The sequence below is a fragment of the Inquilinus sp. CA228 genome, from assembly GCF_052078665.1.
Taxonomy (GTDB): Bacteria; Pseudomonadota; Alphaproteobacteria; order DSM-16000; family Inquilinaceae; genus Inquilinus.
On the sequence record NZ_JBQJIK010000009.1, the window covers coordinates 1 to 109,222 of the forward strand.

A 109,222-nucleotide genomic window follows, 5' to 3' on the forward strand; every position below is an offset into this window, starting at 1 on the left:
GCGTAGGGCGGCGCGCCTCGCCGCCCTACGCCGCGAACGGCAGAGGTAAGCGTCAGCCCGCCATCCGGCCGCTGTGCTCGCCCTCGGCGAATTCCTCGATCATCCTGGCGTTGAAGGCCGGGAGGTCGTCCGGCGACCGGCTGGTGACCACGCCCTGGTCGACCACCACCTCGCGGTCATAGACCGTGGCGCCGGCGTTGCGCAGGTCGATCTGGATCGCCTTGTACCCGGTCATCTCGCAGCCCTCGACCACCCCGGCGCTGATCAGCAGCTGCGGCCCATGGCAGATCGCCGCCACCGGCTTGCCGGCCTCGAAGAAGCCGCGGACGAAGCTGAGCGCCTTCTTGTCGGTGCGCAGCCGGTCCGGGCTGTGCACGCCGCCCGGGATCAGGAGGCCGTCATAGCCGTCGGACGCGGCCTGATCGAGCGGCACGTCGACCGGGAAGCTGTCGCCCTTGTCGAGATGCTTGTGGCCGGTCACCTGCGCGGCTTCCGGGCTGACGATGTCGACCCTGGCGCCGGCCTGCTTCAGGGCCTTGACCGGCTCGGTCATCTCCACCTGCTCGAAGCCGTTGGCGACGAGCACGGCGATCCTGCGTCCGTCGAGACGTTCGGTCATGCCACTCTCCATCCTGAGAGGACGGCCGCGGGACGCGCACCATCCACTCAGGCAATGGCCGGCGGCGAAGGGTGGTTCCTAGGCCGCCGCGACCTCGATCAGGGTCGGCTTGCTGTCGTCGAAGGCGGCGGCCAGGCGCTGCGGCAGGTGGCGCGGGTCGTCGACCGCGGCGTAGCCGCAGCCATAGGTGGCGGCCATGGCGTCGAAGGCCGGCGGGTCGATGTCGACGCCCAGCCGGTCGATCCCCGCCTTGTCCATGCCATAGGCGATCTGGCCGAGGCCGCGGTTGTTCCAGACCACGACCGGCAGGCCGAGGCCGAGATCGGCGGCGGTGCCGAGCTCCTGGCAGGTGAAGCCGATGCCGTAATCGCCGGCCAGCGCCACCACCTGCGCCCCCGGCCGCGCCAGCTTGGCCCCGATCGCCGCCGGCAGGGCGTAGCCCAGCGTGCCGAAGCCGACCGGGTGCAGCCAGCCGCGCGGCTGCCGCGCCGGGAACACGACATTGGCGGTGTAGGCGATCTGGGTCATGTCGGTGGCCACCACCGCATCGTCCGGCAGCGCATCGCGCAGCGTCGCCAGGAACGCGAGGTGGCCGGGCTTGTCGCCGAACTCGGCCGCGTCGGCGGCATCGCGCACCGCGGCCAGGTCGCCGGCCCAGACGGCACGGCCGCGCAGGTCGGACAGGGCCGCCGCCAGCCCCTCCAGCGCCAGCCCGGCGTCGCAGAGCAGCGGCACCGCGGGCCGGTGATCGCGCACCAGCACGTCGGGGTCGAGGTCGACCCGGATCAGCGAGCCCTGGAAGCGCAGCGGCGACCAGCGGTCGGTCATCGACAGCTCGGTACCGACCGCCAGCACGACATCGGCTTCGGCGACCAGCCGTTGCCCTTCCGCCGTGCCGATGCGGGCGCCGATCGAATGCGGTCCGTCATCCGGCACGATGCCCTTGCCGGCGATCGAGCAGGCGACGACCGCGCCCAGGCTCCCGGCCAGACGCCGGGCGGCAGCAGAGGCCCCGACGGCGCCGCCGCCGAGCAGGATCAGCGGCCGCTTCGCCCCGCGCAGAAGCCCGGCCGCCTGCGCCAGCGCCGCCGGGTTCGGGGCCGGCGGCAGCAGCGGCGGCAGCGCGCCGGCATCCGCGGGCGCCTCGGCGGTGGCGATGTCGAGCGGCAGCTCGATATAGACCGGCCGCGGCCGGCCCAGCGTCATCCGGGCCAGGCTGAGATCGGCCACGGCGCGGGCCTGGGACGGGTCGACCACGGTGAGGGCGGAGGCGACCAGCCCCTCCATCGCCAGGCGCTGGTTGCGCATCTCGTGCAGCTCGCCGCGGCCGAGGCCGAGATCGGGGCGGGCGTTGACGGTGGACAGCACCACCATCGGCACGCTGTCGGAATAGGCCTGGCCGATGCCGGTGGCGGCGTTGAGCAGGCCGGGGCCGGTGATCAGCACGCAGATCGCCGGCCGGCCGCTGGCCCGGGCATGGCCGTCTGCCATGAAGGCGGCGCCCTGCTCGTGCCGCACGGCGACATGGCGCAGCCCGTTGCGGCCGAGCGCGCGGTACAGCTCGAGCGTGTGCACGCCGGGAATGCCGAAGGCGGTGTCCACGCCGCTGCGGGTGAAGGCGTCGATGATCGCCTGGGCGCAGTTGTCCGCCATGAAAGCCTCTCCGGGATCGCGATTCGGTGCCGGAGAGACTGCCGCGGGCTTGCGCCGATGACCACCCCCGTGACGGCCGCGGCAGGGTCTCGCGGCGCGCCGCGCGCTGGTCAGGGCAGGCCGCCCAGCGTCCGCGACAGCGCCGCCGCCTCGCGCACGGCCACGATCCGCAGGGCGTCGAGCCGGTCGAGATCGAAGCGGCTGCTGGGCCCGGAAATGGCGATGCCGCCGGGCACGGCCCCGCCATTCTCGAAGACCGGCACCGCGACGCAGCGCATGTCGGGCGCGAATTCGAGATCATCATAGGCGTAGCCCTGGGCCCGGACCAGCGCCAGCTCCCGCCGGAAGGCGTCCGGGTCGGTGATCGTCTTCGGCGCCACCTTCGGCAGGCCGGCGGCGATGATCGCCTCGGTCGCCCGGAGGTCCTGATAGGCCAGCAGCACCTTGCCGATCGAGGTGCAGGGCAAGGCGGAGCGGTCGCCGATCTGGAAGTCGACCGTCACCCGCTGGACGCCCTTGGCCCGGAACACCAGGACGGCGGCGTCGCGGTCCAGCATCGAGAAATGCACGGTCTCGCTGGTCTCTTCGGAGATCCGCCGCAGGCACGCCAGGATGTGCCCGGCGCGCTCGTCCTCGCCGACCAGATGCCGCGCCAGCGAGAGGATCTTGAAGCTGAGCCGGTAGTGCTTGGACACGCTGTCCCGCGCCACGTAGCCGGCCTGCACCAGCGTCATCAGCATCCGGTAGACCGTCGCCCGGTCCGCCCCGATGCCTTCCGCCGCCTCGTTCACCGTCACCGGGCGCCGCTGCTCGCCCATGAAGTCGAGCACGGCGAGCGCCTTCAACGCCGTGGCGCTGATGTTCGAATCCGCTTCACCCATTCCCGTCCAGGTCCGTCCGGATGTTCAATACTCGTATATAGCTGTATGAACTCGACCGCAATTTCATATATCGTTGACCGCATTCAAATTTTGATCTACCTCACGGACAACCAGGGACACCGCTGGAGAGCGGCGGCGCCGGCAGGGAGGTAGGCATGGACATGCTGATCGATGGCGGCTGGACGGGTGCGTCGGACGGGGCGGTCGATCCCATCCTGAACCCCGCCACCGACGAGGAAATCGCCACCGTTCCGCGCGCCACCGCCGCCGATGTGGCGCGGGCCGTCGCCGCCGCCCAGCAGGGCCGGGACGCCATGGCCCGCCTGCCGTCCCACCGGCGTTTCGAGATCTTGGAGTCGGTCGCGCGGCGGATCGAGGCCCATCAGGTCGAGCTCGGCCGGCTGCTGTGCCGGGAAAACGGCAAGCGGATCGGCGAGACGACCGGCGAGGTCGGGGTCGCCGCCCGCATCTTCCGCGGCTATGCCGAGGAGGCCAAGCGCATCTTCGGGAAGTCCGTCCCGCTCGACGCCATCCCGGGCCGGGAAAGGTCGCTCGCCATCACCCTGCGCCAGCCCCTCGGCGTCGTGGCCGCGATCGTCCCCTTCAACTATCCGGTCGAGCTGTGGAGCCACAAGGTCGCCGGCGGTCTCGCCGCCGGCAACGCGGTGATCACCAAGACGCCGGAGGACTGCCCGCTCGCCGTCCTCGAGATCAGCCGCTATCTCGAAGAGGCCGGCCTGCCGCGGGGCGCCCATCAGGTGCTGACCGGGGGGCGCGACGTCGGCGAGGCGCTGGTGCGGTCCGATGGCGTCCAGCTGGTGGCGATGACCGGCAGCACCGCCGCCGGCAGGCGCATCCTCGAAGTGGCGGCGCCGACGCTGAAGAAGGTCCATCTCGAGCTCGGCGGCAACGACGCCACCATCATCTGCGACGACGCCGACGTCGCCGACACCGCCGACGCGCTGATCCGGGGCCGCTTCACCTCCGGCAACGGGCAGATCTGCTGCGCGGTGAAGCGCGTGCTGGTCCACCGGTCGATCCACGCGCCGCTGCTCGAGGCGGTCGTGGCCGGGGCAAAGCGGCTGCGGCTCGGCGACCCGATGGACCCGTCGACCGATGTCGGGCCGCTGATCAACCGGCGGAGCGCCGAGCGCGTCGAGGCGCAGGTGAACCAGGCCGTCGCCGACGGCGCGACCGTGCTGGCCGGCGGGGCGCGGCGCGGCAGCTTCTTCGAGCCGACCGTCCTGATCGGCGTCTCGCCCGGCACGCCGGCCTTCGCCGAGGAGACCTTCGGCCCGGTGCTGCCGCTGATCCCCTATGATGATTTCGAGACGGCGCTGACGCTCGCCAATGACAGCCCGTTCGGCCTGCAGGCCGCCATCTTCACCCGCGATCTCCGCCGCGTGATGCGGGCCTATGAGGTGCTCGACGTCGGCACCGTCGTGGTCAACCACACCACCGCGGTGCGGGTGGAGACTCTGCCCTTCGGCGGCAACAAAGGGAGCGGCAACGGCCGCGAGGGCATCCACGACACGCTCGAGCAGATGACCAAGGTGAAGACCCTGCTGCTGCACGAGATCTTCGGGCCGGCGAACTGATGCCCCATCTCGCCGTCCATCACATCGCCAAGAGCTACGACGGCAACCCGGCGGTCCGCGACATCTCCCTGTCGCTCGGCCCCGGCCGGGTGCTGGCGCTGTGCGGCGAAAACGGCGCCGGCAAGTCGACGCTGATGAAGATGCTGTCCGGCGCCACCCTGCCCGACAGCGGCGAGATCCTCCTCGACGGCCGGCCGGTGCGGATCACCAGCCCGGCCGACGCGATGGCGCTGGGCATCCGCACCGTGCACCAGGAGCTGAGCCTGCTGCCGCATCTCAGCGTCGCCGAGAACATCCTGCTCGGCCGGATGCCGATTCGGGCCTTCTCCTTCGTCGTCGACTGGGCCGAGGCACGGCGCATCGCCGGCCGCGTGCTGGCCGATTTCGGCTTTCCCGGAATCGATCCGGGCGCCCTGGTGCGGGCCCTGTCGGTGGCGCAGCAGCAGATCGTGGAGATCGCCAAGGCGCTGGTCGCCGAGCCGCGCATCCTGATCCTCGACGAGCCGACGGCGGTCCTGTCGGCATCGGAGACCGCGCGGCTGTTCGACACGGTCCGCAGCCTGGCTGCCCGCGGCACCAGCGTGCTCTACATCTCGCACCGGCTGGAGGAGGTCTTCACCATCGCCGACGAGATCGTGGTGCTGAAGGACGGCCGGACCGTGCTGGCGGGCGCCGCGTCCGGGCTGGACCAGCCGCGCCTGGTCCAGGCGATGGTCGGCCGGCCGCTGTCGACGGTGTTCCCGGAGAAGGCCGGGCGCCCCGGCGACATCGTGATCGAGATCGAAGGCCTGGGCCGCAAGGGCGCCTTCGAGGACATCAGCTTCGCGATCCGCGCCGGAGAGGTCGTCGGCATGTTCGGGCTGGTGGGCAGCGGCCGCACCGAGATCGCCAAGGCGATCTTCGGGGCGGTGCCGGCCGACACCGGCGAGATCCGGTTCAAAGGGGCGAAGGCGGGCTTCGCCACGCCCGCGGCCGCAGTGCGCGGCGGCATCGCCATGCTGACCGAGGACCGCAAGGGCGATGGCCTGGCGCTCGATGCCAGCGTCCTCGACAATGCGGGGCTCGCGAGCTTCGCCCGCTATTCCCGCCATGGCGTGATCGACGGCGCCAAGCGCCGGGCGCTGGTGGAGGCCAAGATCGGCGAGCTGTCGATCCGGCCGAAGGACACCGGCCGTCCGGTCCGGCAGCTCTCCGGCGGGAACCAGCAGAAGGTGGTGCTCGCCAAATGGCTTCTGGCCGAGACCACCGAGCTCTTCATCTTCGACGAGCCGACCCGCGGCGTCGACATCGCCACCAAGGTCGAGATCTATCGGATGATCCGGGGCCTCGCGGCCGACGGGATGGCGGTGCTGCTGATCTCGTCGGAAATGCCCGAGGTCCTCGGCCTGTCCGACCGCCTGCTCGTCATCCGCGGCGGCCGGCTGGCCGCGGAGCTGACGGCCGACACGGTCCGGCCCGAGACGGTCTTCGCCCATGCCGCCGGCCTTTCGACCCGACCCGCAAGCCCGGAGCGTCCGTCGTGAGCGAAGCCCTGCCTGCCCCCCGGACGAGACCGGTCCGGCGCCTGCGCCGGGCCGACGTCCTGTTCACGCTCGCCGTGCTGGGGCTGGTCGTGTTCGCCGCCGTCGCGTCTGACGCCTTCCTGACCCAGCGCAACGCCGCCAACATCTCCCGCCAGATCGTCACCAACGGCTTCCTCAGCCTCGGCATGCTGATGGTGATCCGCACCGGCGGCATCGACTTGTCGGTCGGCTCGGTGCTCGCCTTCGCCGGGCTGCTCGCCACCGGGCTGCAGGCGCAGATGCACTTCTCGGCCGCGATCGCCGTCGCCATCGCCATGGGGGCCGCGGTCGGGTGGCTGAACGGGTGGCTGGTCGCGCGTTTCGACCTGCAGCCCTTCATCGCCACGCTGGCGACCATGGGCAGCCTGCGCGGGCTCACCTATGTCTATGCCGACACGCCGCGCTACCCGGCCGACGACCTGTTCCGGTCGCTGATCGGCGGGGCGTTCCTCGGCCCTGTCCCGGTCACCTTCCTGGTCTTCGCCCTCGCGGTGCCGGCCGTGTGGTTCTACCTCAACCACACGGTGTCGGGCCGGGCCGCCTTCGCCCTCGGCGTCAACAAGGAGGCCGTGCGGCTGGCCGGCGTCGATGTCGGCAAGCACCTGATCTTCGCCTATGTCGCCTGCGGCGTCTTCGCAGCCATCGCCGGCGTCCTGCTGGCCTCGCGGCTGGGCATCGCCCAGCCCAGCGTCGGCGTCGGCTACGAGCTCGACGCCATCGCCGCCGTGGTCATCGGCGGCGGCATCCTCGGCGGCGGCGGCGGCACGGCATTCGGGGTTCTCGGCGGAGTCCTCGCGCTCGCGGTGGTCGACAACGTGCTGAACCTCTTCAACGTCGATTCCTATTATCAGCAGCTTCTGAAGGGGCTGATCATCCTGGCCGCGGTCCTGGCCAGGCGAAAGAAGGCCTGACCGGCGCCGCCGGTCTCGCCGCAATCACATGACGGGGAGACGCGACAATGAGGATCATGACGGGAATGCGGATCGCGGGCACGGCGGCCTTCACCGCCGCAGCCCTGGCGGCGGGCCCGGCCGCTGCGGAGACCATCAAGATCGGGATGGTGAGCCTCTCGCTCTGTTGCTCCTATTTCGTCGGCATGGACGCCGCCGTGAAGGACGAGGCCAAGCATTTCTCCAATGTCGAGATCCTCTCGACCGATGCCGGGGGCGATGCGGCGAAGCTCACCGCCGATGTCGAGGACCTGCTGAACCGCGGCGTCAAGGCGGTCATCATCTCCGGCGCCTGGATCGAGGCGGCGCCGGCGGCGCTCGAGGAGATCCAGCAGGCGGGCGTGCCGGTGGTCATGGTCGACCGGCTGCTCAAGGGCGGCGCATACACCAGCTGGGTCGGCCCGGACAACCGCGCCATCGGCGAAGGCATCGGCAGCTACATCGTCAAGCGCCTGAACGGAACGGGCAATGTGGCGATCATCCGCGGCGGCCCGGCCGACAACAGCATCGGCTCGAGCCGGACGGAGGGGGTGACCTCCAAATTCGCGGGCACGGGCGTCCAGGCCGTCATCGCGCCCGGCTGGGGCGGCTGGAGCGCCGATGGCGGCTTCAAGCAGATGGAGGACCTGCTGGCCAAGGAATCGGCGATCAAGGCCGTCTTCTGCGAGAACGACTCGATGTGCCTCGGCGCCCAGAAAGCGATCGCCGACGCCGGCCGAAGCGGCGAGATCTTCATCACCTCGGTCGACGGCGAAAAGGGCGCCCTGGCCGAGATCGCCAAACCGGGCAGCAATTACGCGGCGACCGGCCTCAACTCCTCCGACCAGATCGGCCGCGCCGGCTTCCAGCGGGTGATGGCGATCCTGGCCGGCGGCCAATCGGAGAAGGACACCGTGCTGCCCTCGCCGATCATCACGGCGGAGAACGTGGCGAAGTTCTACGACGCGGACAGCAAGTTCTGATCGATGCCGCGGGACGGCCGGTGCCGTCCCGCGGGTTCCTTCCGGCAAGCCGGGCGGCCGGCGCCGCCGGTCAGGCGGTCGCTTCGACCAGCCGGCCGGTGGCGGGGCGCTGGCCGCGGCCGATCGCCAGCACCATGAAGGCGGTGGCGACGCAGATCACCCCGGCGACCAGGAAGGCCAGGAGGTAGCCGTCCATGGCGGTGCGGACCACGCCGGCGCCGAAGGCCGCGGTGGCGGCGCCGACCTGGTGCGACGCGGCGATCCAGCCGAACACCACCGGCGCGTCGTCCTTGCCGAAGGCGTCGTTGGTCAGCTTCAGCGTCGGCGGCACGGTGGCGATCCAGTCGAGCCCGTAGAACACGGCGAAGACCGACAGGCCGTAGAAGCTGAAGCCGGAGAAGGGCAGGTAGATCAGCGACAGGCCGCGCAGGCCGTAATACCAGAACAGCAGCTTGCGGCTGGAGTAGCGGTCGGACAGCCAGCCCGAGGCGGTGGTGCCGATCAGGTCGAAGATGCCCATCGCCGCCAGCAGCCAGGCGCCGGTGGTCACCGGGATGCCCTGGTCGAGACAGGCGGCGATCAGATGGGTGCCGATCAGCCCGTTGGTGGTCAGGCCGCAGACGAAGAAGCTGCCGGCCAGCAGCCAGAAGTCGCGCTTCTTCGAGGCCCGGCCGAGGATGCGGAAGGCAGTGAGGATCGGGTTGCCGGTCGCGGCGGCCGGGGCGGCGCCCGGCGCCTCGCCGAGCCGGCCCAGGCCGACATCCTGCGGCCGTTCCGGCAGCAGCAGGAACACCACCGGGATCATCGCGGCCACGGCGGCGGCGACCACCCAGGCCACCGGCTTCCAGCCGAAATTCTCCGCCACCTCGGCCAGGATCGGCAGGAACACGAGAGAGCCGGTGGCGGTGCTGGCGGTCAGGAGGCCCATGACCAGGCCGCGCCGCTCCTGGAACCAGCGATTGACGATGGTGGCGCCGAACACCATCGCGGCGATGCCGCTGCCGAAGCCGACGAAGATGCCCCAGGTCAGCACCAGCTGCCATTCCTGCGTGATCAGGGTCGAGCCGGAGACGGCGGCGGCCAGCAGCGCCAGGGCGAAGATGATCACCGGGCGGATGCCGAAGCGCTGCATCGCCGCCGCGGCGAAGGGCCCCATCAGGCCGTAGAGGAAGATGTTCACGCCGATGGCGAAGGAGATGGTGTCGCGGCTCCAGCCGAAGGCCTGCTCCAACGGCACGATCAGCACGCTGGGCGTGGCCCGGACGCCGGCGGCGGCGAGCAGGACGAAGAAGGCGACCGCCGCGGCGATCCAACCGTAATGCGCTCGGCCTGACAACAGGCGCGCGACAAGGGCGGTCATCGATGATCCCTTTCCGGATCCGGGGTGGACAAAGGCCGCGCTCAGGCCCAAATGTAACCGATCGGTTCGTCGGTTGGAAAGAGGTACGAACCGATCGGTTACATGTCAAGGGTTTCGCGATGACGGAGACGAGCACCACCCCGATCCCCGAGGCCGCGCCGAAGCGGGCGCGCGACCGGATCTTCGCGGCTGCCGACGACCTGTTCTACCGCCAGGGCATCCGCGCGGTCGGGGTCGACGCGATCGCCAAGGAGGCCGGGGTGGCGAAGATCAGCCTGTACCGCGCCTTCCCGTCGAAGGACGACCTGGTGGTGGCCTATCTCGAGGACCGCAACGCCGTTTACTGGCAGCGCTGGGACCGGGCGTTCGAGAAGCACGAGGGCGATCCACGGGCGCAGCTGCGGGCGATGATGGAATACCTAGCCGACCGCACCACCGCGCCGGGCTATCGCGGCTGCCCCTTCACCAACGACGCCACCGAGTTCCCGGAGCCGAGCCATCCCGGCCGCCGGGTGGCCGAGGCCAACAAGCACGAGCTGCGCCGCCGGATGCTGCAACTGGCCGAGTCGCTCGGCGCCCCCGACCCGAAGGCGCTGGCCGACGGGGTGGTGCTGCTGGTCGAGGGCGCCTATGCGATCAGCCAGACCCTGGGCGGCCGCGACGGCCCCGGCCGGGCCATCGTCTGGGCCGCCGAGGCGCTGGTCGAGGCGCAGCTGGGGCGGGGCGAGAGCGCCTGACCCGGCCTATCGCCGCTCCAGCCCCAGCCGCTTCAGCTCCGTGTCCCGCCGCGGCGCGTCGGAGGCGAGGAAGAACTCGTCGAGCTGCGGCGGCGCCACCCGCGTGCCGGACAGCATGGCGTGGGCCTGGCCGCGGTGATGGATCTGGTGCTGGAACAGATGCGCCAGGATGGCGCTGACCGTCTCGCGATAGGCGACGCCGTCGCGGCGGTCGATCGGCACCACCCGGTCGAGGCCGGCCTCGTCGAGGTCATCGCAGAATTCCACCAGATCGCGGTCGGTCCGGGCCTGGGCCGCGGCCAGGTCGACCGCGTCGGGATAGGGGATCGGATCGATCGGATAGCGCCGGCCGGGGCCCTTCAGGTCGGCCAGATAGGAGCGGTCGACGATCAGGATGTGGTTCAGGGTCCGCCGCAGCGACGGGTAGAAGCCGGTGCGCGGCGCCGCGAACTCCTCCGGCGTCAGCCTGAGGCAGGCGGCATGCAGCCGGGCATTGGCCCAGGCGTTGTTGCGGGCCATCTGGCGGAGATGATCGGCCAGCGAGCCTGGCATGCGCATCCTCCCTTAAGGCATTCTTGGGAAGATCAGCGGCCTTCCCGGTTCCAGACTCCACGGCAGAGGCGCTCGCCGTCCACCTCGGAGTGTGAGACAATAGTGGCATGTTTCGGCGTGTCTTCCAGTCCGCCCGGCTCCGCTCCGCCGCCCGGCGCTATGCCCGGGAGGTCTGGCCGCGGCTGCGGAAGGACTATGGGGCCGGCGAAACCTTTACGGTGGGGCAGATCCGGTCCGCGGCCCGACAGCTGGGACTGCCTGACCGATATCTGCCGATCGGCTATGCCGTCTTCCTGCCGGCGGATGCGTTCGCGGCGCTGGCAGGCCCTGATCCGATCGGAGATCGCGACTCGCTGCGGGCCCTGTTCTGGCAACACGCCGATGTCGGCATCGACTCCGAGGGCTCCGACGGCATCGTCTATCCCATTCCCCGCTATCTGGGCGGCGACCTGCTCCGTTGACGGTCCCCAAGAGGAGCCGGCCGCGAAAACGTCGCAGCCCGCCCCCATGGCGCGTCCTCGGCCGATGTCCTAGCCTTTCCACCCGGCAGCAACGCAGCGGGCCGGAGCGGCATGATCAAGCGCGACCCCTATAGCTGGCGGCAGGATCCGGCGGTGCCGGCCTTCGCCGACGACCGGCCGGTGATCGTCTTCGACGGCCATTGCGTGCTGTGCTCCGGCTGGGCCCGGTTCATCCTGAAGCACGACACCGCGAAGCGGTTCCGGCTGTTGCCGGCGCAGTCCCGGACCGGCCGCGCGCTCTATGTCCATTACGGGCTCGACCCGGAGGATTACGAGACCAACATCCTGCTGGCCGACGGCGTCGCCTGGCTGAAGTCGGAGAGCGTGATCCGGACCGCGCTGGCCCTCGGCTTCCCCTGGTCGCTGGTGGCGGCGCTGCTGGTCCTGCCCTTCGGCTGGCGCGAGCGGCTGTACGGCCTGCTGGCCCGCAACCGCCTGCGCCTGTTCGGCCGCAGCGACAGCTGCATGCTGCCGGTGCCGGGGCAGGAGGACCGCTTCCTGACATGAGCGATGGCCGACTGCGCGTCCTGATCCTGGGCGGCTACGGCACCTTCGGCGGCCGGCTGGCGAAGCTGCTGGCCCATGAGCCACGGCTGACGCTGGTGATCGCCGGCCGGTCGCAGGCGAAGGCGGAGGCGTTTTGCCGGGCGCTGGGCGGCGCGGCCGAGACGGTGCCGCTGGCCTTCGACCGCGACGGCGACGCAGCCGCCGGGATCGCCGCCGCCGGGGCGGACATCGCGGTCGATGCCACCGGCCCGTTCCAGGCCTATGGCGACGCGCCCTACCGCGTGGTCGAGGCCTGCATCGCCGCCGGCGCCGACTATTTCGACCTGGCCGATGGCGCCGATTTCGTCGCCGGGATCGGCCGCTTCGACGATGCCGCCAAGGCCCGCGGCGTCGCCGTGATGTCCGGTGTCAGCAGCTTCCCGGTGCTGACCGCGGCGGTGGTCCGGCACCTCGCCCGCGGCCTGGCCCATGTGGACAGCATCGAGGGTGGGATCGCGCCCTCGCCCTATGCCGGGGTCGGGCTGAACGTGATCCGGGCCATCGCCTCCTATGCCGGGCAGGAGGTGCGGCTGACCCGCGACGGCGCGCCCGCGACCGGTCGGGCGCTGGTCGAGACCCGGCGCTGGACCATCGCGCCGCCGGGCCGGCTGCCGCTGCGCAGCACCCGCTTCTCGCTGGTCGACGTGCCCGACCTGCGGCTGCTGCCGGCGCTGTGGCCGGGGCTGCGCGAGATCTGGATCGGCGCCGGCCCGGTGCCGGCGGTGCTGCATCGCGGCCTGAACGCCCTGGCCCGGCTGGCGCGGATCGGGCTGATCCCGAGCCTGCGGCCGCTGGCGCCGCTGTTCCACGCCGCCATCAACCGGCTGCGCTGGGGCGAGCATCGCGGCGGCATGATCGTGATCGTCCGGGGCCGCGACGCCGCCGGGCGGCCGGTGGAGCGGTCCTGGCACATGCTGGCCGAGGGCGATGACGGGCCGCTGATCCCGTCGATGGCCGCGGCCGCGGTGATCCTGCGCCGGCTGCAGGGCCTGCGCCCCGCGCCCGGGGCCTATGCCGCCACCGAGGCGCTGGAGCTGGCGGACTACCAGCCGCTGTTCGCCGGCCGGGCGATCGTCAGCGGCTGCCGCGAGGTCACGGCCGAAACGACAGGGCAGCCGCTGTACCGCCGCGCGCTGGGCGAGGCCTGGGCCGCGCTGCCGGAACCGGTGCGGGCGATGCATGACCTGACCGGCGACAAGCGGGTCGCCGGCCGGGCCGAGGTCGAGCGCGGCACCGGCCTGATGGCGCGTCTGGTCGCGGCGGTGATCGGCTTTCCCGCGGCCGGGTCCGACGTGCCGGTCGAGGTGACGTTCCGGGTCCGGGACGGCGTCGAGACCTGGCAGCGCCGCTTCGCCGGCCGCGCCTTCTCCAGCACCCAGCAGGCCGGACGTGGCCGCTCCGAGGGGCTGCTGGAGGAACGCTTCGGGCCGGTGCGGGTCGGGCTGGCGCTGGTCCTGGAGGGCGACCGGCTGCGCCTGGTGGTGCGGCGCTGGACCCTGCTGGGCCTGCCGCTGCCGCTGGCCCTGGCCCCCTGCGGCGAGGCCTGGGAAACCGCGGCAGATGGCCGGTTCCGCTTCCATGTCGAGATCCGCCACCCCTGGACCGGGCTGATCGTCCGCTACCGCGGCTGGCTGGCGCCCGAAGGCTGACGCGCCAGCCGCAGCACGGCGTCGAAGACCGGCGTGCCGTGATGGCCGATCTGCTCGACCACGTCGAAATGGTGCCTTCCCGGCACCGCGATCGGCGGGCGGGCCAGGCGCGGCCAGGCCGTCGCCATCAGCGCCGACTGGCGGTGGAACTCCGCCGGCTCGTCGCCGCCGACCAGCAGCTCCAGCGGCGCGCCCACCACCGGCTGCGGCGTCTCGTGCAGGCTCCAGCCCGAGGCCTGTTCCGGCGTCAGGCGGATCAGCTCGTTCATGCTGGTGCGCAACAGCGGCCGCAGGTCGAACACGCCGGAGATCGACAGGCCGCCGGCGAATGGCGCCACGGGCAGGCCGCGCACTGGCCAGTCGGTCGCCAGCATCGCTGCCGTGAGGTAGCCGCCGGCGGAATGGCCGCTGACGATCAGGCAGCGCCGCTCGGCCTCGCCCAGCAGGGTCGTCCAGGCGAAGGCGATGGCCCGGCGGCAGCTTTCGGCGATGCCGGTGACCGTGGTCTGCGGGCACAGCGGGTAGTTCAGCACCACAGTGGTGAAACCGGCCGGCACCAGCGCCGCCGCCGCCCAGGACACCTCGTCCTTGGACGAGGCGCGCCAATAGCCGCCATGGATGAATACCACGGCACCGCGCGGCCGGTCGGCCCGGAACAGGTCCAGCGTCTCGCGCGGATCCGCGCCATAGGCGATGCCGGCCCGGTGCGGCAGCCGCGCCCTCGTCGCCGCGGCGGTCTCCAGCCAGCGGCCGAAGGCGGCGGCCATGTCCGGCACGGTGACCCGCGGGTTGTACTCCCGCTCGCACCAGTCCGGGTCGTCGTAGCGAGGGGCGGTCATCGCCTCACTCCGGCAGCACGGCGGTGGCCTCGATCTCGACCAGCGCTTCCCGCTCCACCAGCTCGACCACCCGCATCACCGCCATGGCCGGGTAATGCGCGCCCATCACCTCGCGATAGGCGCGGCCGAGCGGCTTGAGGTTGGCACGGTAGGCCTCCATGTCGGTGACGTACCAGGTCAGCCGGGCGATGTGCTGCGGGCCGGCCCCGGCCGCGGCCAGCACCGCCAGGATGTTGCGCAGCGCCTGGGCGATCTGGCCGACCATGCCGTCGGCGAAGCGGCCCTCGGAATCCCAGCCGATCTGGCCGCCAACGAAGACCACCTGCCCGCGCCCCATCATGCCGTTGGCATAGCCTTTCGGCGCCGGCCAGCCTTCCGGCTGCAGCGTCACCAGGCCATCGGCGGCCGGCTGATCGATCATCGTCACGTCGCGCATCTCCGCTGATAGGAGTCCACCGCGTCCCGGATGTCCGCCGGGATCGGGATCGACGCCGCCTCGTTGATATTGGTGGTCACCAGCACCAGCCGCCCGACCAGCATCGGCTCGCCCTTGCGATGGCCGTGGAAGGCCAGGCCGATCGAGCTGCGGCCGACCCGCTCGACCAGCAGGGTCAGGCCGAGCACGTCGCCCAGCCGCGCCGGCTTCACATAGTCGCATTCGGCCCGGACATAGCCGAGCCCGACCCGGCGGCGCTGGATGATGTCGGCATAGTCGAGGCCGAGCTCGGCCGCGAACCATTCCTCCACCGCGCCCTGCATCATGGTGAAATAGCGGGCGAAGAAGACGATGCCGGCGGTGTCGCAATGCTCGAACCGGATCGGCTGCCGGACGGCGAAGGCCGCGGCGGGCAGGTCGGCGGCGGTCAGCGGGGCGCGGCGGGCCTCGCTCATGACGCCTTCGCCGTGGTTTTGGGCGCCGGGGCTTCGGTGCCCATGCGGCGCAGCTGGAAGCGCTGCAGCTTGCCGGTCTCGGTGCGCGGCAGCCGCTCCAGGAACTCGACCGCCCGGGGGTATTTGTAGGGCGCGATCTCGGCCTTCACATGGTCCTGCAGCGCCTTGCGGGTCGCGGCGTCGGCCGCATGGCCGGGCTTCAGCACGACATAGGCCTTCACGATCTGGCCGCGGTCCGGGTCGGGCACGCCGACCACGCCGCATTCCTGCACCGCCGGATGGGTCAGCAGCGCGTTCTCCACCTCCGGCCCGGCGATGTTGTAGCCGGCGGAGACGATCATGTCGTCCGACCGCGCCTGGTACCAGAAGTAGCCGTCGGCGTCGCGGCGATAGGTGTCGCCGGTCAGGTTCCAGCCGTCATGGACATAGGCGCGCTGGCGGTCGTCGGCGAGGTAGCGGCAGCCGGTCGGGCCGCGCACCGCCAGCCGCCCGGCCCCGCCTGCCGGCAGCTCGGCGAAGTCGTCGTCGACGATCTTGGCCTCGTAGCCCGGCACCACCGTGCCGGTCGATCCCGGCCGCACCGCGCCGGGGCGGGAGGCGATGAAGATGTGCAGCATCTCGGTCGCGCCGATGCCCTCGGTGATCTCGATGCCGGTGGCGTCGCGCCAGGCCTCGAAGGTGGCGGCCGGCAGCGCCTCGCCGGCCGAGACGCAGCGGCGCAGGCTGGTCAGGTCGCGCCCCGGCCGCTGGCCGAGCATGGCGCGGTAGGCGGTGGGGGCGGTGAAGCAGATGGTCGGGCGGAAGCGCTCGATGCCGTCCAGCAGCTCCGCCGGCGACGCGCGCTCCAGCAGCACGGTGGAGGCGCCGGCGCGCATCGGGAACAGCACCAGCCCGCCGAGCCCGAAGGTGAAGGCCAGGGGCGGGCTGCCGATGAAGCGGTCGGCCTCGTTCGGCTGCAGCACCTGGCGGGAATAGGCGTCGCAGATCGCCAGCAGGTCGCGGTGGTTGTGCATCGTGCCCTTCGGCACTCCGGTGGTGCCGGAGGTGAAGCCGATCAGGCAGATGTCCTCCGCCGCCGTGTCGACCGGCGCGAACCCGGCCGGCACCGTGTCCATCCGCGACTCGAGATCGGCCTCGGTGCCGCCGCCGAAGGCGACGATGTGCTCCAGCACCGGGGCCTGGGTCCGCGCCGTCTCCAGGTCCGGCAGCAGCCGGGCGTCGCAGATCGCCAGCCGCACGCGGGCCTTCTCGATCATGAAGGCCAGCTCCTTGGCGCGCAGCAGCGGCATGGTGGCGACCACCACCGCCCCGGCCTTCAGCGCCGCCAGGTAGCTGGCGACCATCATCGGGTTGTTGGCCGAGCGCAGCAGCACGCGGTCGCCCGGCACCAGCCCGAAATCGCGCACCAGCACCTGCGCGATCCGGTCCACCCGGTCGAGCAGCTCGGCATAGGACCATTCGACACCCGGCGCGACCAGGCAGGGCCGGCCGCCATGCCCCTCGGCGATGTGCCGGTCCAACAGTTCGGCGACGCAGTTCAGCCGCGCCGGATACTGCAGCGCCGGCAAAGTGAAGCGGAACTCCGGCCATTGCTCCCGCGGCGGAAGATTGTCGCGGGCGAAGCTGTCGACATGCGCGCTGTTCGTCTCCATCTCGCCTCTCCCGTTTCTTAGGCCGTCATTCCGTTTCCGCCAGCAGCTGGCGGGCGATGACGATCTTCTGGACCTCGGTGGCGCCCTCGTAGACGCGCAGGGCGCGGATCTCGCGATACAGCTCCTCGACCTTGACGCCGCGGGTGACGCCGAGGCCGCCGAACAGCTGCACCGCCCGGTCGATCACGCGCTGCGCCGCCTCGGTGGCGTACAGCTTGGCCATCGCCGCCTCGCGCGTGACCCGAGCGGCACCTCGGTCCTTGGTCCAGGCGGCGCGGTAGACCAGCAGCGCGCTCGCATCGATCTCGGTCGCCATCTCGGCCAAGGCCGCCTGGCTCAGCTGCAGGTCGCCCAGCACCCCGCCGAACATCCTGCGGCTGCGGGCCCGGCCCAGCGCCTCGTCCAGCGCCCGGCGGGCGAAGCCCAGCGCCGCGGCGCCCACGGTGGAGCGGAACACGTCCAGCGTCGCCATCGCCACCTTGAACCCCTCCCCCGCCCCGCCGATCCGGTCGGCCAGCGGCACCCGGCAGCCCGCGAAGCGCAGCGTGGCCAAGGGATGCGGCGCGATCACCTCGATCCGCTCCGCCACCGTCAGGCCGGGTGCTGTGGCCGGCACCAGGAAGGCGGACAGGCCGCGGGCGCCCGGCGCCTCGCCGGTGCGGGCGAAGACGACATAGTGGTCGGCGATGCCGCCATTGGAGATGAAGGTCTTCTCGCCGTCGATCCGCACCGCATCCGGCCCGTCCGGCATCGCCGTGGTGCCGGTGGCGGCGACGTCGGACCCGGCCTCGGGCTCGGACAAGGCGAAGGCGGCGATGGCGCGGCCGTCGCGGACCGGCGGCAGGATCCGGTCCTTCAGCGCGTCGCTGCCGAACAGGGTGACCGGGCCGGTGCCCAGCCCCTGCATGGCGAAGGCGAAATCGGCAAGGCCATCATGCCGGGCCAGGGTCTCGCGGATCAGGCACAGGCTGCGGACGTCCAGCCGGTCGGACGCGCCGCCATGGCTGGCCGGCACTGCATGGCGCAGCCAGCCGTCCCGGCCCAGCGCCGCCACCAGCCGGCGGCAGGAGCCGTCGACGTCGTGATGGTCGACCAGCCCGGGCAGCGTGGCGCCGGCCCAGGCGTCGAGCTCCACCGCCAGGGTGCGGTGGCGGTCCTCGAAGAACGGCCAGTCGAGGAAGCTGCGGTCGGGCATCGCTAGTTCCCCTCGAACACCGGCCGGGACTTGGCGGCGAAGGCCTCATAGGCGCGGCGGAAGTCGCGGGTCTGCATGCACACCGCCTGGGCCTGGGCCTCGGCCTCGATCGCCTGGTCGACGCCCATGTCCCATTCCTGATGCAGCATCCGCTTGGTCATGGCATGGGCAAAGCTCGGGCCGTCGGCCAGCGACCGGGCCAGCGCCGTGGTCTCCGGCAGCAGCGCCTCGGGCTCGACCAGCCGGTTCAGGAAGCCCCAGCGCTCGGCCTCCGCCCCGTCCATGCTGCGGCCGGTGTAGAGCAGCTCCGACGCCCTCCCCTGGCCGATGATGCGGGGCAGGATCGCGCAGGCGCCCATGTCGCAGCCGGCCAGGCCGACCCGGGTGAACAGGAAGGCGGTGCGGCTGCGCGCCGTGCCGAGGCGCAGATCCGACGCCATGGCCAGGATCGCCCCGGCCCCGGCGCAGACGCCGTCGACCGCCGCCACGATCGGCTGCGGGCAGTCGCGCATCGCCTTGACCAGGTCGCCGGTCATGCGGGTGAACTCCAGCAGCCCGGCCATGTCGCGGTCGAGCAGCGGCGCGATGATCTCGAACACGTCGCCGCCGGAGCAGAAATTGCCGCCGGCCCCGGTCACCACCACCGTCTTCACGGCGTCATCGGCGGTCAGCGCCCGGAAGATGGCCACCAGCTCGGCATAGCTGTCGAAGGTCAGCGGGTTCTTCCGCTCCGGCCGGTTCAGGGTGATCGTCGCCACCTTGCCCTCGACCGACCACAGGACGTGCCGGGCCTGGTAGGCGGAGAGCGGCGGGGCGATGGGGGGCTGGCTCATCGGGACCTCACATCACTTCGCCGCCGGCGACCGGCAGCGCGATGCCGTTGACGCTCGCCGCCTCCGGGCCGGCCAGCCAGGCGACAGCGGCCGCCACCTCCTCCGGCTGGATCAGGCGGCCCTGCGGGTTGCCGCGGATCAGCTCGGCGCGGATCTCGTCCGGGCTGCGGCCGGTCTTGCCCTCGATCCGGGCCACCGCGCCTTGCACCAGATCGGTGTCGGTGTAGCCGGGGCAGACGGCGTTGACGGTGACGCCCTTGGCGGCGACCTCGCGCGCCAGGGCCCGGGTCAGCCCGATCACGCCGTGCTTGGCGGCGCAATAGGCGGCGACATAGGGGAAGCCGGTCAGCCCGGCGATGCTGGCGATGTTGATCACCCGGCCCCAGCCGCGCTCGGCCATGCCCGGCAGCACCAGCCGCGTGGCCTCGTACACCGCGCCGAGGTTGAGGCCGATCATCCGGTCCCACAGCGCCCGGTCGGTGCGGGCGAAGGGCGCGCTTTCCGCCGCCCCGGCATTGTTGACCAGGATGTCGATCGGGGACGCCAACCGGGCGACGGCGGCCTCCAGCTGCTCCGGCTTGGTGACGTCGGCGACGGCATAGGCGTTGGCCTTGCCGGCCGCGACGGTTTCGGCCAGCCGGGATTCGGTCCGGCCCAGCACGGTCACCGCCGCGCCCCGCGCCGTCAGCGCCGCCGCGATCGCGGCACCGATGCCGCTGCCGCCGCCGGTGACCAGCGCATGCTTGCCCTGCAGTCCGCCCTGATCGGCCATCGCATCCTCCACAGAAGATAGTTTAAGCTTGAAACATCTCGACGGCAAGGTCGGGCTTGCCCGCCGGAGCGTCTGGCCGCGTTGTGAACAGACAGTCACAGCATTCACCTAAAATCAGAAGCAATATTTCCATCATCAAGAATCAATTGACTCTCTTTCTGTCAGATGTAGAATTAACATCGATTTCGGCAGAACTATCGAAATCGATTTTCCAATGAATACTATATTATGAACACCTGAGTTTCGTCTGACCTAACCAAGACCCCACTTTCTCCGGACATGATGCCGTCCAGCTGCGCCATCACGGCCGGCCGCCCGGACTCATCCCGGAAGACCTGGAGAACTCTAGAACTCCGATCGAGACCCACCAGTTTCGATCGATCGGATCACTATACCCTTCATCTTTTTTACCTTCGATTTCTGTAATCCCTCTGTAATAGGACACACATCATGACAAACACGCAGAATTTCGTCGACCTGCAGGCCGGCTTCTACAACGCCCTGGCGCAGGGTCTCGGCTATTCGCCCACCGATCCGTTTCAACTCATCCAGCCGTCGCCGCCGCTGGCCGGCGGGCAGGAGGGCGACGAGTTGCTGTGGAACTACCTCAACGCCATCCCGCCGGCGTCGCTGACGCAGAACACCACGGTTTCGGGCGGCAACCAGTTCCTGGCCGATTACCAGGCGGTGATGTCGGCGCTGCAGGCGGCCCCGAACAACTTCCAGTCCACCATCGGCGATGCCTGCTTCAACACCTATCAGCAGGCGCTGGCGGCCGGCGACGTGAAGCCCGGCCCGATGAACTTCCGCAACTGGGCCCTGTACAACGGCACCTGCTCGGGCGTCGCCGTCTCCGGCGCCTCGGCCCTGGCGGCGGCCATGCTGGACCCGATCTTCGCGGCCCAGATGAACGTCCTGCCCTACAAGCCGGCGGGCACCGAATCGGTCACCTTCGTGCCGGGCTACCAGAAGCTGGTGGCGCTGCTGAAGAAGGCGCCCAGCCGCGCCTTCAGCGTGTCGGCCGGCGACTGGAACACCGATGTCTCGAAGACCTGGACCGGCGGCTCAGACAGCGGCTTCTTCGGCCTCTGGGGCGGCAGTAGCTCGGAATCGACGCTGAGCCAGAAGTTCGCCTCCAGCTCGGTGTCGCTGTCGGCCAGCTTCGCGCATGTGCTGCCCTTCAACGCCACGCCGGGCGACTGGTACAGCTCCTCGGCGCTCGGCCTTGCCTACAACAGCCCGAACGCGGCGCCCTGGAACCCGGCCAACCCGATCAACTGGAACAAGACCTTCGGGCCGCAGGGCAACATGCAGCGCTTCGCCGTGAACCTGCTGATCGCGGACCAGATGGAGATCACGGTCTCCTCCTCGGCCTCCTACAGCACGCTCGAGCAGACCGAGATCCAGCAGAATACGAGCCGGGGCCTGTGGCCGTTCTACGCCAGCGGCGGCGGCAGCAGTTCGTCCACCAGCGTCTCCTTCGACTCGTCCGGCGAGATGCAGGTCAAGATCACGAGCCAGCCGAACGCCCCGGTCGTGATCGGCTGCAACGTGCTGTCTGCCGGCGTGTATCTCGGCCATGAGGCCGCGGCCGCGAAGGTGCTGGCCCGCACCTTCTATCCGGACCGCTGACGCGCGGCACTGAGCAAGACGGGCCGCCGCGGCGTCCGGCACGACGCCGCGGCGGTTCAAATCTTTCTCCGAGCCAGCAGCCCCGACGGGAAGGACTTCATGACCTCGTTCGACGAATTGCAGGCCCACTTCGCCGCGGCCGAGCTGGCGGCGCTGGCACATCCTGTCCCGCGGGGCCGCGTGCTGCAGCCGGCCCTGCCCCTGCCGACCGACGACGACCAGGCGCTGTGGTCGCTGTTCGACGCGATCCCGCTCGGCTCGCCGATCTACGCCGCCTCCGGCACCCGGTTCTTCACCGCCTATTCCGCACTGATCGGCGCCCTGGTCGCTGGGACGAACCCGCTCGACCCGATCGCCGCGGCCAAGCGGCGGCTCGCCGCCTGGGGATCGAACCCGCCCGACTGGAGCATCGGCTGCGCCGGGCTGCTGAAGCTGCTCAGATCCGCCCCGACCCTGGCCTTCCCCTTCACCAGCACGGCCGTGCCCGAGCCCGGCTTCTGGGGGTTGTGGACGGAGAGCCCGACGGCCGGCGGGCCGAGCGCGCAGTTCGCCTCCGGCGACGTCTCCGCCGACCTGTCCTTCGCTCATGCCCTGTCCTTCGCGCCGACGCCGGGGGACTGGTACGTGTCCTCCGCCCTCGCCCTGGCCCATGCGACCAGGAGCGGCCCGCCCTGGCCGAGCGGGTCCGACGTGACCTGGGACGCCACCTTCGGGCCGGACGGCACGATGCCGCGCTTCCTGGCCGGGCTGAGCGTGGTGGCGGAGATCGATGCCCGATCCGCCTCGACCGCCATCTTCAGCCCGGCCGACCAGGCGCTGATCCGGTCGAACGCGACGCTCGGGCTGTGGCCCTATTATCTCGGCGGTGCGGGCACGAGCGTCGGCTTCGACGGGGCGGGGCGGATCACGATCAGGACCACCAGCGAGCCGAAGCGACCGGTGGCCATCGCCGCCACCGTCCTGGCCGCAGGCGAGTACCTGGCCTGAGCTCCTACCCCTCCGCCGGCTCGGTCAGCCCCAGCTGCTGCAGCAGCCGGGCGAGATAGGCGCGCAGATCCTCGGCGGTCGGCGGCGCCGGATCGAGCAGGAGGCGGTGCAGCATGGCGCCGCCCATCATGTCCTGCAGCATCGCGGTGTCGGCCGAGGCCGGCAGCTCGCCGCGCGCCTGCGCCCGGTCGAGCAGCACCCCGAAGGCCTCGCGCCGCGGCTGCAGATAGGTCTCCCAATAGATCGCCATCAGCCGCGGATGGCTCTGCACCGAGCCGATCAGCCGGGCCAGCAGCTTGCGGTTGTCCGGGCTCGCCATCAGCTCGGCCCCGGCCTCCATCATCAGCCGCAGCATCCGGCCCAGCGGCATCTCGGCGAAGTCGCGGAAATCGGTGACGCCCATGTCGCGCTCGGCATTCTCGCGCACCCGGCCCATCGCCTGGGCCAGCAACTCCTCCTTGGACGACCAGCGGCGGTAGATCGTGGTCTTGCCGACCCCGGCCCGCTTGGCGATGCGCTCGATGCTGGCGCCCTCGACGCCATGATCCAGGAACAGCGCCAGCGCCGCCTTCAGGATCGCCTCCTCCGCCGCCTGGCTTCGCGGCCGCCCCGGCGCCCGCTTTCCCCCGGTTTCCGCCGTCGTCACATCGAGCCCTCCAAGCCTTCGCCCGAATCATATATCGAAACGATACTGTCTCGTATATATATTCTCGCCGACTCGCCGCTTCCGGAGCCGCAGTTGAAGACCGTCCGCATCCTGTCCGTCGTCCTGGTGCTCGCGCTGATCGCCGGCGCCGCGTTCTGGCTGTTCGGCCGCCCCGCCGCCGTCGCGACCGCCGCGCCCAGGCGCGGCGAGGCGGCGCAGATCGTCTACGCCACCGGCGTGATCGAGCCGCGCATCTGGGCCAAGGTGACACCGATGGTCCAGGAACGGATCACGGCGATGTGCGACTGCGAAAGCGAGCCGGTCGAGCCCGGCGCGGAGCTGGCCCGGCTGGACAGCCGCGAGGCCGAGGCGACGCTGGCCGAGCTGAAGGCGCGGCACAAGCTGGCCTCGGCCGAGCACGACCGGCAGCTGGTCCTGGCCGGCCGCAATGTCGCCAGCGTCCAGGCGCTGGACCAGGCGCGCAGCGAGCTGTCGCAGCTGGAGGCGCTGATCGCCGGCCAGACCGCCAAGCTGGAGAACTACGTCCTGCGGGCGCCGATGCGCGGCCTGGTGCTGCGCAAGGACGGCGAGGTCGGCGAGATCGTCGACCCCGGCACCATCCTGTTCTGGGTCGGCGAGCCGAAGCCGCTCTGGGTCATCGCCGACGTCAATGAGGAGGACATCCCCCTGGTCGCGGTCGGGCAGAAAGCGCTGCTGCGCGCCGACGCCTTCCCGGGCCAGGCGCTGCCGGCCACCGTCGACAGCATCACGCCGAAGGGCGACCCGGTGGCCAAGACCTACCGCGTCCGCCTGGCCCTGCCGGACGACACGCCGGTGCGGATCGGCATGACGGTCGACGTCAACATCGTCAACCGGACGGTGCCGAACGCCCTGCTGGTCCCCACCGAGGCGGTGGCCGGCGACGCCGTCTTCGTGGTCGATGGCGACAGCCGGGCCCGACGCCGGACGATCGCGGCCGGCATCCGCGGCATCCGGGACATCGAAGTGCTGTCCGGCCTGGCCGAGGGCGACCGCGTGATCAGCCCCTTCCCCGAGGCGCTGGCCGACGGCGCCCGGGTGGCGCCGGAGGGCTGAGCCATGCGGCTGCTGCTCGACCTCGCCGTCACCCACATCATCGGCCGCGGCCGGCAGACCCTGGTCGCGATCCTGGGCACGGCGCTGGGCGTCGGCTTCTCGATCGCCATGGCGGCGCTGATGCAGGGCGGCGAGGATGATTTCGTCGCCCAGCTGATCGACACCATGCCGCATGTCCAGATCACCGACGAGCGGCGGACCGCGGCGCGCCAGCCGGCGGAGGACGAATTCGACGCGGTCGCGATCGCCGGGCTGCGGCCGCGGGACGACCGGCGCGGCATCCTGAACCCGACCGCGGCGGCGGCGGCGCTGACTGCCTGGATCCCAGGGCGGATGTCGAAGAGCCTGAAGACCCAGGGCGTGGTCCGCTATGCCGGGCAGGACATCGGCATCAGCATCTTCGGCGTCGAGCCGCGGCAGGAAGCGCGCGTGTCCTCGATCGCCCAGGATTTCCGCCAGGGCAGCTTCGATTCGCTGATCGCCGGCGGCAACAACATCGTGGTCGGGGACGGCCTGGCGAAGCGGCTGGGGGCCGATCTCGGCACCACCGTCACCCTGGTCTCCGCCACCGGCCAGAGCCGCGCGGTCAAGATCGTCGGCCTGTTCCACACCGGGGTCACCGCCCGCGACGAGGGCGAGGGCTATGTCCTGCTGAAGATCGCGCAGATCCTGGGCGAGCGGCCGAACGCCATCAACGAGATCCGGCTGAAGCTCGATGATCCGAACGCCGCGCCGGCGGTGGCCAAGCGGGCCGAGGCGCTGATCGGCTACAAGGCGGTGGCCTGGCAGGAGGCGAACGAATCCCTGCTGGAGGCCTTCGTCATCCGCAACATCATCATGTACACGGTGGTCGGCGCCATCCTGCTGGTGGCCGGCTTCGGCATCTTCAACATCGTCTCGACCATCACCCATGAGAAGGCGCGCGACATCGCCATCCTGAAGTCGCTCGGCTTCGAGGCGCGGGACATGCGCCGGCTGTTCCTGCTGGAGGGGCTGACGCTCGGCCTCGCCGGGTCGCTGGCCGGCTGGCTGCTGGGCTTCGCTTTGTGCTTCGGCCTGTCGCAGGTGGAGCTGCACATCTCCGGCGGCACGGTGGGGCGCGAGATCACCAAGCTGCCGCTGACCTGGAGCCCCTGGCACTACCTGATCGCCGCCGGCTTCGCCCTGGCCGCCGCCGGCATCGCCGGCTACCTGCCCGCCCGCCAGGCGGCGAAGCTGAACCCGGTCGACATCATCCGGGGGGCGACATGAGCGCGCTCATCGAAGCCAAGGGGCTGACCCGGGTGCTGCCGGAGACGGTGCCGGTGACGCTGGTCAAGGACGTGTCGCTGGCGATCGGCGAGCGCGAGCTGGTCGCCGTCACCGGCCCTTCCGGCTCCGGCAAGTCCTCGCTGCTCTATCTGCTCGGCCTGCTCGACCGGCAGACGGGCGGGGAGCTGCGCATCGCCGGACAGGATTCGGCGGCGTTGAACGAGCGCGGCCGGGCCCGGCTGCGGCTGGAGTCGATCGGCTTCGTCTTCCAGTTCCACTTCCTGCTGCCGGAGTTCACGACGCGCGAGAATGTCGAGATCCCGATGCGCAAGCTCGGCCGCCTCGGCGCCCGGGAGATGCGCGAGCGGGCGGATGCGCTGCTCGACGCGCTCGGCCTCGCCGACCATCGCGGCAAGCGGCCCGACCAGCTGTCCGGCGGCCAGCGCCAGCGCGTGGCGGTGGCCCGGTCGCTGGCCAACGACCCGCCGCTGCTGCTGGCCGACGAGCCGACCGGCAGCCTCGACTCGCACAGCTCGGAGCAGGTCTTCGCCATCCTCTCGGCCCTGGTGCATGAGCGCGGCAAGACCGTGGTGGCGGTGACCCACGATATCGACCTGGCGGCGCGTATGGACCGGCGCATCCACCTGGTCGACGGGGTCGTCACCAGCGACGAGAAGAACGGCGGGTAAACTCGTTTGCCGTTGCCGGCAGATGCTGTGCAGCCACCGCGCCTCAGGGCGCCGCTTCGTCCCGAGGCGGCCGGACCAGCACCCGCGCCGCGTCCGCTCCTGCCGCCAGGATGCGATCCGACAACGCGCTCCCCTCGACGGCACGGGCGAGCTGGAGCGCGCCGATGAGCGTCGCGAAGACACCCAGCACGACGCCCTCCGGATCCCGGGTCTGCGTCGGCAGAGCCGCCGACACCTGGCGCACCAGGGCGAGGAAGCGTTCGGCATAGAGTCGGCGCGTCTCCGGCGGCTGACGCGCAAGCTCCGGCAGCAGCGCCGCCGACGCACAGCCGGTTGCCGGATTATCCCGATGCTCCGCCGACAAATAGGCCGCGACGGCCGCCTCCAGCCCGCCGGCGGCCAGGACATCCCGCAGTTGGTTCGACTGCGCCTCCAGGGCCGCGGCCAGGGTTTCGCGGACAAGCTCCTCCTTGGATTGAAAGTGCGGATAGAAGGCCCCGTTCGTCAGCCCGGCGTCGCTCATGATGCTTGCGACTCCGGACCCGGCGATGCCGCCGGACCGGAACCGTTCGGAGGCGACCTCCGTGATCCGCCGGCGCGTTGCGTCCTTCCGACCCTTCTCGTAGCGCATGGCTTTGCCTTGGGCTGCCTATTGAATTATGATCATAATGTGATTAACTGACCATAATGCAATCGGCCGCCACTGGCCAGGCTTTGTGGGTTTGGAGCATTGATGACCGCACATTCGGGAAAGACCGCGATCGTGACCGGAGCCTCCTCCGGCATCGGTCGCGCCAGCGCCGAGGCGTTGGCGCGAGCGGGGTTCGCCGTGTTCGGGACAAGTCGCCGGACGACCGGCAACGGCCCGGCCGGTGTGTCGATGCTGGCCTGCGACGTGACCGACGACGAATCCGTCGACACCCTGGTTTCGACCGTGATCTCGCAGACCGGACGGATCGATGTTCTGGTCAACAACGCCGGCATCGGCCTGATCGGCGGGGCCGAGGAATCCTCCATCGCCCAGGTCCGCGCCCTGTTCGACGTCAACCTGTTCGGCACCGTGCGCGTGACCAACGCGGTGCTGCCGTCGATGCGGCGGCGCGGCCATGGGCGGATCATCAATATCGGCTCGATCCTGGGGCTGATCCCCGCGCCGTACTCCACCCATTATTCGGCGACCAAGCACGCGCTCGAAGGCTATTCGGAATCGCTCGACCACGAAGTCCGCGCCTTCAACATCCGCGTCTCGCTGATCGAGCCGGCCAACACGCGCAGCGGCTTCGAGCAGAACGCCCTCGAGCCGGACGCCATGCTGGCGGACTATGACCGGGCTCGGGCCGACGCCGGCGCGCTGACCAGGGAAATGGTGAGCACGGGCGACGACCCGAAGGTGGTGGCCGATGCGGTGCTCAAGGCTGCGACCGACGCCCGCCCGCGGCGGCGCTACACCGCCGGCAAGGTCGCGCGGCAGGTCAGTCTGCTGCGTCGGTTCGTGCCCGCGGAGATGTTCGACAAGAGCCTCCGCAAGCAGCTGCGCCTGCCGGCCTGAACCCTTTGGCGGCCGCAGCATTCGAGAACGGCAGGAAGACAATGTCATGAAGGCCTTCATCGTCGATCGCTATGGCCGCGCGGACAGCGTGCGGGCCGGTGAGATGCCGGAACCGGAGCTGCGCGAGGACGACGTGCTGGTTCAGGTTCACGCCGCCGGCGTGAACGCCCTGGACAACAAGATCAGAAGCGGCGAGTTCAAGCTGATCCTGCCCTTCCGCCTGCCGCTGATCCTGGGCAACGACGTGGCCGGCGTCGTGGTGCGGGTGGGATCCCGGGTGCGGCGCTTCAAGGCCGGCGACGAGGTCTATGCCCGGCCGCATCACAATCGGATCGGCGCCTTCGCGGAATTCATCGCGATGAACGAAGCCGACGTGGCGCTCAAGCCGAAAGCCCTGACCATGGAGGAAGCGGCCTCGATCCCCCTCGTCGGCCTGACCGCCTGGCAAGCATTGATCGAAAGAGCCGGGCTGAAGAAGGGACAGAAGGTTCTCATCCACGCCGGCTCCGGCGGCGTGGGAACATTCGCCATTCAGCTGGCCAAGCATGTCGGCGCGACCGTGGCGACGACGGCGAGCGCTGCGAATGCCGATCTGGTGAGACGCCTCGGCGCCGATATCGTCATCGACTATAAGAAGGACGATTTCGCCAGGACCCTGAGAGATTTCGATGTGGTGCTCGACACCCAAGGCGGAGAGGTTCTCGAGAAATCCCCGCAGGTGCTGAGGCCCGGCGGCAAGGTGATCGGCATCGCCGGCCCGCCCGACCCGGATTTTGCGAACGACATCGGCTCGAACCGGCTCGTCGGGCTGGTGATGCGCTTCCTGAGCCGCAGGATCAGGAAGGAAGCACGGCGTCGTCACGTCAGCTATTCATTCCTCTTCATGCGGGCCGACGGAGACCAGTTGCGGGAGATCGGCGCTCTCATTGATTCCGGCATCATCCGGCCGGTCGTGGATCGGGTTTTCCCATTCGAAGCGACCAAAGAGGCTTTGGCCTATGTCGAAACCGGACGGGCAAAGGGCAAGGTCGTGATCAGGGTGCGATAAAGACGGCTTCCGCACATGCCGACGCTGCAGCCGTCCCCCCTCTTTCCGGCGGTGACGTTGCCCGTCCGGTCACAAACCCGCACCGAATCACCCGCCGCATCGGCTATGGTCGCCGCCATGCCGCCGATCATCACCGTCTCGAACCTGTCGAAGACCTATGCCTCCGGCTTCCAGGCGCTGAAAAGCGTCGACCTGGAGATCCGGCGCGGCGAGATCTTCGCCCTGCTCGGCCCCAACGGCGCCGGCAAGACCACGCTGATCAACATCGTCTGCGGCATCGTCCGGCCGGGCGGCGGGACGGTGTCGGTCGACGGCCACGACATCGTCAGCGACTACCGCGCCGCCCGGTCCCGCATCGGGCTGGTGCCGCAGGAGCTGACCACCGACGCCTTCACCACCGTCTGGGCCACCGCCAGCTTCAGCCGCGGGCTGTTCGGCAAGCCCGCCAGCCCGGCCCATATCGAGAAGGTGCTGAAGGACCTGTCGCTGTGGGACAAGAAGGACAGCAAGATCATGACGCTGTCCGGCGGCATGAAGCGCCGGGTGCTGATCGCCAAGGCGCTGGCGCATGAGCCGCAGATCCTGTTCCTGGACGAGCCCACCGCGGGGGTGGATGTCGAGCTGCGGCAGGACATGTGGCGGCTGGTCCGCGCGCTGCGGGACCAGGGCGTGACCATCATCCTGACCACCCACTACATCGACGAGGCCGAGGAGATGGCCGACCGAATCGGGGTGATCCGCAAGGGCGAGATCATCCTGGTCGAGGACAAGGCCGAGCTGATGCGCAAGCTTGGCAAGAAGCAGCTGACGCTGCAGCTGCAGAGCCCGCTGGACGCCCTTCCCGACACGCTGGCCGCGCATCAGCTGTCGCTGTCGGCCGACGGCACCGAGCTGGTCTACACCTACGACACCCAGGGCGAGCGCACCGGCATCACCGCGGTGATGCAGGCCCTCGCCGATGCCGGAATCCGGTTCAAGGACCTCCGCACGAGCCAGAGCTCGCTGGAGGAGATCTTCGTCAAGCTGGTGAGCGAACGGCGATGAACCTCTACGCGATCCGCGCGATCTACATGTCGGAGATGGCGCGCACCGGGCGCACCCTGATGCAGAGCATCCTGTCGCCGGTGATCTCGACCTCGCTGTACTTCGTGGTCTTCGGCGCGGCCCTCGGCTCGCGCATCGAGGAGATCCACGGGGTCAGCTACGGCGCCTTCATCGTGCCCGGGCTGATCATGCTGTCGCTGCTGACCCAGAGCATCTCCAACGCCTCGATCGGCATCTACTTCCCGAAATTCATCGGCACGATCTACGAGCTGCTGTCGGCCCCCGTCTCCTATCTCGAGATCGTCGTCGCCTATGTCGGGGCGGCCGCCACCAAGTCGATCGTCCTCGGCGTCATCATCCTGGCCACGGCCGGGCTGTTCGTGCCGCTGCAGATCCTCCACCCGCTGTGGATGCTGCTGTTCCTGGTGCTGACGGCCGTCACCTTCAGCCTGTTCGGCTTCATCATCGGCATCTGGGCCGACGGGTTCGAGAAGCTGCAGGTGATCCCGCTCTTGATCATCACGCCGCTGACCTTCCTGGGCGGCAGCTTCTACTCGATCTCGATGCTGCCGCCCTTCTGGCAGACCGTCGCCCTGTTCAACCCGGTGGTCTACCTGATCAGCGGCTTCCGCTGGAGCTTCTACGGGATCGCCGACGTCAACGTCGCCGTCAGCCTGGCCATGACCCTGGCCTTCCTGGTGGCCTGCCTGGCCGTCGTGGCCTGGATCTTCCGGACCGGGTACCGCCTGAAGTCCTAGGAGCGGCCCGTCCGCGGCAATGCCGCCATGACTTAATTCCGGTTAACATCTCCGGGGACGATGGCAGGGTGGCCGCAACCGGGCCGGGGGTAGGCCCGCGCGATGGAAGGATTCGCCATGCCTGAGCGTTCACGGCGGCCCGTGCTGTGGCTGCTGCTCCTGCCCTATATCGGGCTCCTGTGGGTGCCGTTCTACAATGCGCGGGAGCCGGAGATCCTGGGCTTCCCGTTCTTCTACTGGTACCAATTCGCCTGGGTGCCGCTGACCGCGCTGATCATCTGGATCGCCTACCGGAGCGTGCGCCATGACGACTGAGCTGGATGTCGTCGCCCTCGCCGTCTTCGCGTTCTTCTTCATCCTGGTCACCGTCATGGGCTTCCTGGCCGCCCGCTGGAAGCGGGGCGAGACCATGGCCCATATCGACGAATGGGGGCTGGGCGGCCGGAAGTTCGGCACCTGGGTCACCTGGTTCCTGGTCGGCGGCGATTTCTACACCGCCTACACCGTGATCGCGGTGCCGGCGCTGGTTTACGCGGTCGGCGCCTACGGCTTCTTCGCCCTGCCCTACACCATCATCGTCTACCCCTTCGTCTTCCTGGTGATGCCGAAGCTGTGGAAGCGGGCCAAGGAGCACGGCTACGTCACCGCCGGCGACGTGGTGTTCGGCCAGTACGGCTCGCGCGGGCTGGAGCTGGCGGTGGCCATCACCGGCGTCCTCGCCGTCATGCCCTACATCGCGCTGCAGCTGGTCGGCATGGCCGCGGTGATCAAGGCGCTGGGCCTGACCGGCGAGCTGCCGCTGGCGATCGCCTTCATCATCCTGGCGCTCTACACCTATTCCGCGGGGCTGCGGGCGCCGGCGCTGATCGCCTTCGTCAAGGACATCATGATCTACATCGCGGTGCTGGCCGCGGTGGCGCTGATCCCGTGGGAGCTCGGCGGCTACGGCGCCGTGTTCCACGCGGCCAACGAGGCCTTCAAGGCCAAGGGCGCGGGCGGCATCCTGCTCGGCGACAGCCAGATGGTGGCCTATGCCTCGCTGGCCCTGGGCTCGGCCCTCGCCGCCTTCATGTACCCGCACACCCTGACCGGCATCTTCGCCTCGGCCAGCGTCAACACCATCCGCAAGAACGCGGCCCTGCTGCCGGCCTACACCCTGCTGCTCGGCCTGCTGGCGCTGCTCGGCTACATGGCCCATGCCGCGCATCTCAACGTCGCCAGCCCGAACGACGTGGTGCCGGCGCTGTTCCAGACGCTGTTCCCGAGCTGGTTCGCGGGCTTCGCCTTCGCCGCCATCGCCATCGGCGCCCTGGTGCCGGCGGCGGTGATGAGCATCGGCGCCGCCAACCTGTTCACCCGCAACTTCTGGAAGGCCTATGTCGACCCCGGAATCAGCCATGCCGGCGAGGCGCAGGTGGCCAAGCTCACCTCGCTGGTGGTCAAGGTCGGCGCGCTGCTGGTGATCGTGTTCCTGCCGACGCAGTTCGCGCTGGACCTGCAGCTGCTCGGCGGCGTCTGGATCCTGCAGACCCTGCCGGCGCTGGTGTTCGGCCTCTATGTCGGCTGGTTCCAGGCCCCGGCGCTGCTGGCCGGCTGGGCCGTCGGCTTCTTCGGCGGCAGCTGGATCGTCTGGCAGGACGGGTTGAAGCCGCTGCACGCGCTGAGCTTCGGCGGCAGCACGGTCACGGTCTATGCCGGGCTGCTGGCGCTGGCCGCCAACATCCTGGTCGCGGTCGTGGTCAACCTGGTGGTGGCGCCGCGGGTGGCGCGCGCGGCCTGATCCGCTGGGCGGGGCAGGGCTACTCGGCCTTGCCCCGCCCCCGTGGACGGGTGGCTTCGGCCACCGACACCTTGGTGCGGCCGAGCAGCTCCATCAGCCGCTCGATCTCGCCGGTGCCGAGCCCGGCCGTCATCTCGGCCACCCAGTCGCCATGCGCCGCGGCCATGGCGGCGAACTGGCGCTCGCCCTCTTCGGTCAGGCGGATGACGTGCTTGCGCCGGTCCGCCTGCGACTGCTCGCGCGCCACCAGCCCGCCCTCGACCAGCCGCTCGACCAGACCGGTCATGTTGCCGTTCGAGACCATCAGCCGCTGGCTGAGCTCGCCCAAGGTCAGCCCCTGGCGCATCTTGTACAGCTGCGCCATCAGGTCGAAGCGCGGCAGGGTGGTGTCGAAGCTCTCGGCCAGGCGGCGCCGGACCTCGCGCTCGATCATGGTGGTGCAGGTCAGCAGCCGCAGCCACAGCCGCAGTTCGACGCGATGGTCCTTGGGCCGGTCGGCGACCGCGGTCTCGGCATCGATCATTCTACTGTCCTGAACACGGCCGGTGGCCACCTGATCTGCTTTAAGTTTAAAGTATAACCGCGGCCGGCGCAGCCCCCGACGCCAACGAGCCCTCGTCGACCGGTCCCGGAACGATCGCCCATCGACAGCGGGCCCGGTTTCGATGAGGATGGAGGGGAACAGGGGGATTTCACGCACCGCCATTTGAGATGCGCATTCATGGTTTCGTGCTCGGGCTGATGCTGGCGTCGCCGGCGGCCCTGGCCTCCCCGTCGCCCCTCACTCCCGAGGGGCCGGGCCACTCCGACATCCTGGCCATCACCACGGCAGGCCCCGAGGCAGAGCTGCGCGGCCTGCGCCTGACTGCCGACTCCGGGAGTGCCGAGGCGCAGATCCGGCTCGGCTATCGCTACGAGGCCGGCGACGGCGTCGACCGGGACCTCGCCGAGGCGGTCCACTGGTACCGGCTGGCCGCCGAGCAGGGCAGCGCCCGCGGCCAGGCCTATCTCGGCGACATGTACCGGGACGGCGCCGGGGTGGCCCAGGACGATGCCGAGGCGGTGCGCTGGTACCGCCTGTCGGCCGCCCAGGGCTACGACCGCGGCCAGACCTATCTCGGCTACATGTACCAGGACGGGCGCGGCGTCGAGCGCAGCGAGGCCGCTGCGGTGCGCCTGTACCGCCTGGCCGCCGAGCAGGGCTACACCCCGGCCCAGAACAGCCTCGGCACCATGGTCGAGAACGGCCGCGGCGGACTCCTGGATACTGCCGCCGCGGCCTATTGGTACGGCCGCGCGGCGGGGTCCGGCTCCGCCGTCGGCCGGCGCCTGCTGGGCAACCTGTACTATTCCGGCCGCGGCGTGCCGCAGGACGATTTCGAGGCGGTGCGCCTCTATCGCCTCGCCGCCGAGCAGGGCGATGCCGAGGCCCGCACCAATCTCGGCTGGATGTACGAGGTCGGCCGCGGCGTGGCCGAGGACGAGGCCGAGGCCGCCCGCCACTATCGCCTGGCGGCCGATCAGGACCTGGCGCGGGCGCAGACCAACCTGGCCTTCCTGTATGCCGGCGGCCACGGCGTGGCCCAGGACGATGCCGAGGCGCTGCGCTGGTATCGCCGGGCGGCGGCGCAGGGCTATGCTCGCGCCGAGGCCGAGCTCGGCTCCATGTACGACCATGGCCGCGGCGTGCCGCAGAGCGACGACAAGGCGATGCGCTGGTACCGCCTGGCCGCCAAGCAGGGCTATGCCGAGGCGCAGAACGGCATCGGCATCCTGTACGACACCGGGCGGGGCGTGGCCCAGGACGATGCCGAGGCCGCGCGCTGGTACCGGCTGGCCGCCGACCAGGGCTACGCCCACGCCCGGAGCAACCTCGCCTGGATGTATGAGAGCGGCCGCGGCGTAACGCAAGACCTGGCCGAGGCCGCCCGCCTGTATCGCCTCGCCGCCGACCAGGGCATCGCGCGGGCCCGGACCAATCTCGCCGATCTCTATCGCGGCGGGCAGGGCGTGCCGCAGGACGACGGCGAGGCCATCCGCTGGTATCGCCTGGCCGCCGAGCAGGGCTATGCCCGCGCCGAAGCCAACCTTGCCTGGATGCATGAGCGCGGCCGCGGCGTGCCGGAGGACGATGCCGAGGCGGCACGCTGGTATCGCCGTTCGGCCGAGCGGGGCTATGCCTATTCCCAGCTCAATCTCGGCCTGATGTACGAACAGGGCCGTGGCACGGCGCAGAACGACGTCAAGGCGCTGCGCCTGTACCGCCTCGCCGCCGACCAGGGCGATGCCGAGGCCGCCTTCCATCTCGGCTGCCATTTCAAGACCGGGCGCGGCGTGGCGCAGGACGATGCCGAGGCGCTGCGCTGGTTCCGCATCGCCGCCGAGAAGGGCAACCCCGAGGCGCAGAGCGAGCTGGGCATCGCCTATGAGACCGGCCGCGGCGTCGCCCGCGACGAGACCGAGGCGGTGATCTGGTTCGCGCGGTCGCTGGCGGAGGAGGACGACGTGCCGCGATACGCCGCCGCGCTGCTGGGCGCCCGGTCGCCGACCGCCAAGGTCGCGGCGGCGCTGCGGCTGCTGGCGACGCTCGGCTACGCCTCCGACGATGCCGCCGAGGCCTTCCGCCGCGCCGAGGGGCTGCCGCCGTCCGACGGCGTCGACGACGCGCTGCTGATCGCCCTGGCCCGGAAGGCGCGGCAGGCCGGTCCTTCGTCCTGAGGCGGAATTCATGTAACCGCCGGCCGGGTGCGGGCGTACGGGTCTCTCGAAGGGGACGTCGACGCTCCAGCGAGGACAGCATCATGAAGCGCAGCGCGATCGCGGGCCTGGCCCTGTTCGCAGGCCTGGCGGCCCTGCCGGCCATGGCCCAGAGCCAGCCCCAGCAGCGCATCCGCGGCATCATCGAGGCGATGGACGGGCCGGTCATGACCATCGCCGCCCGCGGCGGCAGCACCGCGACCGTCACCCTGGCCGATGACGCCATGGTGCGGACCATCGCCCCGGCCGACATCCGCGACATCAAGCCCGGCAGCTATATCGGCAGCGCCGCCATGCCGCAGCCCGACGGCAGCCTGCGGGCGCTGGAGGTGCAGGTGTTCCCGGAGAGCATGCGCGGCGTCGGCGAAGGCCAGCACCCCTTCGACCTGCAGCCCGGCAGCACCATGACCAACGCCACGGCCGGCGACGTCGAGGGCACCGACGGGCGGGTGGTGACGCTGCGCTACCAGGGCGTCGAGACCAAGCTGGTGGTGCCGCCCGGCGTGCCGGTGATCACCTATGAGCCGGGCAGCCGCGACCAGCTGACCAAGGGCGCCCATGTCATCGTCAGCGCGGTCAAGGCCGACGACGGGTCGCTGGTCTCGCACGCGGTCCAGGTGGGCAAGGACGGGCTGGTGCCGCCGATGTAGGTCCCGCGCGCCGGGCGGAGCGTCAGACCAGCTTGCTGCGTCCGAGCTCGACCTTGAGATAGGCGTAGAAGACCGGCGCCGCGATCACGCCGGGCACGCCGAAGGCCGCCTCCATCACCAGCATGGCGATCAGGATCTCCCAGGCCCTGGCCTGGATCTGGGTGCCGACGATCTTGGCGTTCACGAAGTATTCGAGCTTGTGGATGATGACCAGGAAGGCCAGCGACCCCAGCATCACGTAGACCGACAGGCTCAGGCTGATGATCGAGATGATGGTGTTCGAAATCAGGTTGCCGATCACCGGCAAGAGTCCGACGACGAAGGTGACCACGATCATCGTCTTGGTCAGCGGCAGGTGGATGCCGAACAGGGGCAGAATTCCGGCCAGGTAGATCGCCGTCAGCAGGGTGTTCAGGGCGGAGATCCGCACCTGGGCGAAGACGACGCGGCGGAACGACAGGGCCAGGAGCCGGGCCCGGTCCGCCATCGCCCGGGCCAGCGGCCCGCGGCCCGGCCGCTCCGTCAGGTCGGCGATGGCGATCATGCCGCCGATCACCAGGCCGATGACGATATGGACCAGGATGCGCCCGACATCGGTCGTGATCTGCAGCAGGTCCCGCGCATGGTCGCGCAGGGACTGCGCCAGCGTGGTGTCGAGGTCCTGCCCGCTGGCCGGGATATAGGCGACGATCCAGGGCGGCAGGCGCTGGCTCGCCTCCTCCACCGCCTCGGCCATCTTGCGCATCACCGCGACCAGCCCCTCCTGGCGGGTGGTGAGCAGGGAGATCAGCTCGATCACGCCGAAGATCACCGCCAGGCTCAGCACCGCCGTCAGCAGGCCGAGGGCGATGATGCGGCCGATGTTGTGCATGGCGCCGAAGCGGCGGAACACCGGCGCCACGGCATGCACCAGCTCGTGGATCAACAGGCCCGCCAGCAGGGCGGCGAGCAGCCCGAACCACAGGCTGCCGAGCAGGGCAAGACCGGCAAGGATCTGGGCCGAAATCTCGATGCGGCGCTCCCGGGGGGCGGGATGCACGGCGGCAGGGACCACGGCCGGAACGTCCTCGCCTCGGCCGGGCTGAAAATTCATGATGGGAAAGCCTGTTCTCTACGGTGTGCGCGCAAAAGGATCGTCCCCCCGACTCCGGACCCTTGCCGGACAAATGTCAATCAAACGCTGCCAACATGATGGCAGCGTGGATTGAAGCCTCGGGACCGGCAAGGCCCGGCCTTGGTTCCCTTTTTCCGTCGGCCCTACAGCTTGTATGCCGCCTTCGGCAACCGGTAGGCGAGGTCGACCGCGACCTCCGCCGCCTCGTCCTCGTCCAGCCGGTGCTCGGCCACCAGCTGCGCCAGGTAGCGGCAGTCGATGCGCCGGGCCACGTCGTGCCGGGCCGGGATCGACGGGAAGGCGCGGGTGTCGTCGTTGAAGCCGACGGTGTTGTAGAAGCCCGCTGTCTCGGTCGCCAGCTCGCGGAAGCGCAGCATCCCCTCCGGGCTGTCGAAGAACCACCAGGGCGGGCCAAGACGCAGGGTCGGGTAGTGCCCGGCCAGCGGCGCCAGCTCGCGCGCATAGGTGCTCTCGTCCAGCGTGAACAGGATCACCGACAGGTTCCGGTCATTGCCGAAGCGGTCGAGCAGCGGCTTCAGCGCCCGGACATAGTCGGTGCGGGTCGGGATGTCGGCGCCCTTGTCGCGGCCGAATTCGCGCTGCAGCGTCGGGTTGTGGTTGCGGAACGAGCCGGGGTGGATCTGCATCACCAGCCCGTCCTCGAGGCTCATCCGCGCCATCTCGGTCAGCATCTGGGCCCGGAACAGCTCGGCGTCCTGCGGCTCGAAATGGCCGGAGACGATCTTCTCGAACAGCGTCACCGCCGGCACCGGGTCGAGATCGGCCGTCGCCGCGGTCGGGTGGCCGTGATCGGTCGAGGTCGCGCCCATCTCCTTGAAGTAGGCGCGGCGGTTGGCCAGGGCGGCCAGGTAGCCGCGCCAGGAATGCGTGTCCTCGCCGGTGATCTCGCCGAGGCGCTGCAGCCCCTCGCGGAAGCCGTCGAACTCCGGGTCCACCACCGGGTCGGGGCGGAAGGCGGTGACCACCCTGCCCTTCCAGCCGCTGTCGCGGAGGACGCGGTGGTGGTCGAGCGGGTCGAGCGGCGATTCCGTGGTGGCGATGACCTCGAGGTTGAAGCGCTCGAACAGCGCCCGGGGGCGATAGTCCGGCCGCGCCAGCCGCTCGGCGATGCGGTCGTAGATCCGGTCGGCGCTGGCCGGGGTCAGCCGCTCCTCCACCCCGAACAGGGTCTCGAAGGTGTGGTCGAGCCACATCCGGGTCGGGGTGCCGCGGAACAGGTGCCAATGCTCGGCGAAGCGGCGCCAGATCGCCCGCGGATCGGCCTCGACCGGGCCGCCGTCGCGCCGCGCCACGCCGAGATTCTCCAGCCGCACGCCCTGGCTGTAGAGCATGCGGAAGATGTAGTGGTCCGGGATGATCAGCAGCGAGGCCGGGTCCGGGAAGGCCTCGTTCCGGGCGTACCAGGCCGGGTCGGTGTGGCCGTGCGGGCTGATCAGCGGCAGGCCGGCGACCTCGGCATAGAGGCGACGGGCGATGCCGCGCTGGACGGGGTCGGAGGAGAACAGACGATCCGGATGCAGGCTCATGCGACGGCCTTCGGCTGCGGGCGCCAATCGGCGTATTTGGGATGGTCGCGGCCGATCGGCAAGTCGACGGCCACGCCAGTCTCCGCAGAATGGAACAGCGCCGTCGCCAGTTCCAGCGACCGGCGCGCGTCGTCCAGCGTCACCGGCAGCGGACCGCCGGTCTCCAGCGCCTTGTGGTAGCGGCCGAGCTGGCCGGCGAAGCGCGACGGCACCGTCTCCCACTCCGCCAGCGCGCCCTCGATCCGCTGGGCGATCTCCGGCGAGGCCGGGGTGATCTGCCACGGGGCGTCGCCCGGGGCATAGGGCTGCAGCCCGCTCTCGAAGGTGACGTTCTCGAAGCAGAAGCGCAGCCGGCTGATCTCGACCTGCGAGCCGAGGGTGGCGGCGAGCGAGACCAGCGCGCCGCTCTGCATCGCCACGCTGGCCACGGCGCAGTCCTCGACCTCGATCGGGTTCACCCGGGTCGCGGTGCGGCAGTAGACCGAGGCCACCGGCCCCAGCAGATAGGTCATGATGTCATGCGAATGGATGGCATGGGTCAGCAGCACGCCGCCCAGCTCGGTGTCGAGCCGGCCGCGCCAGGGCACCGAATAATATTTGGCGCCGCGGTTCCAGGCGGTCTCCACCGTGGCGAGATAGGGCTTGCCGGCGATGCCGGCCTCGACGATGCGCTTGGCCTTCTGCAGCCCGTCGCCGTAGCGGTACTGGAAGATCGGCATCACCCGGCCCGGCGCCTCGGCCTCGGCCTTCACCACCCGGTCGAGATCGGCCAGCGACCCGACCAGCGGCTTCTCGCACACCACCTGCTTGCCGGCGTCGAGCGCCGCCAGGATCTGGCCGATATGCACGGTCGGCGGGGTGCAGATGTCGATCACCTCGATCTCCCGCATGCGCAGGATCTCGTCGAAGCGGGTGGTCCGCACCGGGATGTCGAACTCGTCGCCGATCTCGGCCAGGCGCTCCGGGTTCAGGTCGCAGATCGCCTCGACCCGGAACTTGTCCGGGTGCTCGGCATAGCCTTCGGCGATGTGGCCGCGGCCGACGCCGAGGCCGATCACGGCAACGTTGCGGATCGCCATTCCTACGCCCTCCGTCCGGCGGTCGCTTCCGCCATCGCTTGCGCCGTCAGCGCCAGCTCCATCGCCTTGAAACAATGCTCCTGGGTCATCGCCGTCTCCGTCCGCTCCAGCACGTCGGCCACCAGCTGCCGGCCGAAGGGCAGCTCGACGCCGCTGCAGTCGATCCGCTGCAGGCCCTTCTGGTCGACCAGGATCAGGTGGTCGGTGCCGGGCTGGCCGGTCGGGTCGACATATTTGCGCAGCTCGATATAGCCCTCGGTGCCGAGGATGGTCAGCCGCCCGTCGCCCCAGGTCGGCAGCCCGTCCGGCGTGAACCAGTCGATCCGGATGTAGCCGGTGGCGTCCGGGCTGCGCAGCAGCGCCTCGCCGAAATCCTGCAGCTCCGGCGTGCCCGGATTGCCGCGGTTGGCGACCGCGGCCGAGGCGACCTCGACATCGAGCGTGCCGGCGAAGAACAGGAACTGCTCGAACTGGTGCGAGGCGATGTCGGTCAGGATGCCGCCGTAGCGCGCCCGCTTGAAGAACCAGTCCGGGCGCGTCTTGGCATTGAGGCGGTGCGGCCCGAGCCCGACGGTGTTGATCACCTTGCCGATCGCCCCGGCCTGCACCAGCTCGCCCGCCTTGACGGTCGACCGGGTCTGGAAATGCTCGGAGTAGCAGATCGAGTAGATCCGGCCGGTCTCGGCCTGCACCCGCCGCACCTCGGCCAGCTGCTCCAGCGAGGTCATGCCCGGCTTGTCGGAGAGATAGTCCTTGCCGGCCTTCATCACGGCGATGCCGAGCGGCGCCCGGTCGGCCGGGATGCCGGCCGAGGTGACCAGCCGGATCGACGGGTCCTCCAGGATGGCGCGCGGGTCGGAGACGCGCTTCGCCTGCGGGTAGCGGGCCTGGAACGGGCCGGCGAGGTCGTCCTCCGGCGCGTGGAAGGCGACGAACTCGCCCCCCGCGCCGAGCAGCGCGTCGACCTGCCCGAAAATGTGGTTGTGGTTGATGCCGATGGCGGCGAAGCGGATGGTCATGAGAGGTCCCGGGTCAGCGTTTGAGGCCGGTGGTGGCGACGCCCTCGATCAGAAGGCGCTGGAAGAACAGGAAGAACACGAACACCGGCAGCAGGGTCAGGACGGACATGGCGAACAGCGCGCTCCAGTCCGACTTGCCGGTGGAATCGACGAAGTTCCTGAGGCCGAGCTGGACCGTGTAGGAGCCCATGTCGTTCAGGTAGATCAGGGGCGCGAAGAAGTCGTCCCAGGTCCAGATGAAGGAGAAGATCGCCGCCGTGGCCAGCACCGGCTTCGACAGCGGCAGGATGATCTTCCAGTAGATCTTCCACGGGCTGCAGCCGTCCATCATCGCCGCCTCGTCCAGCTCGCGCGGCAGGCCACGGAAGAACTGCACCATCAGGAAGATGAAGAAGGCGTCCGAGGCGAGGTACTTCGGCACCACCAGCGGCAGGAAGGTGTCGACCCAGCCGAGCTGCAGGAACAGCACGTATTGCGGGATCAGGGTCACGTGATAGGGCAGCATCAGCGTGCCCAGCATCAGCGCGAACCAGAAGTTGCGCCCCGGGAAGCGCAGCCGGGCGAAGGCGAAGGCGGTCAGCGAGCATGCGAAGACGTTGCCGACCACCGACAGCCCCGAGATCACCGCCGAGTTCCAGAAGAACTGGCCGAAGCTGATGTCGAGCCCGCTCCAGCCCCGGACATAGGCGTCGAGGCTGAAGCTCTCCGGCCACAGCGAGGCCGAGGAGAAGATCTGGCTGTCGTCCTTGAACGAGCTGGCCAGCATCCACAGCAGCGGATACAGCATCGCCACCGAGGCGGTGCAGAGGGCGATGTGGATCAGCAGCGACCGCGACAGCGGGCGGCGGGCCGGATCGCCGAGAGCGATGTCACTCATCGTAATGCACCCAGTAGCGTGCCGAGAGGAAGGAGAAGGCGGTGAACAGGGCGATGATCACGACCAGCACCCAGGCCAGCGCCGAGGCGTAGCCCATGCGGAAATTGCTGAAGGCTTCCTGGTACAGGTACAGGGTATAGAACAGGGTGGAGTCGATCGGCCCGCCCGTGCCCTCGCTGATGATGAAGGCGGGGGTGAAGGCCTTGAACGCCTCGATCGTCTGGATCACGGCGTTGAAGAACACCACCGGGGTCAGCAGCGGCAGGGTGATGCGCCAGAACTGGTGCCAGGGCCGGGCGCCGTCGATCGCCGACGCCTCGTACAGGTCGCGCGGGATCTGCCGGAGGCCGGCGAGGAAGATGATCATCGGCGACCCGAACTGCCAGATGCTGAGGATGACCAGCGTCGACAGCGCGTAGTTCGGGTTGGAGATCCAGCTGGGGCCCTGGATGCCGACCAGCGCCAGGGCCTGGTTGATCAGCCCGTTGCCGGCGAAGAGCTGCCGCCACAGCACGGCGATGGCGACGCTCGCGCCCAGCAGCGACGGCAGGTAGAACAGGGCGCGGTACACCGGCAGGCCGGAGATGCCCTTGTTCAGCATCATCGCCACGCCGAGGGCGAAGGCCAGCTTCAAGGGCACCGCGAACAGCACGAACAGGAAGGTGACCTTCATCGAGGACAGGAACTTCGGATCGGCCGTGGCGATCCGGACGTAGTTCGCAGCCCCGATCCAGCGCGGATCCTGCAGCAGGTCGAAATCGGTGAAGGACAGGTAGAGCGAGACCAGGATCGGCCCGGCGGTCAGGCCGATGAACCCGATCAGCCACGGCGTCAGGAACATGTAGCCCGAGAGCGTGCGCGAGGTCAGCCGCCGCCTCCCCCGCGCCCGTTCCACCCTGCCTGAGGCCTGCACCGCAATGCTCATGTCGTCACCCGCGATCGATAATGCTGTTGGCTTCGTCGACGAACTGCTTGGCGCCCTCGGCCGGCGACGACTGCTCAAACCCGACCTGCTCGTTGATCCGCTTCAGCAGGAAGTTGATCTCGCCCGCACCCTTCGGCGGCGACGGCGGCAGTTCGCCGACCTTGTCGGTGACGAAGCTGATGTAGTCCAGCATCGCCCGGCTGAGCTCGTCGAGCGTCGGCGCCACCGTGTCGCGCAGCGTCTTCGAGGCCGGCACGCCACGCTCGACGCCCAGCACCTTCCCGGCCTCGGGGTCGGTGACGTAGAAGTTGGCGACGCGCGCGGCCTCCTCGGCATTCTGGCTGCGGGCCGCAATGCTGAACAGCATCGACGGCTTCATATACTGCCCCGGCTTGGAGCCCGGGCCGCCGCTCGGCTGCATCGTCAACTTCAGCTTGGTCTTGCTCAGCACCTGATGCGCGACCAACTGGTTCGAATTGGTCTGGATCGAGGCGGCATGCCCTTGAGCCAGCATGTTGGTCTCCGGCGTCTGCTTGTCCAATGCCTGGATGTCGGCCGGCGGAATCGCCTTCTTCTGGCGCAGCTCGTGCCAGAAGCCCAGCCACCCGGTCACGTCCTGCACGTCGAAGGCGGGCTTGCCGTCGGCGGTGTAGAGGGCCTTCCCCTGCTGCCGCAGCCAGCATTCGAGCGCCGCTTCGATGCCACCGCTATCCTCGATGCCCCAATATCCGTCGCGCTTGGAGGCCTGGGCGACCCTGAGCGACCAGTCGCCGTACTCCGCCCAGGTCCAGTCCCAGTGCGGTTCCTCGACCCCGATCTGCTGCAGCGTCTCGGCGTCGTAGACTTTGGTGGTCGAGTTGACGCCGAGATTGATGCCGTAGAGCTTGCCCTCGACCCGGCCGCAATCGATCGCCGGCTTGCCGAAATCCTCGATCTTCAGCACCGACGGCATATAGTCGTCGAGCGGCAGCAGCGCGCCGCGCCGCGCATATTCGACGATGTAGCGGTAATCCATCTGGATCACGTCGGGCGCGTTGCGGCCGGCGGTCTGGGTGGCGAGGCGCGGCCAGTAGTCGGACCAGCCCAGCGTCTCGCCATTGATCGACACGCCCGGATGTGCGGCCTCGTACAGCTTGTTGACCTTGCTGGTGCGGTCGGCCCGCTCCTTGGAGCCCCACCAGAACATGCGCAGGCGCTTGTCCTGCGCCAGCGCCGGCATCGACAGACCGGAGGCGGCCAGCCCGCCCAGGGCGGCGCCCGCCTTCAGCACCTGTCTGCGGTTGGTGATCAGCGTCGCCATCTCGTGTTCCTCCTGTCGTTCGCGCCTCTTCTCTCCGAAGGCGCTGATGTTGCCCGTGTGTCAGTTGCGGCCGCGGACGGCGGTGGCCCCGCCGGTGCCTTCGGGCAGCGACATGATCCGGTCGGGGATGAAGTCGATGTCGTCGGATATGGGCCGATCCAGCGCCACGAGCCCAGGCGCGATCGTCACGCGGGCCTTGGCGAGACCGGCGGCACCGATCCTGCGTCCCAGGGCGGGCCTGCGGGTCAACCGCAGCGGCGTCATCGCGTTCCTCCTGATGCCTTGCCCCGTCGGTCGGCCCGTCGGTCGGCGAGGCGTTGCAAGCGGTGGTCGGTTGGTGCCTGAGGCAGACCTTCGACCGAAGGCCGGCGAGACGATGTTATAACCAGTTGGTTACAAGCTAGATCGATGCGATGATGGCTGTCAACACGAACCCCGGCAGCGACGCCGCGTCGCCTCCGGCCCTGATCGAGGCCGCCACACCGTGAGCATCAGCGACGAGACCATCGACGCCCCGACGGAAGATAAGCCGAAACGCCCCGCCACCAAGGCCGTGCGCGACCCGGAACGCACCAGCGCGGCGATCCTCGCCGCCGCGGTCAGGGAATTCATGGAGAAAGGGTACAGCGGCGCGCGCATCAACGAAATCGCCAAACGCGCCGGCGCCAACAAGCGCATGCTGTACCATTATTTCGGCGACAAGGAGGCCCTGTACCTGGCGGTGCTGGAAGGCGCCTATGTCGCCATCCGCTCGGCCGAGAGCAAGCTGCATCTGGCCGATCACGACCCGGTCGAGGGCATCCGCGAGCTGGCGCTGTTCACCTGGCGCTACTTCATCGAGCACCCGGAATTCCTGAGCCTGCTGCAGACCGAGAACCTGATGAAGGCGCGGCACCTGAAGCGCTCGGCCCGCATCTTCGACCTGCATTCGCCGCTGGTCGCGGTGATCTCGGAGCTGCTCAAGCGCGGCGCCGCCAAAGGCGTGTTCCGGGCCGATGCCGACCCGGTCAAGGTCTATGTCAGCATCGCCTCGCTGGGCGCCTTCTACCTGTCGAATCGCTACACCCTGTCGACCATCTTCCGGCGCGAGCTGACCGAGACGCGCGCCCTGGCCGAATGGGGCGACCACATCGCCTCGATGATCCTGGCCTCGCTGCGGCCCTGATCCATGCGCCGGCCTCTTGACGCACGGGGCCGATCCGTGGTCGGCTAGTAACCAGTTGGTTACAACAAGGCCGGGATCGACGCCCGTGCCGGAACGGGAGGGAAGAATGGCCACCCAGCGCCTCGGCATCATCATGCACGGTGTCACCGGCCGCATGGGGTACAACCAGCACCTGGTGCGCTCGATCTGCGCCATCCGCGACCAGGGCGGCGTGGTCCTGCCCAACGGCGACAAGGTGATGCCCGACCCGATCCTGGTCGGCCGCAACGCCGAGAAGGTCGAGGAGCTGGCCAAGCGCCATGGCATCGCCCGCTGGGGCGCCGACCTCGACAAGACCCTGGCCAACCGCGACGACACCCTGTTCTTCGACGCCGGGTCGACCCAGATGAGGGCCGAGCTGCTGACCCGCGCCATCGACGCCGGCAAGCATGTCTATTGCGAGAAGCCGATCTCCGAGACGCTGGAGGTCGCGACCGCCCTTGCCCGCCACGCCGATGCCCGCGGCATCCGCCACGGCGTGGTCCAGGACAAGCTGTACCTGCCCGGGCTGCAGAAGATCCGCATGCTGCGGGATTCCGGCTTCTTCGGCCGGATCTTCGCGGTGCGCGGCGAGTTCGGCTACTGGGTGTTCGAGGGCGACTGGCAGGCGGCGCAGCGGCCGAGCTGGAACTACCGCAAGGGCGACGGCGGCGGCATCATCCTCGACATGCTGTGCCACTGGCGCTACGTGCTGGACAACCTGTTCGGCGAGGTGAAGTCGGTCAGCTGCCTCGGCGCCACCCACATCCCGGAGCGGGTGGACGAGGCCGGCAAGCGCTACGCCGCCGATGCCGACGACGCCGCCTACGCCACCTTCCAGCTCGAGGGCGGCGTGGTTGCCCACATCAACTCCTCCTGGGCGGTGCGGGTGCGGCGCGACGACCTGGTCACCTTCCAGGTCGACGGCACCCATGGCTCGGCCGTGGCCGGGCTGACCCGCTGCTTCACCCAGCATCGGGTGAACACGCCGCGGCCGGTGTGGAACCCGGACCAGCCGCAGACCATGAATTTCCTCGACCAGTGGGACGAGGTGCCGGACAACGTGGTCTACGACAACGGCTTCAAGGTGCAGTGGGAGGATTTCATCCGCCACGTGGTCGCCGGCACGCCCTGGAAGTACACTTTGTGGGAGGGCGTGAAGGGCGTGCAGCTGGCCGAGGCCGGGCTGCAGAGCTGGGCCGAGCGGCGCTGGGTCGATCTGCCGGCGCTGGAGCGCTGAGCCATGGCCGGCTTGACTCTTCCTCGCAACGGCGGCGGCCTCGAGAGCTACAGCATCAAGAACGCGCCGCTGCCGATGCCGGCGCCGGGCAGCGCCCCGGCCTTCAACCGGGTCGCCTATGCCGCGGCGCATGTCGTGGCCGATCCGCTGGCCGACAACGACCCCTGGCTGGACACCGCGGTCGACTGGGACCGCACCATCGCCTTCCGCCACTATCTCTGGGACCTCGGGCTTGGCATCGCCGAGGCGATGGACACGGCCCAGCGCGGCATGGGCCTCGATTGGCCCACCGCCAAGGCGCTGATCGGCCGGGCCCTGGCCGGGGCGAAGGAGCGGCCGGGCGCGGTGATCGCCTGCGGCGCCGGCACCGACCACCTGCCGCCCGGCCCCGGTGTCACCATCGCCGACGTGATCGCCGCCTATGAGCAGCAGATCGAGGCGGTGGAGGGCCTGGGTGGAAGGGTGATCCTGATGGCCAGCCGGGCCCTGGCCGCCGCGGCCAAGGGGCCGGACGACTATGTCCGGGTCTATGGCCGGATCCTGTCTCAGGTGAAGCAGCCGGTGATCCTGCACTGGCTGGGCGAGATGTTCGACCCGGCCCTGGCCGGCTATTGGGGCGATGCCGACCACGACCGGGCGATGGACACCTGCCTGGCCGTGATCCGCGACAGCGCCGCCAAGGTCGACGGCATCAAGATCTCGCTGCTGTCGAAGGAGAAGGAGATCGCGATGCGTCGCCGGCTGCCGGCGGGCGTGCGCATGTACACCGGCGACGACTTCAACTATGCCGAGCTGATCGCCGGCGACGGGCACGGCTACTCCGACGCGCTGCTCGGCATCTTCGACGCCATCGCCCCCGCCGCCTCGGCCGGGCTGGCGCGGCTGACGGCCGGCGACGAGGCCGGGTTCCATGAGATCCTGGCGCCGACCGTGCCGCTGAGCCGTCACATCTTCAAGGCGCCGACCCGCTTCTACAAGACCGGGGTCGTGTTCCTGGCCTATCTGAACGGGCTGCAGGATCATTTCCTGATGATCGGCGGCCAGCAGAGCACCCGGTCGCTGCCGCATCTGGCCGAGCTGTTCCGCCTGGCCGACGCCGCCCGCGTGCTGCGCGACCCGGACCTGGCGGTGCATCGGATGCGCAGGGTGCTGGCCGTGGGTGGGGTGGAATAGCCGATCGTGAGCGCCCCCCGCCTGCGCGTTGTCGAGGCCCGGCTGTATGAGCGGCCGGTGCGGTTCCGGCTGCCGTTCCGCTTCGGCGCCGCCACCGTCACCGGCGCACCGCAGGCCTTCCTGCGGCTGACGGTCGAGACGACGGACGGCCGCCGGGCCGAGGGGCAGGCGGCCGAGCTGATGGTGCCGAAATGGTTCGACAAGGACCCGGCCCTGACCGAGCAGCAGAACTTCGACCAGCTGCGCCGGTCGCTCGCCCTCGCCCGCCCCTTCTACCTGGAAGCGTCCCCTGCCCCGGCCTTCGCGCTGAGCGCTTCGATCGAACCTCGGCACCACGCGGCCTGCGCGGCGGAGGGGCTGGGCGGGCTGATCGCCTCCTTCGGTCTGGCCCTGTTCGACCGCGCCGTGATCGACGCGCTGTGCCGGATCGAGGGCATCGATGCGGTCACGGCGGTGCGGACCAACCGGATCGGGCTGACCACGACCACCGCGCCCGATCTCGAAGAGTTCGACCTCGGCCTGTTCCTGGCCGGGCTGGCGCCGGCCGACAGCCTGCACGCCCGGCACACGGTCGGGCTGGCCGACCCGATCACCACCGCCGAGATCGCCGAGCGCCTGGACGACGGGCTGCCGCAGAGCCTGGAGCAAGCGGTCGCCGCCTATGGCCACAGCCATTTCAAGCTGAAGCTGAGCGGCCAGGCCGAGGCGGACCTGGATCGGCTGCGCCGGATCGCCGCCGTGCTGGACCGGCTGCCCGACTATCGCGTCACCCTGGACGGCAACGAGCAGTTCGCCGAGGCCGGGCCGGTCGCCGAATTCTGGGACCGTCTCCAGGCCGATCCCGCTTTGGCCCGGCTCCATTCCGCGGTGATGTTCCTGGAGCAGCCGATCGCCCGCGCCCGGGCGCTGGCCGAGCCGATCCACGCCTTGGCCGAGCGCGTGCCGGTCGAGATCGACGAGTCCGACGCCGACATCGGCGTGTTCCCGCGCGCCCGCGCTTTGGGCTATCGCGGCATCTCCTCGAAATCCTGCAAGGGCTTTCACCGGGCGCTGCTGAACCGGGCCCGGATCGCCAAATGGAGCGCCGAGGATGGAATCCGCTACTTCCTGTCGGCCGAGGACCTGACCACCCAGGGCGGCATCGCCCTGCAGCAGGATCTGGTGCTGGCGGCGCTGGGCGGTGCCGGCCATGTCGAGCGCAACGGCCACCACTATGTCGACGGCATGGCCGGAGCGCCGGCGGCCGAGCAGCAGGCCTTCCTGGCCGCCCATGCCGACCTCTATGCCGAGACCGGCGGCCGTGCCCGGCTGAGCATCCGCGGCGGGCGCCTGGCCATCGGCTCGGTGCTGGCCGCGCGCGGCCTGGGCACCGCCCTCACCCCCGACTGGTCGGCCATGGCCGACGGATCCCTGGAGACCTGACTGATGCCCGCCGAGGGTCTGTCGATCAACCTCGCCACCGTCCGCCAGCAATGGGACATGCGCCAGGCGGCCGAGGCCTGCCTGAAGCACGGCATCACCGCGATCGCGCCCTGGCGCGACCAGGTGCAGAAGATCGGCCTGGCCGAGGCGGCGCGGATCGTGCGCGACAACGCCTTCCAGGTCACCGGTCTGTGCCGCGGCGGCATGTTCCCGGCCGGCGATCCCGAGGCGCGCCAGGCCGCGATCGACGACAACAAGCGCGCGGTCGACGAGGCGGCGGCGCTGGGCGCCGACTGCCTGGTGCTGGTGGTCGGCGGCCTGCCGGCCGGGTCGCGCGACATCGGTGCCGCCCGGCAGATGGTGGCCGACGGCATCGCCGCCATCCTGCCGCATGCCCGGGCCAGCGGCATCCCGCTGGCGATCGAGCCGCTGCACCCGATGTACGCCGCCGACCGCGCCTGCGTGAACACGCTGAAGCAGGCGCTGGACATCTGCGACCTGCTGGGCGACGGCATCGGCGTCGCCATCGACGTCTACCATGTCTGGTGGGACCCGGAGCTGATGCCGCAGATCGCCCGGGCCGGGGCGGAGGGGCGCATCCTGGCGCATCACATCTGCGACTGGCTGGTGCCGACCACGGATCTGCTGCTGGACCGCGGCATGATGGGCGACGGGGTGATCGACCTGCGCGGCATCCGCGCCGCGATCGAGGCCGCCGGCTTTTCCGGGCCGCAGGAGGTCGAGATCTTCTCGGCCGAGACCTGGTGGAAGCGCCCGGGCGACGAGGTGCTGAAGACCTGCGTCGAGCGCTACCAGACGCTCTGCACGCTGTAACGGGACACCCCGTAACGGGGTTGGGAGGCGAGGATGGGCGAAGGCAAGACGAGGGTCGCGCTGGTCGGAACCGGCCATCGAGGCGCCGGGACCTGGGGCCGTGAGCTGCTGGCCCAGGTCGGCGACGTGGTCGAGATGGTGGGCCTGTGCGACCAGAACCCGCTGCGGCTGGAGCGGGCGCGGGCGGCGATCGGCGTCGACGCGCCAGTGTTCACCGATCTCGGCGCCATGCTGCGCGAGACCCGACCGGACCGGCTGATGGTGTGCAGCCGCGACAGCGCCCATGACGACCACATCGTCCAGGCGCTGGAGGCCGGGGTCGACGCCATCACCGAGAAGCCGATGACGACCACGGCGGAGAAGTGCCGCCGCATCCTGGCCGCCGAGAAGCGCACCGGCCGCCGGGTCGACGTCACCTTCAACTACCGCTACGCGCCGACCTCGCAGCGGATCAAGCAGCTGCTGCTGGACGGGGCGATCGGCGACATCGTCTCGGTCGACTTCCACTGGTATCTCGACACCAGGCACGGCGCCGACTATTTCCGCCGCTGGCACGCCTATCGCGCCAATTCCGGCAGCCTGTTCGTGCACAAGGCGACGCATCATTTCGACCTGCTGAACTGGTACCTGGCCTCGGAGCCCGAGGAGGTGTTCGCCCGCGGCGAGCTGCGCCACTACGGCCGCAAGGGCCCGTTCCGCGGCACCCGCTGCAAGGACTGCGCCCGGGCCGGCGAGTGCGACTTCCACTTCGACATCTCGTCCGACGCCTGGCTGACCCTGCTGTACGAGGACCCGTCGCGCGAGGACGGCTATGTCCGCGACGCCTGCGTGTTTCGCGAGGACATCGACATCCCGGACACGATGAGCGCGGCGCTGCGCTACAAAAACGGCGTCCAGGTCTCCTACTCGCTCAACACCTTCATGCCGATCGAGGGCCACCATCTGGCCTTCAACGGCACCAAGGGGCGGATCGAGGTGCGGCAGTTCGAGCGCCAGCCCTGGACCACGCCGCCGGCCGACGAGATCCTGCTGATGCGCAACTTCGGCGCGGTCGAGCACATCTGGGTGCCGCAGGAGCATGGCGGCCATTGGGGCGGCGACCCGAAGATGCAGGCGATGCTGTTCCGCCCCGGCCTGCCGGACCCGCTGGGCCTGCGCGCCGATGCCCGCGCCGGGGCGCTGGCGGTGCTGTGCGGCGTCGCCGCGCTGGACAGCATCGACAGCGGCCGCAGCGTCGCCGTGGCACCGCTGCTGGAGGGCTGACACCCCCCTTCCCGCCCAGCCGGATTTCCGCCACCTTGCCGGCCCGACGGGAGGAAGCATGATCGATCTCGACACCGGGCCGGACGGGCGCGCATGAGCCCGTCCGCCGACATCGCCAAGGCGTCCACCGGCAGCGCGCCGCTGCTGGGCCTGCTGCTGCTGTGCTCCTTCCTGTGGGCGACCGCCTATCTGCTGATGAAGGTGCTGGGCGCGAATTTCGCGCCGATGCCGCTGACGGCGATCCGCGGCGTGCTGGGCGGCGGCCTGCTGGCGCTGTGGCTGCTGGCCCGCGGCCAGGGCGTCCTGCCGCGGGGCCGGGAATGGCGCGACTGGATCGTGCTGGGCATCCTGCAGGGCATCGTCCCGAACACGCTGACCGCCTATGCCCTGGCCGACACCGAGGCCGGGCTGGCGGCGCTGATCGCGGCGTCGAGCCCGCTGATGGTGGCGGTGCTGGCGCACTGGCTGTTCGTCGATCAGCGGCTGACCGGCCGGCGCGCCGGCGGCGTGCTGGCCGGCTTCGCCGGCATGGCGATCCTGATCGGCCCCGCCGCCGTCGCCGGCAGCGGGCTGTTCGGGCCGCTGGCGATGCTGGCGACGGCCGCCAGCTATGCCGTCGGCGTGATCTATGTGCGCGGCATCCCGTCGCCGCAGCCGGTGCGGCTGGCGCTGGGCCAGCAGGTCTTCTCCGGCCTGCCGACGATGATCGCGGTGCTGGCCGTCACCGGCCCGTCCGCCTTCGCCGCGGTGCCGGCGCACGGGCTGGAGCTGGTGGCCTTCGGTGTCTTCTCGACCGCGGTGCCGATCGCGCTGTACATGCAGATCCTGCGCCTGGCCGGACCGACGCTGGGGTCGATGAACGCCTATCTGACCCCGGTCTGGACCGTGCTGCTGGGCGTCGTGATCCTGCACGAGACCGTCGGCCCGCGCGAGATCGTCGGCGGCCTGGTGGTGCTGGGCGGCATCGCCATTGCCTCATCGGCGAATCGGCGCCGGGCGGCCTGAGACCGGCCGATCAGCCGGTGTCGGGTTTGTCCGCCCGGTCGAGGTCGGGATGGGGTTCGAGGCCGAGCGATCGGCAGAGGCGTTCGGCGACCCGCATCGGCGGTTCGGCGTCGAGCAGCGCCGGGACATCGGGCTCCTGCAGCCGGGCCTCGATCCCGGCCATCAGCGCGGGGATCTCGTCGCGATCCATGGTGCGGAGCGGCTGGCTCAGCAGCTCGAGCACCCGGACCCGGCGCCGCTCCCGGATCTCGTCCGGGGTGTCGGTCAGCGGCGGCGGGTAGGGCGGATCCGACCAGTCCGAGGCCCGGCGGCGCCATGCGTCCGACAGCCCGAGGCCGCAGGCCAGGCCGGCGACCACCGCGCCGACCGGCCGGTCCTCGATCCGGTCCTCCTCGTCGCCGTAGAGCGCGTCGAGATGCTCCTGCAGATCGTGTTCCTCGGCCCGGATGCGCTCTCCGGGCGACAGCTCCGGGTCCCAGACCAGGGATTCGAGGGCGCCGGCGACATGGTTGCGCTGGCGGGCGCGGCGGGCCTTGCGGTCGGCCTTGTCGCCGGCGCAGAGGTCGGCGGCGGCGCGGCTGCGCAGGGCCAGCGAGCGCTGCACCGAGCGGGAGAACCGGCCGAAGGCCATCCCGGCCTCCTGCGCCTCGGCCCGCGCCGCCTGCACCGCGGCCTCGTCGGCCTTCGGCTGGGCGGCGCGGGTCTGGGCGGCGACGGCGCGGACGCCTTCGGCCTCGGCCAGCTGCATGGCGATCTCGGCCAGGCGCGTGAGCATCTGGACCTGCTGCAGCGCGAGGCTGCGGCAGTAGGCCTGGATGTCGAGATCGGAGTCCGTGCTTTTTTTCATAGAACGTATCATGAACCAATCGCAAGTGGTCGCGCAATGAACATTGCGTGAACAGCCGATACGGGCGGCACCAGCCTGGATCGCCACGCCCCTCCGGGGCTCGCGATGACGGTTGGGGTTTGGCGAAGCTCGCTGGAGACGGTCGGCAAAGGGCGGGAAGCGGACCCTTCCAGCGCAGAGGGGAACGCGCCAGTGCGGCCACAGATCCCTACGGCGCACCGGTGACCCAAACAGCGGGCAGACGGCCAGAATCGTTCGCCAAAGCAAAACAGCCGTCCCATGCCACACGGTCCAGCCGTGCTTTCTGTGCTACTGCTGGAAGCCTCCGAAGATCGGCTTACCTGTCTTCTTCTCGACGCCAACGATAAAGCCGTTACCAAACACCCCCCGCGGCTCAGGCCCGCGAGGATCGGGAAGATAATAGATCAACCAGTAGTTGGCATTATCATCTATTTTTCGAATGGGATGCTCCACAAGTAGTTTAGGATCTTTGTGACGTATATAGTCATCTGCGATTACTATCGGAGGTCTCTTATCTTCGGAGCCTTCGACGCATCCGGCGACGTGCGACGCCAGAAATGTCATGGCAAATATCTCGCGCCACATCATTGGCATTGCCCAATCGCGCTAGTTTCAATCTAAGCATCAAAGGATCCACGCAATACTACTTGAAAATTGACGCATAGCAAGGACGTGGACCGCCAAACTGTCTCGATTGGGGCGCCTCATTTATCTGCGCAGGGTTCACTCGGGTCAGTCAGCAGGGCGGCTTGGAGTGACCAACGAAGCCCGAACTAGATCGCTGGCAGCTCTCGTCCCTCTGGCTGCTATGGGTCGAATGCGGTCAAAGACGGTCGGGCTGGACGCACGGATGATGCTCGCCCCTATTGCCGGGCGACCTCGCGCACGCCAGACAGGACGCACCAGCCGGGCTTGCGCGAGGTCCAATAGGCCGTCGCCGGCGCGTCGAAACCCGGGTCGGCGAAGCAGCCGACCGAGACCGCGAGCACGTCCGGCGCGGCCTCGCTGCGCATGAACACCAGGCCGCCGCAGGCCGGGCAGAAGCAGTGCTCGAGCCAGCGGCCGGCCTCGCTGCCGCGGCGCCACAGCCGGCGCTCGCCCTCGATCGACACGACCGCGGTGCCGGCGAAGCGGGCCCGGACGGCGAAGGCGCTGCCGGTCGCCCGCTGGCATTCCAGGCAGCAGCAGGCATAGACGCCGAGCGGCGGGCCGGCGAGGGTCACCCGCAAGCCGCCGCAGGCGCAGGCCGCGACCCGTATACCGTCCTGTCCATCGTCCATGCCCGCCTCCCCGTCCCTCGGCTAGCCAATATACCGGCTGAGCACGGCGAAATCGTCCGGCGCGTGCCCGGCCGCGATCGCCGCCCGGAACACCCGGTCGAAGGCGTCCGGCACCGTGCGGTCCAGGCCGCGCTCGCGGCACAGGTCGAGCAGTTGCCGGAACGCGCCGTGATGGGCCGCGACCGTGGCCAGGGTCGCCTCGTCCCCGGCCAGGCGGCCTTGCCGGACCCGGGCGACGAGATCGGCCACCGCCAGGTCCACCACCGGCTTGAACGCCTGCAGCTGGACCTCATAGGCGGCGAGCGGGATGGTCTCGGCGGCACAGACCGCGATGCCCTGCAGCGCGCCGAACAGCGCCCCCCACATCTGCACCAGCAGGGCCGCGTCGAGCGCCGAGGCATGGCCCGGATCCTCGCCGACATGCTGTGGGTTGCCACCGAGCGCGCGCAGCACCGCCTGGTGCCGCTCGAACAGCCCGGCCGGGCCGGAATAGAGGATGGTCGCGCCCGGCTCGCCGATGAAGTTCGGCGTCGCCATGATCGCGCCGTCGAGAGTGTCGATGCCGTGCCGCGCCGCCCAGGACGCGGCCTCGCGCGCCTGGCCCGGCGAGCCGGAGGTCAGCTGCAGCAGCAGCCGGCCGCGCAGCGCCGCCTCGACCTGCGGCACCCGCAGCAGCCGGTCGCTCGCGGCATAGTCCGAGACGTTGACGATGACGATCAGGGCGGACTCCGCTGCAGCCGCCGGTGTTTCCGCCGGCAGCGCGCCGAGAGCCAGCAGCGGCGCGGTCCGTTCCGCCGTGCGGTTCCAGACGTGGGTCGGGTGGCCCTGCTGCAGCAGGGCGCGCACCAGGGCGGACCCCATCCGCCCCGTGCCGAGGACAGCAATCTCTGGCTTCACGCGAGTTCTCCGGATGATGGGCCGGCCTCCGGCGCCGGATGCGGCGGCCGAAATCTTCAACTGGCCCTGATGATCCGAAATCTACGATCAACTTGACTTTGATCAAGTACTGACTCTATTATTAGTCACGCACATTCATGTAAGTATTGCGGATATGAAGACGCAACGGAACGACGGCTGCGGCTGGAGCACCGCCCTGGCGGTGATCGGCGGCAAGTGGAAGACCGACATCCTGTGGGAGCTGCATCTCGGCCGCCGCCGATTCGGCGAGCTGCGGCGGCGGCTGCCGGGGATCAGCGAGCGGATCCTGACCCTGCAGCTGCGCGAAATGGAGGCGGACGGCATCATCCGCCGCGAGGTCTTCGCCGAGGTGCCGCCGCGGGTGGAGTATTCGGTGACCGAGTTCGGCCTGACGCTGAACGACGCGGTCGGCGCCATGTCGCATTGGGGCAAGGCCTTCGCGGCCAGGGCCGCCGGCCAGGACCTCACCGCGGCCCCGCTGGCCAAGGCGGGCTGAGCAGGTTGCCCCGCAGCACCTCGATGAAGGCGCGCAGCGCCGGGGGCATCTGCCGGCGGCCGGGGTGGTACAGGTAGAAGCCCGGAAAGCGCGGCGACCAGTCGCGCAGCACCCGTTGCAGCCGCCCGGCCTCGACATCGGCCTGCGCCTGGCGGTCGAGCAGATAGGCGATGCCAACGCCGCCCAGCGCCGCCTGCAGCATCAGCGCGGCATCGTTGACCACCAGCGGCCCGTCGACCGCCAGCACGACCTCCTGCCCGCCCTGCTCGAACTCCCAGCGGTACAGGTCGCCGCCGCCCGGCCAGCGGAAGCGCAGGCAGCGATGGCGGTGCAGGTCGGCCGGCGACTCCGGCACGCCGTGCTCGGCGAAATACTCCGGCGTCGCCACCGCCGCCAGCTCCAGCGCACCGGTCAGCGGCACCGCCACCATGTCGCGCTGCAGCGTCTCGCCCAGCCGGATGCCGGCGTCGAAGCGGCCGGCGACGATGTCGGTGATGGTATCGTCGACCACCACCTCCAGCTCGACGCCGGGATGGGCGCGGTGGAACCGGCCCAGCACCGGGCCGACCAGATGGGCGGCGGCGAAGCGCGGCACGTTGATGCGCAGCCGGCCGGCGGGTGCGTCGCGGAAGCGGTTCACCTCCTGCACCGCCTGGTCGAACTCGGTGAAGAGCGGCCGCAGCCGGTCCAGCAGGCGCTCGCCCGCCTCGGTCGGGGTGACGCTGCGGGTGGTGCGGTTCAGCAGGCGGACACCGAGCCGCTCCTCCAGCCCGCGCAGGGTCTGGCTGAGCGCCGAGGGCGAGACCCCGAGGCGCCTGGCAGCGCGGGAAAAGCTCGCCGCCTCCGCCACCGCGGCGAAGGCCCGCAGCTCGGCATAGTCGCTGCCGCGCATTCTGCACCGTTTCCTTCAAAGCTATTGAAGACTATGGGCCATTCTCTTCAAGCAGGCGAGGCCGCATCCTCGGGGCCAGGACACCGAGGAAACCGCCATGAAGATCCTGATCGTCCATGCCCATCCCGAGCCGCGCAGCTTCAACGGCGCGCTGACCGGCACGGCCCGGCGCTGTCTGGCCGAGGCCGGGCACGCGCTGGTGGTCTCCGACCTCACCGCCATGGGCTGGGACCCGCGCTCCGGCCGCGGCAACTTCACCGGCGCGCTGGACCCTGAGTATTTCAGGCAGCAGCAAGAGGAGACGCATGCCAGCGCCACCGGCGGCTTCGCCCCGGAGGTGCAGGCCGAGCTGGACAAGCTGCTGTGGTGCGACGCGCTGGTGTTCCAGTTCCCGCTGTGGTGGTTCTCGCTGCCGGCGATGCTGAAGGGCTGGGTCGACCGGGTCTTCGTCATGGGTGCCGTCTATGGCGGCGGGGTGTGGTACGACCGCGGCCGCTTCGCCGGGCGCCGAGCCATGCTGTCGCTGACCGTCGGCGGTCCCGCCAGCATGTACGGGCCGGACGGGCTGAACGGCGAGATCCATCAGCTGCTGTACCCGATCCAGCACGGCATGCTGCGCTTCACCGGCTTCGACGTGCTGCCGCCCTTCATCGCCTGGCAGCCGGCCCGAATCGGCGACGAGGGCCGGCGCGCGTATCTGGAGCAGTACCGGCAGCGGCTGCTGACGCTGGCGACCACCGAGCCGCTGCGCTTCCCGAGCCTCGACGATTACGACCCCGAGACCTTTGCCCTGAAAACGGGAGCGGCGGCATGAGGATCATCGTCATCGGCGCCACCGGCACGATCGGATCGGCGGTCGCGACGGCGCTGGGGGAGCGGCACGAAATGGTGCGGGCGTCGCGGTCCGGGTCGCCTTCGGTCGACCTGGAAGACCCGGCCTCGATCGCGGCGCTGCTGGCGGCGGCCGGCCCGGTCGACGCGGTGGTGTGCTGCGCCGCCAGCGCCCGGATGACGCCGCTGGACGCGCCGGACGAGGCCTTCCTGCAGGGGCTGCAGGGCAAGCTTCTGGGCCAGGTGGCGCTGCTGCGGCTGGCCCTGCCGCAACTGCGCGACGGCGGCTCGGTCACCCTGACCGCCGGGACCTTCGACCCGCCGATGGAAGGCGCCGCCTTCGGCGCGCTGGTCAATGCCGGGCTGGAGGCCTTCGTCCGCACCGCGGCGCTGGAGCTGCCGCGCGGCCTGCGGGTCAACGCCGTCAGCCCCGGCTGGGTGCGCGAGACGCTGCAGGCGATGGGACGGGACGGCGGGACGCCCGCGGCCAATGTCGCCCGCGCCTATGTCGAGGCGGTGGAGGGCACGATCACCGGCCAGGTGCTGTTGCCGCGGACTGGCTGAACCCGCGAAAGCGGTATCGACAAACGCTGCGCCGGCTGGTCGAGTAGCGGATCGCGCCCGGCTGGCGGCCCGCCGGGGCGACGGGGACCCGGGGCCGTGGAATCATCGCCCGTGACCGACCTGTCCCAGATCTCCGCCGCCGCCCTCGGCCGCCGCTACCTCTCCGGCACCATCGACCCGGTGGCCGTGACCGAGTTCTTCCTCGACCGCATCCGCGCCTGCCCGGACAAGGCGATCTTCCTGCTGCTGACCGAGGAGCGGGCGCGGCGCGAGGCGGAGGCCAGCTACAAGCGCTACCGCGCCGGCCGGCCGCTGGGGCCGCTGGACGGCGTGCCGGTCGCCTGGAAAGACCTGGTCGACCTGGAGGGCACCGTCACCACCGCCGGGGCCGAGGTGCTGCGGAACGCCCTGCCGGCCAAGGCCGACGCGCCGATCGCCCGCCACCTGGCCGCCGCCGGCATGGTCAGCCTGGGCAAGACCAATCTCAGCGAATTCGCCTATTCCGGCCTTGGGCTGAACCCGCATTACGGCACGCCGCTGAACCCGTTCGACGCGGCCACGCCGCGGGCGCCCGGCGGCTCCTCCTCCGGCTCCGCCGTCGCGGTGGCGCGCGGCCTCGCGCCCTGCGCCATCGGCAGCGACACCGGCGGGTCGGTGCGCATCCCCGCCGCCTTCAACGGGCTGGTGGGCCTGAAGACCTCGGAGGGCCGGATCGACAAGAGCGGCGTCTACCCGCTGTCGCAGACCCTGGATACGATCGGCCCGCTGGCCCGGACGGTGGAGGACTGCATCCTGCTGGACGCCGCGCTGCGCGGCGCCGTCGCCACCGACATCCGCCGCGCGGACTTGTCCGGGCTGCGCCTGGTGGTGCCGGAGACCATCGTGTTCGACCACGCCGAGGACGGCGTCGTCGCCAATTTCGAACGGGCGCTGGCCGTGCTCGCCGTCGGCGGGGCGACGATCGAGCGGCGGCGCATCGCGATCTTCGACGAGGTGATGGCGGTCGGCGCCGCCCATGGCTCGCTGACGGCCGCGGAAGCCTATGCCTTCCACCGCGAGCTGATGGAGGGGCCGGATGCGGCGCGCGTCGACCCGCGCATCACCTCCCGCATCGGCGCCGGCAAGCGGATGACGGCGCTGGACCTGCTGGCGATCCAGGCCATGCGCAAGCGGCTGACCGCGGCGCTGGCGGCCGAGCTGGACGGCGCCCTGCTGGCCTTCCCCACCGTGGCGCATGCGGCGCCGGAGATCGCGCCGCTGGAGGCCGATATCGACCTGTACCACCAGGTCAACCTGCGCACCCTGCGCAACACCATGATTGGCAACATCCTGACCATGTGCGGCCTGGCCCTGCCGACCGGCCTCGACGGGCGCGGCCTGCCGACCAGCCTGCTGCTCTCCGCCCCCGCCGGCGACGAGTCCCGGCTGCTGGCGATCGGCCTGGCCGCCGAGGCCGCCGGGATCGACGGACGCAGCTGATGGAAAGGCCCGGCCGAGGGTCCCCCCTTGGCCGGGCCTTCCTCCCCTCCCCCGTCCCCCCGACGGAGCCGATCAGACCGCGCTGAAGCTGCGGTCGATGGTGCTGGCGACGTCGACCCGGTCGCGCAGGATGCCGAACTCGACCGTCAGGTCGGCGGCGCGCTGCAGCTCGGCCACCACCGCATCGTCGAGGGCGACGAAGCCGACCTGCTGCTGCTCGGTCGACCGCTGCACCACCGGCTCCGGGATCTTCGACAGACCGGCGTAATAGCGGGCGTATTCGGCCGGATGGGCGCGGACCCAGGCCCGGCCGGCGCTGAGCCGGCCGAGGAAGTCCTGCAGCGCCGCATGCTTGGCCGCGATCGCGTCGACATGGGCGGCGACCAGGGTGATGGTCGGCGACAGGCCGCGCCCGTTGGCCACCACCCGGGCGCCACGCTCCAGGATCTCGGTCGAGACATAAGGCTCCCACACCGCCCAGGCGTCGATCGCGCCGGCCGCCAGCGCCGACCGCGCCTCCGGTGGCGGCAGCAGCACGATCTCGACCTCGGACGGGTCGATGCCGGCCCGCTGCAGCGTCGCCAGGATCAGGAACTGGCCCCAGCCGGCGCGGGTGCCGGCCGGCCGCTTCCCCTTCAGGTCCTGCACGCCCTGGATCGGCGAGTCCGACCGCACCAGGATCGCCTGGGTGCGCGGATCGGCCCGATAGGCGCCGATGGCGCGCAGCGGCGCCCCGGCGGCGAAGACGGTGAAGAAGGACAGGTCACCCATCATCCCGACATCGAGCGCGCCGGCGTTCAGCGCCTCGAGCAGCGGCTGGGCGGCTGGGAACTGCTTCCAGTCGATGGCATAGGGCAGGTTTTCCGCCTGGCCCGAGACCTCGATCACCGAACGGTTGCCGAACAGCTGGTCGCCGACCTGCAGCGCCGTCTCCTCGGCGCGGACCGGGCGGGCCAGCGCCAGCAGCGGCAGGCCAAGGGCGAGGCGCGACAGGTCGCGGCGGCTGAGGGTCTTTCGCATCGGCATCAATCCAGCAGGTCGGGTTCGGCGGCGACGATCCAGTCCCACAGCGGCTTGAAGCTGAGCGCGCCGCCGGTCGGGCCGCCGATCCGGTCGTAGGTGAATTTCGCCGTCTCGTGGTCGAGCACGATCGGCTTGCCCGCGGCCTCGGCCAGCAGCTGGGCGTGGGCGGCGTTGTCCATGGCGATGTACCACCACGCCGCCGCCTCGACCGACGGGCCGGCGGTGAGGAAGCCGTGATTCTGCAGGATCACCGCCTTGCGGTCGCCCAGCGCCCCGACGATGCGCTGACCCTCTTCCGCCTCCAGCACCACGCCGTGGAATTCGCCGTAGAGGCCGTGATCGCCATAGAAGGTGCAGGAATCCTGGGTGATCGGGTCCAGCAGCCGGCCGAGGGTCGACCACGCCTTGCCATAGGTCGAATGGGTGTGGGCGGCGGCGACCACGTCCGGCCGCGCCTTGTGGATCGCGGCATGGATGACGAAGGCGGCCTCGTTGATCGGCTGGTCGCCCTCGACGATCTCGCCATGCTCGTTGACCAGCTGCAGGTCGGAGACGCGGATCTGGCCGAAATGCTTGCCCAGCGGATTGACCCAGAAATGGTCGGTCAGCTCCGGGTCCCGCGCCGTGATGTGGCCGGCCAGTCCCTGGTCGAAGCCGCGGCGGGCGAAGATGCGGAAGGCGGCGGCCAGGCGCTGCTTGCGGTGCAGCCGCTCCGCCTCCAGCGAATTGTGCTGCGGCAGGACGAAGAAATCCCGGGCCCGGGTGGCGACGGTGGCTTGGCTCATGGGGTCGGTCCTCGCAAGGGGGGTCAGGCGCTCTTGGCCAGCAGCTCGCCGTAGCGGCGGTCGAACAGGGGGGCGACGTCGATCGGGCCGGGCACCAGCCCGAGCTCGATGAAGGTGTCGGCGACGGCCTGGACCGAGGCGACGGATTCGTCGGTCACCGGCTTCAGGTCGTTGGGCTGGCTGGCATTGCGCAGCTGGCCCAGCACGATGTCGCGCGGCACGCCGATGGCGCCGCTGAAGATCGTCGCCCAGTCCTCGATATGGGCCTGCTGCCAGGCCCAGGCCCGCTTGATGCGCAGCAGGTAGTCGCCGATCGCGGCCGACAGTTGCGGGTCGTCCAGAGCCTCGGCCCGGGCGGCGTAGATGTAGTTGCCGGAAAGATAGCCGTTGGCGGTGACCAGCACCCGGGCGCCGGAGGCGGCGATGGTGATCGGCACGGAGTAGCCGTAGATCGCCCAGGCATCGATCGCGCCCTGGTCGAAGGCGGCGCGACCGTCGGCCGGGGTCAGCGGCACGCCGGTGATGTCGGCGAAGGACAGGCCGGCTGCCTTCAGGATCCGCGCCAGATAGTACTGGGTGGTGGTGGCGCGGACATAGCCGACGCGCTTGCCGGCGAGGTCGGCCGGGCTGCGGATCGGGCTGTCCTTCGGCACCAGGACGACCTGGTTGTTGACGTCGTCGGCGATGATCGCGACCGCCTTGATCCGGGCGCCGGAGGCGGCGGCGAAGACCGGCGGGATCTCGCTCATCGACCCGACATCGATGGCGCCGGCATTCATTGCCTCGACGATGACGTTGCCGGAGGCGAACTCGCCGAAGGTCAGCGCATAGGGCGTGTCGAGCTGCCCGGCCGCGCGCAGCAGGTTGTCCTCGCGCCCCTTGTACTTGGCGGCGCGCAGGGTGATGCCGGCTTCGGCGCGGGAGAGGCCGGGCGCCAGCGCCAGGAAGCCGGCGCTGCCGGCCAATAGCGAGCGGCGCGAGAGGATGATGGGCACGGGCGCTCCTTCGGTGAGCGTGGGACGCGGCAATGCCGGGATTCGATGTGGATTATGTGAATATACAAATTCATATGAGTCAAACTGAAATTTAGAACAATACTATTATGTTAATTTTAATTCTGTCATGCCCGGGCTTGACCCGGGCATCCAGAGACTGTCGACAAAGACTGGATTGCCGGGTCAAGCCCGGCAATGACAGGAAGGGGGGCGGGCCGGCGCAGCGGCCAGCCCCTATTCGCCTCGGAAGGCCCCCTGCGAGACGATGCTGCTCAGGGGCTTGCGGCCGCTGGGCACCTCGCGTTCCCGCAGCTTCTCCGGCAGGGTCGTCTTGTCGCCGAGCCGGCCGATGGCGATGGCGGCGTCGGCCCCATACTCCGGCGGCAGGCCCAGCAGGCTGCGCGCCTTGTCGCGGTCGAAGCCGGACATGCCGTGGGTGTGCCAGCCGGACAGCAGGGCCTGCAGGGCGAAGTTCGACCAGGCGGCGCCGGCGTCGAAGGAGTGGGTGAGAAGCGGGGTCTCGCCCTTGCCGGGCTGGTCGAACTTCGCCTTCGACGTCACGATCACCAGCGCCGCCGCGTGCTGCGCCCAGCCGCGGTTCCATTCGTTCAGGATGTCGAGGAAGACCGGCCAGCGCTCGCTGCCGCGGCGGGCATAGATGAAGTGCCAGGGCTGTGAGTTGAAGGCCGAGGGCGCCCAGCGCGCCGCCTCGAAGCAGCGCAGCAGCTCCGCCTCCGGGATCGCCTCCTCGGTGAAGGCGCGCGGCGACCAGCGCCGCAGGAACAGGGCATCGATGTCGTGCTCGGCCACGCGGCCGTTGGGGCTGGTCATGTCGACTCCATGGGCGGTCCGGACGACTGGCTTCGGCTGATCGCGAAAGGCCATTGTGATACCGGCCAAAGCGCCGTCAAAACAAATTACTCATGTTTAATTATCCGGCATCGCTGCCATGCGGCGGCGGCCGAGACGGCCCATCCGGCATCGATGCCTGGCACAGAATCTCATCGAATCAACGTGCTACATATTATACATGTATTTTTAGATATTAACTTCAGAATCACATTGACTGAGAAATATCGTCAGTCATTATCTACATATCGGTGACGCCCGCTGTCGCCTTCCCGCATCCCGGCAACAGGACATCGCCTTGGCCACCCTTTCGCTGACCCAGCCTGCCGGCGGCTTCCGGATCGAGCGGTTCCGCCGCTTCATCCCGCCGCTGGTGATCGTGCTGCTATGGCAGGCCGGCTCCTCGGCCGGGCTGATCCCGGCCCGGTCGATCGCCTCGCCGGCGACCATCATCGCCACCTTCTGGACGCTGCTGGCCTCCGGCGAGCTGCTGCAGCACCTGCTGGTCTCGCTCGGCCGGGTCACCGCCGGCCTGCTGATCGGCGTCTCGACCGGCGCCGCGCTGGCGCTGGTGGCCGGGCTGTCGCGGCGCGGCGAGGACCTGGTCGACGCCACCATGCAGATGCTGCGCACCCTGCCCTTCCTGGCCCTGGTGCCGCTGTTCATCCTGTGGTTCGGCATCGGCGAGACGCCGAAGATCGCGCTGGTCGCGCTCGGCTCCGCCTTCCCGATCTACCTGACGCTGTTCGCCGGCATCCGCGGCGTCGACGCCAAGCTGGTCGAGGCCGCCAGCGTGTTCGGCCTGTCGCAGGGCGAGCTGGTGCGCCAGGTGATCCTGCCGGGCGCCCTGCCCTCGGCCCTGGTCGGCCTGCGCTACTCGCTCGGCTCGGCCTGGCTCAGCCTGGTGATCGGCGAGCAGATCAACGCCTCCAGCGGCATCGGCTACCTGGTGATGACGGCGCGCGACTTCCTGCGCACCGACATCATCTTCGTCGGCCTGATCGTCTACGCCCTGCTCGGCCTCGGCGCCGACCAGCTCGTCCGCGGGATCGAGCGCAGCGTGCTGCGCTGGCGCCCCAGCTTCGTGAAGGAGTGAGCCCCGTGCCCCTCTCCGCCGCCCGGCACCAGGCCGACGCCGAACCTGCCACCCAGGACCGCCCGGACGTCGTCCGCATCCGCGGGCTGACCCGGTCCTTCGGCGGCCCCAACATCCTCGACGGGCTCGACCTCGACATCCCCGACGGCGCCTTCGTCGCCCTGCTGGGCCGCAGCGGCTCCGGCAAGTCGACGCTGCTGCGCACCCTGGCCGGCCTCGACCCAGCCCCGGCCGGCACCGTCAGCGTGCCGTCGGAGCGCACCGTGGTGTTCCAGGAGCCGCGGCTGCTGCCGTGGAAGAGCGTCTGGCGCAACGTCGCGCTGGGCCTGCACGGGCCGGATGCGCGCGACCGCGCCGTCGCGGCGCTGCAGGAGGTCGGGCTGTCGCACCGGATCGACGCCTGGCCGCTGACCCTGTCGGGCGGCGAGGCCTCGCGCACCGCCCTGGCTCGGGCGCTGGTGCGCGAGCCGCGGCTGCTGCTGCTGGACGAGCCCTTCGCCGCGCTGGACGCCCTGACCCGGATGAAGATGCAGGGGCTGGTCGGGTCGCTGTGGCAGGCGCATCGCCCGGCGGTGCTGCTGGTCACCCACGACGTCGACGAGGCGCTGTTGCTGGCCGACCGCGTGCTGGTGCTGGCCGAGGGCCGCATCGCCACCGACATCCCGATCACGCTGGACCGGCCGCGGCGTCATGGCGACCCCGACTTCGTCCGGCTGCGCACCCGGCTGCTGGCCGATCTCGGCGTCGACGAGTTCGAGGGCGAGGCCGTGCCGGCCGCCCCTCGTCCGGCGAGCCGCCCGGTCCCGGCCGGGCACGGCGCCCCGTCCCCTGTCGGCGCCTGAGGCCATGGCCCGACCGGACCAGCCGCTGCGCAGCGTCCCCCTGCATAGTGTTGGGGCGCCGCCGACCCTGGCGGAGACCGTGGCCGCCCTGGCCACGGAGTTCTCCCAGACGGCGGCGGAGCACGACCGCAGCGGCGCCTTCCCCTTCGCCAATTTCGACCGGCTGGCCGAGGCGGGCCTCCTGGCCCTGATCACGCCGCGCCGCTATGGCGGCCAGGGCGGCGGGCTGCAGGATGCGACGCTGGCGGTCGGCGGCATCGCCCGGGGCGAGCCGTCCACCGCCCTGGTGCTGTCGATGCAGTACCTGCAGCACGCCTCGATGGAGGAGCGCGGCTGGCCGGCGCCGCTGGCGGAGCGGCTGGGCCGCGAGGCCGCGGCCGGCGTGTCGCTGATCAATGCGCTGAGGGTGGAGCCCGAGCTGGGCACCCCTGCCCGCGGTGGCCTGCCGGCGACGATCGCCCGGCGGACACCGGAAGGCTGGCGCGTCTCCGGCCACAAGATCTTCGCCACCGGCATCCCGATCCTGTCCTGGCTGGCGGTCTGGGCCGTGACCGACGAGGCCGAGCCGCGCGTCGGCACGATCCTGGTCCCGGCGAACACGCCGGGCATCCGCGTCGTTGAAAGCTGGGACCAGCTCGGCATGCGCGCCACCAACAGCCACGACGTCATTCTCGAGGACGTGCTGGTGCCGCTCGACCACGCTGTCGACCTGCGCCCGCCCGAGGCCTGGCGGACGCCGGAGCCAATCAAATCGGCCTGGAGCGCCCTGCTGATCGGCGCCCTCTATAACGGCGTCGCCCGGTCGGCGCGCGACTGGTTCGTGAGCTTCCTGAAGACCCGCACGCCGGCCAATCTCGGCGCGCCGCTGGCCACGCTGTCGCGGATGCAGGACGCGGTCGGCGAGATCGAGGCCCTGCTCGCCGTCAACGCCCAGCTGATCGCCAGCGCCGCGCGCGATGTCGATGACGGTCGCCCGCCGGCGCCGACCGAGAGCGGCATCATCAAGCTGACGGTCACCGGCAATGCCATCGCCGCGGTCGAGACCGCGGTGCGGCTGACCGGCAATCCCGGCCTGGCCCGCGCCAACCCGCTGGAGCGGCATTACCGCGACGTGCTGTGCGCCCGCATCCACACGCCGCAGGACGATTCCATCCGCCTGACCGCCGGGCGCCTCGCCCTCGGCCTCTGACATCGCTTCGAGGATTTCGCCATGAGCGTCGAATTCATCGGTTTCATCGGCACCCGCGACTTCTCCGAGACCCGCCCCGCCAGCGGGCCGGTGATCGACGTGCCCTATATCGAGACGGTCGCCCGGGCGCATGAGGCCGCCGGCTTCGACCGGGCCCTGGTCGCCTTCCACTCGACCTCGCCGGAAAGCATCCTGATCGCCGGCCACGCCGCCGCGGTGACCGAGAAGCTGGGGCTGATGATCGCGCACCGGCCGGGCTTCACCGCCCCGACCCTGGCGGCGCGGCAGTTCGCGACGCTGGACCAGCTGACCGGCGGCCGGGTCGCCGTGCACATCATCACCGGCGGCGACGACGCCGAGCTGCGCCAGGACGGCGACTTCCTGACCAAAGACGAGCGCTACGCCCGCACCGACGAGTATCTCGACATCCTGCGCAAGATCTGGACCAGCGACGCGCCCTTCGACCATGAGGGCGCGCATTACCGGTTCGAACGCGGCTACTCGACCGTCAGATCGGTGCGGCCGCCGCACATCCCGGTCTATTTCGGCGGCGCCTCCGACGCGGCGATCGCGGTCGCCGGCAAGCATGCCGACATCTATGCGCTGTGGGGCGAGACCCACGCCCAGGTGCGCGAGCTGACCGGCCGGGTGCGGGCGTCGGCGGCGAAGCACGGGCGGCAGCTGCGCTTCAGCCTGTCGCTGCGGCCGATCCTGGCCGAGACCGAGGAAAAGGCCTGGGCCCGCGCCGACGCGATTCTGGAGCAGGCGCGCGCGGTGCAGGACAAGACCGGCTACAAGCGCAGCACCGAGCCGGCCAATTCCGGGTCGCAGCGCCTGCTGGAAGCGGCCGCCCAGGGCCCGCGCCTGGACAAGCGGCTGTGGACCGGCATCGCCGCCCTGACCGGCGCCAAGGGCAACTCGACCGCGCTGGTTGGTACACCGGAGCAGGTGGCCGACGCGCTGCTGGACTATTACGACCTCGGCGTCACCACCTTCCTGATCCGCGGCTTCGACCCGCTGGACGACGCCATCGACTACGGCCGCGAGCTGATCCCGCTGACCCGCAAGCTGGTCGCCGAGCGGGCGCGGGCCAATGCGACGGCGGCGGAGTGAGGCGACGATGATGAAGCGCATCCTGGCCGGGCTCGCCCTGGCCCTGGCGATCACCGGCGCGGCCAACGCCGAGACCGTGCTGCGGGTCGGCGACCAGAAGGGCAACGCCCGGTCGGTGATGGAGGCGGCGGGCGTGCTGTCCGACCTGCCCTACCGGGTCGAATGGAGCGAGTTCCCGGCCGCCGCCCCGCTGCTGGAGGCGCTGAACGCCGATGCCATCGATGCCGGCAGCGTCGGCGACGCGCCCTTCACCTTCGCCGCCGCCGCGGGGGTGCCGGTCAAGGCGATCGCCGCGATCCGGTCGAAGCAGGACGGCCTGGCCATCGTCGTGCCCAAGGACTCGCCGGTGCAGGGGCTGCAGGACCTGGTCGGCAAGACCGTCGGCACCGGCCGCGGCTCGATCGGCCACCAGCTGATCCTGGCGGCGCTGGAGCAGGCCGGGCTGAAGCCGGACGCGGTCACCATCGTCTTCCTGCTGCCGGCCGAGGCCAAGGCCGCACTGTCCAGCGGCGCCATCGACGGCTGGTCGACCTGGGAGCCCTACACCTCGCAGCTGGAGCTGCAGGAGGGGGCGCGGCGGGTCGTCACCGGCGTGGGCATCACGCCGGGACTGAGCTTCCTGGTCGCCCGGCCGGATGCGATCGAGGCCAAGCGCGCGGCGCTGCGGGATTTCGTCGGCCGGCTGGCGAAGGCGCGGAGCTGGGGCACCAGCAACTACCCGGCCTATGCCGAGATCTGGAGCAAGCTGGTCGGCCTGCCGCAGGAGGTGGCGCTGCAGTATCTGTCGCGCCAGGCCGTGCGGCCGGTGGCGATCGACGACACCGTGGCCGCCGACGAGCAGCAGACCATCGACCTCTATTTCCGCGCCGGGCTGATCCAGACCGAGCTGGACGCGAACGCCGTCCTCGACCGGTCGTTCAACGACCCGGTGCTGGCGGAGCTGGCCGGGAAATGAGCCTCGACAGCCTTCTCGCCTTCGCCGCGGCCGGCCTGGAACCCTGGGAGGAACGCCATCCTCCGGTGACCAACGACGCCTTCCGCGGCGCCATGCGCCATTTGGCGGGGGCGGTCAGCATCGTCACCGCCGGGCTGGGCACGGAGCGCAACGGCCTGACCGCGACCTCGGTGGTGTCGCTGTCGGCCGACCCGCCGACCGTGCTGGTCTGCGTCAACCGCTCGGCCTCGGCCTGGCCGCTGCTGGTCCGGCACGCGCATTTCGGCATCAACGTGCTGGCGGCGTCGCAGCAGCCGGTCGCCGACCGCTTCGCCGGCCGCAACGGCGAGAAGGGCGAGGCCCGCTTCGCCGGCGCCCGCTGGATCCAGCTGGCCAGCGGCGCGCCGATCCTGGCCGACGCGCTGGTCGCCTTCGACTGCGAGCTGGAGGAGCGGATCGACCGCCACTCCCACGCCATCCTGATCGGCCGGGTGCGGGCGCTGCACGGCGCCGGGGGCACAGATCCCCTGCTGTACTGGCGCGGCGCCTATGGCGCGATCCGGCCGACCTGACATCGGCCTTGCGGCTGTGGACGTTGCCGACGACATGATAGGAAAGGTGGAGCCGCATCCGGCGCAGCCATCCCGGTCCTGAGGACAGCCATGAGCCGCGAGAACTACAAGACCGCCCTGATCGTCGGCACCGGCAGCGGGCTCAGCGCCTCGCTGGCCCGGCTGTTGAGCCGCCAGGGAATGCGCGTCGCCGTCGCCGCGCGCGACACCGACAAGCTGAAGCCGCTGCTGGAGGAGACCGGCGCCGCCGCCTTTGCCGCCGACGCGTCGGACGCCCAGGCGGTGGCCGGGCTGTTCGACGCGGTGCAGCAGCGCTTCGGCGACCCGGACGTGGTGGTCTACAACGCCAGCGGCCGGCTGCGCGGCCCGCTGGCCGATTTGAACCCGGCCGAGGTGCAGCGGGTGCTGGCGGTGACGGCCTTCGGCGGCTTCCTGGTCGGGCAGCAGGCGGCCCGAAGGATGCTGCCGAAGCGGCGCGGCGCCATCCTGTTCACCGGCGCCTCGGCCAGCGTCAAGGGCTATGCCCGCTCCGCCCCCTTCGCCATGGGCAAGTTCGCGCTGCGCGGCCTGGCCCAGAGCATGGCGCGGGAGCTGTCGCCGCAGGGCATCCACGTCGCCCATGTCGTGATCGACGGCCAGATCCGCGAGGCCGGGCGCGAGGACCCGCCTGCCAAGCCGGACAGCACGCTCGACCCCGACGCCATCGCCCAGAGCTATCTCGACCTGCTGCGCCAGCCGCGCAGCGCCTGGAGCTGGGAGATCGAGCTGCGGCCCTGGGTGGAGAATTTCTGACATCCCGAAGTTCGGAGGGCCCATGGACACGATCGGTTGGCTGATCCACACGCTGGAGAGCCGGTTGCCCGAGCGGCCCGACGACCAAGCCGAGCCGCCATGCCGGGCACGGCCGGCCGGGCCGCGGCTGCTGGACCGGGTCCGGGCCTTCGTCCGGCGCCCCCTGCCACGCTGACGACTGAGGTCCCGCCATGCCGGATGCCTTGACCCCGCCGGGCCTCGCCCCCGAATTCCTCGCCGGCCAGGCGCTGCTGCGCGAGAGCGGCATCGTCCAGGCCGATGTGCTGGCGACGCCGCTGGTCGTCGCCCGCGGCCATGCCCTGACGCTGCAGGCCTTCCTGAACCAGGACGCGCCGCCGCTGGCCCGCGTCGAGGAGCATGTCCTGTCCGACCTGCCGGTGCCGGTGCGCGTGCGGCTGTACTACCCCGACGGCGCAGCCGGGCCGCTGCCGGCCTATCTGCACGCGCATGGCGGCGGCTTCGCCCTGGGCGGCATCGACTCGCTGGACCGCTGGAAGCGCGAGGTGGCGCGCGACGCCGGGGTGGTGGTGGTCGGCCTCGACTACGCCCTGGCGCCCGAGCACAAATTCCCGACCGCGCGCGACCAGGCCGTCGCCGTGGTGCAATGGCTGCGCGCCAACGCGGCGGCGCTGGGCATCGATGCCGGCCGGATCGGCATCGGCGGCGATTCCGCCGGCGGCAACCTGGCGCTGGCCGCGCTGCTGCGGCTGCGCGACCTGGGCGAGCCGCTGCCGCGCTTCGGCGCCCTCATCTACGGCATGCTGTCGGCCAACCACGACACGCCGTCGCATCGTGACTTCGGCGACGGCCGCTACGGCCTGTCGACCGCCAAGCTGGACTGGTTCTGGACCCAGTACCTGCCCGACCCGGCGCTGCGCGACGATCCCCAGGCGGCGCCGCTGACCGCCGATCTCGGCGGGCTGCCGCCGCTGCTGCTGCTCGCCGCCGCGCTGGACCCGCTGCTCGACGACACGCTCGCCCTGGACCAGCGGCTGAGCCGGATCGGCGCGCCGCACAGCCTCAAGGTCTATCCCGACATGCCGCATGGCTTCCTGGCGCAGACCCGCCTGCTGTCCCGCGCCCGCGAAGCCCGGGACGACGTGGTCGCGGCGCTGCGGAAGCATCTTGTCTGACAACCCCACCCGCCGGCATGGACAAGGCACGGGCGGTTGACTATCGATAGCCTCATCGATTGGCCGTCTGGTCATCAGCGGACAGAGAAGAGGCATCGGATGAGCGACGCGGACATCGCAGTCGTCGGCTTGGCCGTCATGGGCCGGAACCTCGCCTTCAACATGGCGGAGAAGGGCTTCCGGGTGGCGCTGTACAACCGCAGCAGCGAGAGGACCGACGAGGCGATGGCCCTGGCCGGCCCGCTGGCCGACCGCCTCGTCCCCTGCCGCACGCTGGAGGAGCTGGTGGCGGCGGTGAAGAAGCCCCGCGCCATCCTGCTGATGGTGCAGGCCGGCGACGCAGTGGACGAGACCGTCACCCGGCTGCAGCCGCTGCTGCACAAGGGCGACGCCCTGATCGACGCCGGCAACGCCAATTTCCACGACACGGTGCGGCGCGAAAGCGCGCTGGACAAGGCCGGCCTCGCCTATCTCGGCGTCGGTGTTTCCGGCGGCGAGGAAGGGGCGCGCCACGGCCCGTCGATCATGGTCGGCGGCAAGCCCGAGGTCTATGGCCGGGTCGAGACCATCTTCCGGGCGATCGCCGCCAAGTTCGAGGACACGCCGTGCTGCGCCTTGCTGGGCACCGACGGCGCCGGCCACTTCGTCAAGACCATCCACAACGGCATCGAATATGCCGACATGCAGATGATCGGCGAGGTCTACGGCCTGCTGCGCCGCGGCCTGGGGCTGACCCCGACCGAGATCGGCGACGTGTTCGAGCGCTGGTCCAAGGGCCCGCTGTCCTCCTACCTGGTCGACATCACCGCCACGGTGCTGAAGACGGTGGACCCGAAGACCGGCAAGCCGCTGGTTGACGTCATCGTCGACAGCGCCGGGCAGAAGGGCACCGGCCGCTGGTCGGCGATCGAGGCGCTGGCGCTGGGCGCCCCCGCCTCCTCGATCACTGCGGCGGTGGAGGCGCGCGGCGTCTCGGCCGAGCGCGCCCTGCGCAAGACCCTGTCCGAGCGCTTCCCCGGCGCGGCCCAGAAGCTGACGCTGGCCGGCAACCACGAGGCGGCGATCGCCCTGCTGGAGAAGGCGCTGCTGGCCGGCAAGATCCTGGCCTACACCGAGGGCTTCGCCATCATGTCGGCCGCCTCGCGCGAATATGGCTGGAAGCTGCCGCTGGCCGAGGTCGCCCGGATCTGGCGCGCCGGCTGCATCATCCGCTCGACCCTGCTCGACCGCATCGCCACGGCCTATGACCAGACGCCGGACATCGAGTCCCTGGTGCTGGCCCCGGGCCTGACGCCGCTGTTCGAGGGCGCCGCCGGCGCGTTGCCGGAGGTGGTGGCCGAGGCCTTCCGCCACGGCCATGCGGTGCCGGCCCTGTCGGCCGCGACCTCGCGCTGGCTGGCGCTGCGCCAGCCGCGCTCGACCGCCGACCTGACCCAGGGCCAGCGCGACTTCTTCGGCGCCCACGGCTTCGGCCGCATCGACGCCGAGGGCCAGCATCATGGCCCGTGGAGCCAGGCTCACGGCTGAGCGGAGCGAGGGCGGCGCCCCTTGACGTCCTTCCCGACCACCTGGCTCGACCTGCGCGAGCCTGCGGACCACGCCGCCCGGCATCCCGCGCTGCGCAGCGCCGCCGCGTCCCTCGTCGGGACCGGCGGGCTGATCGTGGATCTGGGGTGCGGCACCGGATCGACCGTCCGGGCGTTGCAGCCCGGCCTCGCCCCCTCCGCCCGGTGGCGGCTCGTCGACCATGATGCGGCGGTGCTGCGCGAGGCAGGTCGGAGAACGGCGGCCGAAACGGTCCTCTGCGACCTGGCCCGCGAGGAGCCGCCGATCGCGGGAGCCGCGCTGGTCACCGCGTCGGCGCTGCTGGATCTCGTGTCCGAGGCGTGGATCGAACGCCTGGCGGATGCCCTGAAGGCCCGCCGATCCCCGTTCTATGCCGCGCTCTCCTACGACGGGCTCCTGTCGTTCGATCCGCCGCATTCCGGCGACCGGGCGATGATCGCCGCCCTCAACGCGCATCAGCGGACCGACAAGGGGTTTGGCCCAGCGCTCGGCCCGGACGGGGCGGGGGCGCTGGCCGCGGCCTTGAGGGCCCGGGGTTTCGAGGTCCGCATCGAAGCGAGCCCGTGGCGCCTCGGCCCGGGCGACGCCGCGCTGGTCGCCGCGCTGCTGCCCGGGATCGCCGGGGTGGCCGCGGGGTGGGGCGGCATGGCGAAGGCCGAGGTCGAGGACTGGCTGGCGTTCCGGCAGGCCCGGGCCGCGGACGGGCGATGCCTGGTCGGGCATGTGGATCTGCTGGCGATCCTCTGACAGGGAAGATCAGCCCACCTTCGATGACAGCATGCGCCGCAGCAGCCCGTCGCGGCGGACCAGATGGTGGTGCAGCGCGCCCGCGACGTGCAGCACGACGACGGCGAGCAGGGCCCAGATCAGGTTGAGGTGCACGGCCTTGGCCACGGCTGCGACCGGCTTGTTCACCGGCACGAAGTCCGCGAGGTTGACCAGGTAGAACAGCGGCACGGGAAAGCCGTCCATGGCCGTGTAGATGAAGCCGCTGACCGGCATGGCGAGGATCAACAGGTACAGCAGCCCATGCGTCACGCGCGCCACGGCGGCCTGCCAGGGCGGCATGTCCGCCGGCAGCTCGGGCACCGGATTGGCCCAGCGCCAGACCAGCCGGATGACCACCAGCGCGAACACCGTCAGCCCGGTCATCTTGTGCGTGTCGTAGAGGATGTTCTGCAGCAGGCCCGGCGCGACCCGGTTCATCGTGAGGCCGGCCGGAATCTGCACCAGGAGGATCAGGGCCGCGATCGTCCAATGCAGGGCGATGCTGACCCTCCCCCAACGCTCCGTTGTGTTGCGGTTCATCAACCGCCCTTTCGCCGCTTCGCTTTGGAAGATCTAGTACGGCGCGGCCGGTGTTCAAATGGCGCGGCCGGTGCGATGGATGGCCACGCCTCTTCGGGGCTCGCCATGACGTGGTGGGTGCGGGCGGAGGCTACAGGTCGTCCCGGATGCAGGCCCTGGCGTGGCCCGGCGCGACCTCGCGCAGCGGCGGGACCGCCGCGGCACAGTCCGGGATCGCGTGCGGGCAGCGGGTGCGGAAGACGCAGCCCGAGGGCGGGTTGATCGGGCTGGGGATGTCGCCCTGCAGCAGGATGCGCTCGCGCCGCACCGTCGGGTCCGGCACCGGCGCGGCGGAGAGCAGCGCCGTCGTGTAGGGATGGCGCGGCGCGGTGTAGAGCGACCGGGCCGGCGCCGTCTCCATGATCCGGCCGAGATACATCACGATCACGCGGTCGCAGAGATACTCCACCACCGACAAATCGTGGGCGATGAACAGCATGGTCAGGCCCAGGTCGCGCTGCAGGTCCTGGATCAGGTTGACCACCTGGGCCTGGATCGAGACGTCGAGGGCCGAGACCGGCTCGTCCGCCACGATGAAGCTGGGCTCGACCGCCAGGGCCCGGGCGATGCCGATGCGCTGGCGCTGGCCGCCGGAGAATTCGTGCGGGTAGCGCGCGATGGCATCGGGCCGCAGCCCCACGCGGCGCAGGAGGTCGGCGATCCGCTCCGGCCGCTGCCGGCCGCGCGACAGGCCGTGGATGGTCAGCGCCTCGCCGACGATCTCGCCCACCGTCATGCGCGGGTTGAGGCTGGCATAGGGGTCCTGGAAGACGATCTGCATCTCGCGCCGATAGGCCTGGAAGGCCGATTTCGGCAGCCTGAGGATGTCGGTGCCGGCGAAGCGCACCGACCCGGCGGTCGGCTCGGTCAGGCGCAGAATCGAGCGGCCGACCGTGGTCTTGCCGGAGCCGGATTCGCCGACCAGCCCGACCACCTCGCCGCGCTTCAGCGAGAAGGACACGTCCTCGACCGCGCGGACATGCTGGCCCTTCTTGCCGAACAGGCCGCCGCCGATCGGAAACCAGGTGCGCAGGCCTTCGACCTCGAGCAGCGTCTCGCCCGGCGCCGGCAGGGCGATGGTGCTTTGGCGATCGGCCACGACGGCGCTCATGCCAGCTCGCTCCAGCGGATGCAGCGCGACATGTGCCCGCCGCCGGTGTCGGCAAGCGGCGGCACAGCGGCGGCGCAGGCCTCGATCGCATGGCGGCAGCGCGGCGCGAAGGTGCAGCCGGGCGGCAGCTTCCGGGGGCTCGGCACGTTGCCGGGGATCGCCTCCAGCCGACGCGCCTCGCCGCGGTCCAGCGCCGCATAGTCGGTGTGCGGCACGCTGTTCAGCAGGCCGATGGTGTAGGGGTGGCGCGGCGACTTGAAGATCTCGATGACGCCGGCCTCCTCCACCACCCGGCCGCCATACATCACGGCGACCCGGTCGGCCATCTCGGCCACCACGCCGAGATTGTGGGTGATGAACAGGATCGACATGCCGATCTCGGCCTGCAGCCGGCGCATCAGGTCCAGGATCTGGGCCTGGATGGTGACGTCCAGCGCCGTGGTCGGCTCGTCGGCGATCAGCAGTGCCGGCCGGCAGCACAGCGCCATGGCGATCATCACCCGCTGGCGCATGCCGCCGGACAGCTGGTGCGGGTAGTCCTTCAGGCGGCGGCGGGCGGCCGGGATGCCGACCAGCTCCAGCATCTGCGCCGCGGTGTCCATCGCCGCGCGACGGCCCAGGCCCTGGTGCAGCGCCACCGCCTCGGCGATCTGGTCGCCGACAGGATAGACCGGGTTCAGCGACGTCATCGGCTCCTGGAACACCATGGCGATGTCGTTGCCGCGGATGCGGCGCATCTCCGCTTCCGACAGGCGGGCGAGGTCGCGCTGGCGGCCCTGGCCGTCGGTGAACAGCATCTCGCCGCCGGCGATGCGCCCGGGCGGGGTCTGGATCAGCCGCATCAGCGACAGGCTGGTGACGCTCTTGCCCGAGCCGGATTCGCCGACCAGCGCCAGGGTCTCGCCGCGGCGGATGTGGAAGGTCACCCCGTCGACCGAGCGGATCGGCCCGTCCTCGGTGTCGAACCAGGTCCTGAGGTCGGTCACCGACAGGATGGTGTCCGTCCCTCCGGTCGGCGCTGGCCCGGTCGCCGCCATCAGGCGCGCGCGGCGCGGATGGTGGCGCGCACCCGCTCCGGATCGGTCACGGTGTTGGTGTATTCGCGCTCCAGCTCGGTGCCGCCCATGCCGATCTCCGGGTTGCGGTAGACCATGCCGCTCGGCTCGCTGCGCGGCGCCGCGAAATGCAGCTCGGTCAGCCCGGTGGCGCGACGGATGTCGGCGATGTTGGCTTCGTCCAGGTCGCCACAGCCCATGATGACGATGCGGTCGCCGGCCTGCTCGACCGCCCGCTTCAGGATCGCAAGGCCAGCCATGGCGTCCGGCCGCTGGCCCGAGGTCAGCACCCGGTCGACGCCGCAGCGGATCAGCGCTTCCAGCGCCTCTTCCGGGTCGCGGGTCATGTCGAAGGCGCGGTGGCAGGTGACCTTCATCGGCCGCGCCGCGCGCACCAGCTGCGCCGTCCGGTCCTCGTCGATCCGGCCGTCCGCGGTCAGGCAGCCGATGACGATGCCGGGCACGCCGAGCTGCTGCAGTGCTTTCACATCGGCCAGCATGCTGGCGAATTCGGTGTCGCTGTACAGGAAGTCGCCGCCGCGCGGCCGGATGATGGCGTGGAACGGGATGCGGGCGCGGGCCTTCACCTCCAGGATGGTGCCGATGCTGGGGGTCAGCCCGCCTTCGATCAGGCTGGCGCAGAGTTCGACCCGGTCGGCCCCGCCCTCCTGGGCCGCCAGGAACCCGTCCAGGCCTTCGACGCAGATCTCGATCACGGGGGTGGTCATGGACGGGTCTTTCGCTGCAGGGGTCATCGGCCGAGAGCCTTGAGCGACCGGGCGGACCAGACGGGCCGGGGGCGCCAGTCGAAGCCGCGGTCGAAGGGGAAGGTCGGGCGGGTGGTGCGGTGGCGCGGCAGATGCTCGACATCCTGGTCGACCACGCCGGGCGACAGCGCCATCAGGTTCGGGTTGGCGATCGGCGCCAGCTCCGGCGACAGGTAGCCGGACTTGACCACCAGGATCGCCACCTCGGCCGGATGCACGCCCAGCCGGGTGAAGTCGGCGATGGTGTGGAACGGCCGGCGCCGGGCGGTCAGCACCACGCGAATACCGCCGATGCGGACCAGGGCCTGGCGGTCGGCGAGGTCCGCGCCGGGGTCGAGGACCAGCACCTCGGCCTCCGTCTCGACCGACACGCTGCCCTTCGTGTCGAGCGTCGCTCCGACGCTCAGGCGCAGCCGGGCGCCGGCGCCGGCGGCGAAGCAGGAATCGGTGGCCGGACGGTCGGCGATGCCGGCGATCAGCACGTCCTGGGCGTCGCGCGCCAGCAGCGCCCGCAGCAGGTCGGCCCGGTCGCCGACGCCGCCGCCGGTCGGGTTGTCGCCGGAATCGGCCAGGATCACCGGCCGGGTCGCCGAGCCGACGGCCCAACCGACGCATTCCTCCACCGCGCCGGTGCGGCTGCCGAAGACGAAGTCGTCGCGCGCATCCCAATAGGCCTGGGCCAGGCGCGTGCCCTCGCGCTCCATCGCCGCCGGGTCGGTGCCGGTCATGATGATCGCGGCGGTCGAGCGCGGCTCGTCGGCCCAGACATAGCCGACCATCATCGAGGCATCGAGGATGCCGTCGACGGCGTCGACCGCGGGAAGCTGCGCGTAGAGCGACCTGGCCGGCTCGTCGACCGTGCTGGTGCGCTCGCCCGGCCACAGCACCGGCACCGGCACCCACAGCAGCAACGGCCGGACGCCATCCTTCAGGCGCTGGAGCAGCATGGTGCAGGCCCGGCGCTTGGTCTCCTCCACATCGATATGGGGCGCGGTGCGGTAGGTCGAGAACATGTCGAGCGCGTCGATGATGCGTTGGCTGACATTGCCGTGCAGGTCGTAGCTGGCGCTGATCGGGCAATCCGGCCCCACCGCGGCGCGGGCGGCGGTGATCCAGTCGCCCTCCGCGTCCTCCATGCCCTCGACATTCATGGCGCCGTGCATGGCGAGGTACAGGCCGTCGATCGGGCCGAGAGCGTTCAGCCGGTCGAGGAATTCGGCCTTGAACGCCTCATAGGTGGCGCGGGCGACCGGGCCGCCGGGGATGGCGCGGGCGTGCAGCGTCGACAGGAAGACAGCGTCGTAGTCGCGCAGCAGGGCGAAGGACGGATCGGCGAGGAGGGCGTCGCCGCGCAGCACCCGGAAATCCGCCTCGGTCGCCAGGACCGGACTGTAGGTGCTGCATTCGGTGTGGATGCCGCCGACGGCGATACGGAGAGATGCCATGTCTTCAGCCTTCTTCGGCGCGGGTCAGGAAGCGATGGGCGGCGATGCTGGCGGCGCCGCGGGCCCACAGGGCGCGGGTGGCGTGGTGGAAGCGGATGGTGGTCGAGGCGGCGAGGCGCGGCAGGACATTGGCTTCGATCGCCTGCTGGGTGACGGTGCGGAACAGCGGCCCCATCGCGCCCTCGACATCGACGATCAGCACGAATTCGGGGTCGTTCACCTGGATCACATGGGCGATGGCGAGACCCAGCGCGCCGCCGGCCCGGTGCAGGATGGCGATCGCCTCGGCATCGCCCTGTGCCGCCAGCGCCTCGACCTCCGCCGTGGTCGCGGCTGTGAGGCCCAGGGCCCGTGCCTGGGCCAGGATCGCCTGGCGCGGCGCCACGGTATCGAGGCAGCCGCGCTTGCCGCAGCGGCAGGGCAGCCCGCCCGGCTCGATCGTGCAATGCGCGATCTCGCCGGCGCCGCCGCCATGGCCGCGGTAGAGCGTGCCGTCGACATAATGGGCGCAGCCGATGCTGTCGCCGAAGGTGACGGTGGCGAAGGTGCGGTAGTCGCGCGCCAGCCCGTACAGCCGTTCGCCGGTGGCGACGGCGTTGGCGTCGTTCTCCAGGAAGGTCGGGACGCCTGTCGCCTGCTCCACCACCGCCGCCACCGGCAGGTCGATCCAGCCGAGATTGGCGGAGTGCAGGCAGCGGTCCTGGTCGTGGTTGACCAGGCCGGACAGGGCGACGCCGATGCCGCGCAGCCGGTCGGCCGGGATGCCGGCCTCGCCCAGGAGATGCGGGATCGATTCGCGGATGGTGCCGGCGATCGCCTGCGGATCGTTCGACCAGGGGGCCGTGCGCTGGCCCAGCACCGCGCCCTGGAAGTCGGTCAGCACCATCGTCACCGGCTCCTCCACGATCGAGGCGCCGATGAAGTAGCCATGGGTCGGGTTCAGCCGCAGCAGGATCGACGGCCGGCCCTGGCGCGACGGCGCCGAAGCGACCTCGCTTTCCTCCAGCGCGCCGTCCTGGATCAGTTCGCGGCTCAGCCCCGTGATCGCCGCCTTGCTGAGCCCGGTCCGGACCGCCAGCTCGGACCGGCTGAGCGGCCCGTGGTCGGCCACGGCTTCGAGCAAGGAGCGTTTCGACAGGTTGGCCATTCGCCTCGGCATCCGGTGCGTTAGACTTGACAGTTAGTTCACAAATTGAATTTAATCAAGCCGAAGGCTTCACTGATCGAACAAAACGCCGGGACATCCGGATCGATTCCACCAATGGGAGACGGACATGACCCTTGTGATCGACCGGCGCGGCGCGCTGGCCCTGGGCGGGTCGCTGGGACTGGCGGCGCTGCTGCGCGGCCATGGCGCACTCGCCGCCGACGCCTCGCAGATCGTGATCATGCAGAGCGAGGCGCCGCGCAGCATGGATCCCGCAGACCAGACCGCGACCTACACCTCGGCGATCCTGGAGCCGATGTATGAGGGCCTGACCGGCTACAACGACAAGATGGAGCTGGTCCCGGTCCTGGCCACCAAATGGGAGGCCGACGCCACCGGCACGGTCTGGACCTTCACCCTGCGCCAGGGCGTGAAGTTCCATGACGGCGAGCCCTGCAACGCCGACGCCGTGATCGCCAGCTTTGCCCGGCACATGGACGAGAAGCGCGGCTTGGCCGCCAGCGGCCGCTTCCGCGCCATCCTGGCCGAGGTCAAGGTGGTCGACGCCGACACCCTGCGCTTCACCCTGAAGCGCCCCTACCCCGCCTTCCTCAAGCTGATGGCCATCGCCTCCGCCACCATCGTCAGCCCGAAGGCCGACAAGGCCGGCACGCTGGGCCGCGCCGCGGTCGGCACCGGCCCGTACAAGCTGGCCGAGTACAAGTCGGGCGAATACGTGCTGTCCGAGGTCAATGCCGATTACTGGGGCGAGAAGGCCCCGACCAAGACCCTGAAGTGGATCTGGACCCAGGAGGCCGCAGTGATGAACATGGCGGTGCAGACCGGCGACGCCGATGTGGTCGTGCCGCTGCCGCCGGTCTTCGCCGCGCCGATCAAGGCCAATCCCGAGCTGAGGCTGATCCAGGGCAACCCGACCGCGGTGTTCTGGGTGTCGCTGAACGTCAAGCTGGCGCCGCTGGACGACGTCCGAATCCGCCAGGCGCTGAACCTGGCCACCGACCGGGCCGGGCTGGTCAGCAACCTGCTGTACGGCTTCGGCCTGCCGGCGACCTCGCCGCTGTCGCCGGCCGTGTTCGGCTATGACCCGACGGTCGAGGGCTATGGTCTGGACGTTGCCAAGGCCAAGGCGTTGCTGGCCGAGGCCGGCCACGCCGACGGCATCACCATCAATGTCGCGGTGCAGGAGCCGGAGGCGAACATCGCCGAGATCCTGCAGGGCATGTGGGCCCAGGCCGGCATCACGCTGAACATCCAGCGGATGGAGAGCGGGGTGTGGACCGCCGCCGCCTTCGGCACGCCGGAGGAGAAGGCGGCGCAGGGCGTGCACAGCGTCATCGCCTCCTGGTCGACCGGCACCTTCGACGCCGACCTGCAGCTGAAGCCGCTGTACCACACCGACAGCTGGTCGCCGAAGAGCGCCAATCTCGGCTTCTACAGCAACCCCGAGTTGGACGAGATCCTGAACCAGGCCGGGTCGTCGACCGACGATGCCGAGCGCAAGACGCTATACGCCAAGGCGCAGCGCATCATCGTCCAGGATGCCGCGCATGTGCTGCTGTACTACCCGAACGACCTCGCCGCCGCCCGCGCCGACGTCAAGGGCCTGTGGCTGCAGCCCGGCGGCGAGGTGATCCCGGAACGGGCGACGAAGGCTTGATGATCGCGGCTGAAACCGACAAAGCGTTCGTGTTGCCTCTCCCGCTTGCGGGAGAGGTCGGAGCCGCGCCAGCGGCTCCGGGTGAGGGCTCTTTCCATCCGCCGGCGCCAGCCCTCACCCGGTCTCGCTGCGCGAGCCCGACCTCTCCCGCCACGCGGGAGAGGCAACGCGTTGTTTGCCGGCGTATTCCCGCATGAAGGCCTACCTGACGCGCAAGCTGGTCGCGCTGCCGCTGATCCTGCTCGGCGTGTCGTTCCTGATCTTCGGCGCCGTGCGGATGCTGCCGGGCGACCCGGCGCGGATCATGGCCGGGCCGCAGGCGACGGGCGACGCCGTCGACGGCATGCGCGCGCGGCTCGGCCTCGACCAGCCCTTCCTGCTGCAATACGGGCTGTTCCTGAGCAACGCTGCCCAGGGCGATTTCGGCACGTCGATCAAATCCTCGAAGCCGGTGATCGAGGAGATCGCCGAGCGCTTCCCCAACACCGTCTCGCTGGCCGTGGTCAGCTATGTCTGGGCCATCCTGATCGGGGTCGCGGCCGGGATGCTGGCCGCGGTCTACCGCAACGCCTGGCCCGACCAGGCGGTGATGGTCGTCGCGATCGGCGGCGCCTCGGTCGCCAATTTCTGGCTGGCGCTGATGATGATGAGCCTGTTCGCGGCGGAGCTGAAATGGCTGCCGCTGCTCGGCGCCGGCGGCTGGCAGAACTACATCATGCCCTCGATCGCGCTTGGCCTGCTGCCCGCAGCACTGATCGCCCGCATGACCCGGTCGAGCATGCTGGAGGTGATCGGCCAGGACTATATCCGCACCGCCCGCGCCAAGGGCCTGGGGCCGCGGGTGATCTACCGCAAGCACGCGCTGCGCAACGCGCTGATCCCGATCGTCACCATCGTCGGGCTGAATTTCGGCGGCCTGCTGGGCGGCGCCGTGGTCACGGAATCGGTGTTCAACTGGCCCGGCATCGGCCGCCTGCTGGTCGACGCCGTGCGCTATCGCGACTATCCGATCATCCAGGGCGTCACCCTGCTGACCGTGACCTCGGTGGTGGTGGTGAACTTCCTGGCCGACCTGCTGATCGCCGCGATCAACCCCCGCATCCGCTTCGACTAGGACCATGACGACCCTCGCGGACAGCGACGACCTTCCGGCCGCCCCATCGCGGGCCAAGCGCCTGGGCCGCATCCTGCGCCGGCACCGCAGCCTGACGATCGGCGGCGCCATGGTGCTGCTGCTGGTGCTGGCCGGGCTGCTGGCGCCGCTGCTGGCCACCCATGACCCGACCCAGCAGTCGCTGGCCATGGCCTTGCGCCCGCCCTCGGCCGAGCATTTCTTCGGCACCGACCAGTACGGCCGCGACCTGTATTCCCGCATCGTCTACGGCGCCCGGCTGTCGCTGCTGGAGATCATGCTGGGCGTCGGCATCGCCCTGGTCGTCGGCATCCCGCTCGGCCTGCTGGCCGGCTATTCAGGGGGCCGGGTCGACCAGATCGTCATCTGGTTCATGGACATCCTGTTCGCCTTCCCGGGCATCGTGCTGTCGATCCTGATCGTCAGCATCCTCGGCACCAGCCTGGTCAACCTGATGATCGGCATCGCCATCTTCTCGATCCCGGTCTATGGCCGGCTGTCGCGCAACCTGGCCCTGGCGCTGAAGCAGGTGGAGTACACCGAGGCGGCGCGGGCGCTGGGCGCCGGGCTGTGGCGCATCCTGTTCCAGCACATCCTGCGCAACGCGCTGGGGCCGATCATCGTGCAGGCGACGCTGACCGCCGGCACCGTGGTGCTGACCGCCGCGAGCCTGTCGTTCCTCGGCCTCGGCGCCCAGCCGCCGACGCCGGAATGGGGCGCGATGATGAGCGACGGCCGCAACTTCCTGGGCGTCAACATCTGGCTGTCGCTGTTCCCCGGCCTGGCCATCACCTATTCGGTGTTGGGCTTCAACCTGTTCGGCGACGGGCTGCGCGACCTGCTGGACCCGCGGCGCTAGACGAAGGCGACCACCGTCACCACGACCAGCGCCGCGGCCATGACCAGGTTGATGATCCGCGCGCTGACCGGGTCGTGCAGCCAGCGCGACAGCGCCACCCCGGCCAGCAGCCAGCAGAAGTGGATCAGCACGACCATGCCGCCGAGCACCGTCGTCTTCACCGCGGCGTCCAGGCCGCTGTTCCCGGCGATGACCGTGGTGCCGGCGAAGACCGCGGCGATCGCGACATAGGCCTTGGGATTGGCGATGGCGAGCCCAAAGCCGCCCAGGAAGCCCGGCGCGGCCGCCGGCCCGTCCCGGCCGCCGAGCGGCGGGGCCGTGGCGATCTTAAAGGCCAGGTACAGGATATAGACGGCCGACAGGATGCCCAGCGCCAAAGCGCCATGCGGGATCGACGTCACCAGCGCCACCACCCCGGCCGCCACCGCCAGCAGCACCGTGACCGTCCCGGCGATCAGCCCGGCGGCATAGGGCAGCGAGCGGCGGATGCCGAAGGAGGCGCCGATCGCAGTGACGCTGATCGTCGACGGGCCGGGGCTGCCCATGACGACCGACGACGCCAGGAGCAGCGCGGCCAGCGGGTGCCACAGGCCCGGATCGGAGAGAGATGTGTCCATGCCGAGGACGGTACCGTTCGGCGCCGGACCGGTCTTGCACGCCGGTGCTGCCACCCCGGCTGCGGTGCCTAAGCCTGGACGAGCAGCGCCGTTCCGTACATCACGCCGATGCCGGCGACGATGCCCGCGATGGCGACGGCCGGGACGGGCGAGCGGCCGGTCCCGGGCATCCGGCGCAGCATCAGGATGCCGACCTCGACGATCACCTGCAGGATGGCCCCGGCACCGACCGCGAGCGCCAGCGCCGCCCAATGCGGCGAAAAGGCGTAGCTGCCGAGCCAGATGCCGGCGACCGCGGGCAGCCCGGCCAGGGCCACGAGGCCGATGAGGACCGGGAGCTTCGGCCGGCGGTCGAGCAGCGGCGCGACGATGCCGATGCCTTCGGTGACGTTGTGCAGCGTGAAGCCGAGCACGAGGAAGGAGCCGAGCGCGGCCGCCCCGGTGGCGAAGGCCGACCCGATCGCCAGCCCCTCTCCGAGATTGTGCAGACCGATGCCGAGCGCGATGGAGGTGGCCAGCGCCACCCCGGCCAGCCCATGCCCCTTGCGACGGCCGACCGCCATCAGGACGACGAAGGCGAGGCCGGCGACGAGCCAGACCAGCACCGGAGCTTGCAACTCCGGCGCGGCCCGGCCGGCCAGCTCGACCGCCTCGCCGAGCGTGTCGACCAGGAGGAAGGCGAGCAGCCCGATCGTCAGGGCCAGGGCGAAGGTGAAGCCGTGCGCACCGCCGGCCTTCAGCGCCGGATAGAACAGCATGCCGAGCGCGATCGGCAGGACGCCGACGAACAGGCCGACCAGGCCGAAATTCCCCAGCATGCCGGTGTTCACGGGCGGCGTGGCGACAGCCACGTCGATCGTATGCTCGAAACCGACGCCGCTGCGGGTGAGGAAGAGCAGGTGATGGGTCTCGCCCAGGACCCAGGGATACGGCACTCGCAGCCAGGCCGTTGCCAGCCGGTCGATCGGCCCCGGCGGGTCCTGGGTGAAGGACCAGTAGGCGCCGTCGACCTGGATCTGCGCGATCTCGATCGGGGCTGTGCCGCCGGCCCGCACCAGGACCGAGATGCCGCCGCTGTCCAGGGCGGTCCGCTCGACGGTCAGCTGCTCGGCGGGCGGCGCGCCGGACGAGAAGCTGCGCAAGGGATCTGTCGCCAGAAAGGCGGCCGCGATCGCGATGATCAGGATCAGCGGCAGCAGCGTCCAGGCCAGGGCCCGCATCATGCCCGCACCTCGAAATTCCCCATCCAGCCGAGCTCGGCGAATTCGGACTGGTGGGCGTGGAACATATAGAGGCCCGGCTCATGGTCCTTGAAGCTGAACTCCAGGATGCCGCGCTGGGCCTGGCACTGCATGATCGTGTCGACCGTGCGCAGGGTCGGGGTCAGGGTGGTGCCGTGGTCGTAGTAGTCGAAGAAGTTGGCGTGCAGGTGGAACGAGTTGATCGGGTCGAACTCGGTGATGTTGACCAGATACACCCGCACCGGCCGCGCCCGGTCGATCGGGATCGGGCGCTTGGCATAGGCATGCGCCACCGTGTTGACGGCGTAGACCTCGTTCTCGTCGTCGAAATTCGTGTCGAAGGCGTTCATCACCATCAGCAGCTCCTGCCACCCGGCATTCTCGGGCGTCCCGAGCAGGCGGGAGCGCGCGACCGCTTCATGGTCGGGATGGCGGGCCGGATCGGGATCGATGACGAAGGCGCCGTACATGCCCTTGTGGATGTGCCGCCGCAGCGGCACGAAGTGGCAGTGGTAGAGATGGCAGCCGAACGGAAAGGCGTCGAATTCATAGGTGAACTCGCCGCCGGGCTCGACCACTCCGGCCCCGGGGACGCCGTCCATCCAGGCCGAATGGATGCCGTGGAAATGCAGCGTGTGCGGATGGCTGCCGAGATTGCGCAGGCGGATCCGCAGCCGGTCGCCTTCCGTGGCGCGCAGCGACGGCCCGGGCACGCGGCCGTTGTAGGTCCAGGCCGGGAACATGAGGCCCGGCGCGATCTCGATCTCCTTCTCCTCGGCCGTGATCTCGAACTCGCGCGTCGTTCGGCCGGACGCATCCCGGCTGACGATGCCGGTCTCCCAGTCGGTGAGGAGGGCGTGCGGATCGAAGCCGTTCCGGGCATCGTCGACCGTGCCGACGGTGATCATGCCGCCATGGTCGCCATGCGGGGGCGGCGTTTCGCCAGGGGACTCGGGAGTGGCGGCACCGTGGCCGCCATGCTCCTGCGCGACGGCGCTCGATCCCGCCTGGGCGAGAGCGGTCCCTCCCATCAGCGCGCTTCCCGCCAGAAGCCGCCGCCGTGTCACCGCACGTCCGAACCAGGATCGCAATCATGCCTCCGCACGCGTGACTCCCGATCCGGCCGCCGCGGACAAGGTCTGCACTTCATAATATAGCGCCGGCTAACTTTGGTTCGTTAGTCTTTTGTTAAAAGCCTCGGCTGCTGCCGATCTTCTCTCCTTGGGGAGAGGGAGGGGCCCGCCGCGTTGGCGGCGGGAGGGTGAGGGGGACTACCCCTCCACCGTCCCGATCACCGCCAGGCAGTCGCCAGCCTTCACCAGCCCCGGGAAATGCCGGGCCGCCAGGATGCCGTCCAGCGCCGCGCGGTATTCCGTCGGCGCCTGGCCGGTGCGGTCGATCGGGTGGATGCGGGCGATGATCTCGCCCTGGCGCACCGGGTCGCCCAGGTCGACGCAGGTCTCGGCCATGCCGTCCTGCTCGGCGAAGCGGAAGCAGTCGGCGGAGGGCATGTCGAGCCAGCGGCTGGGGGCGCGCTCGACCTCGCCCTGCAGGATGCCGGCATGGCGCAGCAGGTTGCGCACGCCGCGTTTGGCGATGCCCGCCGTGCGTGCGGTGGCGGTGCCGCCGCCGCCGAGCTCGGTGGTGACGAAGACCTTGCCCGCCGCCTCGGCCGCGGTGTCGTACATGCCGACCGCGTCGATCTCCAGCATCCGCATCGACCAGGGGGCGGAGAAGGCCTCGACCGCCGCGAAGCAGCGCGCCTCCTGGTCCTTGTCGGGCAGGATGTGGGCGGCAGCGAAGGGCACGAAGTCGAGCGTCCGGCCGCCGGAGTGGAAGTCGAGCACGATGTCGGCCAGCGGCAGCAAATGGCGCTGGAAGTAGTCGGCGATCTTCTGCGTCGGCGTGCCGTCCGGCCGGCCCGGGAAGCTGCGGTTCAGGTTGCCCTTGTCGATCGGCGAGGTGCGGGTGCCGGCCCGGAAGGCGGGAGTGTTCATCGCCGGGACGATGATCACCCGGCCGCGGACCGAGGCCGGGTCCAGCGTCCGCGCCAGATCGAACAGCGCGATCGGCCCCTCGTATTCGTCGCCGTGATTGGCGCCGGTGAGGAGCGCGGTCGGTCCCTCCCCGTTGCGGATCACGGCGACCGGGATCATCACCGAGCCCCAGGCCGAATCGTCCCGGCTGTAGGGCAGGCGCAGCGTGCCGTGCTGCACCCCGTCGCGGTCGAAATCGACCGAGGGGACGATCGGCGAGGGCGGCAAGTCGACAACCGTCATGGCTTGACGAAGAGCTGGCGCGGCACGTCGGCCAGGATCTCGACGCCGCTGTCGGTGATGGCGATGCTCTCGGTGATCTCCAGCCCCATCTCCTCCAGCCACAGCCCGGTCATGAAATGGAAGGTCATGCCGGGCTCCAGCACGGTGCGGTCGCCGGGGCGCAGGCTCATGGTGCGCTCGCCCCAGTCGGGCGGATAGCTGAGGCCGATCGGGTAGCCGGTGCGGTTGTCCTTGATGATCCCGTACGTCTTCAGCACCGCGAAGAAGGCGTTGGCGATGTCCTCGCAGGTGTTGCCCGGCCGCGCCGCGCTCAGGCCCGCTTCCATCCCCTCCAGCACCGCCTTCTCGGCATCCACGAAGGCCTGGGTCGGCTTGCCCAGGAACACGGTGCGCGACAGCGGGCAGTGGTAGCGCTTGTAGCAGCCGGCGATCTCGAAGAAGGTGCCCTCCCCCGACCGCATCGGCTTGTCGTCCCAGGTCAGATGCGGGGCCGAGGCGTCGGCGCCGGAGGGCAGCAGCGGCACGATCGCCGGGTAGTCGCCGCCGAAGCCGTCCACACCGCGGATGCCGGCATCGTAGATCTCGGCCACCAGGTCGTTCTTGCGCAGGCCGGGTTCGACCTTCTCGAAGATCCGCTTGTGCATCGCCTCGACGATGCGGGCGGCCTTGCGCATGTAGTCCAGCTCCTGCGGGCTCTTCACCGCGCGCTGCCAGTTCACCAGCGCGGTGGCGTCGGCGAAGCGGGCATTGGGCAGATGGCGCTGCAGCGAGGCGAAGGCGGCGGCCGAGAACCAGTAATTGTCCATCTCGACGCCGATCGACAGGCGGCCCCAGCCGCGCGAGTCGATGATGTCGGCCAGCCGGTCCATCGGGTGCCGCTCGGTCGACTGCACGTAATGGTCGGGGTAGCCGATGATGTTGTCAGGGGCGAGATAGGCGGTGCGCTTGGCGCCGTTGGCATCCTGGCCGCGGCCGTACCAGATCGGCTCGCCCTCCGGCGGCACCAGCACGCCCTGGTGGACGTAGAAGGACCAGCCGTCATAGCCGGTCAGCCAGGCCATGTTCGACGGGTCGCTGACCCACAGCAGGTCGATGCCGCGGCGGGCCATGGCGGCACGGGTCTTGGCGAGCCGCGCGGCATATTCCTCGCGGCTGAAGTTGAGCTCTACGGACATAGCGTGCCTCTCAGCTTTCGAAGGGAGTGCCGACCCCGGCGGCGGCGACGCGGCCGCGGGCCAGGGTGGCGATGGCGGTGTCCTGGACGCCGGTGCCGGTCAGGTCCGCGACGGTGATGGCGGCGGCGGAGGGCCGGCCCGCTGCCCTGCCCGCAATCACGGCGCCGAGCTCCGGGAAGACGGCGTCGGCGGCGATGGCCCCGGAAGCGATGGCGTGGTGCAGCTCGCCCAGCCGGCGCGTCTGGGCCAGGCTGTCGGCGACGTAAAGATCGGCGCGAGCGAGAACGGCAGGGTCCAGCTCGTTCTTGTGCTCGGCGTCCGACCCCATGGCGGTGACATGCTGGCCGGGCGCCAGCCACCCGGCCCGCAGGATCGGCTCGGCCGCCGGGGTGGTGGTGACGATGATGTCGGCGCCGTCGACCGCGGCCTGCGGCGCCGCCTCGGCATGGACGGCGATGCCCAGCTCGTCCGACAGCCTGGCCGCCAGCGCCTGCGCCCGGTCGGGGTCGCGGGCCCAGATCCGCGCTTCGACGATCGGCCGCACCAGGGTCAGGGCCTTGAGCTGCAGCCGGGCCTGCACCCCGGCGCCGAAGATCGCCGCCACCCGCGAGTCCGGGCGCGAGAGATATTTCGCTGCCACCGCCCCGGCCGCGGCGGTGCGGACATCGGTCAGATAGCCATTGTCCAGGAACACGGCGTCGACCAGCCCGGTGCGGGCGCTGAACAGCACCATCAGCCCGTTGGTGCTGGGCAGGCCCAGCTTCGGGTTGTCGAAGAAGCCGGGGCTGATCTTGATGGCGAAGCCGTCCAGCCCCGGCACATAGGCGGTCTTGACGTCGACCTCGCCGCGATGCTCGGGGATGTCCAGGCGCAGGATCGGCGGCATCGCCACATCCTTGGTGGCCAGCGCCAGGAACGCGTCCTCGACGCAGGCGACGGCGTCGCGGTCGAGCGGGACGGCACGGCGCAGCTCCGCCTCCGTCACGATGGTCATGCGGGGCACGGTGTCTCCTCCCAGGCGCCCCCCCAACGACCGGAAACGATCTTGCGGTGCAGCGCCATGTCGATGTTGCGGCCCGACAGCACCAGGACGGTCGGGCCAGGAACGGTGAGCTTGCCGGCCAAGAGGGCGCCGATGCCGACCGCGCCGCCGCCCTCGACGATCTCCTGCTCCGCCGCATAGGCGTGGTCGATCGCGGCGGCGATCTCGGGCTCGGACAGCAGCACCGCCTCGTCCAGCAGGTCGCGGGCCAAAGCGAAGGTATGGCGGTTGTCGAGGCCGATGCCGCCGCCCAGGGAATCCGCCAGGGTCGGCAGCTCCTCGACCGCGACCGGGCGGCCGGCGGCGAGGCTGTCCCGCATCGCCGGGCCGCGCGCCATCGACACGCCGACCATCCGGGCCTGCGGCCGCAGCCCTTTGACCGCGGCAGTGATGCCGCCGAGCAGGCCGCCGCCGGACAGCGGCACCACCACCTGCGCCACATCGGGCAGGTCGGCGACGATCTCGAGCCCGATCGTGCCCTGGCCGGAGATCACGTCGGCATGGTCGAAGGGCGGGATGGCGGTGAAGCCCTCCTGCGCCACCAGCCGGTCGACCTCCTCCTGCGCATCGTCCTGGGACCGGCCGACGATGCGGATCTCGGCCCCGAGCGCACGGATCGCGGCGACCTTGTTCTCCGGCACCAGGGCGGACATGCAGACGACACAGCGCAGGCTCTGGCGGGCGGCGGCATGGGCCAAGCCGCGGCCGTGATTGCCCGTCGAGGCCGCGGCAATACCGACCTTCCGCGCCTCGGGCGGCAGCGACAGCACCGCATTGGTGGCGCCGCGCAGCTTGAAGCTGCCGGTGGTCTGCCGGGTCTCCAGCTTGAGGAACACCGGCGCCCCGGCGCGCTCGGACAGAGCGGCCGAGCGGACCAGCGGCGTCCGCACCACCTCCCCGGCGATGCGATCGGCGGCGGCGCGGATGGTGTCGAGGGTGACGGCGTGGGTCATCGGGTGGCCGTCCGGAGAGAGACGTAGGTTGGGTTCGCTCTCGGCGAACCCAACATCGGGGCCGCAGCACCGGAGTGTTGGGTTCGCATCCGCGAACCCAACCTACGACTTTGCTCTCTGTTGTCATGCCCGGGCTTGACCCGGGCATCCAGAAGATGTCGAGACCCTCTGGATTGCCGGGTCAAGCCCGGCAATGACATTGAAAAAAGCGGATAGGCGACCATCACGACCTCACAGCGCCATCAGCCGGCCGAGATCCGGCCGGGGGCGGTCGTCGCCGCACAGACGCAGCGCCATCCAGGCGGTGGCGAGGTTGCTGGTCACCACCGGCTTGCCGATCCGGCGCTCGATGTCCGCCGCCACCCCGGCGGCGCGCAAAGCGGTGCAGGAGATGAACAGCGCCTCGGCGTCCGGCGCCATCGCCGCCTCGGCCGCCGCCACGATCGACGGCAGGCTGATCCGCGCCATCTGGCGGTCGTCGTCCAGGCCGAGGCAGGTGAAGCGGGCGATGTCATGGCCGTGGCCGGCGAAGTAATCGGCCATCGGCCGGCTGGTCTCGACCGTGTAGGGGGTCAAGACCGCGATCCGGCGGGCGCCGAGCGCATCGAGGGCGCGGCGGGCGGCCAGCGGCGGGGTCACCACGATGACGCCCGGCTTGGCCTCGCGGATCGCCTCCTCGATCGCGTCGTCGCCCATCACCACCGAGGCCGAGGTGCAGGAGTAGCAGACGAGGTCGAGATCCTCCTCCGGCAGGATCAGCCCGGCGCCCTCGGCGAGGCGCGGCTGCATCCGGCGCAGATTCTCCGGCGTGGTCGGGTTGGCATAGGCGATGCGGGCGACATAGAGGCCGATCCGGTCGCTGGCGACCATGCGGCGGAAATCCGGCTCGCTGGTGTGGTCGGTCGCCAGGATGACCAGGCCGATCCGCTTCGCCAGCGGGCGGTCGTCGAAGCTGAGCGGCAGGGTGGACCGTTCGATCTCGGGCATCACGGGCTCCGGCTCAGCGCAGCGGCCGGAAGCGGCGCTCCAGGAAGCGGAGGCCGACCACGGCGATCAGGCTGATGACGAGGAAGAAGGCGCCGACCAGCGTCATCGGCTCCAAATAGCGGTAGTTGTAGTTGGCGACGCTGCGGGCCTGGTTCATCAGCTCCAGCACCGTGATGGCGGAGAGCAGCGGCGTCTCCTTGAACATGGCGATGAAGTAGTTGGCCAGCGCCGGCAGCATCGGCGGGATCGCCTGCGGCAGGATGACGTGGCGCCAGCTCTGCCCCGCCGTCAGGTTGCAGGCCTTCGCCGCCTCCCACTGGCCGCGCGGGGTGTTGTCGATGCCGGCGCGGTACACTTCCGCCGTGTAGGTGGCGTAGTGCAGGCCGAGGCCGATCACCCCGGCGGTCAGCGGCGACAGCGTCAGGCCGAGATCCGGCATGATGTAGAACAGGAAGTACAGCTGCACCAACAGCGGCGTGCCGCGGATGAACTCGATCAGGAAGCCGGTGATCCGTGCCAGCCAGCGGCGGCGGGTCCGGCGCAGCAAAGCGAGGCCGAGGCCCAGCACCACCGCCAGGGCGTAGCCCAGGATGGTGGCCAGGATGGTGATCTTCACGCCCTGGATCAGGGTCGGGAGGATCTCGGCGACGAAGGCCCAGTCCCAATCCATGGCTCAGCTCCGCACGCCGTCGAGGCCGCGGGCCAGGCGGCGCTCCAGCGCCCGCACCCCGGCCGAGATCAGCAGCGCCAGCGCGAAATAGATCACCAGGATGGTGAGGAAGGGGAAGGCGGTGCTGCCGGTCTGGGCCCGCACGATCTGGGCCTGGAAGGTCAGGTCGGTCAGCGAGATCAGCGACACCACGGCGGTGGCCTTCAGCAGCTCGATGGCGTTGTTGCCGAAGGTCGGCAGCATCAGCACGAAGGCCTGGGGCAGGATGACGTGCCACAGGCTCTGCCGCCGGGTCAGGTTGAGCGCGACGCAGGCCTCGCGCTGCTCGCGCCCGATCGACTGCACGGCGCCGCGCACCACCTCGGCCCCATAGGCCCCGACATTGAGGCCGAGGGCCAGCACGCCGGCCTGCAGCGGGCTCATCTCGAACCCGGCCAGCGGCAGCACGAAATAGACCCAGAACAGCTGCACGAAGATCGAGGTGCCGCGGAAGAACTCGACATAGGTCGTGGCCAGCGCCCGCAGAGCGAAGCTGGACGACAGCCGCCCCAGCCCGGCCAGGAAGGCGAGCACCAGCGCCAGGGCGCAGCCCAGCACGGTCAGCTCGATGGTCACCCAGGCGCCCTGCAGGATCAGCCCGAGATAGCCTTCCCACTGGTTCATGCGGCGGCTCGCGAAATGACGTTCTCAGGATCGCGATGCCGTCGCCGCCCCAAGCCAAACGAGTCCCCCCTCCCGCAAGGGGAGGGAGGACTCAGAAAGAGAGCGATCTTCAGGGTCGTGGGGACAGTCACCGACCTCTCCGTCTCAGTTCGGACCGCCGCACATCGCGTCGCGGTTGGTCTCGAGCGCGGCCTTGGCCGAGAAGCCGTAGGGCTCGACGATCTTGGCGAACTCGCCGGACTGCTTCAGCGCCGCCAGCTCCTTGTCGAAGGCGTCGCGCAGCGCCGTGTCCTGCTTGCGGAAGGCGGCGCCGTCGCAATAGACCGGCGCGTTCTTCACCGGCCCGACCATCTCGATGTTCGGGTCGCTGGCCTTCTTCAGCAGGTCCTGGATCGACAGGATCGGCAGCGAATAGACGTCGATGCGGCCGTCCTGCAGCATCTTGATGCCGCTCTGCCCGTCCGGCACCACGATCACCCGATCGCGCGGCACCCCGGCCTCCAGCGCCAGCCGCTCCTCGGTGCCGCCGCCCGGCGCGCCGATCTTGGCGTCGGCGTTGGCGGCGATGTCGGCGTAGCTCTGGAAGTTCGAGGGGTTGCCCTTCTTCACCGCGAAGGCCTCGCCGTCGCACAGGATCGGCTGCGAATAGGACACGGCGCGGCAGCGCTCCGGCTTCATGAACAGGCCGGCGGTGACCGCGTCGAAACGGCGGGCCTGCAGCCCGGGGATCATGGCGCCGTATTCCGAGATCGAGGCGACGACGTCGGGCACGCCCATGCGTTTGAACACCTCGCGCGCCACGTCCGGCCCGGCGCCGGAGACCTTGCCGTCCGCCGCCACCGCGGTGAAGGGCGGCTCGTTGGCGATGGCGATGCGGGCGAAGCCCTGCTCCTTCAGATTGTCCAGCGTGTCGGCCGCGGCCGGCTGTGCCAAGGCCACGGCCGATACGGCGGCCAGGATCAGACGCGCGCAAAATCCTTTGTTCATTTCTGCCTCTCCTGTTCTCGCGTTTGGGTGCCGCCGCCGCGGTCAGATCCGTTGGCCGGCGGCGATGATCTTCTTGAGGAAGGTTTGGGTCCGCTCCTCGCGCGGGTGCCGGAAGATCTCGTCCGGCGGCCCTTCCTCGACGATCCGGCCCCGGTCGAAGAACAGGACCCGGTCGGCGAAGTCGTGGGCGAAGCTCATCTCGTGGGTGACCAGCAGCATGGTCATGTCGGTCTCGGCGGCGAGGCGGCGCATCACGTTCAGCACCTCCTCGACCAGCTCGGGGTCGAGCGCCGAGGTGACCTCGTCGAACAGCATGATCTTCGGCTTCAGCGCGAGGGCGCGGGCGATCGCGACGCGCTGCTTCTGGCCGCCGGACAGCTGCGCCGGCATTGCCTTGGCCTTCTCCGCCATGCCGACCAGCTCGAGCAGCTCCATCGCCCGGGCCTCGGCGGTCTTGCGGTCGACGCCGGCGGTCAGGATCGGCGCCAGGGTCACGTTGTCCAGCACGCATTTGTGCGGGAACAGGTTGAACAGTTGGAACACCATGCCGATCTTGGCGCGCATCTTGTGCAGATGGCGGTCGTCGGCCGCCACCAGCCCGCCGTTCCGCTTCATGTGGAACAGCTGCTCGCCCTCGATCCGGATATGGCCGCCGTTGATCTCCTCCAGCGTCATCAGGATGCGCAGGATGGTGGTCTTGCCCGAGCCGGACGGCCCGATCAGGGCCAGCTTCTCGCCCGGCTTCACGGTGAAGGTCAGGTCGTTCAATACGGTCAGCGGCCCGAAGCGCTTGGTCACGCCCTCGACGCTGATGCACGGGTCCGATACGGAATTTGCCAAGTCGCTCTCCCTGTTGCGGCGACGGGCCTCTGTTGCCGCCAACGATGGAAGGGAGACAAAATCATGTCAAATGGAAAAACAAATCAGTACAATTTGACCTGCCGTGATGATTCCTTAGGCAGCGGCTTGCCGATTCCTACATCGCCAGCAGCACCGGCTCCGGCTCGCCCTGCAGCAGGTTGACGACGATCTTCAGCCCGTCGCGCAACTGCTCCGGCGTGGTCGAGCCGACCGAGATGCGCACCGCCGGCTGCCGGTCCATGCCGCCCTCGCTGGCGCCCCCGATGGCAAACGAGGCGCCGGGCGCAATCGCCACGCCCTGCAGCCGGGCATGCGACACGAACTCCTCCTCCGACCGCCGCTCGCCCAGCGGCAGCCAGACATGCAGCCCCTGCGGATGGGCCTTGTGCGGAATGCCGGCCAATATCTCGGCGGCGATCGCCTGGCGGCCGCGGATCGCCTCGACCTGCCAGCGCACCAGCTCCGCCGCCGTGCCGTTCTCGACCCAGCGGGCGGCCAGCTCCGCGATCAGCCCGGTCGCCATCCAGCTGGTCACCAAGCTGCGGTTGGCGACCGCCGGGCACAGCCGGTCCGGCACCACCAGATAGCCGGCGCGCAGCCCCGGCATCACGCATTTGGTGAAGGTGGTGACATACAGCGTGCGCTCCGGCGCCAGGGCGGCCAGCGGCGGCAGCCGCTCGCTCAACAGCGGCGCCAGCACGTCGTTCTCGATGATCTGCAGGCCGTGGCGGCGCGCGACCGCGACGATCTCGGCCCGCCGCGCCTCACCCATCAGGCTGGCAGTGGCGTTGATCGGGTTCGGCATGACGAACAGGGCGCGGACATCGCCCTCGCTGCAGGCCTCGTCCAGCGCCTCGGGGATCACGCCCTCCGCATCGATCGCCACGCCGCGCAGCCGCAGGCCGAGATAGGCCGCCAGCGGCACCAGCGTGTGGTGGCCGACCGCCTCGGTCACCACGGTCGACCCAGGCGGGGCCGCGGCCATCAGGGCGATGGTCATGCCGGAGGTGGCGCCGTTGGTCAGGTGGATGGTGCCGGGCGTGGCCTCGACCCCGCAATGCTCGCGCAGCCAGCCCTGCGCCACCCGGCGATGGCGGGCGAACAGCGTGTTCGGGCGGAAGGACAGCACGGCGGAATGCGGCAGCGTGTCGGCCAGGTCGTGCAGCGCCGCCTTCATCGCATCGATGTGCAGGGTCTCGCACACCACCGGCTTCAGGATCGAGAGATCGATGACCTCGCTCAGCCGCTCGGGAATGTACGGCGGGACAGGCTCGCGCTGCGGCGGGCGGATGAAGGTGCCGCGCCCGGTCTCGCCGGAGATCAGGCCGCGGCGGATCAGCTCCTCATAGGCGCGGCTGACGGTCTGCACCGACAGGTCCAGCGTCTCGGCCATCTGCCGGTGCGTCGCCAGCCGCTCCCCCGGCTGCAGCCGCCCATCCGAGATCGCGCGCGCGATCTGGTCGGCCAGGGAGAGATAGGCGGGCCGGCGCAGGGCGGCGGGATCGGGCTGCCAGATTGTCATGATTGGACTGTGATCCAGGATCAGTTCAATTGACAACCCGAATTGCGCACCGGCATGGTTTCGGCCATGTCCTCCGTCAAGCTCGACCCGATCGACCTGCGCATCCTGGCCGAGATCCAGCGCGACGGGCGCATCACCAAGCTGGCCCTGGCCGAGAAGGTCGGGCTGTCGCCGACGCCGTGCTGGACCCGGCTGCACCGGCTGCAGCGCGAGGGCGTGATCTCCGGCTACCACGCCCGGCTGGCGCTGCGCCGGATCGCGCCCTTCGCCATGGTGTTCGTCGAGATCACGCTGGGCGCCCACCGCCAGGCGGATTTCGACCGGTTCGAGCGGGCGGTGAAGGCGGTGCCGGAGGTGGTGGCCTGCTGGTCGCTGGGCGGCGGCATCGACTATCTGCTGAAGGTCGTGGCGCGCGACATCGACGGCTATCAGCGGCTGGTCGACCGGCTGCTGGAGGAGGAGATCGGCATCGACCGGTACTTCACCTACATCGTCACGCGAACGGTGAAGGATGATGTGGTGGTGCCGGTCGAGGTGCTGGCGGGGCCGGACGCAACTTAGGCAGAGAGACTCTCTCCGCGTCCCCCACCCCGCGAGAGACTTGGTCTTCCGGCCGCGGCCCGAACAGCCTCCTTCTCCCCCGCTCTCCCCCTACCTTGGCGGCCTCGCCCTTGACGGAGGCTCAGCCAATGACCGCCCTCGCCACCCGGCCCAGCCAGCATGACGCGCTGGGGCGCCTTACCGACCGCCGGCTGTTGCGCGAGCTGGCCTATGTCGATGGCCGCTGGACCGCCGCCGCCAACGGCGCGGTGTTCGAAGTCGCCGACCCCGCCACCGGCGTCACCGTCGCCCGCGTGGCGCGGCTGGGCGCGGCCGAGGCGGACCGCGCCATCGCCGCCGCCGAGGCCGCCTTCCCGGCCTGGCGGGCGCTGCTGCCGCAGGAGCGGGCGGCGAAGCTGCGCAACTGGTTCGACCGGATCCTGGCGGCCAAGGAGGATCTGGCCCTGCTGATGACGCTGGAGCAGGGCAAGCCGCTGGCGGAGTCGCGCGGCGAGATCGACTACGGCGCCGGCTTCGTCGAGTGGTTCGCCGAGGAGGCCAAGCGCCTGAACGTCGAATCCGTCACCAGTCCCCTGCCCGGCGCCGAAATGATGGTGCGGCGCGAGCCGCTGGGCGTGGTCGGCGTCGCCACGCCGTGGAACTTCCCCTGCGCCATGCTGACCCGCAAGGCTGCGGCCGCCCTGGCCGCCGGCTGCACCGTGGTCGCCCATCCGTCGTCGCAGACCCCGCTGTCGGCCCTGGCCCTGGCCGAGCTGGCGGAGCGTGCCGGCATCCCCGCCGGAGCGCTGAACATCGTCACCGGCGACCCGGAGCCGATCGTCGGCCGGATCTGCGCCGACAGGCGGGTGCGGGCGGTCAGCTTCACCGGGTCGACCGAAATCGGCCGGCTGATCGCCGAGCGCTGCGCCCCGACGATCAAGCGGCTGCAGCTGGAACTGGGCGGCCACGCGCCGCTGATCGTCTTCGCCGATGCCGATCTCGACCGCGCCGTGTCGATCGCGATCGACGCCAAATTCGCGACCTCGGGCCAGGACTGCCTGGCCGCCAACCGGATCTATGTCGAACGGCCGGTCTATGCCGCCTTCTGCGCGGCCTTTGCCAAGAGGGTGGCGGCGCTCAAGGTCGGCAACGGCCTCGACCCGGAGACCGAGATCGGGCCGCTGATGCATGGCCGGGCCGTGGCCAAGGCGGCGGAGCATGTCCAGGACGCCGTGACCCGCGGCGCCCGCTGCCTCGCCGGCGGCGATATCCATGCGGCCGGGCCGCTGTTCTTCGCCCCGACCGTGCTGGCCGACGTGCCGGACGACGCCGCGATCATGCGCGAGGAGACCTTCGCCCCGGTCGCCGCCGTCACCGCCTTCGACGCCGAGGACGAGGTGATCGCCCGCGCCAACGACACCGAATACGGGCTGGTGGCCTATGTCGTCACCCGCGACGGTGCCCGGATGCTGCGGCTGGGCCGCGCGCTCGACTACGGCATGGTCGCGGTCAACCGGGTGAAGATCACCGGCGCCCCGATCCCGTTCGGCGGCACCAAGCAGTCCGGCCTCGGCCGCGAAGGCTCGCGCCACGGCATCGAGGCCTTCACCGAACTCAAGTATCTCTGCCTGGACGCCGCCTGAGCGCCCGCCCCTCGTTCAAGGAGATTTCCGATGGCCCTTCGCGGCAACGAACTCGACGCCTGGGATCGCGACCATTTCTTCCACCCGTCGACCCATATGGCGGCCCATGCCCGCGGCGAGACGCCGAACCGGATCATCACCGGCGGCGAGGGCGTCTACATCACCGACCGCGACGGCAAGCGCAGCCTGGACGCCTTCGCCGGGCTGTACTGCGTCAATGTCGGCTATGGCCGCCGCGAGATCGCCGACGCGATCGCCGCCCAGGCGCATGAGCTGGCCTATTACCACGCCTATGTCGGCCACGGGTCTGAGCCGTCGATCCGCCTGGCCAAGATGATCATCGACCGGGCGCCGGCCGGCATGTCGCGGGTGTTCTTCGGCCTCGGCGGGTCCGACGCCAACGAGACCAACGTCAAGCTGGTCTGGTACATCAACAACATCCTGGGCCGGCCGGAGAAGAAGAAGATCATCTCGCGCTGGCGCGGCTATCACGGCTCCGGCCTGATGACCGGCAGCCTCACCGGGCTCGAGCTGTTCCACAAGGCCTTCGACCTGCCGCTGGCCCAGGTGCTGCACACCGACGCGCCCTACTATTACCGCCGCGAGGACCGCTCGCTGAGCGAGGAGCAGTTCTCGCAACGCTGCGCCGACCGGCTGGAGGAGCTGATCCTCGCCGAGGGGCCGGAGACGGTGGCCGCCTTCATCGGCGAGCCGATCCTGGGCACCGGCGGGCTGGTGCCGCCGCCGGCCGGCTACTGGGAGAAGATCCAGGCCGTCCTCGCCAAATACGACGTGCTGCTGATCGCCGACGAGGTGATCACCGGTTTCGGCCGGCTGGGGTCGATGTTCGGCTCCGATCACTACGGCATCAAGCCGGACCTGATCACCATCGCTAAGGGCCTGACCTCGGCCTATGCGCCCCTGTCCGGCGTGATCGTGTCGGAGACGGTGTGGAAGATCCTGGAGAAGGGGTCCGACGCGCTCGGCGCCATCGGCCATGGCTGGACCTATTCCTCGCACCCGCTGTGCACCGCCGCGGCGATCGCCAATCTGGAGCTGGTCGACAGCCTGGGCCTGGTCGAGAACGCGAAGGTGACCGGCGCCTATTTCAAGCAGGCGCTGGCCGATGCGCTGGCCGGCCACCGCATCGTCGGCGAGGTGCGCGGCGAGGGCCTGGCCGCGGCGGTCGAGTTCGTGGCCGACAAGGACAACCGGGTGTTCTTCGACCCGGCGCTGAAGGTCGGCCCGCGGATCTATGCGGCGACGCTGGCCCGCGGCGTCATCACCCGTGCCCTGCCGCAGGGCGACATCCTGGGCTTCGCGCCGCCGCTGTGCCTGACCCGCGACGAGGCCGACATCGTGGTCAGGGCCGTGGCCGGCGCGGTCGGGTCGGTGGCGAACGAGCTGTGAGCAGGACGATGATCGCCGAACCCATCCCCGCCACCATGCGCGCCGTGGTCCTGACCGGCCATGGCGGGCCCGACAAGCTGGTCCATCGCGACGACGTGCCGGTGCCGAAGCCGGCGGCCGGCGAGGTGCTGATCGAGGTCGCGGCCTGCGGCATGAACAACACCGATGTCTGGGTCCGCGAAGGCGCCTACGGCACCGAGGCGGACCCGGAGGCGGTGTCGAGCTGGCGCGGCCGCGGTGACCGGTCGACCCTGACCTTCCCCCGCATCCAGGGCACCGACACGGTCGGCCGCATCGTCGCGGTCGGCGCCGGCGTGCCGGAAGCGCGGATCGGCGAGCGGGTGATGGTCGATTTCAGCATCTACAACCGCGACGACGACAGCCTGGCCGACATCGACTACATGGGCCATGGCCGCGACGGTGGCTATGCCGAGTACATGGCGCTGCCGGCCGACCACGCCCATCGCGTCGACACGCCGATGACGGACGTCGAGCTGGCCACCTTCTGCTGCGCCTACCTGACCGGCGAGCACATGCTGGACCGCGCCCGGGTGGCGGCGGGCGAGCGGGTGCTGGTCACCGGCGCCTCGGGCGGCGTCGGCTCCGGCATCGTCCAGCTGTGCCGGGCCCGCGGCGCCATCCCCTATGCCGTGGTCGGACGCGGCAAGGAGGAGGCGGTGCTGGCGGCCGGAGCCGAGGCGGTGGTCACCCGCGATGCCGGCGACCTGGTCTCGGCGGTGGAGCGGGCCACCAAGGGGCGCTCGATCGACGTCGTTGCCGATCTGGTCGGCGGGGCTATGTTCAACGACCTGCTGCGCATCCTGCGGCAGGAAGGGCGCTACACCACCGCCGGCGCCATCGCCGGGCCGGTGGTGCAGTTGGACCTGCGGACGATGTATCTGAAGCACCTGGAGCTGCACGGCTCGTCCCAGGGCACCCGCGGCGCCTTCTGGCGGCTGGTGCGGTACATCGAGGAAGGCAAGCTGAAGCCGCTGGTCGGCGGCGTCTACCGCCTGTCCGACTTTCACCAAGCCCAGGCTGACTTCATGGCCAAGGGCTTCGTCGGCAAGCTGGTGGTGGTGCCGGATTCGAAATGGGCGGCCGGCTGACCGGCCGCCCGATCGGTCAAAGGCGCACCACGTGCAGGTCGCGCGGCAGGGTGGACAGGATCTCCGGGCCGTCCTCGCGCAGGATCACAATCTCCTCGAGCCGGATGCCGAAGCGGCCCGGGATGTAGATGCCCGGCTCGATCGAGAACACCATGCCCTCCTCCAGCACCGTCTCCGAGGTGGCGGTGATGTAGGGCGGCTCGTGGCCGTCGATGCCCATGCCGTGGCCGGTGCGGTGCACGAAGTACTCGCCGTAGCCGGCATCGGCGATGACGCGCCGGGCGGCGGCGTCGACCTCCTTGGCCTGTACGCCGGGCCTCGCGGCCTTGAGCGCCGCCTGCACCGCCTTCTCGACGATGGTGTGGATCTGGCCGTAGCCCTCCGGCGGGCGGCCGATCGCGACCATGCGGGTGATGTCGCTGGGGAAGCCGCCCTTGCGGCCGCCGATGTCGACCACCACGGCGTCGCCCTCCTCCAGCCGGCGCCCGCTGGTCTGGTGGTGCGGGAAGGCGCCGTTGCCGCCGCCGCCGACGATCCAGAACGCCGGTGATGCGCCTTCCGAGCTGAAGTGCGCCTTGATCACCGCCGCCAGCTCCAGCTCGGTCATGCCCGGTTTCGCCGCAGCGAAGGCGGCCTGGATGGCGCGGTCGGCAATGCCGGCATTCATCTTCAGCTTGGCGAATTCGGCCGCGTCCTTGCGCATGCGCAGAGCGCCGATGGTGCTGTCGGTGAAGCTGTGCCGCGCGCCCGGCAGGACACCGAGCAGCAGCAGGGCGAAATCGGCCCGCATCGTCTCGTCCAGCACCACATGCCCGGCCTGGGCCGCGCCGACATCGGCCAGGGCGGCCGCCAGGGCGGCGTCCGGCCCGACGGCGTCGTCCCAGGTGTGGAAGGCGACCGCGGTCTCCTCACGCGATCCCTCGGCGTTCAGCACCGGCATCAGGAACGCCTCGCGCTCCGGCCCGATCAGCAGCAGGCAGGGCCGCTCATCGGCATGCGGGTGGAAGCCGGCCGCCCATTGCATGTGCGAGCCGGGCCCGAGCGCGACGAGATCGACGCCCGCCTCCCGCATCTTGCCGCGCAGCGCCGCCAGCCTCTTGCCCGAATCGACCGCCATCATGTCCTCCTGTTCACGCCGGACCTTGCCCTAAGCGGCCTCGACCCGGAAGGCCTCGCGGTGGATCGCGGTGCGCAGCACGCCATCGGCGCCGACCACGCCGCGATACATGCCCTCGCAGTTGAAGGGCAGCGCGACACGGCCCTGGGCGTTGACCGCGATCAGCCCGCCGGAGCCGCCGGCCGGGGCGAGCAGCGCCTGCACCACATCCTCCGCCGCCTGCTCCAGCCCCTGCCCGGCCCAGCGCATGCGGGCGTCGATCTCGTGGCCGGCGGCGTAGCGGATGAAGATCTCGCCATGGCCGGTGCCGGAGACGGCGCAGGTGGCGTTGTCGGCCCAGGTGCCGGCGCCGATCACCGGGCTGTCGCCGACTCGGCCCGGGGTCTTGCCGGTCATGCCGCCGGTCGAGGTGGCGGCGGCCAGGTTGCCGGCGGCGTCGCAGGCCACGGCGCCGACCGTGCCGTGCTTGCGCGCCGGGTCGCCGTCATCCGGCAGGGCCTGGCGGCGGCGCGCCAGCTCGTCCTGCAGCGCTTGCCAGCGCCGCTCGGTGCGGAACCAGGACGGGTCCATATGCTCCAGCCCCGCCTCGCGGCAGAAGCGGCGCGCCCCCTCCCCGGCCAGCAGCACATGCTCGGTCCGCTCCATCACCGCGCGGGCGGCCAGGATGGGGTGGCGCGGGCCGCAGATGCCGGCGACGGCGCCGGCGCGCCGGTCACGCCCGTCCATCACCGCCGCATCCATCTCATTCTCGCCGGCGCTGGTGAAGACGGCGCCGCGGCCGGCGTTGAACAGCGGGTCCTCCTCCAGCGCCATCACCGCGGCGGTGACGGCGTCGAGCGCGGAGCCGCCGGCCGCCAGGACGAGGTGGCCGTTGCGCAGCGCGGTGCGCAGGCCCTGGTGAGAGGCGTCCTCCTGCTCCGGCGACAGCGAGTCCCGGCGGATGGTGCCGGCGCCGCCATGGATCGCCAGGACGGCGCGGGATGGGTCGGTCATGGAAGCCTCGGAGTCAACGGAGGAAGGCCGTCATGGCGGAGACGGCATTCATCCAGCGGATGGCGTCTGCGACGCTGCCGGCGGGTAGAGCCACGGTGACGCCGTCGCGCCGTTCGGCCGGCGGCAGGGTGGCTGCGAGGTCGGCCAAAGCCGGGCCGCCCATCTCCAGCTCCAGCGTGTAAGGGCCGTCGATGCGGAAAAGCGGGATCGCGCCGGCGCGACGGACGGCGCGGGCCGCGCCTTCGCGCAACGCCGCGCGGGCGGCCGGCAGCGGCAGCGACCGGGCGGCGCGGTTGCCCAGCGCCCGCTTGGTCTGGACGAACTCGGCCTCGGGGAAATGCTCGCGCAACTCGGCGACGCAGCGGTCGTCGCCGGAGACCATGGCCACCGGCACGCCCAGGCTGCCGGCATAGGCGCCGTAGATCCCGGCCTCGCCCAGCGGCCGGCCGTTCAGCCGCACGGCGCGGAAGGCGAAGCCGTTGGTGGTGTGGGCCAGCACACCCTGCTCCGACGCCCGGGCGTGGTACCCGAGGCAGAACACCGCGGCATGGCCGGCATCGAGCCCGGCGAACATGTTGAGCGGCTTCGGCTTGCCCTGGATCAGCTCCGCCGCCGGGTGCAGCAGCTCCGGCAGCAGGTTGGTCATCGGGCCGTGGGCGTCGTTGACCAGGATCTCGGTGGCACCGCCTTCCAGCGCGCCCTCGATCGCAGCGTTGACCTCCTCGGTCATCAGCCGGCGGGCGCGTTCGTACTCGCCATTGCCCGGCTGGCCCTGCTGCGGCGAGACCACGCCGGCCACGCCCTCGATGTCGGACGAGATGTAGATCTTCATTTCCGCTCTTCCGCCTCCAGCCAGTCCCCGAGCGAGGGCCGGCTGTGGCCCTGGCGGCCGATCGCAGGCCCGGCGGCGCAGAGCGCGTTCAGCACCGCCTCCTGCGTCGCCTCGGCCGCGGCCTGGAACAGCCGGTCGATGCGCGCCTCGTTCAGCGCCCGGATCCCGATCAGGTCGCGCTTCTGGTCGTGCTCCACCGGATCGGCGGTGGAGAAGCCGAGCGCGATGTCGCCGCTGCCATGGCCCCAGAAGGCGCCGAGCCGTGCCAGGCCGGCGCCACAGCGCCTGGTGACGCGGTGCAGTTGGCGGTGCTCCAGCGGCACATCGGTCGCCAGGATCACGATCACCGAGCCGCGCTCGGGCGTCGGCTCCGCGGGCGGCGCCGGGCGGCGGCCATCGGGCAGCACCAGGTCGCCGGCCCGGCCGAAATTGGCCAGCATCAGCACGCCGAGATGGAAATGGTCGCGGTCGAACTTCGCCCGGCGCGAGGCGGTGCCGATGCCGCCCTTGAAGCCGAAGCTGCTCATCCCCGTGCCGGCGCCGACCGAGCCCTGGCCGATATGGCCGGCGCTGGCCGCCGCGATCGCTTCCAGCGCGTCGGTCTCGGTCACCGCCAGGGCCTGGATGTCGGACAGGAAGCCGTCATTGCACTCCAGCACCACCGGGTTGACCGTGCCGGTCTCGCGGCCGATGTCGGGATTGGCGGCGATGGCGGCGCGGATCAGCGCCGTGGCGCAGGTGCCGACGGCGAAGGTGTTGGTCAGCAGGATCGGCGTCTCGACCGTCCCCAGCTCCGCCACCTGCATCAGGCCGGTGCTCTTGCCGAAGCCGTTGATCACCTCGACCGCGGCGCGGGCCTTGGTCCGGAACAGGTTGCCGGCATGCGGCAGGATGGCGGTGACGCCGGTCAGCACGTCGCCGGCATGCATGCTGAGATGGCCGACCAGCACCCCGGGCACATCGGTGATGGCGTTGAGAGGGCCGGTCGGCAGCGTGCCACAGACCAGGCCGAAATCGCGGGCGAGACGGCTCATTCCGGCCTCCCGACCAGGCTATCGAAGGCGTCGCGCACCCGCCGCCACACCGGCCCCGGCCGGCCGGAGCCGACCGCGGCGTCGTCCAGCCGCACGATCGGCGCCAGCTCCTTGGTGGTGCTGGTGATCCAGATCTCGTCGGCGCCGCGCAGCTCGGCCTCGGCCACGTCACGCTGCTCGACCGCGATGCCGAGCTCCTCGGCCAGGCGGATGGCGAGGCGGCGGTTGATGCCGTCGAGGATGCGGTGGTCGGCGATGGGCGTCGCCACCCGCCCGTCCTTGACGACGAAGACGTTGCTGGCGGCGCATTCGCTGACCAGCCCGCCGCGCAGCATCACCGTCTCCAGCGCCCCGGCCTCGGCCGCGTTCTGCGCGGCCAGGACGGAGGGCAGCAGCGCGATCGACTTGATGTCGCAGCGCAGCCAGCGGATGTCGGGCGCCGAGACCAGGGCAAAGCCGTCCTCCTGCTGCGCCCGGCTCAGGCGCTTCAGCGGGCCGGCGAAGGCCAGGATGCTGGCCTGGGCCGCGGCCGGGAAGACGTGGCTGCGCTGGGCCGGGGCGCCGCGGGTGACCTGCATGTAGATGGTCGCGGCCGGGCGCGGCGCGGTCTCGGCCAGCTGCCGGAACACCGTGGCGATGCCGGCGCGATCGAGGCTCGGGTCGATCCGGATTGCGGCGAGGCTGCGGGCCAGCCGGTCGAGATGGGCGTCGAGCTCGAAGATCCGGCCGTCATAGACCGCCACCACCTCATAGACGCCATCGGCGAAGAGGTAGCCGCGGTCGAGCGGCGAAACCTTGACGTCGTCGAGCGGCAGATAGGTTCCGGTCCAGTAGGCGAGGGTCATCGTCGGCGTTCCGGGGCTGGAGGCGGGGGCGTTGTCGGCCAGAAGGAAGGGCATAATCTGTTCGGCCCGCCGCATGTAAAAGAATTTTCAGGAATGATGCCCGCTTGCCGATCGGAGAATCGTCACTGCAAACGCAGCGAAGCAATCCAGCAGCCCCTGGATTGCTTCGCTGCGCCTCCTCGCGATGACGGTTCTTCTGGGCGCCGGCAGAGTCCGGTCGCGGGCTCGGCGGCTCCAGCTCCGTCAGAACTCCATCAGCACGCTCTTGTGGCGCAGATTGGCCTCGACCGCCTGGCGCCCGAGGTCCTTGCCGATGCCGGAGCGCTTGTAGCCGCCGGTCGGCAGGATGAAGTCGGCCGTGCGGCCGTAGCGGTTGACCCAGACGGTGCCGGCCTGCAGCCGGCGCACCGCCCGCATCGCCCGGCCGGTCGGCGCTCGGCGTGTCGGCGAAGACCAGCTGCGGGCTCTTGCCGCCGAGCTCCAGCGTCACCGGCTTCACCCCGCTGGCGGCGCTGGCCGCCATGATGGCGGCACCGGTGCGGGTCGAGCCGGTGAAGGAGATCTTGCCGACCCGCGGATGGCGGCACAGCGCGTCGCCGGTGACGAACCCGGTGCCCTGGACGACGTTGAAGATGCCGGGCGGCACCCCGGCCTCGACCGCCAGCTGCGCCAGCAGCACGGTCGAGAACGGCGTCAGCTCCGACGGCTTGAGCACGACGGCGTTGCCGGCGGCCAGCGCCGGCCCGGCCTTCCACGACGCCATGCTGAGCGGGAAGTTCCAGGGCGTGATCGCGGCGACCACGCCATAGGGCTCGGAGATCACCAGGCCGAGGCTGTCGCTGCGGGTGGCAGCGACCTCGCCGCCCAGCTTGTCGGCGTATTCGGCGAAGAAGCGGAAGCCCTCGGCGGTCGAGGCGACGTCGACGGCCAGGGCCTGGGCGATCGGCCGGGTGGAGCCGAGCGCCTCGAGCCGCCCCAGCTCCTGCGTCCGGGCGTCGATCAGGTCGGCGAAGCGCCGCAGCACCCGGGCCCGCTCGCGCGGCGCGCGGGTGGCCCAGTCGGTCCGGCGCTGCGCTTCGGCCGCGCCGGTCACCGCCCGGTCGACGAGGTCGGCGGAGGCGATGGGGAGGTCGGCATAGAGCGCGCCGTCGGAAGGGCGGCGGACGCCGATCGTCTCGCCCTCCCCCACGACGACGCGCCCGTCGATGAAATGGCCGGCGGGGATAGCGACGGCGGCGGGATCGAAGTCGAGCATGGTCAGTATCCCGCGGCCCAGCGGGCGAGGTCGGCCGCGCTTTCGGCGCCGTCGAACATGGCGATGATGCGCTCGCCCAGCAGCGGGCCGAACTTGAACATCTGGCCGTCGCAATGGGTCACCACGAGGCCGCGCCCGGCGGTGTCGAGCCGGAAGCGGCGTGACGGGTCGAGGACGTAGTAGCCGACCTGGATCCGGGTCGGGCGGTAGTCCGCGGCGTCACGGAAATAGGGCCGGAACGGCGCCAGGATCGCCTCGCCCTCGGTGGCGAGGTCGGAGCCGAAGCCGTCGATCTCCGGCCGGGCGCGGCGCCGGTGTGGGCCATGCCCGAATTTGAGGCCGGCGCCGCGGCGGTCCGGCAGGGTGTAGCCGCCATGGTCGCCGAGGGTGACGATGGCCGGCGCGTCCCGCCAGGACTGGGCGAAGCGCGCCGGCGGCTCGACATAGCACAGGCCCTGCCGCCAGGTGGACGCGTCGCCGTAGCGCTCCGGCATCAGCGCCGGCAGCCAGGCGCCGGCGGCGACCACCAGGATGTCGCCCTCGACCGCGCTGCCGTCGGCCCGGACGGCGACGCCGCGCTCCTGGTCCACCCGGGCGATGCGGCAGCCGCCTTCGATCACGGCTCCGTGCTCCGCCACCCAGCGCGCCAGCTCGGTGACGATGCGGCCGGCGAAGAGCGGCCCGCCCGGGGAGGCGACAACGCCCCAGGCGCCCGCGGGCAGTTGCAGATGCGGGCACAGCCGCTCGACGCCATCGCGGTCCAGCACCTCGTGCAGGATGCCCACCTCGCGGAAGACCTCCAGCGTCTGGGCGGCGTAGTCGTCGGCCTCCAGCGAGATCGCGATCGCGCCGGTGTCCTCGAACTGCTCGCTGCCGATGTCGTCCCAGACGCGCGACCAGGCCTCGAAGGCGGGCGCCACCATGCGGGTGTAGCCGACGGCCACGCCGTAATGGTAGCGGATCATCCGGTGCTGGTCGTAGGAAGCGCTGTGCGGGTTCGGCACCTCGCCCTGCTCCAGCAGATGCACCTCGTGCCCGCGCTGCAGCGCCGCCCGCGCCACGGACAGACCGACGATACCGGCACCGATGATGACGACACGAGCCATGGGATGCGCCCTGTTTTCCCTGAGACCGACTGCCGCCGAGGCTAGACCGGCCAGCGCGGCAGATGCTGCCATGGATGCGTGCCGCTTTGGTGCATCCGCATGGTGCGCCGCCGGCTTTTCGGCCGATCGTGCCAGGATGCACGGAGCAAGCTGAGGGCTCGCGGCCCGACCTAGAGATATCGGTGATGACCCAGGACACCCCTCCCCCGACCTTGCGCCCGATGACGGAGCAGGACCTGCCGGCGCTGCACGCTTTGACCGTGGAAGTCGGCTGGGCGCACCGGCCGGAGGATTGGCGCTTCGTCTATGAGGTCGGCGAGGGCGTGGCGGCCTGCGACGGCGCCGGCCGGGTGATCGGCTCGGCCCTGTGGTGGCCGTTCGGACCCGATTTCGGCACGGTCGGCATGATCATCGTCTCGCCGCGGCTGCAGGCGAAGGGCACCGGGCGGCGGCTGATGCAGTGGCTGTTCGACCAAGCCGGCGACCGCGTGCTGCAGCTCAACGCCACCCCGGCGGGGCTGCGGCTGTACCGGTCCAAAGGGTTCCGCGAGATCGGCCGGATCCACCAGCACCAGGGCCTGGTGCAGCCGACGCCGACTGTGGCCGGGCGGGTGCGGCCGATCACGGCTGCGGACTGGCCGCGGATCCATGCCCTCGACCGGGAGGCTTATGGTGCGGAGCGGTCGGCCGCGCTGGACGGGCTCGCCATCCGTTCGGCCGGCTTCGGCTACGAGGTGGATGGCGACCTGCTCGGCTTCAGCCTGTGCCGCCCCTTCGGCCGCGGCCATGTCGTCGGCCCGATCGTCGCGCCGGACGAGGCCGCCGCCATCGCCCTGCTGCAGCCGCATCTGCAGGAGCATGCCGGCCGCTTCCTGCGGGTCGACACGCCGGATGACGGCGCCTTCGCCGACCGGCTCGCGGCCGCCGGCCTGGCGCGGGTCGACACGGTCGCGACCATGCGGCGCGGCGATAGACCGGCGCCCGCGGTGTCCGCCAGGATCTTCGGGCTGATCAACCAGGCTTTGGGCTGACCATGAGCGATCGGCATCCACGGGCGACGCTGCTGTACAAATCCGACCCGGTCCGCGGCGCGGTCTGGGACCGGGTGTTCCGGAAGGAGGCGCCGGACATCGCGCTCGAGGTCTGGTCGCCCGATGCGCCGCCCTCGGACGCCGCCTATCTGGTGGCCTGGATCCCGCCCGAGGATCTGGCGCGGTCGGTGCCGAAGCTGGAGGTGCTGTTCGGCCTCGGCGCCGGGGTCGATCACCTCGCCCTCGACCACCTGCCGCCGCGGGTCCAGCTCGTGCGGATGGTCGATCCGGACCTCACCCGGTCGATGGTCGAATACGTGCTCTACGCCGTGCTGGCGCTGCACCGGGACATCCCGGCCTATCTCGCCGACCAGCGCGAGGGCCGCTGGGCTCCCCGCCCGGTGCGGCGCAGCGCCGACCGCACGGTCGGGGTGATGGGGCTGGGCGTGCTCGGCCGGGCCGCCGCCGAGGCGCTGCGCGACCTCGGCTTTTCCGTGCGCGGCTGGAGTGCGTCGGAGAAAGCGATCCCGGGCGTCGACTGCTTCGCCGGGCCGGAGGCGCTGCCGGAGTTCCTGGCGGCCTGTGAGATCCTGGTCTGCCTGCTGCCGCTGACCGACGCGACGCGTGGCCTCCTGAAGGCGGCGGTGTTCTCAGCCCTGCCGGCCGGGGCCGGGCTGGTCAATGTCGGACGCGGCGGGCATGTGGTCGAGGCCGACCTGCTGGCGGCGCTGGAGAGCGGGCAGGTCTCGGCCGCGATGCTCGACGTGCTGGCGACCGAGCCGCCCGCCCCCGACCACCCGCTGCTGCGGCATCCGCGCGTGATGCTGACCCCGCATGTGGCCAGCGCCACCCATCCGGACTCCGCCGCCCGCCAGGTGATCCGCGCCATCCG

Annotated in this window: 110 protein-coding genes (1 of these 110 cut by a window edge); 52 read left to right on the forward strand and 58 right to left on the reverse strand. The window is 70.5% G+C overall.

The window, feature by feature from the left end; genetic code table 11:
- Positions 1-52 precede the first annotated feature (52 nt).
- The 3 genes from ACTOWL_RS05765 to ACTOWL_RS05775 form a co-directional block, all read right to left on the reverse strand.
- Positions 53-619, reverse strand: a complete 567-nt coding sequence (locus ACTOWL_RS05765) for a type 1 glutamine amidotransferase domain-containing protein (RefSeq protein ID WP_441320242.1) — start codon at positions 617-619, stop codon at positions 53-55.
- Positions 620-697: 78 nt separating this feature from the next.
- Positions 698-2,272 carry a 5-guanidino-2-oxopentanoate decarboxylase gene (locus ACTOWL_RS05770; protein ID WP_441320243.1) on the reverse strand — a complete coding sequence of 525 codons (1,575 nt, stop codon included), beginning with the start codon at positions 2,270-2,272 and terminating at the stop codon, positions 698-700.
- A 110-nt stretch (positions 2,273-2,382) separates the two neighbouring features.
- Entirely contained in the window at positions 2,383-3,153 is a 771-nt protein-coding gene (locus ACTOWL_RS05775) for an IclR family transcriptional regulator (protein ID WP_441320244.1), read from the reverse strand.
- Between the two features lie 155 nt (positions 3,154-3,308).
- On the opposite strand from ACTOWL_RS05775, the gene ACTOWL_RS05780 reads away from it, so the two are divergent.
- From ACTOWL_RS05780 to ACTOWL_RS05795, 4 genes are read left to right on the forward strand one after another with little or no spacing between them, the layout of a single operon-like run.
- On the forward strand, positions 3,309-4,751 hold the full coding sequence (locus tag ACTOWL_RS05780; protein ID WP_441320245.1) for an aldehyde dehydrogenase family protein: 1,443 nt from the start codon (positions 3,309-3,311) through the stop codon (positions 4,749-4,751).
- Positions 4,751-6,274, forward strand: coding sequence for a sugar ABC transporter ATP-binding protein (locus ACTOWL_RS05785; protein WP_441320246.1), 1,524 nt, complete (start codon positions 4,751-4,753; stop codon positions 6,272-6,274). Before ACTOWL_RS05780 ends, ACTOWL_RS05785 begins: the two co-directional genes overlap by 1 nt.
- Positions 6,271-7,224 (forward strand): ABC transporter permease, encoded by a 954-nt coding sequence (locus ACTOWL_RS05790; protein WP_441320247.1) that lies wholly within the window; start codon positions 6,271-6,273, stop codon positions 7,222-7,224. Before ACTOWL_RS05785 ends, ACTOWL_RS05790 begins: the two co-directional genes overlap by 4 nt.
- 47 nt (positions 7,225-7,271) lie before the next feature.
- Complete coding sequence (locus ACTOWL_RS05795; RefSeq protein WP_441320248.1) at positions 7,272-8,225, forward strand: substrate-binding domain-containing protein; 954 nt, start codon at positions 7,272-7,274, stop codon at positions 8,223-8,225.
- A gap of 70 nt (positions 8,226-8,295) precedes the next feature.
- Here the strand turns inward: ACTOWL_RS05795 and ACTOWL_RS05800 are convergent, their stop codons facing one another.
- Positions 8,296-9,585: an MFS transporter gene (locus ACTOWL_RS05800; RefSeq protein ID WP_441320249.1), complete on the reverse strand. Its 1,290-nt coding sequence runs from the start codon at positions 9,583-9,585 to the stop codon at positions 8,296-8,298.
- A 119-nt stretch (positions 9,586-9,704) separates the two neighbouring features.
- Here ACTOWL_RS05800 and ACTOWL_RS05805 point away from each other — a divergent pair, with 119 nt between their 5' ends.
- Positions 9,705-10,322, forward strand: a complete 618-nt coding sequence (locus ACTOWL_RS05805; protein ID WP_441320250.1) for a TetR/AcrR family transcriptional regulator — start codon at positions 9,705-9,707, stop codon at positions 10,320-10,322.
- A 6-nt stretch (positions 10,323-10,328) separates the two neighbouring features.
- Here the strand turns inward: ACTOWL_RS05805 and ACTOWL_RS05810 are convergent, their stop codons facing one another.
- Positions 10,329-10,874 (reverse strand): DinB family protein, encoded by a 546-nt coding sequence (locus ACTOWL_RS05810; protein WP_441320251.1) that lies wholly within the window; start codon positions 10,872-10,874, stop codon positions 10,329-10,331.
- A 107-nt stretch (positions 10,875-10,981) separates the two neighbouring features.
- Here ACTOWL_RS05810 and ACTOWL_RS05815 point away from each other — a divergent pair, with 107 nt between their 5' ends.
- The 3 genes from ACTOWL_RS05815 to ACTOWL_RS05825 all read left to right on the forward strand — a co-directional run bounded on the left by ACTOWL_RS05815 (position 10,982) and on the right by ACTOWL_RS05825 (position 13,590).
- On the forward strand, positions 10,982-11,335 hold the full coding sequence (locus tag ACTOWL_RS05815; RefSeq protein ID WP_441320252.1) for a DUF6559 family protein: 354 nt from the start codon (positions 10,982-10,984) through the stop codon (positions 11,333-11,335).
- Between the two features lie 111 nt (positions 11,336-11,446).
- On the forward strand, positions 11,447-11,902 hold the full coding sequence (locus ACTOWL_RS05820; RefSeq protein ID WP_441320253.1) for a thiol-disulfide oxidoreductase DCC family protein: 456 nt from the start codon (positions 11,447-11,449) through the stop codon (positions 11,900-11,902).
- Positions 11,899-13,590: a DUF4166 domain-containing protein gene (locus tag ACTOWL_RS05825; protein WP_441320254.1), complete on the forward strand. Its 1,692-nt coding sequence runs from the start codon at positions 11,899-11,901 to the stop codon at positions 13,588-13,590. The genes ACTOWL_RS05820 and ACTOWL_RS05825 overlap by 4 nt, the downstream gene beginning before the upstream one ends.
- On the opposite strand, the gene ACTOWL_RS05830 is transcribed toward ACTOWL_RS05825, so the two are convergent.
- The 7 genes from ACTOWL_RS05830 to ACTOWL_RS05860 are packed head-to-tail and all read right to left on the reverse strand — an operon-like array spanning position 13,560 to position 19,772.
- Positions 13,560-14,429 (reverse strand): alpha/beta hydrolase, encoded by an 870-nt coding sequence (locus ACTOWL_RS05830; protein ID WP_441320255.1) that lies wholly within the window; start codon positions 14,427-14,429, stop codon positions 13,560-13,562. The two genes, ACTOWL_RS05825 and ACTOWL_RS05830, sit on opposite strands and share 31 nt — an antisense overlap.
- 4 nt (positions 14,430-14,433) lie before the next feature.
- Positions 14,434-14,850, reverse strand: coding sequence for a RidA family protein (locus ACTOWL_RS05835; protein ID WP_441320364.1), 417 nt, complete (start codon positions 14,848-14,850; stop codon positions 14,434-14,436).
- Positions 14,851-14,852: 2 nt separating this feature from the next.
- Positions 14,853-15,320: an acyl-CoA thioesterase gene (locus ACTOWL_RS05840; RefSeq protein ID WP_441320256.1), complete on the reverse strand. Its 468-nt coding sequence runs from the start codon at positions 15,318-15,320 to the stop codon at positions 14,853-14,855.
- Positions 15,317-16,972: a benzoate-CoA ligase family protein gene (locus tag ACTOWL_RS05845; protein WP_441320257.1), complete on the reverse strand. Its 1,656-nt coding sequence runs from the start codon at positions 16,970-16,972 to the stop codon at positions 15,317-15,319. Before ACTOWL_RS05845 ends, ACTOWL_RS05840 begins: the two co-directional genes overlap by 4 nt.
- Before the next feature lie 25 nt (positions 16,973-16,997).
- Positions 16,998-18,167: an acyl-CoA dehydrogenase family protein gene (locus tag ACTOWL_RS05850; protein ID WP_441320258.1), complete on the reverse strand. Its 1,170-nt coding sequence runs from the start codon at positions 18,165-18,167 to the stop codon at positions 16,998-17,000.
- Positions 18,168-18,169: 2 nt separating this feature from the next.
- Positions 18,170-19,000, reverse strand: coding sequence for an enoyl-CoA hydratase family protein (locus tag ACTOWL_RS05855; protein ID WP_441320259.1), 831 nt, complete (start codon positions 18,998-19,000; stop codon positions 18,170-18,172).
- A 7-nt stretch (positions 19,001-19,007) separates the two neighbouring features.
- Positions 19,008-19,772, reverse strand: coding sequence for an SDR family NAD(P)-dependent oxidoreductase (locus ACTOWL_RS05860; RefSeq protein ID WP_441320260.1), 765 nt, complete (start codon positions 19,770-19,772; stop codon positions 19,008-19,010).
- Between the two features lie 450 nt (positions 19,773-20,222).
- Between ACTOWL_RS05860 and ACTOWL_RS05865 the strand changes: the two genes are divergently transcribed.
- Together ACTOWL_RS05865 and ACTOWL_RS05870 are read left to right on the forward strand one after the other, a co-directional pair.
- Positions 20,223-21,404, forward strand: a complete 1,182-nt coding sequence (locus ACTOWL_RS05865) for a hypothetical protein (protein WP_441320261.1) — start codon at positions 20,223-20,225, stop codon at positions 21,402-21,404.
- Between the two features lie 99 nt (positions 21,405-21,503).
- On the forward strand, positions 21,504-22,391 hold the full coding sequence (locus ACTOWL_RS05870) for a hypothetical protein (RefSeq protein ID WP_441320262.1): 888 nt from the start codon (positions 21,504-21,506) through the stop codon (positions 22,389-22,391).
- A 4-nt stretch (positions 22,392-22,395) separates the two neighbouring features.
- Here the strand turns inward: ACTOWL_RS05870 and ACTOWL_RS05875 are convergent, their stop codons facing one another.
- Positions 22,396-23,037 carry a TetR/AcrR family transcriptional regulator gene (locus tag ACTOWL_RS05875; protein WP_441320263.1) on the reverse strand — a complete coding sequence of 214 codons (642 nt, stop codon included), beginning with the start codon at positions 23,035-23,037 and terminating at the stop codon, positions 22,396-22,398.
- Between the two features lie 93 nt (positions 23,038-23,130).
- Here ACTOWL_RS05875 and ACTOWL_RS05880 point away from each other — a divergent pair, with 93 nt between their 5' ends.
- Genes ACTOWL_RS05880 through ACTOWL_RS05890 form a run of 3 tightly spaced genes read left to right on the forward strand, consistent with a single transcriptional unit; the run spans position 23,131 to position 26,072 of the window.
- Positions 23,131-24,132, forward strand: coding sequence for an efflux RND transporter periplasmic adaptor subunit (locus tag ACTOWL_RS05880; protein ID WP_441320264.1), 1,002 nt, complete (start codon positions 23,131-23,133; stop codon positions 24,130-24,132).
- Between the two features lie 3 nt (positions 24,133-24,135).
- The gene (locus ACTOWL_RS05885; RefSeq protein WP_441320265.1) at positions 24,136-25,383 is read left to right on the forward strand and encodes an ABC transporter permease; all 1,248 of its coding nucleotides are present in this window, start codon (positions 24,136-24,138) and stop codon (positions 25,381-25,383) included.
- On the forward strand, positions 25,380-26,072 hold the full coding sequence (locus tag ACTOWL_RS05890; protein ID WP_441320266.1) for an ABC transporter ATP-binding protein: 693 nt from the start codon (positions 25,380-25,382) through the stop codon (positions 26,070-26,072). Before ACTOWL_RS05885 ends, ACTOWL_RS05890 begins: the two co-directional genes overlap by 4 nt.
- Before the next feature lie 43 nt (positions 26,073-26,115).
- On the opposite strand, the gene ACTOWL_RS05895 is transcribed toward ACTOWL_RS05890, so the two are convergent.
- The gene (locus tag ACTOWL_RS05895) at positions 26,116-26,703 is read right to left on the reverse strand and encodes a TetR/AcrR family transcriptional regulator (RefSeq protein WP_441320267.1); all 588 of its coding nucleotides are present in this window, start codon (positions 26,701-26,703) and stop codon (positions 26,116-26,118) included.
- A 102-nt stretch (positions 26,704-26,805) separates the two neighbouring features.
- Here ACTOWL_RS05895 and ACTOWL_RS05900 point away from each other — a divergent pair, with 102 nt between their 5' ends.
- The 6 genes from ACTOWL_RS05900 (at position 26,806) to mctP (ending at position 32,251) form a co-directional block, all read left to right on the forward strand.
- On the forward strand, positions 26,806-27,621 hold the full coding sequence (locus ACTOWL_RS05900) for an oxidoreductase (RefSeq protein ID WP_441320268.1): 816 nt from the start codon (positions 26,806-26,808) through the stop codon (positions 27,619-27,621).
- A 46-nt stretch (positions 27,622-27,667) separates the two neighbouring features.
- Complete coding sequence (locus ACTOWL_RS05905) at positions 27,668-28,669, forward strand: NADP-dependent oxidoreductase (RefSeq protein WP_441320269.1); 1,002 nt, start codon at positions 27,668-27,670, stop codon at positions 28,667-28,669.
- Between the two features lie 117 nt (positions 28,670-28,786).
- Positions 28,787-29,713, forward strand: coding sequence for an ABC transporter ATP-binding protein (locus ACTOWL_RS05910; RefSeq protein ID WP_441320270.1), 927 nt, complete (start codon positions 28,787-28,789; stop codon positions 29,711-29,713).
- On the forward strand, positions 29,710-30,471 hold the full coding sequence (locus ACTOWL_RS05915) for an ABC transporter permease (RefSeq protein WP_441320271.1): 762 nt from the start codon (positions 29,710-29,712) through the stop codon (positions 30,469-30,471). Before ACTOWL_RS05910 ends, ACTOWL_RS05915 begins: the two co-directional genes overlap by 4 nt.
- A 117-nt stretch (positions 30,472-30,588) precedes the next feature.
- The gene (locus ACTOWL_RS05920) at positions 30,589-30,786 is read left to right on the forward strand and encodes a DUF3311 domain-containing protein (protein WP_441320272.1); all 198 of its coding nucleotides are present in this window, start codon (positions 30,589-30,591) and stop codon (positions 30,784-30,786) included.
- The gene (mctP, locus tag ACTOWL_RS05925) at positions 30,776-32,251 is read left to right on the forward strand and encodes a monocarboxylate uptake permease MctP (RefSeq protein WP_441320273.1); all 1,476 of its coding nucleotides are present in this window, start codon (positions 30,776-30,778) and stop codon (positions 32,249-32,251) included. Before ACTOWL_RS05920 ends, mctP begins: the two co-directional genes overlap by 11 nt.
- Before the next feature lie 19 nt (positions 32,252-32,270).
- Here the strand turns inward: mctP and ACTOWL_RS05930 are convergent, their stop codons facing one another.
- Entirely contained in the window at positions 32,271-32,774 is a 504-nt protein-coding gene (locus tag ACTOWL_RS05930; protein ID WP_441320274.1) for a MarR family winged helix-turn-helix transcriptional regulator, read from the reverse strand.
- Positions 32,775-32,962: 188 nt separating this feature from the next.
- Between ACTOWL_RS05930 and ACTOWL_RS05935 the strand changes: the two genes are divergently transcribed.
- Complete coding sequence (locus ACTOWL_RS05935; protein ID WP_441320275.1) at positions 32,963-34,969, forward strand: SEL1-like repeat protein; 2,007 nt, start codon at positions 32,963-32,965, stop codon at positions 34,967-34,969.
- 83 nt (positions 34,970-35,052) lie between these two features.
- A complete protein-coding gene (locus ACTOWL_RS05940) occupies positions 35,053-35,658 on the forward strand; it encodes a hypothetical protein (protein ID WP_441320276.1) in 606 nt (201 codons plus the stop codon).
- 22 nt (positions 35,659-35,680) lie between these two features.
- Here ACTOWL_RS05940 and ACTOWL_RS05945 read toward each other — a convergent pair whose 3' ends face one another.
- From ACTOWL_RS05945 to ACTOWL_RS05980, 8 genes are all read right to left on the reverse strand, one after another.
- Positions 35,681-36,712, reverse strand: a complete 1,032-nt coding sequence (locus tag ACTOWL_RS05945) for an AI-2E family transporter (protein ID WP_441320277.1) — start codon at positions 36,710-36,712, stop codon at positions 35,681-35,683.
- A gap of 203 nt (positions 36,713-36,915) precedes the next feature.
- A complete protein-coding gene (gene uxaC, locus ACTOWL_RS05950; RefSeq protein ID WP_441320278.1) occupies positions 36,916-38,319 on the reverse strand; it encodes a glucuronate isomerase in 1,404 nt (467 codons plus the stop codon).
- The gene (locus ACTOWL_RS05955) at positions 38,316-39,398 is read right to left on the reverse strand and encodes a Gfo/Idh/MocA family protein (RefSeq protein ID WP_441320279.1); all 1,083 of its coding nucleotides are present in this window, start codon (positions 39,396-39,398) and stop codon (positions 38,316-38,318) included. The genes uxaC and ACTOWL_RS05955 overlap by 4 nt, the downstream gene beginning before the upstream one ends.
- 2 nt (positions 39,399-39,400) lie before the next feature.
- Positions 39,401-40,417 (reverse strand): Gfo/Idh/MocA family protein, encoded by a 1,017-nt coding sequence (locus ACTOWL_RS05960; protein WP_441320280.1) that lies wholly within the window; start codon positions 40,415-40,417, stop codon positions 39,401-39,403.
- 13 nt (positions 40,418-40,430) lie between these two features.
- Positions 40,431-41,294: a carbohydrate ABC transporter permease gene (locus tag ACTOWL_RS05965; protein WP_441320281.1), complete on the reverse strand. Its 864-nt coding sequence runs from the start codon at positions 41,292-41,294 to the stop codon at positions 40,431-40,433.
- Positions 41,287-42,219 (reverse strand): carbohydrate ABC transporter permease, encoded by a 933-nt coding sequence (locus ACTOWL_RS05970; RefSeq protein ID WP_441320282.1) that lies wholly within the window; start codon positions 42,217-42,219, stop codon positions 41,287-41,289. The genes ACTOWL_RS05965 and ACTOWL_RS05970 overlap by 8 nt, the downstream gene beginning before the upstream one ends.
- Before the next feature lie 4 nt (positions 42,220-42,223).
- The gene (locus ACTOWL_RS05975; protein WP_441320283.1) at positions 42,224-43,519 is read right to left on the reverse strand and encodes an ABC transporter substrate-binding protein; all 1,296 of its coding nucleotides are present in this window, start codon (positions 43,517-43,519) and stop codon (positions 42,224-42,226) included.
- A 60-nt stretch (positions 43,520-43,579) separates the two neighbouring features.
- Complete coding sequence (locus ACTOWL_RS05980; RefSeq protein ID WP_441320284.1) at positions 43,580-43,783, reverse strand: hypothetical protein; 204 nt, start codon at positions 43,781-43,783, stop codon at positions 43,580-43,582.
- Between the two features lie 220 nt (positions 43,784-44,003).
- Between ACTOWL_RS05980 and ACTOWL_RS05985 the strand changes: the two genes are divergently transcribed.
- From ACTOWL_RS05985 to ACTOWL_RS06015, 7 genes are all read left to right on the forward strand, one after another.
- A complete protein-coding gene (locus ACTOWL_RS05985; protein WP_441320285.1) occupies positions 44,004-44,684 on the forward strand; it encodes a TetR/AcrR family transcriptional regulator in 681 nt (226 codons plus the stop codon).
- Positions 44,685-44,790: 106 nt separating this feature from the next.
- Positions 44,791-45,942 carry a Gfo/Idh/MocA family protein gene (locus ACTOWL_RS05990; protein ID WP_441320286.1) on the forward strand — a complete coding sequence of 384 codons (1,152 nt, stop codon included), beginning with the start codon at positions 44,791-44,793 and terminating at the stop codon, positions 45,940-45,942.
- 3 nt (positions 45,943-45,945) lie between these two features.
- Positions 45,946-47,115 carry a dihydrodipicolinate synthase family protein gene (locus ACTOWL_RS05995; RefSeq protein ID WP_441320287.1) on the forward strand — a complete coding sequence of 390 codons (1,170 nt, stop codon included), beginning with the start codon at positions 45,946-45,948 and terminating at the stop codon, positions 47,113-47,115.
- Between the two features lie 6 nt (positions 47,116-47,121).
- Positions 47,122-48,537, forward strand: coding sequence for an enolase C-terminal domain-like protein (locus ACTOWL_RS06000; RefSeq protein ID WP_441320288.1), 1,416 nt, complete (start codon positions 47,122-47,124; stop codon positions 48,535-48,537).
- A 3-nt stretch (positions 48,538-48,540) separates the two neighbouring features.
- On the forward strand, positions 48,541-49,371 hold the full coding sequence (locus tag ACTOWL_RS06005) for a sugar phosphate isomerase/epimerase family protein (protein WP_441320289.1): 831 nt from the start codon (positions 48,541-48,543) through the stop codon (positions 49,369-49,371).
- 33 nt (positions 49,372-49,404) lie between these two features.
- Positions 49,405-50,634 (forward strand): Gfo/Idh/MocA family protein, encoded by a 1,230-nt coding sequence (locus tag ACTOWL_RS06010; protein WP_441320290.1) that lies wholly within the window; start codon positions 49,405-49,407, stop codon positions 50,632-50,634.
- A gap of 93 nt (positions 50,635-50,727) precedes the next feature.
- Positions 50,728-51,639 carry a DMT family transporter gene (locus ACTOWL_RS06015; protein WP_441320291.1) on the forward strand — a complete coding sequence of 304 codons (912 nt, stop codon included), beginning with the start codon at positions 50,728-50,730 and terminating at the stop codon, positions 51,637-51,639.
- A gap of 10 nt (positions 51,640-51,649) precedes the next feature.
- On the opposite strand, the gene ACTOWL_RS06020 is transcribed toward ACTOWL_RS06015, so the two are convergent.
- The 4 genes from ACTOWL_RS06020 to ACTOWL_RS06035 form a co-directional block, all read right to left on the reverse strand.
- Positions 51,650-52,486, reverse strand: a complete 837-nt coding sequence (locus ACTOWL_RS06020; RefSeq protein ID WP_441320292.1) for a hypothetical protein — start codon at positions 52,484-52,486, stop codon at positions 51,650-51,652.
- A 309-nt stretch (positions 52,487-52,795) separates the two neighbouring features.
- Positions 52,796-53,095 (reverse strand): hypothetical protein, encoded by a 300-nt coding sequence (locus ACTOWL_RS06025; RefSeq protein ID WP_441320293.1) that lies wholly within the window; start codon positions 53,093-53,095, stop codon positions 52,796-52,798.
- Between the two features lie 275 nt (positions 53,096-53,370).
- Complete coding sequence (locus tag ACTOWL_RS06030) at positions 53,371-53,787, reverse strand: GFA family protein (RefSeq protein ID WP_441320294.1); 417 nt, start codon at positions 53,785-53,787, stop codon at positions 53,371-53,373.
- 21 nt (positions 53,788-53,808) lie between these two features.
- Positions 53,809-54,684 carry an NAD(P)-dependent oxidoreductase gene (locus tag ACTOWL_RS06035; RefSeq protein ID WP_441320295.1) on the reverse strand — a complete coding sequence of 292 codons (876 nt, stop codon included), beginning with the start codon at positions 54,682-54,684 and terminating at the stop codon, positions 53,809-53,811.
- Positions 54,685-54,838: 154 nt separating this feature from the next.
- Between ACTOWL_RS06035 and ACTOWL_RS06040 the strand changes: the two genes are divergently transcribed.
- Positions 54,839-55,201 carry a winged helix-turn-helix transcriptional regulator gene (locus tag ACTOWL_RS06040; RefSeq protein WP_441320296.1) on the forward strand — a complete coding sequence of 121 codons (363 nt, stop codon included), beginning with the start codon at positions 54,839-54,841 and terminating at the stop codon, positions 55,199-55,201.
- Here the strand turns inward: ACTOWL_RS06040 and ACTOWL_RS06045 are convergent.
- Positions 55,170-56,093 carry a LysR family transcriptional regulator gene (locus tag ACTOWL_RS06045; protein WP_441320297.1) on the reverse strand — a complete coding sequence of 308 codons (924 nt, stop codon included), beginning with the start codon at positions 56,091-56,093 and terminating at the stop codon, positions 55,170-55,172. The genes ACTOWL_RS06040 and ACTOWL_RS06045 overlap by 32 nt on opposite strands.
- A 97-nt stretch (positions 56,094-56,190) precedes the next feature.
- On the opposite strand from ACTOWL_RS06045, the gene ACTOWL_RS06050 reads away from it, so the two are divergent.
- From ACTOWL_RS06050 to ACTOWL_RS06060, 3 genes are all read left to right on the forward strand, one after another.
- Positions 56,191-56,907: an NAD(P)H-dependent oxidoreductase gene (locus tag ACTOWL_RS06050; protein ID WP_441320298.1), complete on the forward strand. Its 717-nt coding sequence runs from the start codon at positions 56,191-56,193 to the stop codon at positions 56,905-56,907.
- Positions 56,904-57,488 (forward strand): short chain dehydrogenase, encoded by a 585-nt coding sequence (locus ACTOWL_RS06055; RefSeq protein ID WP_441320299.1) that lies wholly within the window; start codon positions 56,904-56,906, stop codon positions 57,486-57,488. Before ACTOWL_RS06050 ends, ACTOWL_RS06055 begins: the two co-directional genes overlap by 4 nt.
- Before the next feature lie 111 nt (positions 57,489-57,599).
- The gene (locus ACTOWL_RS06060; protein WP_441320300.1) at positions 57,600-58,967 is read left to right on the forward strand and encodes an amidase; all 1,368 of its coding nucleotides are present in this window, start codon (positions 57,600-57,602) and stop codon (positions 58,965-58,967) included.
- Between the two features lie 72 nt (positions 58,968-59,039).
- On the opposite strand, the gene ACTOWL_RS06065 is transcribed toward ACTOWL_RS06060, so the two are convergent.
- The 4 genes from ACTOWL_RS06065 to ACTOWL_RS06080 form a co-directional block, all read right to left on the reverse strand.
- Positions 59,040-59,987 (reverse strand): ABC transporter substrate-binding protein, encoded by a 948-nt coding sequence (locus tag ACTOWL_RS06065; RefSeq protein WP_441320301.1) that lies wholly within the window; start codon positions 59,985-59,987, stop codon positions 59,040-59,042.
- Positions 59,988-59,992: 5 nt separating this feature from the next.
- Complete coding sequence (locus tag ACTOWL_RS06070; RefSeq protein ID WP_441320302.1) at positions 59,993-60,775, reverse strand: class II aldolase/adducin family protein; 783 nt, start codon at positions 60,773-60,775, stop codon at positions 59,993-59,995.
- 23 nt (positions 60,776-60,798) lie between these two features.
- Positions 60,799-61,770, reverse strand: coding sequence for an ABC transporter substrate-binding protein (locus ACTOWL_RS06075; protein WP_441320303.1), 972 nt, complete (start codon positions 61,768-61,770; stop codon positions 60,799-60,801).
- A 234-nt stretch (positions 61,771-62,004) separates the two neighbouring features.
- A complete protein-coding gene (locus ACTOWL_RS06080) occupies positions 62,005-62,601 on the reverse strand; it encodes a nitroreductase family protein (RefSeq protein ID WP_441320304.1) in 597 nt (198 codons plus the stop codon).
- A 316-nt stretch (positions 62,602-62,917) separates the two neighbouring features.
- Between ACTOWL_RS06080 and ACTOWL_RS06085 the strand changes: the two genes are divergently transcribed.
- From ACTOWL_RS06085 to ACTOWL_RS06135, 11 genes are all read left to right on the forward strand, one after another.
- Positions 62,918-63,715, forward strand: coding sequence for an ABC transporter permease subunit (locus ACTOWL_RS06085; RefSeq protein WP_441320305.1), 798 nt, complete (start codon positions 62,918-62,920; stop codon positions 63,713-63,715).
- Positions 63,716-63,720: 5 nt separating this feature from the next.
- Positions 63,721-64,557, forward strand: a complete 837-nt coding sequence (locus ACTOWL_RS06090) for an ABC transporter ATP-binding protein (RefSeq protein WP_441320306.1) — start codon at positions 63,721-63,723, stop codon at positions 64,555-64,557.
- A gap of 4 nt (positions 64,558-64,561) precedes the next feature.
- Positions 64,562-65,746, forward strand: a complete 1,185-nt coding sequence (locus ACTOWL_RS06095) for an acyl-CoA dehydrogenase family protein (protein WP_441320307.1) — start codon at positions 64,562-64,564, stop codon at positions 65,744-65,746.
- Between the two features lie 21 nt (positions 65,747-65,767).
- Complete coding sequence (locus tag ACTOWL_RS06100) at positions 65,768-66,859, forward strand: LLM class flavin-dependent oxidoreductase (protein WP_441320308.1); 1,092 nt, start codon at positions 65,768-65,770, stop codon at positions 66,857-66,859.
- 7 nt (positions 66,860-66,866) lie between these two features.
- Positions 66,867-67,814, forward strand: a complete 948-nt coding sequence (locus ACTOWL_RS06105) for an ABC transporter substrate-binding protein (protein ID WP_441320309.1) — start codon at positions 66,867-66,869, stop codon at positions 67,812-67,814.
- The gene (locus ACTOWL_RS06110; RefSeq protein WP_441320310.1) at positions 67,811-68,365 is read left to right on the forward strand and encodes a flavin reductase family protein; all 555 of its coding nucleotides are present in this window, start codon (positions 67,811-67,813) and stop codon (positions 68,363-68,365) included. The genes ACTOWL_RS06105 and ACTOWL_RS06110 overlap by 4 nt, the downstream gene beginning before the upstream one ends.
- 90 nt (positions 68,366-68,455) lie before the next feature.
- Positions 68,456-69,157, forward strand: a complete 702-nt coding sequence (locus tag ACTOWL_RS06115; protein WP_441320311.1) for an SDR family NAD(P)-dependent oxidoreductase — start codon at positions 68,456-68,458, stop codon at positions 69,155-69,157.
- Positions 69,158-69,179: 22 nt separating this feature from the next.
- Positions 69,180-69,332: a hypothetical protein gene (locus ACTOWL_RS06120; protein ID WP_441320312.1), complete on the forward strand. Its 153-nt coding sequence runs from the start codon at positions 69,180-69,182 to the stop codon at positions 69,330-69,332.
- 16 nt (positions 69,333-69,348) lie between these two features.
- Complete coding sequence (locus ACTOWL_RS06125; RefSeq protein WP_441320313.1) at positions 69,349-70,311, forward strand: alpha/beta hydrolase; 963 nt, start codon at positions 69,349-69,351, stop codon at positions 70,309-70,311.
- 99 nt (positions 70,312-70,410) lie between these two features.
- Positions 70,411-71,838, forward strand: coding sequence for an NADP-dependent phosphogluconate dehydrogenase (gndA, locus tag ACTOWL_RS06130; protein ID WP_441320314.1), 1,428 nt, complete (start codon positions 70,411-70,413; stop codon positions 71,836-71,838).
- A gap of 21 nt (positions 71,839-71,859) precedes the next feature.
- A complete protein-coding gene (locus ACTOWL_RS06135) occupies positions 71,860-72,624 on the forward strand; it encodes a hypothetical protein (RefSeq protein WP_441320315.1) in 765 nt (254 codons plus the stop codon).
- 9 nt (positions 72,625-72,633) lie between these two features.
- Here ACTOWL_RS06135 and ACTOWL_RS06140 read toward each other — a convergent pair whose 3' ends face one another.
- From ACTOWL_RS06140 to ACTOWL_RS06165, 6 genes are all read right to left on the reverse strand, one after another.
- Positions 72,634-73,185: a cytochrome b gene (locus ACTOWL_RS06140; RefSeq protein WP_441320316.1), complete on the reverse strand. Its 552-nt coding sequence runs from the start codon at positions 73,183-73,185 to the stop codon at positions 72,634-72,636.
- A gap of 130 nt (positions 73,186-73,315) precedes the next feature.
- Positions 73,316-74,335, reverse strand: a complete 1,020-nt coding sequence (locus tag ACTOWL_RS06145) for an ABC transporter ATP-binding protein (protein ID WP_441320317.1) — start codon at positions 74,333-74,335, stop codon at positions 73,316-73,318.
- The gene (locus tag ACTOWL_RS06150; protein WP_441320318.1) at positions 74,332-75,321 is read right to left on the reverse strand and encodes an ABC transporter ATP-binding protein; all 990 of its coding nucleotides are present in this window, start codon (positions 75,319-75,321) and stop codon (positions 74,332-74,334) included. The genes ACTOWL_RS06145 and ACTOWL_RS06150 overlap by 4 nt, the downstream gene beginning before the upstream one ends.
- A 50-nt stretch (positions 75,322-75,371) precedes the next feature.
- A complete protein-coding gene (locus ACTOWL_RS06155) occupies positions 75,372-76,118 on the reverse strand; it encodes a copper homeostasis protein CutC (protein ID WP_441320319.1) in 747 nt (248 codons plus the stop codon).
- A gap of 23 nt (positions 76,119-76,141) precedes the next feature.
- Positions 76,142-77,602, reverse strand: a complete 1,461-nt coding sequence (locus ACTOWL_RS06160; RefSeq protein WP_441320320.1) for a M81 family metallopeptidase — start codon at positions 77,600-77,602, stop codon at positions 76,142-76,144.
- 4 nt (positions 77,603-77,606) lie between these two features.
- Positions 77,607-78,749 (reverse strand): ROK family transcriptional regulator, encoded by a 1,143-nt coding sequence (locus tag ACTOWL_RS06165; RefSeq protein ID WP_441320321.1) that lies wholly within the window; start codon positions 78,747-78,749, stop codon positions 77,607-77,609.
- Positions 78,750-78,876: 127 nt separating this feature from the next.
- On the opposite strand from ACTOWL_RS06165, the gene ACTOWL_RS06170 reads away from it, so the two are divergent.
- The 3 genes from ACTOWL_RS06170 to ACTOWL_RS06180 all read left to right on the forward strand — a co-directional run bounded on the left by ACTOWL_RS06170 (position 78,877) and on the right by ACTOWL_RS06180 (position 82,418).
- Positions 78,877-80,427, forward strand: a complete 1,551-nt coding sequence (locus ACTOWL_RS06170; protein ID WP_441320322.1) for an ABC transporter substrate-binding protein — start codon at positions 78,877-78,879, stop codon at positions 80,425-80,427.
- Positions 80,428-80,620: 193 nt separating this feature from the next.
- Positions 80,621-81,541 carry an ABC transporter permease gene (locus ACTOWL_RS06175; protein ID WP_441320323.1) on the forward strand — a complete coding sequence of 307 codons (921 nt, stop codon included), beginning with the start codon at positions 80,621-80,623 and terminating at the stop codon, positions 81,539-81,541.
- 4 nt (positions 81,542-81,545) lie between these two features.
- Entirely contained in the window at positions 81,546-82,418 is an 873-nt protein-coding gene (locus tag ACTOWL_RS06180) for an ABC transporter permease (protein WP_441320324.1), read from the forward strand.
- Here ACTOWL_RS06180 and ACTOWL_RS06185 read toward each other — a convergent pair.
- From ACTOWL_RS06185 to ehuR, 13 genes are all read right to left on the reverse strand, one after another.
- Complete coding sequence (locus ACTOWL_RS06185) at positions 82,415-83,035, reverse strand: LysE family translocator (protein WP_441320325.1); 621 nt, start codon at positions 83,033-83,035, stop codon at positions 82,415-82,417. The two genes, ACTOWL_RS06180 and ACTOWL_RS06185, sit on opposite strands and share 4 nt — an antisense overlap.
- A 68-nt stretch (positions 83,036-83,103) precedes the next feature.
- Entirely contained in the window at positions 83,104-84,258 is a 1,155-nt protein-coding gene (locus ACTOWL_RS06190; RefSeq protein ID WP_441320326.1) for a ZIP family metal transporter, read from the reverse strand.
- On the reverse strand, positions 84,255-85,307 hold the full coding sequence (locus tag ACTOWL_RS06195; RefSeq protein ID WP_441320327.1) for a multicopper oxidase domain-containing protein: 1,053 nt from the start codon (positions 85,305-85,307) through the stop codon (positions 84,255-84,257). Before ACTOWL_RS06195 ends, ACTOWL_RS06190 begins: the two co-directional genes overlap by 4 nt.
- Before the next feature lie 240 nt (positions 85,308-85,547).
- A complete protein-coding gene (gene doeB / locus ACTOWL_RS06200) occupies positions 85,548-86,555 on the reverse strand; it encodes a N(2)-acetyl-L-2,4-diaminobutanoate deacetylase DoeB (RefSeq protein ID WP_441320328.1) in 1,008 nt (335 codons plus the stop codon).
- Complete coding sequence (gene doeA / locus ACTOWL_RS06205; RefSeq protein WP_441320329.1) at positions 86,552-87,730, reverse strand: ectoine hydrolase DoeA; 1,179 nt, start codon at positions 87,728-87,730, stop codon at positions 86,552-86,554. Before doeA ends, doeB begins: the two co-directional genes overlap by 4 nt.
- Positions 87,731-87,740: 10 nt before the next feature.
- Positions 87,741-88,724: an ectoine utilization protein EutC gene (gene eutC / locus ACTOWL_RS06210; RefSeq protein ID WP_441320330.1), complete on the reverse strand. Its 984-nt coding sequence runs from the start codon at positions 88,722-88,724 to the stop codon at positions 87,741-87,743.
- On the reverse strand, positions 88,721-89,725 hold the full coding sequence (gene eutB, locus ACTOWL_RS06215; RefSeq protein WP_441320331.1) for a hydroxyectoine utilization dehydratase EutB: 1,005 nt from the start codon (positions 89,723-89,725) through the stop codon (positions 88,721-88,723). The genes eutC and eutB overlap by 4 nt, the downstream gene beginning before the upstream one ends.
- A gap of 231 nt (positions 89,726-89,956) precedes the next feature.
- Positions 89,957-90,712, reverse strand: coding sequence for an ectoine utilization protein EutA (gene eutA / locus ACTOWL_RS06220; RefSeq protein ID WP_441320332.1), 756 nt, complete (start codon positions 90,710-90,712; stop codon positions 89,957-89,959).
- A 13-nt stretch (positions 90,713-90,725) separates the two neighbouring features.
- A complete protein-coding gene (gene ehuD, locus ACTOWL_RS06225) occupies positions 90,726-91,382 on the reverse strand; it encodes an ectoine/hydroxyectoine ABC transporter permease subunit EhuD (RefSeq protein ID WP_441320333.1) in 657 nt (218 codons plus the stop codon).
- Positions 91,383-91,385: 3 nt separating this feature from the next.
- Positions 91,386-92,045: an ectoine/hydroxyectoine ABC transporter permease subunit EhuC gene (gene ehuC, locus ACTOWL_RS06230; protein ID WP_441320334.1), complete on the reverse strand. Its 660-nt coding sequence runs from the start codon at positions 92,043-92,045 to the stop codon at positions 91,386-91,388.
- 144 nt (positions 92,046-92,189) lie between these two features.
- Positions 92,190-93,032: an ectoine/hydroxyectoine ABC transporter substrate-binding protein EhuB gene (gene ehuB / locus ACTOWL_RS06235; protein WP_441320335.1), complete on the reverse strand. Its 843-nt coding sequence runs from the start codon at positions 93,030-93,032 to the stop codon at positions 92,190-92,192.
- A gap of 42 nt (positions 93,033-93,074) precedes the next feature.
- Positions 93,075-93,872: an ectoine/hydroxyectoine ABC transporter ATP-binding protein EhuA gene (gene ehuA, locus ACTOWL_RS06240; RefSeq protein WP_441320336.1), complete on the reverse strand. Its 798-nt coding sequence runs from the start codon at positions 93,870-93,872 to the stop codon at positions 93,075-93,077.
- Positions 93,873-94,008: 136 nt separating this feature from the next.
- Entirely contained in the window at positions 94,009-95,415 is a 1,407-nt protein-coding gene (gene ehuR / locus ACTOWL_RS06245) for a MocR-like ectoine utilization transcription factor EhuR (RefSeq protein ID WP_441320337.1), read from the reverse strand.
- A 66-nt stretch (positions 95,416-95,481) separates the two neighbouring features.
- On the opposite strand from ehuR, the gene ACTOWL_RS06250 reads away from it, so the two are divergent.
- From ACTOWL_RS06250 to ACTOWL_RS06265, 4 genes are all read left to right on the forward strand, one after another.
- Positions 95,482-95,976 carry an Lrp/AsnC family transcriptional regulator gene (locus ACTOWL_RS06250; RefSeq protein WP_441320338.1) on the forward strand — a complete coding sequence of 165 codons (495 nt, stop codon included), beginning with the start codon at positions 95,482-95,484 and terminating at the stop codon, positions 95,974-95,976.
- Positions 95,977-96,104: 128 nt separating this feature from the next.
- On the forward strand, positions 96,105-97,598 hold the full coding sequence (locus ACTOWL_RS06255; protein ID WP_441320339.1) for an NAD-dependent succinate-semialdehyde dehydrogenase: 1,494 nt from the start codon (positions 96,105-96,107) through the stop codon (positions 97,596-97,598).
- A gap of 30 nt (positions 97,599-97,628) precedes the next feature.
- Positions 97,629-99,008 carry an aspartate aminotransferase family protein gene (locus ACTOWL_RS06260; protein ID WP_441320340.1) on the forward strand — a complete coding sequence of 460 codons (1,380 nt, stop codon included), beginning with the start codon at positions 97,629-97,631 and terminating at the stop codon, positions 99,006-99,008.
- Positions 99,009-99,016: 8 nt separating this feature from the next.
- Complete coding sequence (locus ACTOWL_RS06265) at positions 99,017-100,117, forward strand: alcohol dehydrogenase family protein (RefSeq protein WP_441320341.1); 1,101 nt, start codon at positions 99,017-99,019, stop codon at positions 100,115-100,117.
- Positions 100,118-100,133: 16 nt separating this feature from the next.
- On the opposite strand, the gene ACTOWL_RS06270 is transcribed toward ACTOWL_RS06265, so the two are convergent.
- Genes ACTOWL_RS06270 through ACTOWL_RS06300 form a run of 7 tightly spaced genes read right to left on the reverse strand, consistent with a single transcriptional unit; the run spans position 100,134 to position 107,299 of the window.
- Positions 100,134-101,234 (reverse strand): M24 family metallopeptidase, encoded by a 1,101-nt coding sequence (locus ACTOWL_RS06270; RefSeq protein ID WP_441320342.1) that lies wholly within the window; start codon positions 101,232-101,234, stop codon positions 100,134-100,136.
- A 30-nt stretch (positions 101,235-101,264) separates the two neighbouring features.
- Complete coding sequence (locus ACTOWL_RS06275; RefSeq protein ID WP_441320343.1) at positions 101,265-102,227, reverse strand: isoaspartyl peptidase/L-asparaginase family protein; 963 nt, start codon at positions 102,225-102,227, stop codon at positions 101,265-101,267.
- A 13-nt stretch (positions 102,228-102,240) separates the two neighbouring features.
- Complete coding sequence (locus ACTOWL_RS06280) at positions 102,241-103,059, reverse strand: M55 family metallopeptidase (protein ID WP_441320344.1); 819 nt, start codon at positions 103,057-103,059, stop codon at positions 102,241-102,243.
- Entirely contained in the window at positions 103,056-104,093 is a 1,038-nt protein-coding gene (locus tag ACTOWL_RS06285) for a P1 family peptidase (RefSeq protein WP_441320345.1), read from the reverse strand. Before ACTOWL_RS06285 ends, ACTOWL_RS06280 begins: the two co-directional genes overlap by 4 nt.
- Entirely contained in the window at positions 104,090-104,938 is an 849-nt protein-coding gene (locus tag ACTOWL_RS06290) for an aminotransferase class IV (protein ID WP_441320346.1), read from the reverse strand. Before ACTOWL_RS06290 ends, ACTOWL_RS06285 begins: the two co-directional genes overlap by 4 nt.
- A complete protein-coding gene (locus tag ACTOWL_RS06295) occupies positions 104,841-106,193 on the reverse strand; it encodes an aldehyde dehydrogenase family protein (RefSeq protein WP_441320347.1) in 1,353 nt (450 codons plus the stop codon). The genes ACTOWL_RS06290 and ACTOWL_RS06295 overlap by 98 nt, the downstream gene beginning before the upstream one ends.
- Before the next feature lie 2 nt (positions 106,194-106,195).
- Positions 106,196-107,299 carry an NAD(P)/FAD-dependent oxidoreductase gene (locus tag ACTOWL_RS06300; protein ID WP_441320348.1) on the reverse strand — a complete coding sequence of 368 codons (1,104 nt, stop codon included), beginning with the start codon at positions 107,297-107,299 and terminating at the stop codon, positions 106,196-106,198.
- Positions 107,300-107,484: 185 nt separating this feature from the next.
- Between ACTOWL_RS06300 and ACTOWL_RS06305 the strand changes: the two genes are divergently transcribed.
- Both ACTOWL_RS06305 and ACTOWL_RS06310 read left to right on the forward strand, forming a co-directional pair.
- On the forward strand, positions 107,485-108,330 hold the full coding sequence (locus tag ACTOWL_RS06305) for a GNAT family N-acetyltransferase (protein ID WP_441320349.1): 846 nt from the start codon (positions 107,485-107,487) through the stop codon (positions 108,328-108,330).
- A gap of 2 nt (positions 108,331-108,332) precedes the next feature.
- Positions 108,333-109,222 carry the 5' portion of a 2-hydroxyacid dehydrogenase gene (locus ACTOWL_RS06310; RefSeq protein WP_441320350.1) on the forward strand. Its footprint extends 58 nt past the window's final position, so 890 of the gene's 948 nt are visible here — the first part of the coding sequence; it begins with the start codon at positions 108,333-108,335; its stop codon lies beyond the right edge, outside the window.

Bases quoted from the DNA above. Each gene is read 5' to 3' on its own strand.
- ACTOWL_RS05765 (WP_441320242.1), bottom strand. From the start codon at position 619: ATGACCGAACGTCTCGACGGACGCAGGATCGCCGTGCTCGTCGCCAAC.
- ACTOWL_RS05770 (WP_441320243.1), bottom strand. From the start codon at position 2,272: ATGGCGGACAACTGCGCCCAGGCGATCATCGACGCCTTCACCCGCAGC.
- ACTOWL_RS05775 (WP_441320244.1), bottom strand. From the start codon at position 3,153: ATGGGTGAAGCGGATTCGAACATCAGCGCCACGGCGTTGAAGGCGCTC.
- ACTOWL_RS05780 (WP_441320245.1), top strand. From the start codon at position 3,309: ATGGACATGCTGATCGATGGCGGCTGGACGGGTGCGTCGGACGGGGCG.
- ACTOWL_RS05785 (WP_441320246.1), top strand. From the start codon at position 4,751: ATGCCCCATCTCGCCGTCCATCACATCGCCAAGAGCTACGACGGCAAC.
- ACTOWL_RS05795 (WP_441320248.1), top strand. From the start codon at position 7,272: ATGAGGATCATGACGGGAATGCGGATCGCGGGCACGGCGGCCTTCACC.
- ACTOWL_RS05800 (WP_441320249.1), bottom strand. From the start codon at position 9,585: ATGACCGCCCTTGTCGCGCGCCTGTTGTCAGGCCGAGCGCATTACGGT.
- ACTOWL_RS05805 (WP_441320250.1), top strand. From the start codon at position 9,705: ATGACGGAGACGAGCACCACCCCGATCCCCGAGGCCGCGCCGAAGCGG.
- ACTOWL_RS05810 (WP_441320251.1), bottom strand. From the start codon at position 10,874: ATGCCAGGCTCGCTGGCCGATCATCTCCGCCAGATGGCCCGCAACAAC.
- ACTOWL_RS05815 (WP_441320252.1), top strand. From the start codon at position 10,982: ATGTTTCGGCGTGTCTTCCAGTCCGCCCGGCTCCGCTCCGCCGCCCGG.
- ACTOWL_RS05820 (WP_441320253.1), top strand. From the start codon at position 11,447: ATGATCAAGCGCGACCCCTATAGCTGGCGGCAGGATCCGGCGGTGCCG.
- ACTOWL_RS05825 (WP_441320254.1), top strand. From the start codon at position 11,899: ATGAGCGATGGCCGACTGCGCGTCCTGATCCTGGGCGGCTACGGCACC.
- ACTOWL_RS05830 (WP_441320255.1), bottom strand. From the start codon at position 14,429: ATGACCGCCCCTCGCTACGACGACCCGGACTGGTGCGAGCGGGAGTAC.
- ACTOWL_RS05835 (WP_441320364.1), bottom strand. From the start codon at position 14,850: ATGATCGATCAGCCGGCCGCCGATGGCCTGGTGACGCTGCAGCCGGAA.
- ACTOWL_RS05840 (WP_441320256.1), bottom strand. From the start codon at position 15,320: ATGAGCGAGGCCCGCCGCGCCCCGCTGACCGCCGCCGACCTGCCCGCC.
- ACTOWL_RS05845 (WP_441320257.1), bottom strand. From the start codon at position 16,972: ATGGAGACGAACAGCGCGCATGTCGACAGCTTCGCCCGCGACAATCTT.
- ACTOWL_RS05850 (WP_441320258.1), bottom strand. From the start codon at position 18,167: ATGCCCGACCGCAGCTTCCTCGACTGGCCGTTCTTCGAGGACCGCCAC.
- ACTOWL_RS05855 (WP_441320259.1), bottom strand. From the start codon at position 19,000: ATGAGCCAGCCCCCCATCGCCCCGCCGCTCTCCGCCTACCAGGCCCGG.
- ACTOWL_RS05860 (WP_441320260.1), bottom strand. From the start codon at position 19,772: ATGGCCGATCAGGGCGGACTGCAGGGCAAGCATGCGCTGGTCACCGGC.
- ACTOWL_RS05865 (WP_441320261.1), top strand. From the start codon at position 20,223: ATGACAAACACGCAGAATTTCGTCGACCTGCAGGCCGGCTTCTACAAC.
- ACTOWL_RS05870 (WP_441320262.1), top strand. From the start codon at position 21,504: ATGACCTCGTTCGACGAATTGCAGGCCCACTTCGCCGCGGCCGAGCTG.
- ACTOWL_RS05885 (WP_441320265.1), top strand. From the start codon at position 24,136: ATGCGGCTGCTGCTCGACCTCGCCGTCACCCACATCATCGGCCGCGGC.
- ACTOWL_RS05890 (WP_441320266.1), top strand. From the start codon at position 25,380: ATGAGCGCGCTCATCGAAGCCAAGGGGCTGACCCGGGTGCTGCCGGAG.
- ACTOWL_RS05895 (WP_441320267.1), bottom strand. From the start codon at position 26,703: ATGCGCTACGAGAAGGGTCGGAAGGACGCAACGCGCCGGCGGATCACG.
- ACTOWL_RS05900 (WP_441320268.1), top strand. From the start codon at position 26,806: ATGACCGCACATTCGGGAAAGACCGCGATCGTGACCGGAGCCTCCTCC.
- ACTOWL_RS05905 (WP_441320269.1), top strand. From the start codon at position 27,668: ATGAAGGCCTTCATCGTCGATCGCTATGGCCGCGCGGACAGCGTGCGG.
- ACTOWL_RS05910 (WP_441320270.1), top strand. From the start codon at position 28,787: ATGCCGCCGATCATCACCGTCTCGAACCTGTCGAAGACCTATGCCTCC.
- ACTOWL_RS05915 (WP_441320271.1), top strand. From the start codon at position 29,710: ATGAACCTCTACGCGATCCGCGCGATCTACATGTCGGAGATGGCGCGC.
- ACTOWL_RS05920 (WP_441320272.1), top strand. From the start codon at position 30,589: ATGCCTGAGCGTTCACGGCGGCCCGTGCTGTGGCTGCTGCTCCTGCCC.
- mctP (WP_441320273.1), top strand. From the start codon at position 30,776: ATGACGACTGAGCTGGATGTCGTCGCCCTCGCCGTCTTCGCGTTCTTC.
- ACTOWL_RS05930 (WP_441320274.1), bottom strand. From the start codon at position 32,774: ATGATCGATGCCGAGACCGCGGTCGCCGACCGGCCCAAGGACCATCGC.
- ACTOWL_RS05935 (WP_441320275.1), top strand. From the start codon at position 32,963: ATGCGCATTCATGGTTTCGTGCTCGGGCTGATGCTGGCGTCGCCGGCG.
- ACTOWL_RS05940 (WP_441320276.1), top strand. From the start codon at position 35,053: ATGAAGCGCAGCGCGATCGCGGGCCTGGCCCTGTTCGCAGGCCTGGCG.
- uxaC (WP_441320278.1), bottom strand. From the start codon at position 38,319: ATGAGCCTGCATCCGGATCGTCTGTTCTCCTCCGACCCCGTCCAGCGC.
- ACTOWL_RS05955 (WP_441320279.1), bottom strand. From the start codon at position 39,398: ATGGCGATCCGCAACGTTGCCGTGATCGGCCTCGGCGTCGGCCGCGGC.
- ACTOWL_RS05960 (WP_441320280.1), bottom strand. From the start codon at position 40,417: ATGACCATCCGCTTCGCCGCCATCGGCATCAACCACAACCACATTTTC.
- ACTOWL_RS05965 (WP_441320281.1), bottom strand. From the start codon at position 41,294: ATGAGTGACATCGCTCTCGGCGATCCGGCCCGCCGCCCGCTGTCGCGG.
- ACTOWL_RS05970 (WP_441320282.1), bottom strand. From the start codon at position 42,219: ATGAGCATTGCGGTGCAGGCCTCAGGCAGGGTGGAACGGGCGCGGGGG.
- ACTOWL_RS05975 (WP_441320283.1), bottom strand. From the start codon at position 43,519: ATGGCGACGCTGATCACCAACCGCAGACAGGTGCTGAAGGCGGGCGCC.
- ACTOWL_RS05980 (WP_441320284.1), bottom strand. From the start codon at position 43,783: ATGACGCCGCTGCGGTTGACCCGCAGGCCCGCCCTGGGACGCAGGATC.
- ACTOWL_RS05990 (WP_441320286.1), top strand. From the start codon at position 44,791: ATGGCCACCCAGCGCCTCGGCATCATCATGCACGGTGTCACCGGCCGC.
- ACTOWL_RS05995 (WP_441320287.1), top strand. From the start codon at position 45,946: ATGGCCGGCTTGACTCTTCCTCGCAACGGCGGCGGCCTCGAGAGCTAC.
- ACTOWL_RS06005 (WP_441320289.1), top strand. From the start codon at position 48,541: ATGCCCGCCGAGGGTCTGTCGATCAACCTCGCCACCGTCCGCCAGCAA.
- ACTOWL_RS06010 (WP_441320290.1), top strand. From the start codon at position 49,405: ATGGGCGAAGGCAAGACGAGGGTCGCGCTGGTCGGAACCGGCCATCGA.
- ACTOWL_RS06015 (WP_441320291.1), top strand. From the start codon at position 50,728: ATGAGCCCGTCCGCCGACATCGCCAAGGCGTCCACCGGCAGCGCGCCG.
- ACTOWL_RS06020 (WP_441320292.1), bottom strand. From the start codon at position 52,486: ATGAAAAAAAGCACGGACTCCGATCTCGACATCCAGGCCTACTGCCGC.
- ACTOWL_RS06025 (WP_441320293.1), bottom strand. From the start codon at position 53,095: ATGATGTGGCGCGAGATATTTGCCATGACATTTCTGGCGTCGCACGTC.
- ACTOWL_RS06030 (WP_441320294.1), bottom strand. From the start codon at position 53,787: ATGGACGATGGACAGGACGGTATACGGGTCGCGGCCTGCGCCTGCGGC.
- ACTOWL_RS06040 (WP_441320296.1), top strand. From the start codon at position 54,839: ATGAAGACGCAACGGAACGACGGCTGCGGCTGGAGCACCGCCCTGGCG.
- ACTOWL_RS06045 (WP_441320297.1), bottom strand. From the start codon at position 56,093: ATGCGCGGCAGCGACTATGCCGAGCTGCGGGCCTTCGCCGCGGTGGCG.
- ACTOWL_RS06050 (WP_441320298.1), top strand. From the start codon at position 56,191: ATGAAGATCCTGATCGTCCATGCCCATCCCGAGCCGCGCAGCTTCAAC.
- ACTOWL_RS06055 (WP_441320299.1), top strand. From the start codon at position 56,904: ATGAGGATCATCGTCATCGGCGCCACCGGCACGATCGGATCGGCGGTC.
- ACTOWL_RS06065 (WP_441320301.1), bottom strand. From the start codon at position 59,987: ATGCGAAAGACCCTCAGCCGCCGCGACCTGTCGCGCCTCGCCCTTGGC.
- ACTOWL_RS06070 (WP_441320302.1), bottom strand. From the start codon at position 60,775: ATGAGCCAAGCCACCGTCGCCACCCGGGCCCGGGATTTCTTCGTCCTG.
- ACTOWL_RS06080 (WP_441320304.1), bottom strand. From the start codon at position 62,601: ATGACCAGCCCCAACGGCCGCGTGGCCGAGCACGACATCGATGCCCTG.
- ACTOWL_RS06095 (WP_441320307.1), top strand. From the start codon at position 64,562: ATGGCCCGACCGGACCAGCCGCTGCGCAGCGTCCCCCTGCATAGTGTT.
- ACTOWL_RS06100 (WP_441320308.1), top strand. From the start codon at position 65,768: ATGAGCGTCGAATTCATCGGTTTCATCGGCACCCGCGACTTCTCCGAG.
- ACTOWL_RS06105 (WP_441320309.1), top strand. From the start codon at position 66,867: ATGATGAAGCGCATCCTGGCCGGGCTCGCCCTGGCCCTGGCGATCACC.
- ACTOWL_RS06110 (WP_441320310.1), top strand. From the start codon at position 67,811: ATGAGCCTCGACAGCCTTCTCGCCTTCGCCGCGGCCGGCCTGGAACCC.
- ACTOWL_RS06115 (WP_441320311.1), top strand. From the start codon at position 68,456: ATGAGCCGCGAGAACTACAAGACCGCCCTGATCGTCGGCACCGGCAGC.
- ACTOWL_RS06120 (WP_441320312.1), top strand. From the start codon at position 69,180: ATGGACACGATCGGTTGGCTGATCCACACGCTGGAGAGCCGGTTGCCC.
- ACTOWL_RS06125 (WP_441320313.1), top strand. From the start codon at position 69,349: ATGCCGGATGCCTTGACCCCGCCGGGCCTCGCCCCCGAATTCCTCGCC.
- gndA (WP_441320314.1), top strand. From the start codon at position 70,411: ATGAGCGACGCGGACATCGCAGTCGTCGGCTTGGCCGTCATGGGCCGG.
- ACTOWL_RS06140 (WP_441320316.1), bottom strand. From the start codon at position 73,185: ATGAACCGCAACACAACGGAGCGTTGGGGGAGGGTCAGCATCGCCCTG.
- ACTOWL_RS06145 (WP_441320317.1), bottom strand. From the start codon at position 74,335: ATGAGCGCCGTCGTGGCCGATCGCCAAAGCACCATCGCCCTGCCGGCG.
- ACTOWL_RS06155 (WP_441320319.1), bottom strand. From the start codon at position 76,118: ATGACCACCCCCGTGATCGAGATCTGCGTCGAAGGCCTGGACGGGTTC.
- ACTOWL_RS06160 (WP_441320320.1), bottom strand. From the start codon at position 77,602: ATGGCATCTCTCCGTATCGCCGTCGGCGGCATCCACACCGAATGCAGC.
- ACTOWL_RS06165 (WP_441320321.1), bottom strand. From the start codon at position 78,749: ATGGCCAACCTGTCGAAACGCTCCTTGCTCGAAGCCGTGGCCGACCAC.
- ACTOWL_RS06170 (WP_441320322.1), top strand. From the start codon at position 78,877: ATGACCCTTGTGATCGACCGGCGCGGCGCGCTGGCCCTGGGCGGGTCG.
- ACTOWL_RS06175 (WP_441320323.1), top strand. From the start codon at position 80,621: ATGAAGGCCTACCTGACGCGCAAGCTGGTCGCGCTGCCGCTGATCCTG.
- ACTOWL_RS06180 (WP_441320324.1), top strand. From the start codon at position 81,546: ATGACGACCCTCGCGGACAGCGACGACCTTCCGGCCGCCCCATCGCGG.
- ACTOWL_RS06185 (WP_441320325.1), bottom strand. From the start codon at position 83,035: ATGGACACATCTCTCTCCGATCCGGGCCTGTGGCACCCGCTGGCCGCG.
- ACTOWL_RS06190 (WP_441320326.1), bottom strand. From the start codon at position 84,258: ATGATGCGGGCCCTGGCCTGGACGCTGCTGCCGCTGATCCTGATCATC.
- ACTOWL_RS06195 (WP_441320327.1), bottom strand. From the start codon at position 85,307: ATGGGAGGGACCGCTCTCGCCCAGGCGGGATCGAGCGCCGTCGCGCAG.
- doeB (WP_441320328.1), bottom strand. From the start codon at position 86,555: ATGACGGTTGTCGACTTGCCGCCCTCGCCGATCGTCCCCTCGGTCGAT.
- doeA (WP_441320329.1), bottom strand. From the start codon at position 87,730: ATGTCCGTAGAGCTCAACTTCAGCCGCGAGGAATATGCCGCGCGGCTC.
- eutC (WP_441320330.1), bottom strand. From the start codon at position 88,724: ATGACCATCGTGACGGAGGCGGAGCTGCGCCGTGCCGTCCCGCTCGAC.
- eutB (WP_441320331.1), bottom strand. From the start codon at position 89,725: ATGACCCACGCCGTCACCCTCGACACCATCCGCGCCGCCGCCGATCGC.
- eutA (WP_441320332.1), bottom strand. From the start codon at position 90,712: ATGCCCGAGATCGAACGGTCCACCCTGCCGCTCAGCTTCGACGACCGC.
- ehuD (WP_441320333.1), bottom strand. From the start codon at position 91,382: ATGGATTGGGACTGGGCCTTCGTCGCCGAGATCCTCCCGACCCTGATC.
- ehuC (WP_441320334.1), bottom strand. From the start codon at position 92,045: ATGAACCAGTGGGAAGGCTATCTCGGGCTGATCCTGCAGGGCGCCTGG.
- ehuB (WP_441320335.1), bottom strand. From the start codon at position 93,032: ATGAACAAAGGATTTTGCGCGCGTCTGATCCTGGCCGCCGTATCGGCC.
- ehuR (WP_441320337.1), bottom strand. From the start codon at position 95,415: ATGACAATCTGGCAGCCCGATCCCGCCGCCCTGCGCCGGCCCGCCTAT.
- ACTOWL_RS06250 (WP_441320338.1), top strand. From the start codon at position 95,482: ATGTCCTCCGTCAAGCTCGACCCGATCGACCTGCGCATCCTGGCCGAG.
- ACTOWL_RS06255 (WP_441320339.1), top strand. From the start codon at position 96,105: ATGACCGCCCTCGCCACCCGGCCCAGCCAGCATGACGCGCTGGGGCGC.
- ACTOWL_RS06260 (WP_441320340.1), top strand. From the start codon at position 97,629: ATGGCCCTTCGCGGCAACGAACTCGACGCCTGGGATCGCGACCATTTC.
- ACTOWL_RS06265 (WP_441320341.1), top strand. From the start codon at position 99,017: ATGATCGCCGAACCCATCCCCGCCACCATGCGCGCCGTGGTCCTGACC.
- ACTOWL_RS06270 (WP_441320342.1), bottom strand. From the start codon at position 101,234: ATGGCGGTCGATTCGGGCAAGAGGCTGGCGGCGCTGCGCGGCAAGATG.
- ACTOWL_RS06275 (WP_441320343.1), bottom strand. From the start codon at position 102,227: ATGACCGACCCATCCCGCGCCGTCCTGGCGATCCATGGCGGCGCCGGC.
- ACTOWL_RS06280 (WP_441320344.1), bottom strand. From the start codon at position 103,059: ATGAAGATCTACATCTCGTCCGACATCGAGGGCGTGGCCGGCGTGGTC.
- ACTOWL_RS06285 (WP_441320345.1), bottom strand. From the start codon at position 104,093: ATGAGCCGTCTCGCCCGCGATTTCGGCCTGGTCTGTGGCACGCTGCCG.
- ACTOWL_RS06290 (WP_441320346.1), bottom strand. From the start codon at position 104,938: ATGACCCTCGCCTACTGGACCGGAACCTATCTGCCGCTCGACGACGTC.
- ACTOWL_RS06295 (WP_441320347.1), bottom strand. From the start codon at position 106,193: ATGCTCGACTTCGATCCCGCCGCCGTCGCTATCCCCGCCGGCCATTTC.
- ACTOWL_RS06300 (WP_441320348.1), bottom strand. From the start codon at position 107,299: ATGGCTCGTGTCGTCATCATCGGTGCCGGTATCGTCGGTCTGTCCGTG.
- ACTOWL_RS06305 (WP_441320349.1), top strand. From the start codon at position 107,485: ATGACCCAGGACACCCCTCCCCCGACCTTGCGCCCGATGACGGAGCAG.